This is a genomic window from Pseudomonas sp. CFBP 8772 (genome assembly GCF_014841665.1).
In the GTDB taxonomy this organism is placed as follows: domain Bacteria; phylum Pseudomonadota; class Gammaproteobacteria; order Pseudomonadales; family Pseudomonadaceae; genus Aquipseudomonas; species Aquipseudomonas graminis_B.
Genome location: NZ_JACYUI010000006.1, coordinates 169993 through 285335 on the forward strand (window position 1 = coordinate 169993; position 115343 = coordinate 285335).

A 115343-nucleotide genomic window follows, 5' to 3' on the forward strand; every position below is an offset into this window, starting at 1 on the left:
CAATCAGAAAAGACATGTTACCTAAACAGGTTACAGCTAATGGTTAAATTGATTCTAATGGCGATAGTGGCATCTGTGGTCGGAGCCGCGGCTTTCACTCAACATTTGAAGTTCAGCTATTCAGACTTCAAGGATTACTGCAGCGTACTGTTATCAATTTCGGGAATGGTATTCACAATCATGGGAATATGGATAGCATTTGTCTACCCTATTGCTATAAAGAGGCTACAGGATCCGGACAAAATAAAAATCGCTGATTTCACAGCGACAATGCAAGATACCAGAAGGCTCGAGAGCATCGTAGGGAGCGTCATGGAATCAGGATCAGTGGCGCTATGCATCACACTTATATATCTGTGCAAGCTGCTAGCTAGCGCAATTCCTGCCTACATTGAATATCGGGAAATAGCCAGAGCCGCTGGTTTAGGAATGGTGATCTTTCTTACATTGGTGCAATGCTCTGCCATATTCAGCGTAATTCACGCGAACTATTTGTTCATCGGTGACCTGCACACTCGACGAGAGGCGCAGGAAAAAAAGGCAGATATTCGCTAATGACAGCTTTATGCCAGCCTTCTGATTGAAAGCCACGTGGAATCGGCATATGACGGGGGTTCAAATCCCCCCGGCTCCACCAAACACGCAATACAAATCAAGCACTTAGCGTTTATCGCAAGTGCTTTTTTTGTGCTTTTATGGCCGGTTTTGTCTGTAGAAGCCAAGCTTGACGACACCCTCAGCCCGGTAGGCTTCGCCTCATTTCATCGGGCTTCAGCCTGAGCAACAACGATCTCAAGGGGACGGTTGCCGAACTCACCATTCGTCAAGGGCGTGTAGTCGTTGGATCTGATGTTTGTACTCGCAAACAAGCTGATAGGTAGTGCTTGCTGTCCCGGTTATCAACGCACCGACGACTCGGCAATCCGCATTGACGTACTGCTCCCATGCCTCCTGCGCCTGCGGAAGCAGGGCCGGAACGCCTTTTGATAGCATTTCCTGCTCGGCGTCCTGCTGAGTAATGACAAGCTTCTCCTGGTACTTCTGTTTCACCGCGTCATTAGCCGCTTGCATCATTACAAGTGCGCACCGTTCGCTATCGTTTGTCGTTCGCGTATTCGGGTTGCTCAAACACCGCTTCCATTCTGCCTCCAGCTTCGCCGCGAATTGGTCCACCGCCCTAGCCAGCTCTTCCTCTCGGCCGACATCGGCATGTGATACGCCGGTCGCAAGCAATCCCGCTATAACAAACACTGTGAACACACGTTTCATGTTTCTCATCCCTGAAGGTGATTAGTAAGCGCCGGCATGCTGCCGGAGATGCAGGCCGCGCACAATCCCTACCCTGCTGCCCCATTTCGAATGATTAATGGCAAGCATTAAGCCGAGCCCCGTCAACAGCAAGTACCTGACCTTTTCATCTCACGCTGCTCCGAAACAGTTCAGCTGCACAATCGGAGATGCTCCCCCATCCTGTCAGTCCTTTATTCCTTTTTTGCCATAAAAAAGCCCCGCTCGAATCAGCAGGGCTTTTGGGTTCAGCGCGAGTCGATCAGACCCCGCCCTTCCCCGGCAACAGCTCATCATTCCCACGCCTAGTGGTTGGCTCTTCAGTCACCGGATCGTTCTCGGTACGCGCGGGCCCAGTCGGGTCTACCTGCGGGTCGGAAACATCGGGCGATTCCTCATTGAACCCAAGATCCTTATCCGGATCCGTCTGCGCGCTGGTCCCTGTAAGCGAAGTGTCATTAGCCATGAATTCGATCTCCTCGTTTACGTGCGAGTTATCCGCACCATAACCATGAGAAGCCCACTAGCGCGCCAAGTGCCGCGGATTAGACGGGCGGTTTCGAAATCGCCTGCCCATCACACGGCTCACCAACTCGCACGAATGCCGACACTGCCGCTGACTCCCGCCAGTTCATTGCTGTCCAGCTGGGCGGCGTAGTCCACCGCGAAGTACACGCTTACTCCCTTCGCCACGCCAACGATCAAGCCAGCGCCAATGTCGGTGGATGAAGACCTGTGTTGGGTTTTGATCCGGTCGACGCCGTTGTAGGTCACGGTGTCCTTGCCATCCAGCACCTGCCAGACGTTCGCGCGCAGGTAGGGTTCGACGGGCAGATTGTCGATCAGGTAACGGCCCTTCAAGCGCGCGCCGACTCGACTCGTCCAGTAGTCCTGTGAATCAAACGAGACGTCGGAGATGCCGTCGTTCTGGCGGTCGAGGTCGATCCGTTGATGGATAACCTGCACTTGGGGTTCAACGACCCAGCGTTCGGAGACGGCCATCGGGTAGCCCGTTTCCAGAGACAGGCTGATGGCATGGCCGTCGGTGTCGAGCCTGATGCCTTGATCGGACCGACTGCTGCCGCCAAGACGTGTGCCCATGGCGACGGCTTCCAGGTACCAGCCGCCCGGGTCGACCAGGCTCCAATAGGCGCCGAAGTGATCGCCGTTGATTTTCATGCGGCCGGCTTTTGTGCCCTTGAAGCCTTCGGCGAATCCCTCGACGCTGCCTTGTAACCGGCTCTGGCCGACGAAGACGCCAGCGCGTTGCACCCGGCCGGAATCAGTCGGTGCGACATACAGGTCGTGGCCCACTTGGTAGCCCTTGGTCGACCCATCGAAATGCGGCGAGGCATCGCCGGCCCAGTCCCTGCGTATGTCGTTGCCATACAGTCGCGCCCATCCGCCGGGCGCACCGCTGAGCAGGTTCTGATCGCCCTGACGGTCATGAAAAGTGCCCAGCGCTTCACGCGCCATGATCTGCGCAGCCGGCACGAACACCGAATAGATCGGCACTTCCAGGCGATATAACGGAATGGGCTCGGCGCCGGGCGACGCCGTTGGCAATGGTGCAGTTAACGGGGCCGGGACTGGCGAGACAACGGCAGGCGCAACAGAGGGTGTAACCGGAGCAGCAGGCGGTGGGACGGGAGCAAGGGTCGGTGGCTCAACGGCCGGTTCGTCCGGATCGACAGGGACCGGAGGCACTGGCACTGGCTCGGGAACGGGAACGGGAACAGGTGTTGGCGTTGGTGTTGGTGTTGGTGTTGGTGTTGGTGTTGGTGTTGGCGTTGGCGTTGGTATAGGCGTCGGAATGACAGGCGACGGCGTGACGGGCTGGGGTGTCGGATCCACCACAGGCGGTGCGGTGGGCGGCGGTACGCTCAATGGGCTTCGGACCGCAGCCACCGAAGAGCGCAGGAACCAGCTGTTCTCGGTCCCGGCCGTCACGCCGCCCTTGAACAACTGATAGCGGTAGGCGCCGGCCACGACGCGGTTGCCGAGCACAAAGGCGTCGTTGGTGCTGGTCGCTCCATTGACGGCCTGCACCACTTCGATGCCGTTATCCTGTGTCAGTCCGCCCAGCCCGTTGAGGTTGCTGATGCCCAGCTGGGTGTTGCCGCTGATTGCACCTTGGGACACCACCAGTCGGTCACTGGCCGAGCGGTCGTCGCCTAGAACCGTCTGCAGCAGCAACCGGCCGTTGTTGCCCAGGTAGTTGCCGAACACGGTAAGTGTGTCGGCGGCCACGACGCTGTTGGCGGTCATGTCGACAGTCCCGGCGTTGTTCAACGAGGCGAGCTGCCCTGCGGCGTACGGGCGAATGGCGCCTTGGGTCACCTCCAACGTACTGGAGCTGTCGATGTTGAACGTGCCGGTGTTGCTCACGCTGTCGCCAAGAAAGAGGTCGGTGTCGAGCGTGAAACGCGACTGCCCGGTGAGATCAATCGCTTCCCACCCCAGGTAGCGCCCGGCCCCGGCGCTGAGGGTCTGGAAAAACGTCAGTTGGTCATTACCCAGTCCGCCGTCTAGCAAAGGGTTCGAAATCAGCGTGCTTTCATTGAGGTTGCTGATTGAAGCGCGGTCATTGCCGTCGCCCATCAGCACGGAGGACTGGATCACTCCGCCCCCGTTCCACGCGAACGTGTCGTCGCCGAAGCTGGCGCGGATTTCGCCGGATACCGTCCCGCCGCTCACGCTGATGCTGTCGTTGCCGCCACTGACGCTGATGTTGCCGCCAATGCTGCCGCCCGAAACGACAATAGTGTCGCGGCCGAAACCGGTGACGAGGTTGGCGATGATCCGGCCGCCCGACATGTCGAAGAGATTGTTGTCGAGCTTCATGTCGACGCGGCCAATGGTGCCGCCGCTGAGGGTCGCGACATCACCGTCTTCAAACGCCCCGACGATGGTCCCGCCGCTCATGGAGAACACGTCGCGGCTATCACCCTGCGCCAGTGACTGGAGGGTGCCGCCGCTCATGAAAAAGTTGTCGATACCGGGACCCTGCATGAGGCTGCCGGTGATGGTCCCGGCCTCCATCACCAACACGTTTGTGCCCGCGCCCTGGTTGATGGCGCCCTGCACCCGGCCGGAGCTCATGACAATCCGGTCGGCGCCGTTGCCAAACAGGATGTTGCCCGTCACCACGCCCGTGCCGCCAGCTGGAAACGTCAGCACGTTATCGCCGGCCAGATCGATCAGGCCCGGACTGGTGCTGCTGTCGCATACGTAGTTGTCATTTCCTGTCCCTGACACCAACGTGCAAGCCGCTTCGATCGGCGTGACTGGCAACAGCATTGATACACAAGACACACGGAGAAACTGGCGGAAAAATGCCCGATCGGGCTGTTTCATCACAACGTCCTGCGGAATGACCCGCGTGCTTACATCCCTATAAAGAGCGCACTCAAGCAAGTGCGTCCAATTGTCGCCCTGACAGTACAAGCGAAGGATACAAACCCCGACATGTCAAACGGCGCGAGCCTTATCCACAGGTGCGTTGCGGGAAAACGCCGCTTAGGCACACGCCTGAAGCCTTCGATCAGCACCGGCTTGTGACCCGGCGACCGCGCCCGGCCGCGGTTGTGACGACGATGACAACGGCGTAGAATCCGCAACATCTCGTCGCATCTCCCCATACTCATAATATTCAGCTGACCGCATGCACCGCCCAGGCACACGCCTCGAGCGGTCTTTCTGCTTGTCGGCGTTTTTACCGGGGAAACGGCAAACCGAATTCTTCAGGAGGGCATTCGTATTGATGAATACCACTAATGCACACACCGGAAGTTGGCTGAGCGTGATCGCGCTGGCCCTGGCAGCGTTCATCTTCAACACCACGGAATTCGTACCGGTGGGTTTGTTGAGCGCCATCGGTCATAGCTTCGACATGACCACCGCCCAAGTCGGTCTGATGCTGACGGTTTATGCGTGGATCGTGTCCCTCACGTCGCTGCCGATGATGCTGATGACCCGCAACATCGAGCGGCGCAAGTTGCTGTTGTTTGTGTTTCTGACGTTCATCGCCGCCCATGTGATGTCGAGCCTGTCATCGAGCTTCGGCATGCTGCTGGTCAGTCGCGTCGGTATCGCAGTGGCCCACGCCGTGTTCTGGTCGGTGACCGCATCGCTGGCGGTGCGAGTGGCACCGGAGGGCAAGCAGGTTCAAGCCCTCGGCCTGTTGGCAACCGGCACTGCGCTGGCGATGGTGCTCGGCATTCCGCTGGGGCGCGTGCTGGGCGAAGCGCTGGGCTGGCGCGCAACCTTCCTGGCGATTGCCATTGCCTCGGGCCTTACGGTGTTGGTGTTGATGAAGTCGCTGCCGCTGCTGCCGAGCCAGAATTCGGGCTCGTTGCGCAGCCTGCCGATGCTGTTCAAGCGCCCGGCGCTGATGTCGCTCTACCTGCTGACGGCGCTGGTGGTCACGGCGCAGTTCACGGCCTACAGCTACATCGAACCGTTCGCACAGATCGTGGCGAAGATGAATGGCGACATGACCACCGTTATCCTCTTGCTGTTCGGCGGCGCCGGGATCGTCGGGTCGGTGATCTTCAGCCGCTACAACGACCGTTACCCGCGCGGCCTGCTGATCACTGCGATCGGCGCCCTGGCGGCGTGTCTGATTCTGCTGCTGCCGCTGTCCGGCAACTCATCGTCGATGGGTACGCTGAGCGTGGTCTGGGGCATGGCGATCATGTGCTTTGGTCTGGTAATGCAGTCCAAGGTCCTGGCGATGGCGCCGGACGCCACGGACGTGGCCATGGCGCTGCATTCGGGCATCTACAACATCGGCATCGGCGGCGGCGCGCTGTTGGGCAGCGTGGTGATCAGCCAGCTCGGCGTGGCCAACATCGGCCTGGTAGGCGGGATGGTCGCGATCAGTGGTTTGTTGCTGGCGTGCCTGGCGACCCATCGCTATGGCGAAACGATTCGGGCATAAAGACAAAAAGCCGAACACAGTATGGAAGGCGAGAGCGACCGTGATGTCGCTCAAGCTTCCTCGCAAACAGTTGTGTATCCGCCAGACAGCCAGCGTCTGAAACGCCGTATTCGTGAGCGAGCTCACTCCCACATGAACTGCGCTCGCCGCGCCACGGCGAACGATCCATCATTCCCATCGATAACCAACATTCCCCCTAATGCCTTCCGCTCAAAACTGATGGGCGTACCATCGCCCTCACACCCAAACACGAACCGAGGGCAGGAAAAATGATCGTTCATCTCCTTACTTGCTTGACGCTCGCAGCGCTCACCAGCTACGTCGTCGCCCTCAAACTCTTCGATCTGGGATCGGTCTTGATGACCGCGGACGATGAGGACAGTCGTGTTGTGGCACCGGCCAACTAAGGCCAAGTAGCTGACACTTATCAGCACCTTTCACGCTTTCAACGTTCTGTTACATGCGGAGCAATCGACATGACCCGAGACGTCACGTTGCACGTTAATTTTCCAACATTTGGAAAGAACTATTACTCACAACATGTCATCGCCCGCAAGAACAGCCACGGTCTCGTTGAGGACAATCCTTCGGCGCCTTCATGATGCCCTCGGCGGAAAACCACTTCAGCAATGAGGTGGTGGGCTTCAACGCTTTTATCCTCTCTCTTGAAATGTGCTGATCGTGAAAAACCTCCTGCGTAGTTTTATCCCCCATTCGCTAAACACCCACCCTGCCGAATGGTCGCGTGCCGCCATCGGCGCGTGCCTGGGCATCTTCGTCAGCGCGGTGTTCTGCCGCGAGTTGTACGGCATCGACATCACGCTGCACCTGCTGGGGCCGGTGGGCGCCTCGGCGGTGCTGCTGTTCGCGGTGTCGACCGGCGCGCTCGCTCAACCGTGGGCGATCCTCGGCAGTTACCTGATCGCCGCGCTGGTGGCGCTGTTGTCCATCAGGCTGCTCGGCAACACCGTTAATGCCGCGAGCCTGGCGGTCTGCTCCTCCATCCTGCTCATGTGCGTGCTCCGCTGTTTGCACCCGCCCGCTGCTGCGGTCGCGATCTGCATCGTCACCTCGAAGAACGAGCTGTCGCCCATGGGCCTTCAAGTGCTTGGCCCGGTGATGCTCAACGCAGTGTGTCTGCTGGCTGGCGCGCTGATCTACAACAACCTGACCAGGGTGCGTTACCCCAAGGCGCAGGCCAGTGAGCTGCCGGCGCCTGAACAGGCGCCACTCAACAGCGACGGCTTCAACGCTGAAGATCTCGACAAGGCGCTAGAGGAAATGGGCGAGTTCGTCGATGTTTCTCGCGAGGACCTTGAGGAGATTCTGCACAAGACCGAAGCGCATGCGCTGCGACGCAACCGTTCCGATATCGACGCCGCCCGGATTCTCTCGCGCAGTACGCAAAGCCTCTCGCTGGATCATTCGATGGCTGACGCGGTGAAAATGCTCGCCAAAAATGACAGCAAATACCTGCCGGTGCTGGATGGTGACAAGAAGGTGGTGGGCATCATCACGCTGGTCAACTGATAGCCAGCGTCGGGCACCCACTGGCAGAAATCCGGAATCTGAGGTCTGATGCACAAGGCTCGTACCGATAACGAGCCACACCCCCAATTCTGCGGAAACCCACATGAAACACGCCCTGCTTGCCGGCTTGCTCCTGACTGCATGTGACCTGCCCTTCGCGGCAAATGCCAACGACGACAACAATCAGTGCCAGATGAACCTGAGCAAGGTTCGTGACGCGAAAGTCGCCAACCCCCATCTCAGCGATGCGGTCAAAAGCGATATCGACACGACCGTGCACCGCGCCGAAGCGGCCCTGGCGCGGCACAACGATGACGGTGGGCGTGAATGTGTGGCGCTGACGCAGCAAGCGCTGCAGAAGGCTCAGAGCAACTGAGCCACAGGGGCGCCAGACGGCTCACCCCTTTCAGCGCTGCAGCTATTTCAAGACCAGCATCCGATACACCCCCGCTTCGCTTTCAATCCCGTGGGTGTCGTGGGTGAAGCCGGGGAATGACCGATCGAAGCTTTCCAGCGCCCGAAGATAGGCCAGCAACGGCCCATCTGCAGGGCCCGCGTTTTCCCCGGGCATCAGCAGCGGGATGCCCGGCGGATAAGGCACGATGCCTGTCGCGGCAATTCGTCCGGCGGCCTCTTCCAGGGTGACCTGCTCTACCTCGTTTTTGACTAACTTCTCGTAAGCCTCCACCGGGCTGAATTCGGCCTTGGGCAACGTGCCGAACGCCTTCGACATGGCTGCTGTGGTCTTGGTCTCTTTCATCGCGGCGAAAATGTCTTCTGCCAGATCTTTCAAGCCCATGCCGGCATAGCGCTGCTGGTTCGCGGTCAGCAATTCGGGCAGGCAAAGCTCCAGTTCTAGGTTGGTGTCGTAGTCGCGCTTGAAGTCGAGCAACGCGTTGACCAGCGTGCCCCACTTGCCCTTGGTGATCCCGATGGAGAACAGGAAAAGGATGGTGAAGTCGGTGGTCTTCTCAACGATGATGCCTTGGTGCCCCAGGTAGGCACTGAGCAAGCAGGCCGGAATGCCGAAGTCCAGCAGGTTGCCGTCGTCACCCATCCCCGGGCTGAGGATGGACACCTTGATCGGGTCCAGCATGCAGTAGCCGTCTTCGATGTCGCCGAAGCCGTGCCACACCTCGTTGGGGTGCAAGACCCAGCAGTTCGGGTCAGTCTTGAGCCGCACTGGATCGACTTCGTGAAACGCAATCGCCGTGGCCCCGACCTGCACAGTAGGCGGCTGCCAGCAAGAGAAGAACCAGTCGTCCTGGCTCAGCATGTCGGTCTGCATGCGCGAAATGACCTGACGGAACGCCACCGCTTCTTCGATGGATTCGTTGGTCAGAATTTGCCCACTAGGCGCCTCCATCATCGCCGAGCTGACGTCACAGGACGCCATGATCGCGTAATTGGGCGAGGTCGACGCGTGCATCATGTAGGACTCGTTGAACCGCCCGTGGGGAATCGGGTTGCGGCCGTTACGGACATGAATCATCGAGGCCTGGGACAGCGCCGCGAGCAGCTTGTGAGTCGACTGCGTGGCGAACACGGTGGGTTTGGACGGATCGTGATCATCCGGGCTGCCGTGCATGGCAAAGCGGTCCTTGTACAGCGGATTGAACCTGGCATAGCCGTACCAGGCTTCGTCGAAATGGAGCCGGTCAACGCTCTGCCCCAGCAGCTCTTCGACGCGGGTGACGTTGTAGGTCAGGCCGTCGTAGGTGGAGTTGGTGACGATGGCATGCACCGGCGTCGGGTCGATGTGGCTTTTGACCAGCGGGTTGCTGGCGATGGCGGCTTTGACGCTCTTGGCGCTCAAGGTCTGCGGCAGGATCGGGCCGATGATGCCGAAGCGGTTGCGCGTGGGCACCAGGTAGGTGGGGATGGCGCCGGACAGCGTCATCGCGTGTTCGGCGGACTTATGACAGTTGCGGTCGCACAGGGCGATCTGGTCACGAGTGACGCTGGCCATCAGGATCACCCGGTTGGACATCGACGAACCATTGGTCACGTAGTACGTGCGATGGGCGCCAAACACCTTCGCCGCATAGCGCTCGCCCTGGCCGATCGGGCCGCTGTGATCGAGCAACGAGCCGAGTTCGCCGACGGAAATCGACAGGTCGGAGCGCAGGAGGTTCTCGCCAAAAAACTCGTAGAAGGCTCGGCCTGCCGTGCTTTTCAGAAAGGCCGTACCGCCGGCGTGGCCCGGGGTGTGCCAGGAGTATTCGTAGCTGCGGGCAAACTTCAGCAGCGCACCGAACATCGGTGGCAACACCGCCTGACGGTAGCGTTCGATGGCCGCCATGATGCGTCCGCTGAGAAAGCGGCTGGTGTCCTCCGGCAGCCAGATGAAGTCATCGGCGTGCTGCATGACGATCAACGGCACACTCGATGCCGTGCTGCGATCGCTGATCAGAAACACCGGCACCCGCGTGTTGCGCTCACGCAGCGTGGTGAGCAGATCGATGCATTGCTTGTGGTCGTCGCTGCTGTCCATTTCCCAACTGAGCAACACACACTGGATCGCCGGATCGGTGCTGAGTATCGACTTCGCGTCGCTGAGGCTTTCGGAGGTCAGCACGCTGATGGCGCGGTCTTCCACATCGCTGATCAGCTGGATCAGGGCCCGGCCGAACACGCTGCGTTTGTCGGGCTGGCTGCTGACCAGCAGCGCCAGCATGCCGAGCAGGTGTCTGTTGTCGCTCATGGTCGAGTCTCCAGGGTGGCCAGGTTCAGGTTGTTGACGGGGATCGGCTCGCCGACGATGTGCTGCGCGGAAACGGTCTGGGTCGGCACGCTGTTGTTCAGCGCTTCAAGCTTGATCAGGCGCGTGTTGACGAAGCCGAACAGGGTGTAACCGACGATGGTCGCCACACCGCCAAGCATCAACGCCTCGGCGCCGGAGCTGTACAGCGCCAGATAGCTGTACGCGGTGGCGATCCCGGCGACGATGTTGGTGATGAGGGCTTTTTGCGGCGGCACGTTGGAGACCTTTTGCAGGGTCATCAGCGTGGCCATCGACAGGATGTACGGCACCAGATTGGTGACCACCGCAAGATTGACCAGCGTGTCGAACTGTTTGGCCAGGTCAGGGCTGATGGTCAGCAGCGCCAGGGCGGTCTGGATCGCCAGCAGGATCAGCATGCTGATGATGGGCACCCCGTGCTTGTTGGCTTTGGCGAAGATCGGCAGAAAGTAACCGGTGTCTGCGGAGCTTTTGAACACCTGCGCCACCGTGAACTGCCAGCCCAACAGCGAGCCGACGCAGGCGAGGACCATGAGCCCCATGATGATGTCGCCGATCATGGGGTTGAACATCTTGGCGAACACCAGCCCGAACGGCGCCGTTGAGGAAACCAGTGCCGCGTTGTCGACGATGCCGGCAATGACGTTGGTGGAGACGATGTAAATCACTGCTGCGCCGAGTGTCCCGCCGAGCACTGCGATGGGCACATTCTTTTCGGGGTTCTCCACCGCATCGCCGTTGGCGCACGCCGACTCCAGGCCGAGAAAAGCCCACAGGGTAATCGCTACCGAAGCGCCCGCTGCCTGGTACCAGGTTTTGTCGTGGGGATTCCATCCGGCCGAATACGTGCTGCTGTCGAACCAGAACCAGCCGATCGTCGAAACCAGCACCACGGGAGCAATAACGCCCCATACGGTCACCGCGCCAATCTTGCCGGTAATACGTGCGCCGCCGAAGTTGGCGAACGTGGTGATCCATAACAGCGCGATGGTGGCCAGGCCGACTTGAAGCGAACCCAACTTGATATCGAACAGCATCTGTATATATCCAACTGCGGTGATACTGATGGCCACGTTGGCAATCAACAACGACAAACCGTAGGTGTAGTTGGTGATGTAGTTGCCTGATTTGCCGAAGGTGTATTCCGCGTATCCACCCATGCCGCCGGTCTTGCGACTGAGCATGCCGCACCGCGCAAAAGCGTAGGCCAAAGCCAGCGAACCGGTGGCCGTAATCAGCCAGGACAGGATGGAAATGCCGCCCACCTCGGCGAGTTTGGTGGGCAATAGCACAATGCCGGACCCGAGCATGTTGACCGCAGTCAACATCGTGAGCTGACCGACGCTCATTTTCTTAGCGACTGACATTCCGTTGCCCTGTTTGCAAAAGGTGAGAGGATTTAGCTATAGCAAAGGATTCTTGTTAATCAAGAAAACAGCGTTTTGTTAATCAAGAACCGGCCAGCCGCTAGTTGCTGGCGACAAGCCATCTTTACTTGGACTAATTATGTTGTTTGAAGGGTGAATAACGTTAAGAAGAACTGTCAGTTCAGAGGGATGGCGGCGTCTTGCCGAAGGCAAAAGAGGATAGCGTCAAGGACCGGAGGGGTATTGATCTATATCAATCAGTGGTTAGGTAGCGAAGCGGCAACGCTGGTCAATTCGGACAGGTTTTTTTGGACCAAGCGAAGCGAGGGCTGAACAGGTGGGAGCCGGCTTGCCGGCTCCCAACGTTTCAAACGAATAACGTGATCAGCGCAAACCCGACGTACCAGACGATGGCCGAGCGGATGAGCAGTTCCCACAGCACGTCGAGGCTGTTGACGCCCTCGACGCCCACCACGGGCGCAGGAACCTCGCCAGCAACGCAGCCGACTTTGCTGATCAGGCGTGAGGCGCTGATGTTCCAGTTGAGCAGTTCGCTGAGCATCACGCGGCTGACCGCGACGAAGTTGCCCACCAATGCGAAGCTGGCCGACAGCAAGCGCACAGGCACCCAGTCAAAGGCATGCCTTGCCTGTGTCGCACGCTCGACCAGCGCCGGGGTTTTGCCGTGTTCCGAGGCCAGCGCCAGCAAGCGGTAGGCCAACGCCGCAACCGGGCCGAGCACGAAATACCAGAAAATCACCGCGAAAAAGCCCTGATAAATCTGCCACAGCAAATATGTCTGAGCGCCGCCCAGTAGCTGTTCTTCATTCTCGGCCCGGACCCCCAGGTCGCGTTCGGCAACCAGCACCGCCGCTTCCTGATCGCCTCGACGGCAGGCATCTCGAAACGAGCCGAGCGCGGCTTTGACGTCGCCACGGCCGAGGCTGTAAATCAGCACCAGCAAGTGGATCGGCAGCGCGAGCCAGCCGTAGGCCACCGAGCCGACAATCACCAATGCCAGGGCAAGGACCACCAAAGGCAGCACAACCGTCACCATCAAAATCCACAACGGTCGCTTGGCTGAGCGTGGGTTGGATTCCAGCCGGCTCAATTGATTGAGCCATGGCCCGTCGCGCTGAATGCGCTGGCGCAGGGCCGAAAACTTCTCGATCCAGACCGCCAGCAGCAAAACCAGAAAACTCATTAGCTGCTCCTCACTTCAAACGTCCAGGGCGGCACGAAACCGCTCCCAGTCAAAACACGGACCCGGATCGGTCTTGCGCCCCGGCGCAATGTCGCTGTGACCGCATATGCGTTGCCCCGTGATCGCTGGCCACGCCGCCTGCAACTGGCGGGTCAACTCGATCAGCGCCTCATACTGCGCGCCGGTGAAAGGTTGATCATCCGTGCCTTCAAGCTCGATGCCAACGGAAAAGTCATTGCACGTCTCGCGACCGTCGAAGATCGAGACACCTGCGTGCCAGGCACGGTCGAGGCACGACACGAATTGAGTGATCGCTCCATCGCGCTCAATCAGGAAATGCGCAGACACCCGCAGTTCGGCGATGCCTTCAAAGTAAGGGTGTTCTGTGACGTCCAGCCGATTCTGAAAAAACGCCTGGACCTTGCCGGTCTTGAACTGCGCGGGCGGCAGGCTGATGTTGTGAATCACCAGCAACGAAATTTCGTTATCAGGCCGGGCATTGAAATTGGGTGAAGGGCAATGCTGCGCGCCGTGGCACCAGCCGGTGGCAGGGTCCAGATGCATGGGAAATCCTTAGGGCGTGAAACAACAGCGCGCAGTATGCCCGCGACGGGAAAGGATGTGGATGGCGAATCGACCCTGAGGTTGCGCGCATTCGCAGCAAGAAGTCGTAGGATCGATCTGCGCCCTAGCCCTTCAGCTTGCGTAAATTGCCCAGTACCGACTCAAGGGCGCGGTCGAACAGCAGGGCGTCGTCGAGGACACGAATAGCGCCGCGACGAAATTCCACCGCCAGGCCCATGCGGGTTTTCTCAAGCACCTTCATACCCGTGCGATTGACGAACACATAGCGCCCACTCGGATCAACAATGGCGGCCAGCTTGCAGCGCAGCTTATGGGATTCGTCTTCCTGGATCTCGACCCAACTGCCCAGGCGAAGCTTTTCGACTTGCATCAAACCTTCGTCGTCGGCAGGCAACTGCATCGATGGCTCGGTCTGAATCTGCTCGCCCGGCCCAACGAGAACGATCTCTTCGACCACGGCCATCATCGTCGGCCCATGATCAGACGCGACCTGGTCGCCAACGGTGGTCGTGCCAGGTGCTTTCGTCACGTGGCTGAACGCCTGGACGTGAAGCGCTTCGAGCTGACTGAAGAATTCGCTGGTGGCAAACGGGTCGAAGGCGGCACTGCTCAAGCCATCGCGCAGGGACTTGAGTAACCCAGGCACCAGCTCGAGCAAACGCTGTCGCGCTTCCGGCTCGTCATGGGACTCAACGCTCCAGATCAGATCGTCCATCGCCTGAAGGCCTGACGTCCATTCAACTGACTGATCGCCGTGTTTGAGGCACGTGAGCAACAGCACCTTGCTCCACGCCTCCTGCAACAGGCGAACAACGACCTGCGGCAGGGTCTTGCCGAGCAGGCGATCGTTCAGCGCCTGCTGCACCCGCTGACGGGCCAACTCTGCCAGTGCACGGCCTTGTTCGGCGTCACGGGTGCGTTGCTCAAGCAACTCACTGCGACGACGCTCGTCGCCGGTAAAGGCCAGAAAATCCACCAGCAGCTCAGTGAAGATTGCCGGGTCATCGACGAAATCGTGGAGCAGGCGCTGGACGATTTGATCGATGCGGGCATAAAGCGAGTCACGCTGGGTGTCGTCGCGACCACCCCAACCGAGCGCCGCAGAGGCGATTTCATTCAGCAGCCGGCGCGCCGGGTGACTGCCACGGCTGAAGAAACTCTTGTCGATCACCGCGACTTTGAGCATCGGAATTTGCAAGCGGCCGATCAACGCCCGCAGCGAACTGGGCAGGTTGCGGTCGTCGAGAATGAATTCAAACAACATCGAGATGAGGTTGATGACGTCCTCATCCATCGTACCCACAACGCGAAACTTGCCGCTTCTCGCGCTGACCCGACTGATCAACTGCTCAAGCTGGGCGCGCAGGTCGAAGTCGTCGCTCTCCTCGGCTTTCGGTACGTACTGCTGCAAGTGGGACAGCAGACGCAGCAAGTCCTGACTGGAAATCGGACGCGCATCGGTCACCGACTCGGGGCGCGGCGTCAGGTGGCCACGCACATGCACCAGCAACTCCTGCAACGCGGAAAACACGTCCTGCACGCTTTTATCGAGACTTTCGGTCGCCTGGAGAATAGCGGCGTTGTCGGCACGCAAGGCTTCACTCGAAGGCGGCACGCTGGCGATACGATCAGTGGAGCGACGGGACGGCAACGCCTTCAGTTCCGGCAATACACCTGCGGAAATTAGCAACTGGTTGGCTTCCTCATAGAGCTGATCGGCGTTGCTCAAGGCGTACTTCTCGAACAACTTGAGAATGATCAGCTTCACCTTGATTTCAACGCCAAGACTGCGCCCGGCCTGCAGGAAATAGTCGCACAGCAGCGTCGGTCCCAACGGATTGGTCTCGTCGGTCAACGGCTGAGGGATAAGAACATTCAAACGCGTGGTCAGTTGACCGAGGGCGATACCGTCGCGACTCATGACCTTGACCACCATGGCGTCAACCGCAACGGTGCGTTCGAGATCATCGTTATGGACCAAGGCTAACTTGTCGTAGGAAACGGGCTCGGGCATCGGGGGCTCGGCCACTTCGTACTGACCCAAGCGCAGGAATGCTTCAAAGAATTTGTCGAGGAAGTTGCGCTCGATGCTTTTGCGCTTCAAACGCAAGTCGCGCATGGCCTCGAAGAAGATGTTCTGCTCAGCGTTGTTGTGAGCACGGTCGGCCATTTCGAAAAGCGTGTCGTCAGCGTTATCGAACAACGTCTGCAGGCTCTCCTTCAACTGCTGCGCGGCTCGGTCACGAACCTGAAGCAAAACGACGGGCAGCCGAGCGACAGGCGAGGATCCCGGATGATCCGCACCTGCCTTCAAGGGCACCACTTTGTTTCCGTCGTTCTGCATCAAGGACTCCTTCACACCGTCGACACAACTGCTTTAACAACAGCTACACCCCGCAGCGAATGAAGACTTGACTCCATTCAAACGGATCTCAACATTTTATCCCTGGGGATGTTGCAGGCTAACGTCAACGCTATGACGTCAAATACAAGGCGAAAGTATCAGGTAAATCCGGGCCGCTCGCCAGCGGACGCTTCGCCTTGATTGGAATAATAGGAGGCGGCGAAGGGACGTGCGCAGCGATAGACCCTCAAAATCACAATCTGTCGCATAAGCGAGGAAAAAACCGACAAAGTGCAGGTTATGCACCCGACTGGACACGTCGCCTACATAGGTTGGTACACGCGCCTACCATATACTCGGCGCACTTAGTTCGTGGAGCCTGATATGCCAAACCTACGTCTTGACGCCCTCACTGCCGAAATTGAAGCCAACGTGCGCCGTGCGTTGGTGGAGGATGTGGGCAGTGGTGACATCACCGCGCAGCTGATTCCGGCAGAGCGCCTGGCCAAGGCCACTGTAATCTCCCGCGACGCAGCGGTGATCGCCGGCACAGCGTGGGTCGATGCTGTTTTCCGTCAGCTTGACCCGCGCGTCGCGGTGCATTGGCAGGTCGTTGACGGCGATCGCGTGCAGCCCAATCAGGCGCTGTTCCACTTGGAAGGCCCCGCCCGTTCGCTGCTGACGGGCGAACGCAGCGCACTCAATTTTCTGCAGCTGCTGTCAGGCGTCGCCACCCGCGCGCAGCACTACGCGGACATGGTCGCCGACACTCAGGTCAAACTGCTCGACACCCGCAAAACCCTCCCCGGCCTGAGAATGGCGCAGAAGTACGCCGTCACCTGCGGCGGTTGCCATAACCATCGGATCGGCTTGTTCGACGCTTTTCTGATCAAGGAAAACCACATCGCTGCCTGTGGCGGGATTGCGGAAGCCGTCACCGCCGCGCACAAAATCGCGCCGGGCAAGCCGGTGGAAATCGAAGTGGAAAGCCTCGACGAACTCAAGCAAGCCCTCGACGGCGGCGCCGACATCATCATGCTTGATGAACTGAGCCTGGATGACATGCGCGAAGCCGTGCGCCTCACTGCCGGACGCGCCAAGCTTGAGGCTAGCGGCGGTGTGACCGATGCGACTTTGCGCACCATTGCTGAAACTGGTGTTGATTACATTTCTATTGGGACGCTGACTAAGGATGTGAAGGCGGTGGATTTGTCGATGCGTTTGAGCCTCTGAATCCGTCCCGACGTATTAAAGGTTGAACTGCGCTGGCCGGTCGGGCTCTGCTTGTTATTACCTTCATAGGGAGAACGGGCATGAATTGTTATCTGTGCGGGATCGAGGCTGAGCAGCGTGAGTCGGCGCAGGGTGGCAAGGTTGTTATCTGCCGCGACTGCGGGGGGTACGTGATCTCTGACGTCGTGCTCCGGCAGCTGGCGTCGAAGCCGCTCAATTTTTCCAAAATGCGCGAAGACCTGCACCACCAGCGGCAGAGCAATGCTACCTCCATGGCGCAGATCAACAGCGACACGGCGGTTTGGGCTTGAGGGTTTGGTTCGAGATGAATGAGGAGATGACGATGGCTGACGAGAAGAAACCTGACGAAAAAGAACAACCTCAGAAGGACGTTCCGGCTCATGCGACTGAGGAAGAGAAGGAGCGGTTGAAGGATTTTAATAAAGACGGGATTCCGCCGGGGATTTGTTGATTGGCGGGACGATGCGGGTGTTGGATACGAATAAGCCCGGTGCTTAAGACCGGGTTGTTCCGTCGTTTAATCAAGCCGAGCATCTCAACACAGGCCAGTACCGTCTCGAATGGAGTTTCACCCACTGCTAGATCGCACTTCACTGTCACGAGGCCAATTCAGACAACCAGATTGGTTGCAAACTCGAATCAGTTACCCCAATCCTGGGAATTAACTATTCGGTTTGCTGACTTGTAATGGAGCGGCACTTCCCCGCCAATAGCGCGACATAGGGCTCACAGTGATATCTGTGAGACTGCCATGTGATTTCGTACACTGAGATGCACGCTCACTTTCCTACGAGGGCTTGGGACTGGGTGCGGTCACATGACTGGCAATGGTGAGGATCATAAGCTAGGATTCTCCCCCCAACAGTCAAGAGCAGGAAGCTAATATGTCATTCGACGCATTCATGCAGGTAAACGGTGTTGAAGGAGAGTCGCTTGATGCTGATCACAAGGGTTGGGTCGAGCTACTCTCGTATCACTACGATGCTATCCAGTCAATCAGTCAGTCTGCCAGCTCAAATGGCGGCGCATCCGCAGGAGGCGTCAGCTTAGGAGACTTCCGCGTTACCAAATACATTGACCGGGCCACACCCAAACTATTCGAACTGTGTTGCAGAGGGTCGCACATCGAACATGTGACTATTCGCATACACCGGGCGGGTGCTGAAAAATTCAAGTACCTAGACATTGTTTTAGAAGAAGTATTGATCTCTACCGTAAGTGGTCAAGGCGCCGAATTTGCGGGCCTGCCTGTAGAAGCCATAACTCTAAATTACGGACGTATCAAATTCGAATATACACAGCAACGACGGGTTGATGGAGCAAGTGCGGGCATCGTATCCGGTGGCTGGGACCGGACAGCGAATAAACCCTTCGCATAAACATATAGGTGATAGCCGCTGAGAAAATCGGCGCAAAGGTCCGCCAGTGGCGCTGGCGGACCTACACATTACCAGAAGGCTATGACTGTTAAAGCAAGCAATGCTGTTGTCAGCGCCGCTTCCAGCCTAGAGCATCTAGAAACTATAATTAACTGCACTCCTATTACCAGCGCCAGAATCACGCCCCGAAAAACTAAACGATTGCTAGCATCATCTTCCACCAAGACGCCTGCGGGGCTTTGCGCAGGGTCTAGCGAATCCATCCAGTCATACTTGGACCCATGAAATAATGCGTACATGAACAAGAGAACGAAAAAGAGGACATACAAAATCACGCGCAATACATTTCTATTTTTACTCATAATATTCACATCATAAGCTGGCTAAAACGAAGCCAGTTTTTTACGATAAAGTCTCCGTATCTAGTATTTTCTTTTATTTTATCTAGCGACAAGGCCATCCCCCTATTGTAGCGAGCACCAATCACTCTGACCTCATCTAATCCAATGGAAGTAAAACCATCGTGATCGGCAAGCATTCGCAGATGCTTGGCAGCCAAGTCAATGTTATATACATCGCGCTCAAGACAGTAAGACAAACTCCGTAACTGGCTTACATCCATCTGCTCTGGATCTAAGCCTATTGTCAAAGCGGCGGTTTTAAGTTGAATACTTACCCATCCAAAGCTAGTTTTTGACGGCGGATTCGTAATCACAGTTGAAAAATTACCAATGTGATCGAACGCACGCACCTCAAAAGCCACTCTATCAATAAAGTTGGGATCACCACCGGTTTCAATCCAGCAAACCCCAGCTACAAGCTCGATGGGAAGTGCGTATTTAAGCGCAGCCGCTTTGAGGATTAGCTTGTTGTGGACTACCCAGGCATCTTTGAACCGCTGTATATAGGCCCGACCGCCACCTAAAGGCTCTGGAAAAACCTTCCACATCAAGACATCAAGAAGCCCCCATGTCGGGCTGCTATTGGACCCTGTATCGCAAAACTCATCCATCTGGCTCGTCCTTGATTCAGCTAACAGGGCGCACTATACACCGGTTACGCCTCAGTTGTTTACGTTGATCTACGGTGGGATACGTCCATATGAATCTGTATGCGATTCACTCTCTCTGTCCCACCCCATTCAAGGTCGGGACGTGGTCCACCCTTCGCACACAGCTTAGGAGCACTTCACCAACTGGGAATAACTAGTTGAACAACGTGCGGCGCAGCCGACAGCAAAGAGCAGTGCAAAGGCAGATCTCTGTTAAGAGAGTTGCAAGGGCCGCGCCAGCAACGCCTATCACCGGAATCAAGGCGAAGTTCAGGGCGACGTTTACAGTGACCGCAGCGATTAAGCTTTTTGCAAACCATCGTTCCTGCTGCGTAGCGATGGCATGCTGTTCCATCACGTAGTTCGGAAGCGCAAAAATCAGGCCGGTGAACAGAAGGCGAATTATGGTGTGTGCCCCATCTGCGTAAGCGCTCCCAAACAAGATCCCAACCACCCAGGGGCCAAGTACCCACCCGCCCAACGCCAGAAGCAAACCGATGAACGCCGCACCGACAACCGAATTGCGGCTGAATCGGCTTCCATCGTCGCCATCTACCGCTAGTATTCTCATCCTCCGAAACAGCATCAAAGCCACCGGCGTAGCTAGCGCCATAAGGCCGTCTTGAATCCTCGTCGCTACCGCATATTGACCAATAGCAGGCACTTCTCCCAACAGGTGTCGAAGAATGACGATGTCGATGTGGTGATAGAGAGTGGAAGCGAGGCCGACCGCGAAGAAACTGACCGAACTGCGATAGGCCCAAGCCGGCACCTTCCACTCAATTCGGCGGAACGCTGGGAAGTGCTTGAAGTGACACGCGAGTGTAAAGCCGAGGCCAAGCCCCCAAGCGAGAAAAATCGACACCGGAGCAGCGCCAGCGATGAGCACAGACCCAAGTACAAACAAGGCACTGACAGTCCTGCCATAAAAAAGGAATTGAGCATCTCGCTGAAAATTTCCTGCCCCTTTAAACCAGGAGGACTGCCATTGAGTGAGAGTGACCATGGCGAAGCAGAAGATGCCGGCCATGAGAGCAGGCCCGTCTACCCAGAGGTGGAATGCGCCAGCCAGCAACATGAAAACTGAAGTTGTTACCAGCAGGTGCATCAGCGCAGTACTTGGCAGTTCTGAATAGCGTGTGCTTAGAGCCGCGGATGGAGACGCACGCTCCCGCATCAGAAGCACGTTAAACCCTGCGTCCTGCATCAGTACAAGAACAGTCACCAGCACATAGATGTAGGTGTAATGCCCAAACGAGCTTGACCCCATACTGCGCGCGAACAGGACCGAAAGGCCCAATGAGACTGCAGCGGAGTAAGCCGTCACGCCCCACTGCATTGCCAGCGGCGCAACCTGCTTGATGAATGCTGCTCTCGGCGCTAGCGCCATTACAAAAACACCTTTTGGCAGGAACTGTGTTGCTGGCGAGTCGGGTAGATGGGAGCAGTGGAGGTATTTGATGGAGATAACACAGACCGACCTTCTTTATAACTGCGGAGGAAGGTCGTGAGACCGTAGTGATGCTCGGGTTGACGATTATGCTCTTTGAGCTTTGAGCTTTGAGCTTTGAGCTTTGGGCTTCTGTGTGACTGGTGATGAAAAATGGTGCCGAAAATAGGAATCGAATCTACGACCTTCGCGTTACGAGTGCGCTGCTCTACCGACTGAGCTATTTCGGCGTTGCTAATGGTGAGAAATTAGCAGCATTTGTTTGCTCCAACAAGCGGCCACCAGGCTGCCCAATGACTCCTTGCATCCAGAATCGCGGCTGGAATCGCCCCCCATGTTCCTGGATGTAAACCTGCTCCCGCTGATCAAGATTTGGGGCATCACGAAAGACTATATAGCCCAGATATACGACGGCCAATGTCAATATTGCAACCCATCCTTTTTGCGCAATTGGCCGTACCGCTGGGGGCTCAGTCGAAAAATCATGGATACCAATCAGCCAGCCCACGACAATGGCGAGCCACAACTGAGAGTAGGGCATTACGATAACTCCATCCACCATTGACTGGGTCAACGCGCCAATCAAACTCGCGAATAGACAGACCCGCAATAAGTCCACAGGCTCAGTTGACCGGTGATTCGCGCGAATCAAACGGAACGTAGCCCATAATCCTTTAGAGACGAGCCACATTACCAAAAGTGTAGAAGGGATTCCCCATTCGCAGGCCCACTGCAAGATAGCTTGATGGGGGTGTGCTGCTACGGGATTGGGGATATCGGCAAAGTGCATAGGGCCGAACCCTAGCAGTGGCCGCTCCTTAATCATTTCCCACGCTTGGTGCCAAATCACGTCACGTGCAGAGAGTGACGTGCTGAGCCTGTCGCCTGCAAAATTAAAGACTTTCAAGCCTAGATAATCGGGCAGGACGCGGAAAAGAAGCCAGAATGAGGTCAGGCCAATAAGCGCGGCCAAACCCTGCCAGCCAGCCCAACGCCGTCCCTGACCGCTGCTAAACGCCATTAAACAAGTAGCCCCTATCATCCCTAGCCATGTACCTCGAGTGCCACTACAAATCGCAATCATCCACCAGCAGCACACCAACGCAAATATACAAATCTTAAAGGATCGAGTCTGTGTTCGACAGAGCAAAGGGAGGGCCAAGAGGGGCAGAGTGAATGTTTGGAATTGCCCGTAAAAGCGAATATTTGAAAAACCTTCCATGAGAAGGTCGGTATCAAGCATATGCGCATTACTCACGAACGCTGAAGCCCCCGCTCCCAAAAATTGGGCAGTTTTGACCACACATAAAAAAATTACTGCTCGAATAAAAAAAAAGTCTAACCTACTGCTACCACATTGCCTTGCATGCCCGATACAAAGAGAAATATGGAAACAAGCAAGTAAAAGAGCCAGTTCACCAAAAGCCCACATTGGCTGACGAGATGAAAGGCTCGATACAAATCCCAATGCAAGAATTAAAAGCTTCACCCTTCTGACACCCCGATCCCAAAACCACAAGCCTCGACATGAACAAAAATCGAACAGCTTCGGAGCAGCGAGTACTAGACACAAAAAAACTTGAGCGAGACGCTGCATGTCGTGCCCATAAAAAGGCGAAAAAGTAATCGGAACGACCACTAATACGGCCACGAAAGGCAGGACTAAGCGTTGTAAATATCCAATCACTAACGACCTCTTTGTGAATTTCTGCAGCTCACAAAATCAAAAAAGGCGCGTTACGCGCCTTTTCTGAACTTAAGCTTACGACCCTGTGCAAGCACTACCAGGATTGGCAGTTGCAGGGCTAACCGTACAAGTCCAAGTTACATTACCGCCAGTGACTGCAGCGTTAGCAACACTTGGGACCAAGGTGACGCTAACGGTAGGGCTTGTGCGGCTCGCAGTCAGTGTCCCGCTGCCGGTGCAATTTGCAATGGTACCGGTTGGCGCAGCGGTGCAAAGCGCTGTGCCGGTCAGCCCTTGGCTCCAGTTTTCCGCAACAGCCACCTTCGCGGAATCAAGGCTGGCGAGCAACGAGCTCGCCTGTGCGCGAAGCGTGTAGTTCTGATATGCGGGGATTGCTACCGCAGCCAAGATCCCAATAATCGCTACTACGATCATCAACTCAATGAGGGTGAAGCCTTTTTGTGATTGCATAACGTACATCTCCGATCGTCAATTTGGTGTCGCGTCCAAAGGAAGTCACGCACATGCCGTGCCAACTTGCCTCTATAACGTCAAGAAGCCAATCCCTTACATAGGACCTGAAAGAGCCGCCACCCATCAGCACAAAGTGACAAAAATGGTCATAGGCCCGTCGCGCATTTGGCAGTCAAGCCCGACTACGATATAAACCACTGATTGTTTGTGTGTGGTGGTGTTGATGACTGATGTCGTGCTTACCGGTTTGGCTAAACAGCTTGTCATTGCTGAGCTCCTAGATGAAAAGTCTGCGCAGCAGGCGTGCTTGCAGGCGCGTCAAAACAAAGTATCGCTGGTGAGCTATCTGGTGCAGAGCAAACTGGTCAAGAGTCTGACGCTTGCTGAGGTGGCGTCCGATCAGTTCGGGATCCCTTTCATGGATCTCACTAACCTTGAGAGAGAGGGTCAGCCCAAAGGGCTCGTCAGCGAGAAGCTCGTTCGCCAGCATTGCGCTCTGCCCTTGTGGCGTCGCGGCAACAAGCTATTTGTTGGTATTTCCGATCCGACAAATCATCAGGCCATAACCGATATTCAGTTCAGTACTGGCTTGACAACGGAAGCGATCCTCGTAGAGGACGACAAGCTCACCGTCGCGATTGAGAAGTTTTTTGACAGCCACTCGGGTATGGGGGATTTAGCTGACGTAGATCTTGGTCTCGAAATTGAATCGGTTGATGAGAGCAAAGAATCGTCCATCGCAGGCCAGGATGCAGACGACGCGCCAGTCGTACGCTTTGTCAATAAGATGCTCATGGACGCAATCCGACTAGGTTCATCGGATTTGCACTTCGAGCCTTATGAGAAAGTTTTTAGAGTGCGGTTACGCACGGACGGAATTCTTCATGAAGTAGCCAAGCCGCCTACCCACCTAGCCGGGCGTATAGCGGCGCGCTTAAAAGTCATGGCAAGTCTCGATATCTCAGAGCGCCGCAGGCCTCAAGACGGTCGAATCAAGCTACGCATCTCGAAAAACCGCGCCATCGACTTTCGGGTCAACACGCTTCCTACACTGTGGGGAGAGAAGATCGTAATGCGGATTCTCGACCCCACGAGTGCCCAAATGGGCATTGATGCTTTAGGGTATGAGCCTGAACAGAAGGCCCTTTATCTTGAGGCCTTAAGCAAGCCGCAGGGAATGATTCTGGTCACGGGCCCTACAGGCTCCGGGAAAACAGTCTCCCTCTACACGGGTTTAAATATCCTCAATACCGTTGATATCAATATTTCCACAGCAGAGGACCCGGTGGAGATAAACCTCGAAGGCATCAACCAGGTCAACGTTAACCCTCGACACGGGATGGATTTTTCCCAAGCACTCCGCGCGTTTCTACGACAGGATCCCGACGTGATTATGGTCGGTGAAATCCGAGACCTCGAAACAGCCGAAATTGCTATCAAGGCGTCACAAACAGGCCACATGGTGCTATCGACCTTGCATACCAACAGCGCCGCCGAAACACTTACTCGTCTACACCACATGGGCGTCGCAGCCTTCAACATCGCAACTGCAATAAACCTCATTATTGCCCAGCGCCTAGCTCGGAAGCTTTGTACAAACTGCAAGAAAGAAGTGGACATCCCACGCGAGACTTTGATTGCAGAAGGTTTCCCCGAGTCGCAAATCGGCTCATTCAAGCTTTACTCTCCTGTGGGCTGCGAACACTGTAATGCTGGCTACAAAGGTCGGGTTGGCATTTACGAGGTAGTGAAAAGTACTCCTGCCCTGGAGCGCATCATTATGGGAGAAGGTAACTCCATCGCGATTTCCGAACAGATGCGCAAGGACGGATTCAATGACTTGCGCACGTCTGGCCTCATAAAGGCCATGCAAGGCGTGACCAGCCTTGAGGAAATCAACCGGGTGACCAAGGATTAAGCATGGCAACCAAAGTAGTAAAAGTCAGCGTTTACACTTGGGAAGGTATTGATAAAAAAGGCACCAAGCAGAAGGGTGAAATCAACGGGCATAACCCCGCTTTGGTAAAAGCTCAACTGCGCAAGCAGGGCATCAATCCTACTAAAGTCAGAAAAAAAGCGGTATCCATCTTCGGCGCGGGGAAAAAAATCAAACCCTTGCATATCGCATTTTTCAGTCGCCAGATGGCAACCATGATGAAAGCAGGTGTGCCATTGCTCCAGTCGTTCGACATCATCAGCGAGGGTGCCGATAACCCTAATATGCGTAAGCTAGTGGATGACATCAAGCAAGAAGTCGCCGCAGGTCACAGCTTCGCAGCGGCGTTAAGACAAAAACCCGAATACTTCGATGATCTGTTCTGCAATTTGGTTGATGCAGGCGAACAGGCAGGCGCTCTTGAGGCGCTTCTTGACCGCGTAGCCACCTACAAAGAGAAAACGGAACACTTAAAGGCTAAGATTAAGAAAGCCATGACTTATCCGATTGCGGTAGTCATCGTGGCACTCATTGTTAGTGCAATTCTATTGATCAAAGTGGTTCCACAATTTCAATCCGTCTTTGCAGGATTCGGCGCAAAACTCCCCGCATTTACGTTGATGGTGATCGGCCTTTCCGAGGCGCTGCAAAGCTATTGGTACATGTTCATTATCGGCCTTGTCGCAGTGGTGCTGGCGTTCAAAAACGCTCACAAAAAGTCGGAAAAATTTAGAAATTGGATCGACAGATTGCTGCTGAAAATCCCAATCATCGGCCCACTTCTTTACAAATCCGCTGTGGCTCGGTACGCCCGCACACTTTCCACCACATTTGCCGCCGGTGTTCCATTGGTTGAGGCGTTAGACTCCGTGGCAGGTGCGACCGGCAACGTCGTCTTCCGAAACGCCGTCAACAAAGTCAAACAAGACGTCTCTACCGGCATGCAGCTCAACTTCTCCATGCGCAGCACCGGCGTCTTCCCCATGCTAGCAGTCCAAATGACCGCCATCGGTGAGGAATCCGGCGCTCTGGACTCGATGCTCGATAAGGTCGCGACCTACTACGAGGATGAGGTCGACAACATGGTCGACAGCCTGACCAGCCTGATGGAGCCCATGATCATGGCCTTCCTCGGCGTCATTGTCGGCGGGCTCGTCATCGCGATGTATCTCCCCATCTTCCAGCTCGGAAACGTCGTCTAACCATGCCCCTACTCGACCTCCTGGCCAGCTCCCCGCTGGCCTTTGTTTTATGCGCACTCATCTTGGGCCTGCTAGTCGGCAGTTTCCTGAATGTCGTTGTCTACCGATTACCGCTAATGATGATCCGCGACTGGAAAGCCCAGTCCCGGGAAATGCTCGACCTCCCCGCCGAGCCCCCAACAGAAACCTTCAACCTCATCCTCCCTCAGTCCCGCTGCCCGCACTGTTCTCACAAAATCCGCGCCTGGGAGAACATTCCGGTCGTGAGCTATCTGTTCCTCGGCGGCAAGTGTTCCCAGTGCAAAGCCCCGATCAGCAAGCGCTACCCGCTGGTTGAATTAGCGTGCGGCCTACTCTCGGCCTTCATCGCCTGGCATTTCGGTTTCGGCTGGCAGGCAGCGGCGATGCTGGTGCTGACGTGGGGGTTGTTGTCGATGAGCCTGATCGACGCCGACCACCAGCTTCTGCCGGACGCAATCGTGCTGCCACTGTTGTGGCTGGGCCTGATCGTCAACGCCTTCGGCCTATTCACGTCGCTGACCGATGCGCTGTGGGGCGCGGTCGCGGGGTATCTGGTGTTGTGGTGTGTGTTCTGGCTGTTCAAGTTGATCACCGGCAAGGAAGGCATGGGCTACGGCGATTTCAAGTTGCTGGCGATGCTCGGCGCGTGGGGCGGGTGGCAGATTCTGCCGCTGACGATTCTGCTGTCGTCGATTGTCGGTGCGGTGTTGGGCCTGATTCTGCTGCGCTTGCGCAATGTCGAAACCAGCACGCCGATCCCCTTCGGTCCTTATCTGGCGCTCGCAGGGTGGATCGCTTTGCTCTGGGGTGATCAAATAACGACTTCGTATCTGCAGATCGCCGGTTTCAGATGACTTCTCCTGCGTCAAAACCCTGGATTCTGGGCCTCACCGGTGGCATCGGCAGCGGCAAGAGTGCGGCGGCTCAGTGCTTCGTGGATCTGGGCGTGCACTTGGTGGACGCCGATCACGCTGCACGCTGGGTCGTCGAACCCGGGCGCCCTGCCCTGGCGCGGATTGCCGAGCACTTCGGCCCAAGCGTGTTGCAGGCCGATGGCACGCTGAATCGCTCGGCGTTGCGCGAGCTGATTTTCAAGGACCCGCAACAGCGTGTCTGGCTCGAAAGCCTGCTGCATCCGCTGATCCGCGAGGAAATCCGTCAATATCTGGCGCGCGCTGAATCGGCTTACGCGATTCTAGTGTCGCCGTTGTTGCTGGAGACTTCTCAGCACCAGATGGTTCAGCGGGTGTTGGTCATTGATGTGCCGGAATCGGTGCAGATCGAGCGCACGGTGTTGCGCGACAAGACCAACGAAGAACAGGTCCGGGCGATCCTCAAGGCGCAGGCCAGTCGCGAGGAGCGCTTGAGCCGGGCCGATGATGTGATCGTCAATGACCGTGTCCCGGCCTGGCTGAAAAGCGAGGTCGAGCGCCTGCATCACTTTTATTTAACTTTGCGTGGAGGCCAATGATGAGCCAACCAATGACCGTCGATTGCCCAACCTGCGGAGCGCCCGTGGAATGGACGCCGGAAAGTAAATTTCGGCCGTTCTGTTCGGACCGGTGCAAGCTGATCGACCTGGGCGCCTGGGCGTCGGAAGAACATGCGATTCCGGTGGCGCCGGATGCTGAAGACGAGCTGTTTTCGGGTGACTTCGACCCTCGTCAGCATTGATCAAACTTGGCAGCCACACAGAACGGACAACGCCAGTGCTGCCATATCTCCCAAGAGCTGAGAGCATCCCGTCAACAAAAGCGAGCGGCGAGCGGGGTGACGTTTTGTGCGAGCGTGCCTGCTCGCGAAGAGGCCGGCACATCCGCTGGATATCCAGCAGTTCCAATGCCGTCTTCGTGAGCAAGCACACTCCCACAATGGGCTAGCGGCAATTTCTTGAGCCGATAAGCACCGCCCCGCCCAACTTTATCTCCGCTCCAGTATTTCTTATCCCCTCAGCAGCGTTAAGCTTGGCGCCATGGATGACTCTGATTATCTGCGTCTTTTGACGAGCCAGGCCGAGCAAGCCAATGCGTTCCTGTCCAATGCGCGCAAGTGGGAGCGCGAACGTTGGGTGTGCGAGCGGTTGCTGCAGGGCCTGAATATTCCCCATCGTACTGACGACTTCCTGCCTGCCGGGCAAGAGCCGCCGGACGTACTGTTTCGCGACGCGTGTTTTGAAGTGTTCTTTGTTCTGGATGAAGGCCGTCGGCTCAACGATGAGTGGCGTGAAGAACTGCAACGTCGACGCAGCGCGTTTTCCCTCAGCCAACTGGTGCGGCGCGAAGCCAAACCCAAGCGCATTCCCGCTGCCGAGCTGCTCCGGCGCCTGGCACCCACGCTGCGCAAAAAGGCCCACAACTACAAAGAGCGTGGGCTGGATGTGGGGGAGCTGGACATCATTGCCTTCGCCAGCCTCAAGCGCGAGGTGCTCGACTTGAACAGCCACTTTCCGCCGCCCACCGAGTATTTGCGTCAGGGCTGGCGGTCACTCTCGCTGGTCGGGCCGACCTTCGCCCGGGTATTGTTCGCCCATCCGGATGCCCCGGATTTCCTGCGGACCAATCTGGGCCGCAGCGTGGTGTTTGATGTAGGAATCAGTTTATGAGCCCGTTGCAGGAATTGATCGCCGATGTACCCCAGCGCGGGCGTGTGCGCTGGATTGGCGTGCGCCCGGAATCCCGGGGCGAGATGGTTGAGCTGGACGCCGTGGAAGCCCGTCGCGAAGCAGGCCTGACGGGCGATCATGCCCGCCCCGGCCCGCGCAACGCTCGACAGGTGACGCTGATCCAGTGGGAGCACTTTGCAGTGGTCAGTTCGCTGATGGGGCGGGCCGAGGACAATCCGGTGTTGCCCCAGGATTTGCGACGCAACATCGTGATCAGCGGCATCAACCTGTTCAGCCTGAAGAACCGACGTTTCCGCATCGGCCAGGCGATCTTCGAAACCACCGGCTGGTGCCAGCCCTGCGCGCGCCTTGAGCAACGCCTCGGCCACGGCATCTTTCAGGCCGTTCGCGGGCATGGCGGAATCACCGCGCGGGTGATACAAAGCGGCATCGTGCGTCTGGACGACGCGTTGTGTATCGAGCCGATCGAACCGAGCGTCCATGACTTTAACGCAGCCAACAGCGCCGCCTCCTGATCCGGGTCAATGTTGATAAAGCGCCTCAAATGATCAGCGGCCTGAAACCTGCCGACCCAGCGCGTGTCGAAGCGTACATTCGAGCCCCCACCCCAAGTCGAGCGCTGGCCTTTTTGGCTTCGGCTGCTCCTTGTGGTGGTGCTCGGACCGGGCCCGTTGACCCGTTTGCCGAGCGATCTGACGCTATGAGCTGCCTTGCGCTCGCGCGGATTTCGCTGACACAGAATTCCTTAAGCCTTATGAGATACCCCCATGACCCATCGTATTGTGATTGTCGGCGGAGGCGCTGGCGGTCTGGAACTGGCTACCCGTCTGGGTAAAACCCTCGGCAAGAAAGGCAAGGCCAGCGTCACGCTGGTGGACGCCAATCTGACCCACATCTGGAAACCGCTGCTGCACGAAGTGGCCGCCGGTTCGCTCAACTCTTATGAGGACGAACTGAACTACGTGGCGCAAGCCAAGTGGAACCATTTTCAGTTTCAGATGGGCCGCATGACCGGGCTGGACCGCGAGAACAAGCAGATCCACCTGGCCGAGACCCTCGACGAAAACGGCAATGCGCTGGTCCCGGCGCGCAGCCTGGATTACGACTCGCTGGTCATTTCCGTGGGCAGCACGACCAATGATTTCGGCACCAAAGGCGCGGCTGAGCACTGCCTTTTCCTCGACACGCGCAAGCAGGCCGAGCGCTTCCATCAGCAATTGCTGAATCGCTATTTGCAGGCCCACGCCAGCCAGAACGATGCGGCCGAAGAAATCAACGTCGCCATCGTCGGTGCCGGCGCGACCGGTGTCGAGCTGGCCGCAGAGCTGCACAACGCTGCGCATGAACTGGCGGCCTACGGGCTCGGCCAGATCAAGCCGGAAAACCTGCGCATCACCGTGATCGAGGCCGGGCCGCGCGTCCTCCCCGCACTGCCGGAGCGTATTGGCGGCCCGGTACACAAGACGCTGGAGAAACTCGGCGTGACGGTGCTGACCAACTCGGCGGTCAGCGAGGTGACGGCTGACAGCCTGGTGACTGCGACCGGTCAGGTGATTCCTGCAACGCTGAAGGTCTGGGCGGCGGGCATCCGCGCTCCGGCGTTTCTGGAGGGCATCGCCGGTCTTGAGACCAACCGCATCAATCAGCTGCAGGTGCGTCCGACGCTACAGACCACCCGCGACGACAGTATCTTCGCCTTCGGCGACTGCGCGGCCTGCCCGCAAAAAGGCACCGACCGCAATGTCCCGCCCCGTGCGCAAGCGGCGCATCAACAAGCGTCGTTGCTGGTGAAATCGCTGAAGCTGCGCATCGAGGGCGGCACGCTGCCCGAGTATCGCTATCAGGACTACGGCTCGCTGATCTCGCTGTCGAAGTTCTCGGCAGTCGGTAATCTGATGGGGAATCTGACCGGCAGTGTCATGCTCGAAGGCTGGCTGGCGCGGATGTTCTACGTTTCGCTGTACCGCATGCACCAGATGGCACTCTACGGCATGTTCCGCACGTTGATGCTCATGCTGGGCAGCCGAATCGGCCGCGGCACCGAACCACGCATGAAGCTGCACTAAGGCTCAGCCCTGCAGGTCCGCCGCGCCAGTGCGGCGGGCCTCACTCCTCGACATTCTGCACAACCTACCCCGCAACTCGTCTGCCACGAGCGCACGCCTGCGCTAAGGCATCACCTGCCCTTTGCCCAGATGTTTGGCCTTGTACATCCAGCGGTCGGCTTCGCGCATGAGTTCGTCAGGGGCCTTGCCCGAGCCGGGTTCGTACATAGAAAAGCCGATGCTGGCGTTGCAGCGAATGACATCGCCTTTGATTGTAAAGGGCTGTGCAATCGCGACGAGGAGTTTCTGAGCCACTTCGCGGGCCTCCTCCACACCCGGCGTGATGCCTTCCAGGATCACGATGAATTCATCACCGGCCAGCCGCACCAGGCTGTCAGTCCTGCGAATGCAGCTCTGCAAACGTGTGGAAACAGCGCGCAGCAGATCATCGCCGGCATCGTGCCCGTAACTGTCGTTGATGACTTTGAACCCATCCAGATCGATGAACATCAACGCCAGCTGCAACCTGGAGCGGTCGGCACGGGCCTGAGCGATCGGCAACAGCGAGTCCAGCGCGCGGCGATTGTGCAGGCCAGTCAGGGCGTCATGTCGGGCTTCCTGCTCAAGCTCTTTGCGCGCTTGAATGTTCTGAATGATGGAGATGAAATATTCCAGCTCTCCGGCTTCGGACAGCTTCTTCGTGACGCTCAGATTGACCCAGACCGCGCTGCCGTTTTTGCGCAGGTAGCGCTTCTCCATCTGGTAGCTGTTGATTTGGCCGACACTCAACTGATGCAGCATCTCAAGATCACTGTCCAGATCGTCGTGGTGAGTGATGTCCTGAAACGTCAGGTGCTGGAGCTCATCGGGTGCGTAGCCAAGGACGTCGCACAGCGCGGCGTTGACGCTGATCCAGCCACCGTCCGGCGCGACCAGCGCAATGCCCACCGAGGCCAGCTCGAACATCGAGCGATAGCCTGCCTCGCTGGCCTGAAACATAGCTTCGGAGCGGTTCTTCTGAATCCGCGTCAGCATCAGGTTTTCCCGCAGCTGCATTTCACGGCTGACGATCTCGGCCAGGTCGTGGAGGATGGACAGCTCGTCTGGGGTAAGGATTCTGGGCCGTGCGTCAATGGCGCAAAGCGTGCCCACAGCGAAGCCCTGGCTGGTGCGTATGGGTACGCCGGCATAAAAGCGGACATGGGGATCGCCGGTGACCAGTTGGCTGTTGCAGAACCGCGCGTCCTCGATGGCATCGGGCACCACAAGCTCGGTGGCCTCAAGGATGGCGTGCGCACAGAAAGCGAGCTCCCGCGGCAACTCGACCGCCTCAAGCCCCACTCGGGACTTGAACCACTGGCGGTCCTGATCCACCAGCGATATCAGGGCAATCGGCACATTCAGCACTTGCGCCACCAGACGAGTGATCCGGTCCAGCGCGACCTCGGGTGGGGTGTCGAGTACTTCGAGAAGATGCAGCGCTTCAAGTCGCTGTTGCTCGAATGAAGGAGTTGGCGACTTCATAACACGGCCGATCCTGAAAAGACTGCCTGAAGTCTATACCCGGCCTCATAAATCCGCACCGGAGCGACGTGTAAATAACTGACCTGGCCGTGGCAATTGATCACGCTATCAAAGAAGAAAATTCTGTCACGCCTTGTCATAAAAACGTGCTGTTTGCTGTGATCCCATCAACGCATCTCACCCCGATGTCGCTCGATTACAGGAAGTCATCCATGTCGCAGCTCTCCCGACTGATGCTGGCCGCAGGCCTTGGCATCGCGCTCAATCTATCCATGGCCGCCACGGCAGGCGCAGCGTCCGAGGTCACCGGCGCCGGCTCCACGTTCATTTACCCGGTGCTGTACAAGTGGGCGACTGACTACAACCAGAAGACCCAGATCAAGGTTAACTACCAATACATAGGCTCTGGCGCAGGGATTGCGTTGATCAAGGAAGGCGCCGTGGATTTCGGTGCGACCGACCGGCCGATGAGCTCGGCAGACCTGCAATCTTTCGGGCTGCAGCAGTTTCCCTCTGTGATCGGCGGCATCGTACCGGTCATCAACATCGCTTCGATAAAACCCGGCACCCTGAAATTCACAGGCCCAGTGCTGGCCGACATCTACCTGGGGAAGATCAGCAAATGGAATGACCCGGCCCTCGCCGCCCTGAACCCGGGCGTGAAACTGCCTGACGCGAAAATCAGCGTCGTGTACCGTTCGGATGATTCCGGCACCACGTTTAACTGGGTCAGCTATCTGGCGAAGGTCAGCCCGCAATGGAAGAGTCAGCTCGGGGCAGGCGCATCGGTGCACTGGCCGGTGGGCATGGGCAGCAAGGGCAGCGAGGGCGTGGCGACGTACGTGAAACAGGTGCCGAACTCGATCGGCTACGTCGAGTACGCCTACGTCAAACAGCAGAAGTTGAATTATGGGCTGCTGCAGAACGCTGCCGGCACGTTCGTGACGCCGAGCACCGAAAGCTTTCAGGCGGCAGCCGCGACGGCAGACTGGAAAAACGCGAAGGATTTTGACCTGTCGATGCTCGACGCGCCTGGGGAAAACGCTTACCCGATCACCGCCGCGACGTTCATCGTGATGTACAGGCAACCCAAGGACGCTGATCGTCAGAAGACCGTCCAGGATTTCTTTCGCTGGACGCTGGAGAGCGGGCAGGAACACGCACGCTCGCTGGACTTCGCGCCGATCCCGGATGACCTGAAGAATCAGATCGAGGCGTACTGGGCTAATCCGCCCAAGGCTCAGTGAAAGCCAGAAACGAAAAAAGCGTCCCGAGGGACGCTTTTTTGTAGCTTCAGCGCTAGTGGCGTTGAAGCGGTATTTTCTGCCCGGATACTGCTTAGGCGAAAATGGTCGGGGTAAGGGGATTCGAACTCCTGACATCCTGCTCCCAAAGCAGGCGCGCTACCGGACTGCGCTATACCCCGGTGAAACATGAAAACACCCTAAGGCGTTTCCAGAGCGGGTGACGCGAATGGCGTCACTCCCTAAGATCCAACCCGATGAAGCCAGGTCAAAAATGGTGGGTCGTGTGGGATTCGAACCTACGACCAATTGGTTAAAAGCCAACTGCTCTACCAACTGAGCTAACGACCCAAATAATGGTCGGGGTAAGGGGATTCGAACTCCTGACATCCTGCTCCCAAAGCAGGCGCGCTACCGGACTGCGCTATACCCCGACGGTACTACCTCTTGAAATTGGCTCCGTGACCAGGACTCGAACCTGGGACCCAATGATTAACAGTCATTTGCTCTACCGACTGAGCTATCACGGAACGATCTTTTCAAATCTATCAATTTCAGATGCAGCGTTTGACGCGCTTCAACACAACAAATTCAGTAATTTCGCACCAAACGAATCTGGCGTTTACCTCACTGAACCTACCGCATTTTCAGCCTCTTCGACCTGTCTGCATCGCTGCGTTCACGTCTCTGAGGCGCGCTATTCTACATTTCCAGAAACACCTGTCAACCCTCTAAATTGCTTTCAAGACAATGATTTGCGAATTTTTTGCGGATCGCCCTCAACCTCGCGAAAATCTTGCGCTCGGCGAATAAATCACCCCGCATAAAAAAGGGCCCCCATCAGGAGAGCCCGTTGCGTTTCTATATAGAAGTGCGGATCAGCCGAAGACGATCTCGTCGTCCTGCACCGTGCCTCTGATGCTGGTGCCAGGCATGAAGCCACCCGACAGAATCAACTGAGCCAGCGGGTTTTCGATCCAGCGCTGGATGGCCCGCTTGAGCGGCCGCGCGCCATACACAGGGTCGTAGCCGACAGCGATCAGCTTGTCCATCGCCTCGCTGGACAGCTCCAGCCCCAGATCGCGCTCCGCCAGACGCTTGCGCAGGCGGCCGAGTTGGATCTCGGTGATGCCTGCGATCTGATCGCGGGCCAGCGGTTCGAAGATCACCACTTCATCGACCCGATTGATGAACTCCGGACGGAAGTGCGTGGTGAGCGCATCCATGACCGCCGCGCGCTGCCCTTCCCGATCGCCCACCAGCTCCTGGATGCGAGCCGAGCCGAGGTTGGAGGTCATGACGATCACGGTATTACGGAAATCCACCGTACGCCCGTGACTGTCTGTCAGACGCCCGTCTTCGAGCACTTGCAGCAGGACGTTGAAGACGTCCGGGTGCGCTTTCTCGACTTCGTCCAGCAGGATGACCGAGTAAGGCTTGCGGCGTACCGCTTCGGTCAGATAACCGCCCTCTTCGTACCCGACATAGCCAGGTGGCGCGCCGATCAGACGAGCCACGGAATGTTTCTCCATGAACTCGGACATGTCGATGCGCACCATGGCCTCTTCGGTGTCGAACAGGAACTCCGCCAGCGCCTTGCACAGCTCGGTCTTACCCACACCGGTTGGGCCGAGGAACATAAACGAGCCGCTCGGACGATTCGGGTCCGACAACCCGGCACGCGACCGGCGCACCGCGTTGGCCACCGCGACGACCGCTTCGTTCTGGCCGATCACTCGCTGGTGCAGCAGCTCTTCCATCTTCAGCAGCTTGTCACGCTCGCCTTCGAGCATCTTCGAAACCGGAATGCCGGTCCACTTGGACACGACTTCGGCAATCTCTTCCTCGGTCACCTTGCTGCGCAGCAACTGGTTTTCCGGTTTGCCATGCTGATCGACCATCTGCAGGCTGCGTTCCAGATCGGGAATTACGCCGTATTGCAATTCGGCCATGCGGTTGAGGTCGCCCTTACGCCGCGCCGCTTCCAGTTCCTGGCGGGACTGCTCGATCTTCTGCTGGATCTGTGCAGAACCGGTCACTTCCGCTTTTTCGGAGGTCCAGATTTCTTCGAGGTCGGCGTATTCCCGCTCAAGGCGCTGAATCTCTTCCTGGAGTTTTTCCAGGCGCTTGATCGCGGCCTCGTCGTCTTCCTTCTTCAGCGCCTGCGCTTCCACCTTCAGCTGGATCAGGCGACGTTCAAGACGGTCGAGCACTTCCGGCTTGGAGTCGATCTCCATGCGGATGCGGCTGGCGGCTTCGTCGATCAGGTCGATGGCTTTGTCCGGCAGTTGCCGGTCGGTGATGTAGCGGTGGCTGAGCTTGGCGGCCGCAATGATTGCGCCGTCAGTGATCGCCACCTTGTGGTGAACCTCATAGCGCTCTTTCAGGCCGCGCAGAATGGCGATGGTGTCTTCTTCGCTCGGCTCATCCACCAGCACTTTCTGGAAGCGACGCTCGAGGGCAGCGTCCTTCTCTATGTATTGGCGGTACTCGTTGAGCGTCGTGGCGCCCACGCAATGCAACTCACCCCGGGCCAGCGCCGGCTTGAGCATGTTGCCGGCATCCATCGAGCCTTCGGCCTTGCCGGCACCGACCATGGTGTGCAGCTCGTCAATGAACAGGATGATCTGCCCTTCCTGCTTCGACAGTTCGTTGAGCAGGCCTTTCAGGCGCTCTTCGAATTCGCCACGGAACTTGGCACCCGCGATCAGTGCGCCCATGTCCAGCGACAGCAGACGCTTGCCTCGCAGTCCGTCCGGCACTTCGCCGTTGATGATGCGCTGGGCAAGGCCTTCGGCGATGGCGGTTTTACCCACGCCAGGCTCACCGATCAGCACAGGGTTGTTCTTGGTCCGACGCTGCAGCACCTGGATAGTCCGACGGATCTCGTCGTCGCGGCCAATCACCGGGTCGAGCTTGCCTTCCTCGGCGCGCTTGGTCAGGTCGACGGTGTACTTGTCCAGCGCCTGACGGGATTCCTCGGCGTTCGGGTCGTTGACGGCATCGCCGCCCCGCAGGTTGCTAATGGCGTTTTCCAGTGCTTTCTTGCTGACGCCCTGGCCGAGCAGCAGCTTGCCGAGTTTGCTGTTCTCGTCCATCGCGGCGAGCAACACCAGCTCGCTGGAGATGAACTGATCGCCCTTCTGCTGAGCCAGGCGATCGGCCTGGTTCAACAGGCGCGCCAGGTCCTGCGACATGTTCACGTCGCCAGTCGGGTTCTGGATCTTCGGCAGTTGGTCGAGCTCTTTGGTCAGCGCGGTGCGCAGGCTGTTGATATCGAAGCCCACTTGCAGCAGCAAAGGCTTGATCGAACCGCCCTGCTGCTCAAGCAGCGCCTGCATCAGGTGCGCGGGTTCGATAGCCGGATGGTCCAGGCCCACCGCCAGTGATTGAGAATCTGAGAGAGCGAGTTGTAATTTGCTGGTTAAACGGTCAATACGCATTCTTCACCTTCCTATATGGGCAGGCCGGAGCAATGAACACACCTAATAAAGAAAACCTGCCAGATGGTTCTTTAGATGAGGTCGATTAGGCAGGATTCAAGCGCGCACTGGTTGACATGGGTCAACATTAGCTTGAAGGAGAGGATTCGGAAGGAATGAGTGGAGCGGCGGAGGCTACCGGGCTTCGACCCAGACAAGCGAAGCGAAGCGTCCAGTGCGTGCGCCACGGCGATAAGAGAAGAAGCGCTCATCGTTATAGGTCGAAAAACCGCCGCCGTAGACCGCTGTGACACCGTGGGCAGCGAGACGCAGACGCGCCAACTGATAGATGTCAGCCATGAATTTGCCGGCGTTGGCGCCCGGCACGAACGCATCGGCCGTCTCGGGGTGCGTGGCTATAAAGGCTTCACGCACTTCGGAACCGACTTCAAATGCCTGCGGCCCGATGGCAGGGCCAAGCCAGACGAGGATGTCGGATGACGCATCGGCAAAACTGTCCACAGTCGCCTCAAGCACACCTGCCGCCAGACCGCGCCAACCTGCATGGGCAGCGGCGACCTGAGTACCGGCTTTGTTGCAGAACAGCGCCGGCAGGCAATCAGCCGTCATGATGGTGCAGGCAACGCCCGGGGTTCGGCTCCAGCTGGCATCAGCCTGAAGTACATCTGCCGGTGCAGCCTCGACGACGTCAATACCGTGAACCTGCTTCAGCCATGCAGGCTGAACGTGCAGGCGTGTGGTCAGCGCCGAACGGTTGTGTGTAACGGCTGCCAGATCGTCATCAACGTGATCGCCGAGATTGAAGCTGTCGAACGGCGCCACACTGACACCGCCCGAACGCGTCGTGACGCACGCTTTGACACCCGCCGGCGCAGGCCAGTCGGGAATCAGCCAGTCCGTCACGCGCTCAGTCATCCGATGAACGCTTCGCGGTCTTGCTTGAGCAGGGTCAGCAGCCAGACAAAGTCGTCCGGCAGCGGCGATTCCCAGCTCATGCGCTTACCGGTCGTCGGATGATCCAGTTCAAGGAAACGCGCATGCAGCGCCTGACGCGGGAAGTGTTTCAGCGATTCGACCATGGTGACACTGGCTGCAGGCGGAATACGGAAACGACCGCCGTAGGCAGGATCGCCGACCAGCGGGAAGTTGATGTGGGCCATGTGTACGCGGATCTGGTGGGTGCGCCCGGTTTCCAGCTTCACCCGCACGTGGGTGTGCGAACGGAAACGCTCCAGAACCCGGTAGTGGCTGACCGCAGGCTTGCCGCCTTCCATGACCGCCATGCGCTGACGCTGCTGGCCATGACGACCGATGGGTGCGTTGATCTTGCCACCCGAGGTCACCACGCCGATGACGATGCACTCATAGATGCGGCTGACGCTGCGATTCTGCAGCTGGGTGACCAGTTGCGTCTGCGCCTGGATGGTCTTGGCGACCACCATCAGACCGGTGGTGTCCTTGTCCAGGCGGTGCACGATGCCGGCACGCGGGACATTGATGATGTCCGGCACGTGATGCAGCAAGGCGTTGAGCAGGGTGCCGTCGGCATGACCTGCTGCCGGATGCACCACCAGACCGGACGGCTTGTTGATCACCAGGATCTGGTCGTCTTCGTAGACGATATCGAGCTCGATGTCCTGCGCGATCCACTCGCCCTGGGCTTCCTGCTCGGCTTTGAGGAGCAGAACGGCGCCGCCATGCACGATGTCACGCGGGCGCAAAGCGCCGCCATCCACAGTCAGGCGGCCGTCTTTGATCCAGGCGGAAAGGCGCGAGCGCGAGTGCTCTGCGAATAGTTGGGCGGCGACTTGGTCGAGGCGTTGACCGCCCAATTCGGACGGCACCTCTGCGCGGAGTTCTATGATCTCAGACATGCTCAAACTAGGAGGTGGCACTGGCCTTTGGTTTCGGCTGTGCGCTTGTGGTTAAATACGGCGTCTTTTGTCCCGGGGGTTCCACGGGGCGCCCATCATAACAGGACGGTCCTGCGCAAGACAGCAGGCCGTTATAGGGACGCAAGCCGCCATGCAAGTGAAACACCTGCTGCTGATAGCCATCCTCGGACTTACTGTTGCCTGTTCTTCGAAGAAAGAAGTCATCGACGAAAACCTCAGTGAAGTCGAGCTGTACCAGCAGGCGCAGGCCGATCTGGACAACAACAGCTATAACAGCGCCACCGAGAAGCTCAAGGCGCTGGAGTCGCGTTATCCGTTCGGTCGCTATGCTGACCAGGCGCAACTCGAGCTGATCTACGCCAACTACAAGAATGGCGAGCCCGAGGCTGCCAAGTCGGCGGCCGAGCGTTTCATTCGTCTGCACCCGCAACACCCGAACGTCGACTACGCCTATTACCTCAAGGGCCTGACCTCGTTCGACCAGGACGTCGGCATCATTGCCCGCTTCCTGCCGCTGGATCAGACCAAGCGTGACCCGGGCGCTGCTCGCGATTCGTACAACGAGTTCGCCCAGCTGACCAGCCGCTACCCGAACAGCCGCTACGCCCCTGACGCCAAGCAGCGCATGATTTACCTGCGCAACCTGCTGGCGGCCTACGAGATTCACGTTGCCGACTACTACCTGACCCGTCAGGCTTACGTCGCAGCGGCCAACCGCGGTCGTTACGTTGTCGAAAACTTCCAGGAAACCCCATCGGTCGGTGACGGCCTGGCGGTCATGGTCGAGGCTTATCAGCGTCTGCACCTGGACGACCTGGCTGAAACCAGCCTGGAAGTCCTGAAAACCAACTATCCGGATCACCCGCAGCTGGTAGATGGCAAGTTCGAAGCGCGCACGGCAGAAGCCGACAACCGCTCCTGGCTGTCCAAGGCGACCCTGGGTCTGATTGAAAGCCGTCCGCCGCTGCCGCCAGGACAAACCCGCGCCAATCAGGACGTGATCAAGCAGTATCAGGACGCCAAGGAAGCCATCCCTGCCGAACTGTTGCCTGAGAACCAGTCGGCTGACGAAGAGAAGAAAAACGATGACGACGACGGCACGCCGAAAAGCCGCTCGATCTTCAGCTACATGACCTTTGGCCTGTTCGACTGATTCAGTCCCTGCAAAACGTCAGCTAAAAGAGGCCCTTCGGGGCCTTTTTTCATGCCCGACCATTTTCCGACAGCATCCGGCGATGGAGATGACTGTGCGCCCGACATCCGCTTGGCTACACTGCGCGCTCTTCACTTCATAAGCTGACAGACATGATTCGCTTGATTATGTGGCTCGCCCTGATTGTGGCGGTCGTCTGGTTTTTCAAACGCCTGGTCAAAGGGCCTGCCCCACGCCCGAAGCCCGCAACGCCGGAACTCGACGCAGCGCCCATGGTGCGTTGCGCGCAATGTGGCGTGCATGTCCCTCGCGATCGCGCGCTGAGCCAGAACCAGCAATGGTATTGCACCGAAGCGCACCGTTTGCAGGGCCCCGCTGCACGTGACCGCTGACAGCCTGTCGCTGGCGACGCCTCAGGCCCAACGCATCCTGCGGCTGTATCACCTCTATCGTCTGAGCATCGGCGTGCTGCTGGTGCTGCTGATCTCCAGCAGCCTGGATGCCGAACTGCTGGAGCTGGCCGACATCGAGCTGTTCCGCATCGGCTGTTGGCTGTATCTGGTCTTCAACATCCTTGTCGTGGTGCTGCTCGAACGCCCGAGCCGCCAGGGGCAACTGTTCTCCCTCGCCATGGCCGACACGCTGATGCTGGCGGCGCTGTTCTACGCCGGGGGCGGTGCACCGAGCGGCATTGGCAACCTGATTATCGCCTCGGTGGCAATCAGCAATGTGCTCCTGCGCAAGCGAACCGGCCTGCTGATTGCCGCGCTGTCAGCCATCGGCATCATCTATCTGACCTTCTACATCAGCTATCACAAGCCTTCAGCGGCCAATCATTTCGTGCAGGCCGGCTCGCTGGGTGCCCTGTGCTTTGCGGCGGCCCTGCTGGTCCAGGCCCTGTCACGCCGCTTGCAGCTCAGTGAAGACATCGCCGAACGTCGCGCCGCTGACGTCGACAACCTTGAAGAACTCAACGCGCTGATCCTGCAGCGCATGCGCACCGGCATTCTGGTGCTCGACGAGGACCACAAAGTACTGCTCGCCAACCAGAGCGCGCTGAATTTACTGGGCCACGAGCGCTTGCTGGGCGAAATCGTCGACGCCTATTCGCCGCAACTGGTCGAGCGCCTGGGTCAATGGATGACCAACCCGTCGATGGCCCCGCGCAGCATCACCACTTCGGCCATTGGTCCGGTGCTGCGTCCGGGTTTCATCCCACTGGCACGCGGCAGTCATCGCCACACGTTGGTATTTCTCGATGACCTGTCGCAGATTTCCCAACAGGCCCAGCAGCTCAAACTGGCCGCGCTGGGCAGACTGACCGCCGGTATTGCCCACGAGATCCGCAACCCGCTGGGCGCCATCAGTCATGCCGCGCAACTGCTGCTGGAATCGGAGGAACTGACCGCGCCGGACCGGCGTCTCAATCAGATCATTCACGATCAATCGCGGCGGATGAATCTGGTGATCGAGAACGTTCTGCAGCTGTCTCGTCGACGTCAGACCGAACCCCAGCTGCTCGATCTCAAGCAATGGCTGGAGGCGTTCGTCGTTAACCTTCGGGATGAGCTGACGGCGGGTCAAAGCGTGCATATGGACATCGGCGCAGGCGTGCTCAGTACGCAGATGGACGCCGAACAATTGCAGCAGGTGATGAGCAATCTGGTGCAAAACGGTTTGCGCTACAGCGGCCAGCTCCACGAACACGCGCAAGTTTGGCTAAGGTTGTTTCAAGCCCCGTACAGCGAACTGCCGACGCTGGACGTCCTCGACGACGGACCGGGTGTTGCCGAAGAGCATCTGGCGAAAATCTTCGAACCCTTCTTCACCACCGAAAGCAAAGGAACCGGCCTGGGCCTGTATCTCTCGCGCGAGTTGTGCGAAAGCAATCAGGCGAGCCTCAATTACATTCCACGGGAAGGTGGCGGAAGCTGCATGCGAATGACCTTCGCCCATCCGTTCAAGCTGAGCTGAACATGAGCCAACGGCAAAAGATCCTGATCGTCGACGATGAGCCGGACATTCGCGAGCTGCTGGAAATCACGCTCGGTCGGATGAAACTGGACACCCGCAGTGCGCGCAACGTCAAGGAAGCGCAAGAGTGGCTGGCCCGCGAGCCGTTCGACCTGTGCCTGACCGACATGCGCTTGCCCGATGGCAACGGCCTGGAGTTGGTGCAACACATTCAGAAACGCCACAACCAGGTACCGGTGGCGATGATCACCGCCCATGGCAGCCTCGACACGGCGATCCATGCACTGAAAGCCGGCGCGTTCGATTTCCTGACCAAGCCGGTCGACCTGACACGCTTGCGTGAGTTGGTGTCCAGCGCCCTGCGCCTGCGCACCGCGCCTGCCGAAGAAAACCGCATTGACCATCGCCTGCTGGGCAGCTCCCCGCCGATGCAGGCGCTGCGCAAGCAGATCGCCAAACTGGCGCGCAGCCAGGCGCCGATCTACATCAGCGGCGAATCGGGCAGCGGCAAAGAACTGGTCGCCCGGCTTATTCATGAGCAAGGCCCGCGCGCCGAGCAGCCGTTTGTGCCGGTCAATTGTGGCGCGATCCCTTCAGAGCTGATGGAAAGCGAATTTTTCGGACATCGCAAAGGCAGCTTCACCGGCGCCCACGAAGACAAGCCCGGGCTGTTTCAGGTCGCCCACGGCGGCACCCTGTTTCTCGATGAAGTGGCTGATCTGCCGCTGGCGATGCAGGTGAAACTGCTCCGCGCGATCCAGGAAAAGTCCGTTCGCGCCATCGGCGGTCAGCAGGAGCAAGTGGTGGATGTTCGCGTGCTGTGCGCGACCCACAAGGACCTTAATCAGGAAGTGGCTGCCGGGCGTTTCCGGCAGGATTTGTATTACCGACTGAACGTCATCGAGCTGCGCGTGCCGCCGTTGCGCGAACGTCGCGAAGACATCGAAGAGATCGCCAACAGCGTACTGCGCCGCCTGACCGAGTCCGCCGGTGAGCCAGCGACCGTCCTACCGCCCCATGCGCTGGCGGCCCTCAAGGGCTATCGCTTCCCCGGCAACGTGCGCGAGCTGGAAAACATGCTTGAGCGGGCATACACGCTGTGCGAAGACGATCAGATCGACACCGCGGACCTGCGCCTGGCCGAGCCATCACGCCCCGCCGAGGAGAACGGCCCGAGCCTGGCCAACATTGATAACCTGGAAGACTACCTGGAAAGCATCGAGCGCAAACTGATCCTGCAGGCGCTGGAGGAAACCCGCTGGAATCGCACGGCGGCAGCGCAGCGTTTGAATTTGACGTTCAGGTCGATGCGTTATCGGTTGAAGAAGTTGGGATTGGAGTGATGGATTACGCCGCGCTGGACAGGTCCCAAAAAGGGACCTATCGTTCCCTTTTTGGGACTTATCTAGACAGATCCCTATGAACATCGGCGACGCGCTCTTCACCACGACTCAGCAACGAGTGCTGGGCCTGCTCTTCGGCAATCCGGAGCGGAGCTTCTATACCAACGAAATCAGTCGCTGGGTCCAGGTCGGCAAAGGCAGCACAACTCGTGAGCTGGAGAAATTGCACTCAGCAGGTTTGCTGACCGCAACCCGGCAGGGCAACCAAATCCATTATCAGGCGAATCCTGAAAGTCCGGTGTACCCCGAACTGACTGGCCTTGTGCGCAAAACATTCGGCATCGCCGATCACCTTCGAGTGGAGTTGCTGCCTTTCGCAGACCAGATTCAGCGAGCGTTTATCTACGGCTCGGTTGCGAAAGGGACCGCCAACACATCCAGCGACCTAGATCTGATGCTGATCGGTGAAGGCGTCAGCTACAGCGAAGTGATGGAGCGTATGATCCCGCTCGAAGAGATGCTGGGCAGGCCCATCAACCCAACGCTCTACACGCCGTCAGACTGGAAAGCGAAGCTCGCCACCGGCAACAGCTTCGTGACCCGCGTGGCAGAGCAGGAAAAGATCGACATCATCGGAAGCGATTAGGGAGAACCCACGGAATGGGCAACGAGCTTCGGCGAACTTGGTACGTACCGGCGGATTGAAAGCCGAGCCTGCTAACAAGAACGAATATCGGACTGGTCCGCTCGGCCCTTGATAGGCTGTTGGACGCTCATAATTCCGCTCTTTCATACGCCAGCCGTTTTGATCTGGCCTATAACGCTGCACACGCAATGGCGCTGTCGGCACTGCGCCTGAAAGGATACCGGTCGGACCGCCGCTATCTTGTGTTTCAGTGCCTTCCACATACGCTGAATCTGGATAAAGTGCGGGTACGGCTCTTTGCGCTTTGCCACGAGCGCAGAAACCTCGCTGAGTACGAAGGCTACATGGATATCGATGACGCGTTGCTCGCGGAGCTACTCACGAGTACCGAAGCACTTCGAGGGCTACTGGCGTCGGAGATGGCCGCTCATGGTTTCAGTCTCCCCTCTGGCGCATAAGGCGCTTCATCAATAATCGGCACTTCCCCGACCAGCAAATCCGTCAGCAACTGACACGACGCCGGCGCCAGCACAAGGCCATTGCGGTAGTGCCCGCAGTTCAGCCACAGGCCTTGATGATTTGGCACCGGCCCGATGAATGGAATGCCGTCAGGCGACCCCGGTCGCAACCCCGCCCAGTGCCCGACCACGTGCGCATCCGCCAGCGCGGGGATCAATTCGATCGCCGAAGCTTTCAAGCTTTCCAGAGCATTTTCAGTGGGGGTCTTATCAAAGCCTTCGTGTTCGAGCGTACTACCGATGAGAATATGCCCGTCACGCCGGGGGATGGCATAACGGCCCTTGGCGAGGATCATGCTCGGCAGAAAGTCGGCGGCGCATTTGTAGAGAATCATCTGCCCTTTGACCGGCTCAACGGGCAGCGCCAGCCCCAACTTGCCGAGCAGAACACCGCTCCATGCACCGGCGGCCAGCACCACGCTGTCGCCGAGCACATCGCCCCCGTCCGTCGTGACACCCAGGACGCGATCACCTTCGCGCACAAAGTCGATGACCTGGCAGTGCTCGCGAATGACCACATTGGGCAACGCCAATAACGCAGCCTTCAGTGACTTGACCAGACGCGGGTTGCGGACGTTGGCGACATCGGCCATGTAGACCGCTCGCGAATAGCCGCCGCCCATGACCGGCACGGCGTCGTAGACCGCAGAAATATCCACCGACGTCAGCGGACGATTCACACGCGCTGCCCATTCGAGCGCCTCTGCTTCGTCGTCGAGATCCAGCCAGTAAAGGCCGGTCTTGTGCACTTGCGGATCTATGCCGGTCAGTGCCAGCAAGCGCTCGGCGAGCTGTGGATAAAAATCCTGCGACCAGTGCGAGAGTGCCGTTACGGCGGGGCTGTAGCGCCATGGGTAGAGCGGAGACACAATGCCGCCGCCGGCCCATGAGGATTCCTGGCCGACTTCCGATCGGTCGATCAGCGTTACGCTTCGGACTTTGGAGGCGAGGTTGAAGGCGGTCAGAAGGCCGATGACGCCGCCGCCGATGATGACTATGTCTTGATTTAGCACAACGGCCACGGCCTGTTCATCTGCATGGATTCAACGGCCCCAACAGTCTTTGTTCGACAGGCCGGTGGAGTTGGTGCGCGCGCCGGTATTGGTGATCTGGAAGGTGCCGCACTTGTCGCCGTTCATCATGGAGTTGGCTATGGGTGTAGCCGTCAAGGTGAAGGTCGCATCGGCGGGCACCACTGCAACGGTGTACCAAGCATTCGAGACCGTCACCGTCGCGTCTTTATAGCTACCGGTCTTGGTGAAGTAACGCTCCAATACCTGGCTCTGCTCCATCAAAATCCCAGCAATCTCGGTACGGTGAGTGCGCCTCACATATTCCGTATAACTGGGGTAGGCGATCGCCGCGAGAATACCCACAATCGCCACCACGATCATCAGTTCTATGAGGGTGAATCCTTTCGATTTACTGCCCATCATTTTTTCTTTCCTCATCTGATCTGTCGCCACATGATGCGTCGGTTTGACACCCCGCCCAAATCAGTGATGGTTTGAGGGGTACCTAAACCGCCCAAAGGAATCGCTTGATTGCCGTTCTCTTTATCAAGCGTAACGGCTGCGTTAGGCACGCCACCGCTTATCAGGATACCGCTTGAATTAGCGTCAGCACTGTTGACCTGCCCATCACCGTTTGTATCCAGAACCGGATAGCTAAGCATCCGCCCGCTTAACGCATCAAGTTCAACGTATCTACCCGATCCAGAGCTTGAACATGGATCACCTGTGTCGACGATAGCCGTGGTAAATCGAACCCGGCCGAACGCGAGTGTCGCCGGATAGATAACACGCTCCCCCGTCGCGACGGTGTTATAAATCAACGGAAGGTAGAAGCCTTTCTTGGCTGCATAATTCACATCATTTTGGGTAGTGGTAAAAAACTGCCCAGAAGCTCCGCTTGAGACCCCATTTATAGCCTGCGCTACAAGGTCGCTTTCGCGATAGTTGGCACTCGTCCCGTCATTGTCCCAGACCGCATAAAACGCTTGAGTCGCGGTCGTGGTCTTGTCCGCGGTTTCGAGCAATTTGCCCGTGCCAAAATAAACCATCTTGCCGCCGTTCGGATTATTTCCCACGACCGGCTGAGCAGTGATCGGCTGATTCGCCCCTCCTGAGGCAGTGAACAGTGGACTTCCACCCAGCCCTACTTTCCAGGTGGATGCGGTTTGCCCCGTGAAGTCAAACTTCCACATCTGACCCTTCAAATCACCGCCATAAGCGTACTGAACAACACTCTGTGCATTGACGCGTAACTTGACTGAGGACAATCCATTGTTGCCTGAGTTATCGACGGCGATCTCTCTTATCAGAGCCCCATTGCTGACATCAACGACAAAGAGTGACGCCACGCCATTGGTGCTGCCATAGCCATTAGAGATGAATGCTGCCCATCGGCCGTCTGGCAGTTGAGCCACCTCCGGTTTGGCATACGCGTAACCCATGTTGGCAAAACCTGTGCTAACGCTGCTGATGTCCCAAAGCGCTTTAACCGTATTAGAAGCACCGGCATTAAACAGCTGCAGCGCATAAAATCCCTTGCCACCGGAGCCCGTCCCCCCGATGGCTAGAGTTTTCCAGGACGAAGCAAACTGGACATCTACGACGGAAATTTGCCCATCCACCAAAAATTTGTGAGATACGCCGTTGATGTAGTTAGGGTCAGCGACGTAATGCAGGTTCGCGAGAACGGTGGATGGCATGTACCCATAAAGCCTGTTACCCGTGGACGGGTCGATCACGTTGACCAACCCATCATTGGCGTTGACTACGAGGGAGGGATTCATTGAGTTTGATTTGATATCCAAATACGTGGAATAGCTATTATCAGAGGCAGGGTCCGACGCTGGGTTGTCCGTAGGTGAGGCGTACGTCAAGGGCGAGTTGATCACATCACCGAGCAACACCGTACGCGTTTTCAATCCTGTCTTGTTCGTCCCTTTACTCCATTGCACTAAATCCAGCCCAGAAATCCCAAGCGGCAGATTGGCGTTGAGCACGGTCTGTTGGGGCAATGAAAAGCTTGGAAAGGACAACGGAATAACGGCATTGGTCAGGGAGTTCCAGGACTCGTAAGTAGCAGTAATGCCCGGAACAATTTGTTTGTCGGTGGACCAGATAGGCGATGCGGTGTTTACGCTTCCATCAGCCAAAATTGCCGAAGCCTTGATTGTGCCCCGCCAGTCAGTCGGATCGTATTGCGTCTGGAAATAAACCGATGAGCTCGACAGTGTGGATGAATTCGACGCTACACCTCCCCCGGTTCCTGCGCGGGAGGTGATGTCGTTCAGAGCCGCGGATAACGCAGCATTGAGACCCGCGCTGTCCGTCGCCTGGTAATAAGTACCCTTACCGTAAGTGGCCGCGTCCGAGAGCATTACATTGGCTGCTGTAAATCCTACTGTGTAGGTGAACATGTTCTGTTTGGTGAAATCTGCAGCGTCCCAGCTCTTGCCGGCGGCATCGGTTCCGCTCGCTCTCATATCGATGTCGTAGGCGAATTTCGCGATATCGTCCAGATAAAGGGTGTCACCCTCCCCATCGCCATTGAGGTTATCACCGTCGTTGTTCTTGCCGTCCCAGTTGGGCAAGCTTGCACCGCCCAGCGGATCATTCGTGGGGAAGGTTCGATCGTAGGTCGGCAGACCGTCGGTAATCACGACGCCATAGTTTCGCTGACAACGGTACTGAATCGGGCTGGTGTAGGTCGAAGGCGTCGTATTGTAATAGGGCGTCATTCCGCGAAAGTAGCGGGTCACTTCGTAATACGTTTCAGCCAGTGGCGTGTTGGCGATTGCCGCAAGGCCGTTGATGGACGAGATCAGCGAGTTGTAGTTGGCATTGGCTTGCGCGGTAGTTGTAGCGGTCGTCTGGGACAGATCGCTGATCGCCCTTGCGATGTTGCCGCCAGGCCCGGCGTTTCCGCTCGTAGGGGGATTGAAGGTGGCCAGGCCAATTCGCAGATTTCGATTGCTGGCCACCAGCGCGGCAGACACCGTGCGCGCGACACTGATTCTGTAATCGTCGGGAATCGAATCATCCGTGTAGTCTTTTTTGGACAACGACGTGGCGTAAAGCAAGTAGCTGATGTAAGCAGTGGTGTACCGGGTATTCCCGTTGCCCACCGGGTCGGGGAGTTTGAGACAGACGCGGGTGCGTGTGGTGAACTTGTAGAAACCGTCATACCCATTATCGCAGCCGCCGGCACGCAGGTTTCCCACAAAAAAGTTGGTGTCCGTCATATCCATTGCAGTGACATTACTGCAGTTGAAATCCGAATTGCAGCTGTAAACTTGAACCGGATCCGCGTTGGGATCGAACCCCGAGGCCCAGATGATACTGTTCATACTCCCGGAGTCATCCACCAGCAGCATGACGTTCGGCGTCACCGACCCTACGGTCAACAAAGGGGAGTCAGAGGGTACGAAAGCAGCGAATGCGGTGGCCGAGCCATAAAGGCCAAGCAGTGCGCCCATCATCAGCTTGCACAGATAAAGCCTTGCCCTGCGGCACCACTCAACGTTTGGCATAAATACTTTCCACTACAGTTCGTGAGTTACCAGAGATGCCAACGCCTGTGATGCGATAAAGCGTCCACGACTTACTTTCATCCCACCCCACAGAATTGATGTTAACCGGGTCCTTGGTTGTGGCGATTTTCTGGACAGCCCACAAACCTCCCGTCATGCCTGTCGTCGCGAACCAGGTCACTCCCGAGGTACTGTTGGCACCCGGTCCCGTTACGCTTGTAGCTTCCGGAGGTGGAGCACATTTTATGCATGTCGCCAGCTTGTAATTACTGGCCTGAACTGCAGACTCCCCCATACGCGCAGCCGCCTCCGCAATCTGAAAGGACTCGTTGCGGAACTTGACGCTGCCGGACATCTTTTCCTGAAGCGTAGCGTTCTGCATTGATGAAATCCCGATCAACGTCAGCAGCAACAGAAACACCAGACTGACGATAAGCGCCATTCCGCGCTCGCGGGCCCGGGTACGTTGTACACCTCTGTGTCTGGTTACATTCAAGATGGCAACACCTAGTAGAGACGGTTGCGTAAAGCGGTCATAACGCTGAACTTCTGGTTTTTAACTCGACCTGTTGCGTCCTGCAGTTCCAGGGTCAGCCTGACGCTACGCACCGTAGCCATGCTGGCGGGCGTCGCGGTGTACGCTGTAACCGTTGTGTCCGACGCCGTATTGGCAGTACCAAACATCACCGAGAAGTCATTCACGTTATTGACGATGACAGCCCCCCCAAGAAGTAACTGCTTATTCGCAAACTGGTAGACGAGTTGGCGTATTGGAAATGCTAATTCGGTGGCGGCAGGGATGGCCGTTCCGGTCCGAGCGGTCGCTCCTGACTTGCAATCGGAGACAACGGTCCAGGTCGGAACACCGCCATTATTTCCCACGTCGGCTGTTACCAGCGTCAATTTCGACGTTGCGTTATCCCACCGGACCGGCGTCATTTGCGCAGCGGCGAAGTCACTGTTGGCGCTTGAGTCTTTGACCGTCGCCAGACAGCCAAACATCCCGACCATGCGTATTTCCTGCGCCATCTTGGTGAGGATGAATCGTGCATCTTCTTGCATGACCGCCGAGGCGTTCTGTGACAGATAAGTGTTCTTGGCTGAAATGAAAATCTGAATAACGCCCGCCACTATGAGCAGGCCCAGTAACAGCGAGATCATGATCTCGATCAGGCCGAAGCCTCTGGCGCGGTGCTTCATTGCGTCACCTTCGCGTCTATCGCCACACGACTTGTAACTTTGAAGGTCTGCAAGGCAGTTGCCGTGTTGGTGGCCCGGGCATCACTCCAGATCACAGTAATGGTGACCAACCGCTTATTTGCCGAATCCACCGCAATCGTCCCATCGCCGGTAACGGGGTCGAGCACTTGAATATTGTTCTTGAAATCGTAAAGGTCCTGCGTGCGCGGCGTATTCAAATCGCCGGCAGCAGGCGCTGCTGCCAGAGCAGCCAGCCTATAGTCAGCATCAGGATTGGCACGTATGCGATCCATCATGTCGTACGCAATAAAGCTGGCCTGGCTGCTGAGCCTTGAACTGTCGGTGTATTTCAGCGCATTCAACTGGAGCGCTGCCGCACCCAACAGCCCAATGGCTAGAACAAGCAGGGCAACCAGCACCTCAATCAGCGTCGTGCCCTGTTGCCTGGCATCAATTCTGGCGTTCATCAGCAACCGCCCAACACGATACGGCCGCTCAGGCATATGTTGATCACGCGGGTGATGGTGCCGCGTGTGTAGGTGATGCTTACGGCAGCAGCCGCCGTCGGCACCGGTGCGGCCAACCCCCCCAGGTTGTTGAAGTCGATCGCAGTAGGATTTCCGCTCACTGCAAGCACTGATGCAGAGTCCATCGCTGGCAAAACTCGCAGAATGGGAATCGGCGCCGTTGCCGCAGGATCAATGGCACTCAGCTGAGTATTCCAGGCAGCACCCGCCACCGATGGCGTTACACGGATGACAGTGCCGCTGTTTATAGCCTGTTGGCGGGCGTAATTAAGGAAACGCTGAAAGTCGCTTACTTCCGTGTCGGCCTTGGTGTTCTGAATAGCAGAGGTGAAACTTGGAATGGCGATCGCGGCGAGGATGCCGACCAACGTGATGGTCACCAGCAACTCGACCAGCGTAAAACCCCGACACCGTTTGGGCATTTAATCTCTCCTTAATGGAGAAACTATATAGCAACCGGTTGTTTCAATATTTGCCGGGGGGATGTGTGGCTGTTTTCGGCGGACGAACGCCCTGACGCGCGGCGCCGTAGCCGATCCAGGTCATTTCAGCGCCCCCAACACCCCGCCACACTGGCAGCCCCCGACATCCCGAGATTGTCGCGCTTGCCAGTGTTTTCCAGCACAAAATTCCCACACGCATCGCCCGCCATCATTCCTCCGCCAACCGGCGAAGCGGTCAGCGTGAACGTCCGCTCCTTGCGCTCAGCCCCTATCCGATAAAACGCATTCCCCAACGACACCTCATGACTAAACGCCGGAGGCCCGCTGACGTCCGAGTACTGCCCTGCCCGTGAATGAAACCGCTCAAGCTTCTGCGCCTCTTCAACCAGCACCCCGGCGATCTCCGAGCGGCGGGTTTTCCGGGTGTATTCGCTGTATTGCGGATACGCGACGGCGGCGAGAATCGCGACGATGGCGATGGCAATCAGCAGCTCGATCAGGGTGAAACCCGCGGATGGTCTGTTCATTGCCGCTGCCGCCACATCACGCGACGCTCCTCGGTGTGAATGCTTTCGATCACGGTGCGTGAGTCGCCCTCAATGCCGATGGCCGTCACGCGGTACAGGATCCGAAACTGACCGTCTCCGCCACCGGGCGGCTGATCGGTTTGGCCGACATGCTGAATGCCGTAAAAACCACCGCGCGTCGCGACCCAATCCACACCCGACGCCCCGCCCGTTCCGCTTTTGGAAAGTGTCAGCGCTTCAGGCGGAGGCAAACATCTCGCTGGCGACGAACAGGCCAGCAGTGAAAACCCGGATGACAGGATGTTTGATTCAGCAATGCGCAGCGCTGTCTCGGCGGACTGAAACGACGCATCACGCCGCTTGAGCGTGCCCGCCACTTTTTCCTGGAGGGTGGCGTTCTGCATCGACGATGTCGCCAAGAGGGTCAGCAACAGCAGGAACACCAGGCTGACGATCAACACCGCGCCACGTTGTGGATTCATATTCATGTGATCACCCCAGCCGGTTACGGAGGGCGGCAACGACCTCGATGGTCTGTTCCTGCGCCCGATCTGCGGGGTCGAACAATGTCAGGGTCAGCCGTACACTGCGGATCAACGAGGGTTCGGCGGTGGCCGCGTACCGCGCAACGGAGCGGTCATTGATCGAACCGGCAACGCCGAACAGCACGCTGAACGCGCGCACGTTGCTGACCAGGGGCTGGCCATTCAGCGACAGCTCATTGCGGGCCTTGTTGAAGCGATACACCTGCTTGTGAATGGGCATCGCGGTCTCATGTCCGGCGAGCCGGGGCGCCCGGCCGTTGGAGTACGCGGTGGCGGATGACACGCAGTCGGTGTGTATGACCCAGGTCGACCAGCCTCCACCCTCCCCGGTTCCGGCGGTGGCGAGGCTCAGTGTCTGCGAGCTGGCGTCCCAGTGGATCGGCGCTTCAAACGCTTTGGAAAAGCCATTGCCGACGCTGGCGTCGTCGACTTTCCCCAAACAGCCGAACATGCCCACTAGCCGCACTTCCTGGACCATTTTGCTGAGCACGAATCGCGCGTCTTCCTGCAGGCTGGCGGACGATGTCTGACTGGCATAGCTGCTCTTTGAGCTGATGAATATCTGCGCCAAGGCCAGCGACATCACCAATCCCAACACCAGCGCCAGCATAACTTCGACGAGGCCAAAGCCTTTCTCCAAAGGCCTCATGGTCGTGCGCCCCGCTCGGCAGATACATCTGCGGTCAACGTCAGCGTCTGCTTCTGTGCGGCCTCTTGGCTGGCGCGGGAATCGTCCCACTTCAATGTGACGGTCACGCTCGATCCCGCCACCGCAATGGATGCCTCGGCATCGTCACCGACCGCGCGTTTCAACTGCGTCGCGAAGTCGTACAGGTCTTGCTGGCGTGGAACGGCGACACTGCCGGACGATGGCGCCTGACTCAGCGAAGCCAGCGCATAACTGGTGCCCGGATTGGCGCGGATTCGCTCAAGAAGATCATGGGCGATGAAACTGACGTGCATGCTGCGCATCGAGCTGTCGGTATACTTCAGCGCGTTGAGCTGCAGCATCGCCACACCCAATATGCCAACGCTGAAGATCAGCAGCGCAACCAGCACTTCGATCAATGTCATCCCTGATTGCATCGCCTTTCCTGCCATCGCCCACCTCTGCCGTCCGCTGTGCAGGCACCAGTGAAGTCGATGCGCAGCGGTTTGCCCGAAGGATGTGTAACGGCGGCTTGCAGACATACCGGCTGACAATCGAACCGGTTGTCAGCGCAACGGAGCAGGTGTTTGCTTGAGCGCCGAACTCAACGGAAGACGCTCGTGAAACAGCAAGGATTGACGCTGATTGAACTGCTGGCAGGGTTGGTGATTGTGGGTATCGTCGCGACGCTCGCTATCCCCGCCTTCGGCCAGTTGATCGACTCACAACGACGTCAGGACACGGCTCAGCAACTGGCCAGCGGGCTGCGAATGGCTCGCACAGAGGCGATTCTGCGCAGTCAGCCGGTGGTGATACAGGCCCTTGAAAAGGACTGGAGCCGAGGCTGGAACGTGTTCGTCGACAGCAACCGCAACCAGCTCAGAGACGAGGGGGAGCTGTCGCTGGCCGAGTTCGCCAGCCACCGTAACGTCAGGGTGGTGGGCAACAGCAAAGTGGCCGTGCGCATTGGTTTCGATAATACGGGGCGGCTGCTGAACAACGCCAACGGGACACTGGCGGTGTGCCTCAGAGACACACCTGCCAGCCACTACCAGTTGGTGATTGCGGTGACCGGCAGGGTCACGCTGCGATCCGAGGGATTCAGCAGCGAGCCCTGCGCATGATGCGGTTACGGAATGACCGGATTACAGCAGCGACTTGACGCGCAATTCCTTGGGCATCGAGAAGGTGATGTTTTCCTCGCGCCCGGCCAGCTCGTCTTCGCCGGTCGCGCCCCAGGCGTGCAGCTGCTGGATCACGCCACGCACCAGCACCTCGGGCGCCGAAGCACCGGCGGTAATGCCGATGCGGCCCACGCCGTCGAACCAGCTGCGCTGCATGTCTTCGGCACCATCGATCAGATAGGCAGGGGTCGACATGCGTTCAGCCAGTTCACGAAGGCGATTGGAGTTGGAGCTGTTCGGGCTGCCCACCACCAGCACCACGTCGCACTCGTCAGCCAGGACCTTGACCGCATCCTGACGGTTTTGCGTGGCGTAACAGATGTCGTCCTTGCGCGGGCCACCAATGGCCGGGAATCGTGTGCGCAGGGCGTCGATGACCCGGCTGGTGTCGTCCATCGACAGCGTCGTCTGGGTCACGAAGGCAAGGTTCTCAGGATTGCTCACCTGCAGGTTGGCGACGTCTGCTTCGTCTTCGACCAGATAAATCGCGCCGCCATTGCTGGCGTCGTACTGCCCCATCGTCCCCTCGACCTCAGGGTGGCCGGCGTGACCGATGAGGATGCACTCGCGGCCGTCGCGGCTGTAGCGCGCGACCTCGATATGCACTTTGGTCACCAGCGGACAGGTGGCGTCGAACACCTTAAGGCCGCGCCCTGCCGCCTCGGTGCGCACCGCCTGCGACACGCCGTGGGCGCTGAAGATCACGATGACGTCATCCGGCACCTGCTCGAGCTCTTCGACGAAGATCGCGCCACGGCTGCGCAGGTCTTCGACGACGAATTTGTTATGAACCACTTCATGGCGCACGTAGATCGGCGGGCCAAACACTTCCAGCGCGCGATTGACGATTTCGATCGCACGGTCCACCCCGGCGCAGAAGCCACGTGGGTTGGCGAGTTTGATTTGCATGATGTGCCTCGTGTCTACGCGCAATGAAACATATAAACGAAAAGGCCCCGACCAGTGCCGGGGCCAGGCGCTCTGGCGATGCTCAGAGTGCCTTCACCTCGAAAATTTCCACTTCGAAGGTCAACGTCTTGCCCGCCAGCGGATGGTTGAAATCGACGGTGACCTGATCATCGTCCATCGATTTCACCACGCCCGGCAGCTCGGTGTTCGCCGCATCGTTGAAGATCACCAGCAGCCCTTCCGACAGCTCCATATTCTGGAACTGCGAACGGGGCATGACCTGCAGATTTTGCGGGTTAGGCTGACCGAAAGCGTTTTCCGGCGGCACTTGAAGCGTGCGTTTATCACCGGCTTTGAAGCCAAAGATCAGCGCCTCAAAGCCCGGAAGCAGGCTGCCATCGCCGACCTTGAAGGTCGCCGGCGCCTTGTCGAACGTGCTGTCGACGGTGTCGCCGTTTTCCAGGTGCAGCGCGAAATGCAGGGTGACTTCCGTGTTCTGACCGATGCGTGTTTCCTGAGTAGCCTGTTCGGTCATCAACTGATCAGTCATTGACGGTCTCTCCGGTTTTCTTGCTCTTGAACATGTCCAGAGCCAGCATGATCGCGCCAACGGTAATGGCGCTGTCCGCAACATTGAAGGCCGGGAAGCCGTGTTCTTTCCAATGCACGAATATGAAGTCTATGACATGGCCGATGAAGATTCGGTCATACAGATTGCCGAGCGCCCCGCCCAATATCAGGGCAAGGGCAATCGCCAGCCAGGTTTCTTCGCGCCCGAGCCGCTTGAGCCAGACCACCAGCACCCCACTCACCACGACCGCGATCAGCGCAAACAACCAGCGCTGCCAGCCGGAACTGTCGGCCAGGAAGCTGAAAGCAGCCCCGGTGTTGTAGGCCAGCATCCAGCTGAAGTAGTCAGGAAGGATGACGATCTGCTCGTACAACTCCAGGCGGTTTTCGAAGTAGAACTTGCTGGCCTGGTCAATGACCACCACCAGCACGCTCAACCACAACCAACCCAGTCGGCCCATACGGCCAGCCGATGCATTAGGCATAGTGACGAGCCTCGCCTGCGCCGCTGATGTTGTCGACGCAACGACCGCAGATTTCCGGATGCTCCGGATTGACCCCGACGTCCTCGCGGTGATGCCAGCAGCGCGCGCACTTGGCGTGGCCGGATTTGACGACCTTGAGTTTCAAACCAGCCACTTCGGTGACCACCGCATCGGCAGGCGCGCTGACGAAAGGCGCGACGCTGGCCGTTGAGGTGATCAGCACAAAGCGCAACTCATTGCTCAGCTTGGACAGATCCGCCACCAGCGCGTCTTCGGCGTACAGCGTGACTTCGGCTTGCAAGTTGCCGCCAATGGCTTTGGCCGCGCGCAGGTTTTCCATTTCCTTGTTGACCGCCACCTTCACCGCCATGATCCGCTCCCAGTAGGCGCGATCAAGCTCGAAGCCTTTAGGCAGTTCGCTCAGCTCGGTATACCAGGTGTTGAGCATGACCGACTCGTTACGCTCGCCCGGCAAGTACTGCCACAGCTCATCGGCGGTAAACGCCAGGATCGGTGCGATCCAGCGAACCAGCGCTTCGGAGATGTGGAACAGCGCAGTCTGGCAAGAGCGGCGCGCCGTGCTGTTGGCACCGGTGGTGTACTGGCGATCCTTGATGATGTCCAGATAGAAGCCACCCAATTCCTGAACGCAGAAGTTGTGCACCTTCGAGTAGACGTTCCAGAAACGGTACTCGCCGTAATGCTCTTCCAGCTCACGTTGCAGCAGCAGCGCACGATCCACCGCCCAGCGGTCCAGCGCCAGCATCTGTTCGGCTGGCAGCAAGTCGGTGGACGGGTTGAAGCCGGTCAGGTTCGAGAGCAGGAAACGTGCGGTGTTGCGGATACGACGGTACGCATCGGCGCTGCGCTGCAGAATGGTGTTGGAAACGGCCATTTCGCCGGAGTAATCGGTCGCCGAAACCCACAGGCGCATGATGTCCGCGCCCAGTGTGTCGTTGACGGTCTGCGGCGCAATGACGTTGCCCAGCGACTTGGACATCTTGCGGCCGTTCTCGTCCACGGTGAAACCGTGGGTGAGCAATTCACGGTACGGCGCGTGATTATCGATGGCGCAACCGGTCAGCAGCGACGAGTGGAACCAGCCGCGGTGCTGGTCCGAGCCTTCGAGGTAAAGGTCGGCGCGTGGACCGCTTTCGTGGCCCATCGGGTGGGAGCCGCGAAGGACGTGCCAGTGCGTGGTGCCGGAATCGAACCAGACGTCCAGAGTGTCGGAGATCTTGTCGTAGTGCGGCGCTTCGTCACCCAGCAGCTCGGCAGCGTCCATCTTGAACCAGGCTTCGATGCCTTCCTGCTCGACACGCTGAGCGACTTCTTCCATCAGCTCAACGGTACGCGGGTGCAGCTCGCCGCTTTCCTTGTTCAGGAAAAACGGGATCGGCACGCCCCAGTTGCGCTGACGGGAGATGCACCAGTCAGGACGGTTGGCGATCATCGAGTGCAGGCGCGCCTGCCCCCATGCCGGGACGAATTTGGTTTCTTCGATAGCCTTCACGGCGCGGTTGCGCAGGGTGTCACCCGACGTCGGCTGCTTGTCCATGCCGACGAACCACTGCGCGGTGGCGCGGTAGATCAGCGGCGTCTTGTGGCGCCAGCAGTGCATGTAGCTGTGGGTGATGGTTTCGGTGTGCAGCAACGCGCCGACTTCGGTCAGCTTGTCGATGATTGGCTGGTTGGCCTTGAAGATGAACTGGCCACCGAAGAACTCCAGCGACGGGCTGTAAACACCGTTGCTCTGCACCGGACTGATGATGTCGTCGTTGGTCAGGCCGTAGCTTTTGCAGATCACGAAGTCGTCGACGCCATAGGCCGGCGAGCAGTGTACAACACCGGTGCCCGCGCCCAGCTCGACATAGTCGGCCAGATAGATGGGCGAAAGACGATCGTAGAACGGATGACGGAAATTGATCAGCTCGAGCGCCGAACCTTCGGCCGTCGCCAGCACCGAACCTTCAAGGTTCCATCGCTTCAGGCAGGACTCAACCAGCTCTTCAGCCAGCACCAGCAGGCGCTCGCCGGTATCGACCAGTGCGTAGGTGAATTCCGGGTGAACGTTGAGCGCCTGGTTTGCCGGGATGGTCCACGGGGTGGTGGTCCAGATCACGATGGCAGCAGGTTTGCCCAGACTTGGCAGACCGAAGGCGGCAGCCAGCTTGTCGGCATCGGCCACCGGGAAGGCGACGTCGATGGTGGACGATTTCTTGTCCTGATATTCAACTTCCGCTTCAGCCAATGCAGAGCCGCAATCGAAACACCAGTTGACCGGCTTCAGGCCCTTGAAGACAAAGCCGTTCTTGACCATCTCAGCCAACGCGCGGATTTCACCGGCTTCGTTGGCGAAGTCCATGGTGCGGTACGGGTTGTCCCAGTCGCCCAGCACACCCAGACGGATGAACTCGGCTTTCTGCCCTTCGATCTGCTCGGCCGCGTAGGCACGGCACAGTTCCCGGGTCTTGTCCGCAGGCAGATTCTTGCCGTGGGTGACTTCGACCTTGTGCTCGATCGGCAGACCGTGGCAATCCCAGCCCGGGACATAAGGCGCGTCGAAGCCGGAAAGGGTCTTCGAGCGAACGATCATGTCCTTGAGAATCTTGTTGACCGCATGACCGATGTGGATATTGCCGTTGGCGTACGGAGGCCCGTCGTGCAGCACGAACTTGGGCCGATCCTTGCCAATTTCGCGCAGCTTCTGGTACAGGCCAATGCTGTCCCAGCGCTGCAGAGTTTGCGGCTCGCGCTGGGGCAGGCCGGCCTTCATCGGGAAGGCGGTGTCCGGAAGATTAAGCGTGGCTTTGTAGTCGGTCATTTCAGGCTCTAAAGTTTAGCGGTTGGTCGTGCCAGTGGGCACGAGCGGCAGCGACATCCGCATCGATCGCCGTCTTGAGCGCCTCAAGGGAGGCAAAGCGCTGCTCATCACGCAGCTTGTGGTGGAATACCACCGTCAAACGCCGGCCATAGATATCGCCGGTAAAATCCAGAAGATGAATCTCCAGATGGGGACGTCCATCGCCCGCCACGCTGGGACGCACGCCAATGTTGGCGACGCCCGGCCATACCTTGCCATCGATCTGCGCGCTGACCAGGTAGACACCGGTCAATGGCACGCGACGACGTTTGAGTTGCACGTTGGCCGTGGGCGTACCCAACTGACGCGCCAGTTTCTGTCCATGCAGTACGCGGCCAGAGATTTCGAACGGGCGGCCCAGTAAATGCTGGGCCAGGGTGAAGTCTGCGGCGGCAAGCGCCGTGCGCACCTTGGTGCTGCTCACACGGACGCCATCGATTTCGACGGTCTGCGCCGCTTCGACGGTGAAGCCCTTTTCGGCGCCGACTTTTTGCAGGAAATCGAAATCGCCCACTCGGTCACAGCCAAAACGGAAGTCGTCACCCACCTCCAGGTGTTTCACACCCAGGCCATCGATCAGCACGGTGTCGACAAACTCGGATGCACTGAGCTTGCTGAAGCGCTGATTGAAGGCCAGACACAACACCAGATCAACGCCCTCGCCAGCCAGCAGATCGAGCTTGTCGCGCAGCCGGGCCAGACGGGCCGGCGCAGTGTCGGGAGCGAAGAACTCACGCGGTTGCGGTTCGAAAATCACTACACAGCTGGGCAGGCCCAGCTCGACGGCGCGTTCACGCAGTCTCGCCAGGATAGCCTGATGACCACGGTGTACACCGTCGAAATTGCCAATAGTGGCGACGCAGCCCCGGTGCTGCGGGCGCAGATTGTGAAGGCCTCGAACCAGCTGCATAACGCGCTTCTTGCTCATAAAGTGGCCGATTATAACCACACACCGCCGTCAACGACAGGCGACACATCCGGGCAAACCACAACAATCGACGTTAACCGGCAGAAAACGACGACTGATCCTACAGGATCGCCTTGCGAGCGAAATGCCTGACCCGGAAACCCAGCAACAGCAAAGTGCCGAAATACGTCACGACACCTGCCAGTACCAGCGCGCCGAGGCGCAGGAATCGCTGCAGCATCTCGCCGTCTGACCAAGCGGGCATCACATGCATCAGGCCCAGCAGCACGGCGGACATCGCCACCACCGCGATAATCAGCTTGCCCAGGAACATCGGCCAACCCGGCTGCGGCTGAAACAGGTCCTGCTTGCGCAACTGCCAGAACAGCAGCGACGCATTGAGGCAAGCCCCGACACTGATCGCGAGCGCTAAACCGGCGTGTGCCAGATGGATGACATAGACGAAAAGCACATTGAACACCTGAGTCACTATGAGGGTGAAGATCGCGATTTTCACCGGCGTGCGGATATTTTGTTGAGCATAAAAGCCCGGCGCGAGCACCTTGATCACGATGATGCCCAGCAGCCCCACCGAGTACGCGACCAGCGCCCGCTGGGTCATCGCGGCATCTTCGCCGTCGAACTTGCCGTACTGGAATAGCGAAACTGTTAGCGGCTCGGCAAGCAGCCCGAGCGCCAGGGTGCACGGCAGCACCAACAGGAAACACAAGCGCAGGCCCCAGTCGAGAATCCGCGAATATTCATGGCGATCCCGGCTGGCGTAGGTTTTCGAGAGAATCGGCAGCAGAATCGTCCCCAACGCCACGCCGAGCACCCCGGAAGGCAGTTCCATCAGGCGGTCGGCGTAATACATCCAAGACACGGAACCTGCGACAAGAAACGAGGCGAATATGGTGTTGATGATCAGCGAAATCTGACTGACGGACACCCCAAGCATGGCCGGCAGCATCTGCTTCATCACCCGCCAGACACCGGTGTCGCGCAGGTTGAGTCGCGGCAGCACCAGCATGCCGATCTTTTTCAGATGCGGCAGCTGATAAAGAAGCTGCAGCAAACCGCCCGCCAGCACAGCCCAGCCCAGCGCCATCACGGGCGGGTGGAAATAGGGCGTCAGGAACAGGGCGAAGAAGATCATCGCCAGATTGAGCAGCGTCGGCACGAACGCCGGTACGGAGAAGCGATTCCACGTGTTGAGGATCGCGCCGGCCAGTGATGACAGAGAAATGAGCAATATATAAGGAAAGGTCACCCGCAGCAGGTCCGAGGTCAGCTGGAACTTCTCCGGCGTATCGGCAAAACCCGGCGCGGTGGCCCAGATGACCCACGGGGCAAATACGACGCCCAGCACCGTGACGATCGCCAGGGCCAAGGTCAGCAGGCCGGTGACATACGCGACAAATGTGCGGGTTGCCTCTTCGCCCTGTTGGCTCTTGTATTCCGCCAGGATGGGAACGAAGGCCTGGGAAAAAGCGCCCTCGGCAAAGATCCGGCGCAGCAGATTGGGCAGCTTGAAGGCGATAAAGAAGGCGTCAGTGGCCATGCCGGCACCGAAAGCGCGCGCGATGATGGTGTCGCGGACAAAGCCCAGCACCCGCGAAAGCATCGTAATAGAGCTCACGGCGGCAAGCGATTTGAGTAGATTCATCGAAAGGTTATACGCCTGACCAAAGGAAGCGCCAAAGCGCGTTCCATATATGCGATACTCCGCGCCGCAAAACAGCTCAGAGCCAAAGCCCGCGAGTTTACAGGTCGCACGCCGGAAAGAAATCACCTCGGCACCACACTGCGACCACTCAGCGGAAAGCATCAACTGCCCTTGACAAGTGTCAAACTCATCGGCATGATTCGCGGCCTATTTTGTTAGCTATTTCCCAAGTCTTTCGAGGAGCTCGACGGTGGCCAACACACCTTCCGCCAAAAAACGTGCAAAACAGGCTGAGAAGCGTCGCAGCCACAACGCCAGCATGCGTTCCATGGTTCGTACCTACATCAAGAATGTAGTTAAAGCCATCGACGCTAAAGACGCTGAAAAAGCGCAAGCTGCTTATGTTCTGGCTGTGCCAGTTATCGACCGTATGGCCGATAAAGGCATCATCCACAAGAACAAAGCTGCTCGCCATAAAGGTCGCCTGAATGGCCACATCAAGGCTCTGAACCTTGCTGCTGCAGCCTAAGCGATTCGCTTGTTAAAAAACCGACCCCAGGGTCGGTTTTTTATTGCCTTCGATTTGCCTCTGCAGCTTCAAGGTGCCGGCGCAGGTGCCCATGGCAGGATCGGGATCGCGGTCACGGCATTCTGCGGACTGCCCTCGATCACCTTGTCGCTGTAAACGAGGTACACCAGCGTATTGCGCTTCTTGTCGAGGAATCGCACGACCTGCATCGTCTTGAACACCAGCGAAGTTCGCTCCTTGAACACTTCGTCGCCATCCTTCAATTGCTCCTTGAAGTGAATGGGACCGACCTGCCGGCACGCGATGGACGCTTCGGCACGATCTTCAGCCAGGCCCAGACCACCCTTCACCCCACCGGTTTTCGCGCGAGACAGATAGCACGTCACACCGTCGACCTTGGGGTCGTCGAATGCTTCGACCACAATCCGATCGTTAGGACCGACCATCTTGAACACAGTTGATACCTGGCCGATCTCTTCAGCCGATGCCAGCAACGGCAACATCAGCAACGCGCCTACCAGCCCTTTCATGACTCGCATGTATGCTTCCTTCTTTTGATGATGCACTTCAGACCAGAATCAGGTTGTCACGGTGCACGAGTTCAGGCTCGGCCATGTAACCCAGCTCCTTGACGATGGCGTCAGAGGGCAGACCGATGATCTTCTGCGCTTCGAGCGCGCTGTAATTGGTCAGCCCGCGGGCGATCTCGCGACCGTCAGCCGCCACGCAGACCACCATTTCGCCGCGACGAAAGCTGCCCTGCACCAGCTTGACGCCGACCGGCAGCAAACTCTTATGGCTTTGGGTCAGCGCTTTTACCGCACCCTCGTCCAGCACCAGCGTGCCACGGGTTTGCAGATGCCCGGCCAGCCATTGCTTGCGAGCCGCGAGCATTTCGCGCTCCGGGGACAGCAACGTGCCCAATCGCTCACCCGCCTTCAGCCGCGCCAGGACGCGCTCTATGCGGCCACCCACAATCACGGTGTGCGCACCGGAACGGGCGGCGAGTCGCGCCGCACGCAACTTGGTCTGCATGCCGCCACGACCCAGCGCACCGCCGGTGCCGCCAGCCACCGCATCAAGGGCGGGGTCATCGGCGCGCGCTTCATAAATGAGCTGCGCCTCGGGATTATTGCGAGGATCGGCGTCGAACATGCCGTCACGGTCGGTCAGGATGACCAACAGATCAGCTTCAACCAGGTTGGCCACCAGAGCCGCCAACGTGTCGTTGTCGCCGAAACGGATCTCGTCGGTGACGACGGTGTCGTTTTCGTTAATGACAGGGATGACTCCCAGCTCAACCAAAGTACGCAACGTGCTTCGGGCGTTCAGGTAGCGCTTGCGATCGGACAGATCGTCGTGAGTGAGCAGAATCTGCGCAGTATGCCGTTGATGCTCGGCGAAGCTGGATTCCCACGCCTGCACAAGACCCATCTGACCGATTGCTGCAGCGGCCTGAAGCTCATGCATGGCGCTCGGTCGCGCAGTCCAGCCCAGACGGCTCATACCGGCCGCTACTGCGCCGGATGAAACCAGGACCAGCTCGACACCCGCCTCATGCAGGGCCACCATCTGCTCGACCCAAACACCCATCGCGTTGCGATCCAGACCCTTGCCGTCCGCCGTCAGCAGCGCACTTCCGATCTTCACCACCCAACGCTGGGCACCTGTCACCTTGCTCCGCATGATCTTTCAACCTTAAGCCAGAGAGTCCGAATTCTAGATACTAAAACGCCGCTTCAAGAGCGGCGTCGTAGTTTACTTCAGTCGATCAGTCGCGGACGTAAATGATTTCCGGACCATCTTCGTCTTCCACGTCTTCCTCATCCCAATCGTCATCGCCGATGTCATGTACGCTCTTCACGCCGCTACGGCGCAAGGCACGCTGATCATCCAGCGCCTGCAACTGGGCGCGAGCTTCGTCTTCGATGCGTTGATCCAGCTCAGCCAGCTCGGCAGCGTAGGCCGGGTCATTGGCCAGACGATCAGCACGGTCTTCGAGATAGCGCATGATGTCGTGGGTCAGGCGATCGGTGCCTTCTTTGGCGATGGCCGAGATCACGTAGACAGGGCCGGTCCACTCCAGACGATCAATGATCTCCTGCTTGCGGGCCTCATGCTCTTCTTCGAGGATCTGGTCGCACTTGTTCAGGACCAGCCAGCGATCGCGGTCGGCCAGCGCAGGACTGAACTTGACCAGCTCGTTGACGATGACTTCAGCGGCATCCGGCGCACTGCTTTCATCCAGCGGCGCCATGTCGACGAGGTGCAGAAGCAGACGTGTCCGGGCCAGGTGTTTGAGGAAGCGAATCCCCAGGCCTGCACCATGGGAAGCACCTTCGATCAGGCCGGGAATATCGGCGACGACAAAGCTCTTCCAGCGATCGACGCTGACGACACCCAGGTTCGGGACGAGCGTGGTGAACGGGTAATCAGCGACCTTTGGCTTGGCAGCCGATACCGAGCGAATGAACGTGCTCTTGCCGGCATTCGGCAAACCGAGCAGACCGACGTCAGCCAGCACTTTCAGCTCAAGCTTGAGGTCACGCTGCTCACCCGGCTTGCCGGGCGTGGTCTGACGCGGCGCGCGGTTGGTACTGGATTTGAAACGCGTGTTGCCCAGACCGTGCCAGCCGCCATGGGCCACCAGCAGACGCTGGCCGGCCTTGGTCAGGTCGCCGATGACTTCCTGGGTGCCGGCGTCGATCACGGTCGTGCCGACCGGCACACGCAACACCAGCTCTTCACCCTTGCGACCGGTGCAGTCGGTGCTGCCGCCGTTCGAACCGCGCTCGGCGTCGAAGTGACGGGTGTAGCGGTAGTCGACCAGGGTGTTGAGGTTTTCGTCGGCGATCATGTAGATCGAGCCGCCGTCACCGCCATCACCACCGTTAGGACCACCGTTCTCGATGAATTTCTCGCGACGGAAGCTCATGCAACCGTTACCGCCATCACCGGCCTTTACTCGAATGGATACTTCATCAACAAATTTCATAGCGCACGCCTCCCGTCACAAAGACGAGCAAACAACATAAATTCATAAGGCTCTTGCAAAGATGAGCGTTGCGATACCGATCAAAAACCAGCGACTTCACACCACAACGGCCCACACAAACAGCTTTGCAAGAGACTCACCAGAAACAGACCCTTCTACAAACGAAAAAGCCCTGTCATCGACAGGGCTTTTCAGCTCAGGAGGCATGAAGGTCAGGCCCTCATACCCCCTGAACGCAAGATTATGCCGCGACTTCAGTCTTTGGCACGATGCTTACATAGCGACGACCGAAGGCGCCTTTAACCTGGAACTTGATCACGCCTTCGACTTTAGCGAACAGGGTGTGATCTTTGCCCATACCAACGCCGTAGCCAGCGTGGAATTGGGTGCCGCGCTGACGCACGATGATGTTGCCCGGAACGATAACCTGGCCGCCATACATCTTCACGCCAAGGCGTTTGGCTTCTGAGTCGCGACCGTTACGGGTACTACCACCAGCTTTTTTGTGTGCCATGAGTCAATTCTCCTAGTGAGGATTAGGCTGAAATTAAGCCTGAATACCGGTGATTTTGATCTCGGTGTACCACTGGCGGTGGCCCATACGCTTCATGTGGTGCTTACGACGACGGAACTTGATGATGCGGACTTTATCGTGACGACCTTGGGAGATCACTTCAGCCACAACGGTAGCGCCTGCAACAACTGGAGCGCCGATGTTCACGTCGTCGCCATTGGCAACCAACAGAACGCGATCAAAAGTAACGGATTCGCCGGTAGCGATTTCCAGTTTTTCAATCTTCAGGTATTCACCTGGGGCGACCTTGTATTGCTTGCCGCCAGTAACGATTACTGCATAAGACATGGTGTATCTCCGATAATCCTGCTCACCCAGCTCTTTATAGGAAGAGGTATTGGCTGGCATGGCTGCACAAGGCTGGAAGGCCGACATGCAATTGCGTAAGGCAGGTGCTGCCCAGGAAGTTAGGGTGCGCGATTGTACGCAAGCGATCAACGCCTTGCAAGCTGCGTTATGTCACGCCTTGACAGGGTGGGGCCTGCAACCTAGCATGCCGCGCAACCCTTCTGGAGCACGTCTCGCTGATGCAACCCCAAGCCTTCTACACCGCTGTGGCGGACGACTTTACAGCCGTCGACCACATTATCAAGAAGCAGCTGACATCGCGCGTGCCGCTGGTCTCCAAAATCGGCGACTACATCACTTCCGCTGGCGGTAAACGCCTGCGTCCGTTGCTCGTTCTGTTGTGCGGCAAAGCGCTGGGCTCTGGCGGTGATGACCTGCGCCTTTTGGCGGCGACCATCGAATTCCTGCACACCGCCACCCTGCTCCACGACGACGTGGTAGACATGTCCGGCATGCGTCGCGGCCGCTCGACAGCCAACGCCATGTGGGGGAACGCACCCAGCGTGCTGGTGGGGGATTTCCTGTATTCGCGCTCGTTCGAGATGATGGTTGAACTGGGCTCGATGCAGGTGATGCAGATCCTCTCGAAGGCCACGCGGGTCATCGCGGAAGGCGAAGTGCTGCAGCTGTCCAAAGTACGCGACGCCAGCACCACCGAAGAAACCTACATGGAAGTCATCCGCGGCAAAACCGCAATGCTCTTCGAAGCGTCGACCCACAGCGCCGCAGCCCTGGCCAACGCCGGCCCGGAGCAAAGCGAAGCGCTGCGTACCTTCGGCGATCATCTGGGTGTCGCTTTCCAACTCGTCGACGACCTGCTGGACTATCGCGGCGATGCGGAAACCCTCGGCAAGAACGTCGGTGATGACCTCGCCGAAGGCAAGCCCACCCTGCCGCTGATCTACACCATGCGCGAAGGCACCGCTGAACAGGCTGCGCTGGTTCGTCAGGCCATTCAGAAGGGCGGCCTGGAAGATCTCGAAAGCATCCGCGACGCCGTGGAAACTTCAGGCGCCCTCGAGTACACCGCCCAGCTGGCACGCGACTACATCGCTCGCGCCATTGCCTGTCTGGATGTGCTGCCGCCGAGCGTCTATCGCGACGCACTCGTCGAGCTGAGTGAATTTGCGGTCGCTCGCACACACTGACCGCTGCCCCGCTCCACTCCGCTGAAAGCCCGTCCATGTGACGGGCTTTTTGTTGTGCGGGATTCAGGCCCGCCCTCAAGGCATGCCCCGTCAGCAATGCGAATTAATCTCAAATAGATCCTTGCTATTCCTCAGATAAGAATTATTCTCATTGAAACACTCAAGGAGAATCACATGACGTATCTGATTGATGCCTGGCTTGACCGGCCACAACCCTACCTGCGCATCCTCGATCGCGAGACGGGTCAAGTGTGTGCGGTGCTGGAAGAAGAGGCGCTGGACGAATTGCGCGATCAGGGGGATCTGGATGTCAGCAGCCTGAGTTCAAGCGAACCCGGCGTTCAGAAGGAGATGGTGCGGAGCCTGTTTCTGTTCTGCTATGCGCGGGCATTGCGTCCGACCAGTGAACTGCATTGATGGCGACACCTAAAATGACAATGCCGAGCCAGCGCGGGGCTGACTCGGCATCCGTCGAGCGTGAAGCGGTCGCTACAGAGGCTTACAGAACGTCGAGCAGTTCAACGTCGAAGACCAGAACGCTGTGCGGCGGAATGCTGCCAACGCCTTGAGCGCCGTAGGCCAGTTCGCTAGGAACATACAGACGCCATTTGCTGCCGGCCTTCATCAGTTGCAGGGCTTCGGTCCAGCCTGGGATCACGCCGCCAACCGGGAATTCAGCCGGCTCGCCACGATCGTAGGAGCTGTCAAACACAGTGCCGTCGATCAGCATCCCGTGGTAGTGAGTGCGCACGTTGCTTTCGCGGGTCGGCTGAGCGCCTTCGCCCGCAGTGATCACTTCATATTGCAGACCGGAGGCCAGAGTGGTAACGCCATCACGCTTGGCGTTCTCGGTCAGGTATTCCTTGCCGGCGCCAGCTGCTGCTTCAGCTTTGGCCGCTGCTTCGGCTTGCATGATTTCGCGGATGACTTTGAAGCTCGCACCCATTTCTTCCTGGCCAACGCGGCTCGGTTTGCCGGCAAAGGCGTCGGTCAGACCGGCCAGAATGGCGTCGAGGTCGACGCCCGGCGGCGGGTTGTCACGCAGTTGGTCGCCCAGCTGACGACCAATACCGTAGCTGACGCGGGTTTCGTCGGTGGACAGATTGACTTCGGACATGAGACTGCTCCGCTGAAGAGCGCCCTCGGGCGCCCGTATTTAAAGGCCGGGCAGCCTAGCACAAAGCGTAATACCCGTAACCACTACCAGGCGGATCGAAAAGCCAAGGGGATTTTGACGTCCTGATTCAAATCGTCGCTCACGCGGCACATCTCGTCGTGAACCACGGCGTGGACCAGATTGAACGGCATCGGCGCAACCGGCTGCAGCAGTTCGCGCGCGTGCTCGACTGAGCGCAGGTGCAGTGCCTTGTTCTGCGTGTCGACCAAACGATGCGCGACGCCCTGCATCCTCGCTTCCAGCAAGTAAATGCCGCCTTCGATGGAGATCAGATTGAGCTCGTCAACCGCACCGGTGCTAGCGTGGGAAATGAGTTCCTGAAGGTTCATGGCAAATCCTCGCGGGTCGCAGGAAGTCGATCAGTGCTTGGTGACTTTGTCCAGAAAGCCCATGGCGCAGGCCGATACAACAAAGGTCATGTGGATGATCACGTACCACATCAGGTATTGAGGCTCGATGTTCTTGGCGTCCATGAACACCCGCAACAGGTGAATGGACGAAATCGCGACGATGGACGCGGCGACTTTCATCTTCAGCGACGAAGAATCCATCTTGCCCAGCCAGTTGAGCTTTTCCTTGCCTTCGTCGATATCGAGTTGAGACACGAAGTTTTCGTAGCCGGAGATCATCACCATGACCAGCAGACCACCGACCAGCGCCATGTCGATCAACGACAGCAGCACCAGAATCAGGTCCGATTCGGCCAGCGCGAACACGTTAGGGATGATGTGAAAGATTTCCTGGAAAAACTTCAGCGCCAGCGCCAGAAGCCCCAGAGACAAACCGAAGTAGATCGGCGCCAGCAACCAGCGCGATGCGTACATGGCATTTTCGATAAAACGTTCCATTGAAGCTCACAGATCATTGAAAAGCTCGCGAGTATAGGGCGAAGGCCAATTAGCACAACCCACCGCGAAAAGAGTTGAAACAATAACGCCCGATCGGGCGCCGGAGGAGATCGACGAATCCGCATTTTGGAGACCGAAGAAAGCACATGCGGACGCGTCGAGAGGCTGGGATCAGTTGACCGGAGACGTCCGCTGAGCCTGAGCAGCGTCGCTGTTGATTCTTCGCAGCTCCCCTTGAAGGTGAAGGCTCCAGATCGGGATCTCCTCCGCCGTTTCATAGCCATGCAACACAAGGCTTTCAGCAATGGCATCAAGCACCGATTCGGCAGCAATCGGTCCATGAAAAGGCCCCTGAGCCTTGAGTGCCGAGGGCTGTTCGCCAGACATTCCGGCAGCGAACAACAAGGTCCACATTCCTGTATCGCCTGACAACGGGCGAACGACACATTCGATTCGGGTCACCAGACCCAGGCATTGGCGAGTAAGACAGAGGCTGCGCGGCATGGCGAGCTCCTCATTGATTGCAGTATTCATCTCCTTCGCGTAACGAGAGAAATGCGTCAGTCCCTTTGACAACTGCTGCGACCCGACAATATCGAACAAATACCCCGTTGGAAAAGCGCGAAAACGAAAAGGGCGCCGAATGGTCATTCTGCCATCAAGCGCCCCGTTTCATTGACGTCAAAGGCCTAGCTTTTCAGCTCGGGCTGTAATTGTGGCGCCTCCTTTTCGAGCTCTTTGAGGTCGTCGTCGCTGAGCATTTCAGCGATGTCGCGCAGGCGGTCCACTACCCTGCCGTTGACCGAATCATCGGGGAACTGACCGTCTTCGTCCGCTTCTCCGACCGGCATGCCCACCAACAGGCTCAGCGCTTCATCCACCTGACGCACGGCGTACACGTGGAACTGGCCGGCGCGAACCGCTTGCAGCACGCGCTCGTCGAGCATCAGCGTGGCAACGTTGGCATGGGGAATGATGGCGCCTTGATCGCCCGTAAGACCTCGGGCTTCGCAGAGTCGGAAGAAGCCCTCGATCTTCTCGTTGACGCCGCCGACCGCCTGGACCTCACCGAACTGGTTGATCGAGCCGGTGATGGCGAAGCACTGCTTGAGCGGGGTTTTCGACAGTGCGGAAATCAGCGTGCAGACCTCGCCGAGGGACGCGCTGTCGCCATCGACGTAGCCGTATGACTGCTCCAGCGCGATGCTCGCAGAAATGGCCAGCGGGAATTCCTGGGCATAACGGCTGCCCAGATAACCGGTCAAGATCATTACGCCCTTGGAGTGAATCGGCTGACCCAGGTTGACCTCACGCTCGATGTCGACGATGCCGCTGCCGCCCGGGTAGACCGTCGCTGAAATGCGCGCCGGCACACCGAACGCGGAATCCCCCACTTCCAGCACCGTCAGGCCGTTGCATTTGCCGACCGCCGCGCCATGGGTGTCGATCAGGATGATGCCCGCCAGCATGTCGTCAAGAATGCGTGCGGACACACGACCGGTGCGTGTGGCCTTGGCCTTCAACGCCCGCTCGATGTGTCCGGCGTCGGTGCGCTCGTCACCGGCCACGCTGCGGATGAAGTCCGCCTCGCTGACCAGTTGAAACAGATCGCCGATGCGCGCCGACAAGCGCCCCTGATGCTCGGCGAGACGCGCACTGTACGTGGCAAGGCGCGCGACCGCGTCCGCCGTCAGTGGCGCCATGCCCTCCTCCGAGGTCCGGGTTTTGAGCAACTGGGCGAATTGCTCCAGGCTCTCGTCGACCATCGGGATGTCTTCGTCGAAATCCACCAGCACCCGGAACATCTCCTGGAAGTCCGGATCGAGGTCCTGCAGCGTGTAATAGAGCGATCGTGCGCCAATGATGATGACTTTGACCTGCAGTGGAATGGTCTGCGGGGTCAGGGTCACGGTAGCCAGACGACCCAGTTCACCCAACGGTGCTTCCATCTTCAGCTTGCGCGATTGCAGGGAGCGCTTGAGGGCGTCCCACACAAATGGCTCGCTGAGCATTTTCTCGGCTTCGAGCACCAGAAAGCCGCCGTTGGCCCGGTGAAACGCTCCGGGCCGTAGCTGACGATAGGTGGTGTAAAGCGCGCCCTGATCGGTGCTGTATTCGATACGGCCGAAGAGGTTGTCGTAAGTCGGGTGTGGTTCGAACACCACCGGCGCACCACCGCTGGCGGCATGGCCGACCATCAGGCTTGGACAGTATTGCTCTTCGAGCAGCTTGCGTGCCTGGGCATCGGTTTTGCTGTCGTCGACCAGTTGCTCGACCACGGTTTTCAGCAGGTTGACCTGCACCGCCTGGAGGTAGGCGCACACAGCGGCGTTTTCGGCGTACTGCTCGGATAACGGTGCCAGCAGGGGCTGAAGCGCGAGGATGATGGTCTCTTCATTGAGCTCACGCATCTGGTTGTTGGACTCGCGCTTCCACTGCGGCAGGCTGGCGAGCTCTTCATTCAAGCGCTCCTCCAGCGCCGAAATATCGGTGTGAAAACGCTCGCGCTCGACTTCCGGCAATTGCGAAAACTCGGCCTCGTCCAGCGCCTTGCCTTCGAGCATCGGGGTGAAGGCGATATTGGTGTTGTCGCGGTACAGCGCGATGTCCTTTTCCAGCGCAAGACGCTCGATGACGTCGAGTGCACGGTCATAGCGCTGGTTGAAGGCGCGGTCGATCGAGCTCTTCTTTTGCTGGTAGGACGGATGCTCGAACACCGCAGGAAACGTCGACAGCAGGTTGTCGATCAGTCCATTGATGTCAGCAATGAACGCGCTGGCGCTGCCAGGCGGCAATTCCAGTGCGCGCGGCTCGCGGGCGTCGTCAAAATTGTTGACGTACACCCAGTCCGACGGCGTCTGCATGCGCTTGGCTTCGGCCTTGAGGTAGCGTTTGACGAAGGAAAAGCGCCCGGTGCCAGGCTCGCCCATGACGAACACGTTGTAGCCGGGGCGCGGCATGGCGACGCCAAATTGCAGGGCTTCGACCGCTCGTTCCTGGCCGAGCACGCCGCGAAAGGGTTCCAGATCGTTGGTTGTCGTGAAGCTGAACTGTTCAGCGGAAAAGGGACGGGTCAGCGCTTCGGGCGCAAGTCGCAAGCTGGCAGCAACAGAATCGGGCATCGGACATCCTTACATCAGGCGGGGCAGATGGGCGCATTCTGGCGCTCGCCGCACCGCACTGGCAAGGCATGAACCACCTGATCGCTTTTCCGTATGAGGAACCTGCCTACACACCCGGCGGAGGTGGATTACACGCAACAATCTGCAATTGCTGACGGAACGTTCATATCGTGCCTAAACTCCAACTTGCGCGACCGGTAACAATTTAAATAACCGGTTCGCCCTGGCGCCCTTACGGCCAGGAATCCGACCCTTGGTTGAAACAACAGAGACTAAAGCTATGAAACGGATTCTTCTTGGTACTCTCTTCGCCGCTGTGTCCATCAACGCCATGGCTCAAGCGCCTGGCGGTCCGGACTGCGGTTGGGGCAACATGCTGTTTGAAGGTCAACGCGGTACTCCCGCTCACTTCCTCGCTTCCACCACCAACGGTACTTCGGGCAACGCCACCTTCGGCATGACCTCGGGCACCAACGGTTGCTCCACCAACAGCGCGCTGACTTACGGCGGCAAATCCTGGATTGCCATGAACGGCATGATGGATGAGCTTTCCAAGGACATGGCCATGGGCCAAGGCGAAGCACTGACCACGTACGCGGTCGTGTTGGGCGTTGCACCGGAAGACCGTGCGCATTTCGCCGCAGTCACCCACGAGCACTATCAGCAGATCTTCACCAAGGCCGACGCCACTGCTGAAGACGTTCACACCAACACCATCGACATCCTGAAGAACGATCCGACTCTGGCTAAATACGCGACCCAAGCTTAAAGTCGTGCCGCCTGCCTTCCTCCCCGGAAGGCAGGTTCTCTGCCCTGCCCACTTCTGACTAGTTGCCAATCTATGCTCAAACGCCTTGCCTGGCTGATGCTCTGTGTCTGCGCCCCGCTGTACGCCGCGCCTCACGTCGACAATGATCGTTTGCAGCAACTGGCCAATTCCAGATTCTGGATATCCATCGGCCACTATGAAGCCGGCAAGCTGGGTGGCTGGCGCAGCTATGTCGACGACCCGAAATTCTTCCTCGCCCAGAACGGCGCCCATGACCCCAAAGCCGAGCTGGCCGCGACGCTTGAGGCGATCTACCGTCCTGTCACCCAAGGCCAGGAAAACGCCCATCCGCAATGCGTTTACCCCTCCCGCACGCGCTTTCTGCGCGACGAATTGAAGCTGACCGATTTGCCCGCGGTTGACTGCAAAGAATTCAACAAATGGTTTTCCGATGTGGCCCCGGACAGCACCGTGCTGATCTTCCCGGCGGCCTACCTCAACAGCCCGTCGTCCATGTTCGGCCACACGCTGCTGCGCATCGATCAGGCGGACGTGCAGGCCAACAAGACCGCTTTGCTCAGCTACGCGATTAATTTCGGCGCTTACATCGAGGGTTCCGACAACAGCATTCTGTATGCGTGGAAAGGCTTGGCAGGAGGCTACCCGGGGCTGTTCGCGCTGGTGCCGTACCAGGAAAAACTCTCCGAGTACCGTAGCCTGGAGAACCGCGATCTGTGGGAATACCGCCTCAACCTGACGCCCGAAGAAACCCGGCGCATGGTCGAGCACGTGTGGGAACTCAAACAGATTCGCTTCGGGTATTTCTTTTTTGACGAGAACTGCTCCTACCGCTTGCTAGAGCTGCTTCAGGTGGCTCGCCCTAGTCTGGACCTGACGCCGCAGTTTCGTCTGACCGCCATTCCCACGGACACCGTGCGCGCGGTCAAGGAAGCGGGTCTGGTCGAGAAGATCGAGTATCGCCCTTCCAGGGAACGGGAGCTGCTGAGCCGCGCCGAGCCGCTGAATCACGATGAGCAGCAGTGGGTCCTGAAAGTCAGTGCGGACCAGAGGCAGATGCAGAGCGCCGATTACCTCGCGTTGCCGAAGGAACGTCGCGCATTGATTCAGGACGCGGCCTACAGGCTGGAGCGGTATCGCGCCAACGGCCAGGAACGTGATCCGACGAGCGCGCAACGCAGCTATGACCTGCTGCGTGCGATCAGCACCAATCCGCCGCCGCCGTTGGAGATTGAACGCCCGGGTCTGCCGGAAGACGGTCATGAGTCGCGTACCTGGCAACTGGGTGCGGGCACCCGGGATGACAAAGCATTCGCCGAATACGGCCTGCGGATGGCGTATCACGATTTGAATGACAACGCGTATGGCTTTCCGCTCGGCGCGCAGATCGAAATCCTGCAGCTCAAGCTGCGCCAATACGAAGACAGTCATTGGCAGGTCCAGCGGCTCGATCTGGCGACCATCCGTTCGCTGACACCGCGCAACGAGCTATTGCAGCCCTGGTCGTGGCAAGTGGCGGGTGGCCTTGAGCGGGTGCTGGGCAAGCACGGCGACGAGAATCTGGTAAGTCACGTCAACGGCGGCGCGGGCGGCACATGGAAATTGGGGGATGACGTGCTGGGCTTCGCACTGGGCACCGTGCGGGTTGAACACAACAACGATTTCTCGGCGCTTATTTCGCCGGCGGCGGGTTTCAATACCGGCGTGCTGTGGCGTAACCCGCTGGGGAATTTCAGCCTGGAAACCAAGGGCGATTACTTCACCAACGGCGAAGTGCGGCGCAACATCAGCCTCAATCAACAATGGGAACTGTCGCGCAATCTCGGCCTGCGGCTCAGCGCCCAGCGGGATTTCAGCCAGCTGACCTCGCCGGTGAATGAAGTGATGCTTGAGCTGAAGTGGTATCACTATTGAGTGATGCGCTCCTGGTTTTTCAGTGTGATGCCCGACGTCTTCCCGGCTGAAGCCGGTCCTACAATGCGCGCGACGGTTGTGTAGGACTGGCTTTAGCCGGGAAGAGCCCAGCACTGCTATGTGCGCGTCGTGGTGTAACCTTCTTCTTCGATCAATCTCACAATCTGCTCAGCCTCAAGCTGACTCTGGACTTTCACCTCGCCTGTGGCGAGATCAACCTGCACCTGCGCCGTGGGGTCTTGCCCCTGAATGGCGCCAGTGACGGCTCGCACGCAATGTGCGCAGGTCATGCCTTGAACCTTGAATACCTGCATTTGCTGACTCCTCTTCCCATCGAAAACGTGTGATGACGCCATCTAAGACCTTTCCGTCGGGGCAAGGTCAAGTTTCCGGTGAATCGGCCGGGCTGGCATTCATCCGCACTCTGCGCCAGAGTGCGCCTACAACCGTCATATCAGGAGAATCAGACATGCGCTGGTCAGCCTTTCGTATTGCAGGTTTCGCCGGACTGTTGGCTTGCGCATCCTGGGCTCATGCCGATCAGGACTATGGCGTGCTGATCATTTCCCGCGAGCGCCTGGAGATCTCCACGTCCTGCGAAATCGGGATCTTCATGCAGGACCAACTCGTCGGGCGCCTGTACCAGGAAGAGTCTCGCTCCTTCAACCTGCCCGCGGGCGACCTGTCTGTGCGCTTGCGTGTACTGCCAGGCCAGACGCCGGGCTGCTCGCCGGGCATTGAGGCGCAGAACAACACACGCCTGCACATCAATGCAGGTGACGTTCTGAAATACCGCATCGCGTCCGGGCCCAACGGGATGTATCTGAAAAAAGCGGATTTGAATTACTGATAACGGCTCAGAACGACCTTGCCGCCCTGGCAAGGATGAGCTGAAAGTAATCAACTTCAGCTAGCGATGCCTGCGCGATGCGCACCCTCCCCTGATTCCCTTTCACAACGGCCAACAGGCAACTCGGTATTGCCGACGCCCGCAGGTTATTCGCTATATGCCTGACAGGACACTATCGCGAATCAATATTTGAAGAACATGGCATACCGCGCTCTCTCCATCTATACATTGAAGTCAAGACAAGGAGTCACGCAACCCCTACTTAAAAGGAGTTTACAAAATGGCGCGTCTTCCGCCTACAGCAGGATCAGTACAAGTTCTCGACAATGGAGTTCCTCTTGGCACCGCCACACTCCAGGCCGATGGCACATGGAACTTACCCGCTGCGGGGCTCGCACAAGGCACACATACCTTTACTGCTCGCGTTGATGGCGTTATCTCCAATCCATGGACCGTCAACATCCAACAGAATAATGAGATGAACCTTGTCGAACCCCATTTCAAAAATGCGACAAGTGCAGGGAACGGCAGAGAGCAGATCAATTATTACGCCTACGAAGGCGATGGTTACGTGGAGATTCCTGCCTATGGTGCCCTGAATGGAGATACGGTGCGTGTGTCTTGGGTGGGCAGGAGCGTCACGATAGACTCCGAGATCCAAACGGTGACCAATCCTGCGATTCCGCTGGTCTTCAAGATTTCCATGTACGAGGTCATCGACTGCATCGGGGTCAACGCAACCATCAAATACACCGTGGTACGGCCGCCCAGCAACGAAGTGCATAGGTCTCTGGCCTTGTCCTTGACGGTCATGGGCCATTCCGGTGCCATTGCCGCGCCCACCATCAATAGCCCGGACAACAACAACCTGCGCGTTCAGTTTGCGACTGATTACTACTCGGCGCAGGCGCGGTTCATCGGGCTGACCACCGTTGAAAGTCCTATAAAACAGTTTAACGGCAACTATATAAACTTCACTATTGATCAAACCTGGCTGAACGCAAACAGGGGTAGGCCCGTACTGTTTAACTGGAGCTTGAAACGCTTCGGCAATAGTCAAATCTTTTACTCGCAAATACTGCGGGTCAACGACTTGAAGTACAAGGAAGTCGATCCTGGAACGATCGAGCAATTCGATCCGGCTACGCGCGATGCTATTCAACGCTTCATAGCGAGCGCCTATGTGCTCATCAAGCTGCTGTTCAAACGTTAGTTGGCGAGGAACGCCCCATGAAAACAAGGATGCTTTTAATCGCCGCGTTATTGGCCGGCGCTGCCGCCACACAGCTCTCAGCTGCAGAGGTGGCCATGAAACAGCCCCTTAAACCTTCTGTTGCCCAGAACTGCAGTGAGTACATTCAGAGCGGAAAATGGGTGTATCGCTTCAGCAGCGATTATCAATTCAACGAATGGATGCTGTCACTGACACCCAGTGCATGCGGCCGCTACATCGACGCAACTGAAACGGCGTACATGTTTTATGAAGTCGTCAAGAAGTTCGGACAGAGCGAACATTGGTCGAATAACCGGGGCATGATCAATCAGTTGACCTGTCACCTCTACATCGCGCGGGAAAAACCTGAGTGGAATCTGGAGCCGTGGAGGCCATACGTGGGGTATACCAAAACGGTAGCAGCCGGATGCAACCCTCTCGAACCCGATCCGGACCCTGTCTACCACTGAATCCCTGCCAGACCTGGCGGTGGCTGAGCATCGTTAGATGAAGCGCTGGACACTGATCCAGCGCTTCATTGGCGGGTTGCTACTGCATCCAAGGCGGAGGCGGTTCTTCTGACTTGTTCGGCGGCGCATCGTCCGCCGTTCGCGCGGCCTGGCGCCTTGCGTCATCCAGTCGCGCCGCTTCGATCTCGCGCAAGACACTGCCGACGTCGGCAATATCATCCGGATCTGCAAATTCCCCGGTCAGCACGGTCGCAGGGGACAACGTGCCGGCTTCGAAGTGGGACCACATCTCCCGTGCGTAGCGCGTTTCTTTCAGCTCGGGCGCAAACCGGCCGAAGTAGGACGCCATGTTGCCGACGTCGCGCTCCAGCATGGTGAATGCATGATTGTTGCCCGCAGCATCTACCGCTTGCGGCAAGTCAATAATGACCGGCCCGGTAGGCGTGAGCAGCACATTGAACTCGGACAGGTCACCGTGCACCAGGCCGGTACACAGCATTAGCACGATTTGCTGAATCAGGAACGCGTGATACTCGCGCGCCTGATCGGGCTCAAGCGTCACATCATTCAAACGCGGCGCGGCATCACCGTACTCATCGGCAATAAGCTCCATGAGCAGCACGCCCTCGAGAAAGTCGTACGGCTTGGGCACTCGCACCCCGGCCCCTGCCAGACGGAACAGCGCCGCGACTTCAGCGTTCTGCCACGCGTCTTCGGTTTCCTTGCGGCCGAACTTCGAACCCTTGGCCATGGCGCGGGCCTGGCGGCTGTTGCGGACCTTGCGGCCCTCCTGGTATTCCGCCGCCTGACGGAAACTACGTTTATTGGCCTCCTTGTAAACCTTGGCACACCGCAGCTCTTTGCCACAGCGCACCACATAAACAGCTGCCTCTTTGCCGCTCATGAGCGGGCGCAGCACCTCGTCGACCAGACCGTCTTCGATCAGGGGTTCAATGCGTTTAGGAGTCTTCATCAGCTTTTATTGGGGGTCCTTCGTTGCCAAACACGCGATTGTTGCTCGTTATACGGCAATCCTCTGTCGGCGAGTAGGGGCTTATGCGACTCGACCATGGATTCAATACCTGCCTCTACGGCGCTTACACCTGCAAAGCAGATTTCATGCCGGGCGCAGCGATACCCTGTCGATCAGCCATAAAGCCCTCTGCCAATGGGTCATATCAAAGGAAGGCCCCCCTAACGTCACGGATGCCAAGCGAACACTCAGAAATAAGGGGCCTTTGAAGACCCCTTCCATGACAGCAAATGGTTGCGTCTTCGTTACCAGCTATAGCGAACGCCTACGCTTACGCCCCAAGGTTGTTCGATGTTGCGGCCCTTCATAAAGTCGACATCCGCATGTAACTGCAGCACGTCGGTCATTTGCGCGGCAACGCCGGCCCCCAACTCGACGCGAGAGCCAGAGAGGTCGTTTGTGAAGCGGTTTTCGTTGATGCTCACGCGATTGCGCGACACAAACTCGTGAGCAGCGGCCACCTTCATATAGGGCTGAACAAATGCCCCATCGTCCAGCGTGAATGTGCGGCCCACTTGCGTACCGGCTTTGCCCAGCAACGAATCGGCCCGGTTGCTGCTGGCGCGCATGCCGTTGTCGAGATCGTAACTTTCTCCACCGACCAACAGTCCGGAAACTTGAGCGAACGGCTCGACGAACCAGTCATCTGCGAGCTTGATGTGCTTGCCGACCTCTACCGAGGCACCGACGCCTGCAGTGTTGTAATTACCCTTTGCTTTCTCGCCATCGCTCATGCGCACTTCGGAATGGTTTTGGAAACGGTTGGCCTTGATAAGCGCATCGACATAGAACCCATCATCGGCAAGCCAGGTGCTATAGGCGCCGAGGTAATAGCTGTCAACCGTACCGGATGTGCCTTGCTGAAGGTCCAGGTCGGACTTGCTGTAACCGCCCATCAGGCCCACAAGCCATTGGCCCTCGTTGCTTGGTAAAGGCGCGTCAGCACCGAACGCTACCCCCTGCTGGACTTGCTTATAGGCCACGCCGCCACCCGCAGACATGTTGAATTTATTGCCGTAGCTGCGAATCCAGCCGCCGCCCTGATCGGTACCGTTGCGCAATTCTCCCATGCGAGTGCGCAGCGTCGCTGATTCGCCATACCAAATGGTTGGCGCGGCGCTGAACAGGCCGATCACGGCTTGTGAAGACTCGGAGAGCTCGTCGGTCTTCACCAGCGACCAGTCCGTGCCGCCTTCGGCCACGTTCTGCTCAAGCTGATAGGCGTAGGTGCCAAAGTCGACCTTGCCGCCGAGCAGAGAAAACTGTGCATCGCCTTCTGCCACATGCACGAGGGTCTGGGTATCATTGGCCTGAACCGGATCGACACCGGTGTTTTGTACCAAAAGCTGGTAACTACCGACGGCAGTTCCTGTCACCTCCAGGAAATCACTCTCGCCAGCCGCCAGATCGGTGCCCATGGCAAATGTGCCATTGCCTTCCAGTTGGCCCAGTGTCAAGCGGCTGAATTCGGGTGTCGTCCCTCGCAGATCAACGGTCCCACCGTTCAGCAAGAGCGAGTTGACTGAGGAGTGGCCCTGCATGATCCACGCAGAAGAGTGATCGATAGCGAGGCTCGTAGCGTTAGTCACCTTGCCTGTGAGACTGGCATTGCTATCCAGCGACAGCTTGGCGGTAGACCCCTCTTGCACCAGAACATCACCTTCCAGTTGACTGGCGCTGACGTTGAATGTGGCGATAGCAGCGTTTTCTACCTCGAGGATCACCCCGTTGCCACCTTTGAGGGTGGAGCCGTTGGCGACATCGATCCTGGTTTCGACAGCCGGAGCGTTGCCGGCACTGACCAGGATGGCGCTGCCATTCTCACCCACGACCGCAGAACCATCGGCCACAACCAGGCTTGCGGCAGAAGACTGAGCCCCTGTTCGACCTGATACAATGACCACGCCGTTGTTTTCCCCTACGACGGTGCTGCCCGACATCGTGGCGCGACTGCCGCCCAGCACCATACCGACACCACCGGAAATAGGCCCCACTGTGTCGACGCCGGCATTGCCTTTGACGGTTGTGTTCACCAGTGAAACTTCAGCGCCGTCGAATGCGTTAATCCCGCGACCGGCACCGGAAATGATGCTGTTAGTGACAACCGCGCTTGAGCCGCCCGTGTCCGTGTCATAGCGATACAGATGCAGCCCGAAGCTGGCTTCCGACGTTGAGGACGTGATGTTCTGCGCGGTAATGGTTGCGTTGTTGATGACGGCACGGCTTGTCTCGAGTAACACGCCGGCGCTGCCCCGGCTTGTCGCTGTGCCACCGTCGATATCAACGGTGGAATTCCAGCGGGCATCAATGTTTGCTGTTTCACCTCCCGGGGTGACGACGAGTCGCGCATTATTCAGCCGCCAGTCTTCCGGTGTATCGGCGTAACTGACTGTGGCCTCACTGCCTGGGCGAAGATAGCTGGCCCATCCCCCTTCGCACGTGAGCGCAGTCCCCAGGAAAACGGCGATGGGCCAGGGTGCAGCTCGCATGAATACTCTTTCGGATTTCATTAAACAGTTCCTCTCCCTCATGCACAACGATGTGCGGCTTTAAAGAGAGGCCATTTGATAGGAGAACTTCTTAAATTACGGCAAGAAAGGTCCTACGGTGATGTAGGACATTTCCTAAACAAACTTATCTTGGTACACAAATTGTGGAAGAATCGAGAAGTTTCCTGCGCCGGAGACGCAACCACGCGAAAAGGCGCATTACCAGGAATAGCGCAACCCGACATTCATACCCCAGGGTTGCTCGATGTTTTCGCCACTGCTGTAGTCCACATCGGCATGGAGCTGCAACACATTATTGAGTTGAAGCGCCACGCCCGCGCCTAACTCACCGCGGCTGCCGGACAGATCATCGCTAAACGTCGTCCGATTGACTTTGACTTCGTTGTTGCGCGCAAACTCATGGGCCGCGGCGACTTTCAAATAAGGCTGAACGAATCCTCCCCCGGTCAACGGAATATTTTTGCCCAAGTGGGTGCCCGCTTTGGCAACTAAGGAATCGGCCTTGTTGCTGCGGGCCTCCAATCCGTTATCAAGTGCGTAATCCTCTCCCTGTACCCACAGAGCCGAGACCTGTGCGAAGGGTTCGACAAACCAGTCTTCGGCAAACTTGATGTGTTTACCCACTTCGACAGAACCGCCGATGCCGTAGTTTTGATAATTACCCCTCGATTTTTCACCGTCACTCATGCGCACATCCGCCTTGTTCTGGAAGCGGTTGGCCTTGATCAGCGCGTCAACGTAGTAACCACTTGTCGACAGCCAGGTGCTGTACAAACCCAGATAATAACTCTGGACCCGACCATCGCTGCCTCGCTGCAAGTCGAGAGCGGATTCGCTGTAACCGCCCATTACACCCACCAGCCACTGCCCGTCTACTTCAGAGACCGGGGTGTCTACGCCGAATGAAATGCCAGACTGGGTCTGTGTGTAATTGACCTGGTCCGTTGCCGAGACCCTATATCGGTTTCCATAGGTTCGCGCCCAGACGCCGCCCTGATCGCGCCCGTTGCGCAGTTCCCCCATGCGGCTGCGCAACGTAGCGGTCTCGCCGTACCAGACAGTAGGGGCGGCACTGAACACTCCGATGACCGCGCGCGCCGACGGCGAGATGATCGGCTCGCCAGGACCGACTGGCGGTACACCTCCGTCCCCTTCGCCTGGGCCCACCGGCGGTTCACCTCCGTCGCCTTCGCCTGGACCCACCGGCGGTTCACCTCCGTCGCCTTCGCCTGGACCCACCGGCGGTTCACCTCCGCCCCCTTCGCCTGGGCCCACCGGCGGTTCACCTCCGTCCCCTTCGCCTGGGCCCACCGGCGGTTCACCTCCGTCCCCTTCGCCTGGGCCCACCGGCGGTTCGCCTCCACCGGTGGTTGCCTGGGCAAGAAACCACTCGTTGCCTCTTTTTTCGAGCCGGTACACGAATGTCCCCACGTCCACTTGGCCGCCCAGGACAGAAAAGGCCGCGCTACCGCCTCCCGAGTGCACAACCTTCTGCGCGAAATCCTCCTGGATGGGCTCGACGCCCGTATTCTGCACACGCAGCACAAACGCCCCATCGGCATTCCCCACCACGTTGACCAGGTCACTGAGATGTCCGGCCAGATCCGTGCCCATCGTAAACGCGCCATTCCCCGCGAGGCTGCTGGCGTTGAGTGTGCGGAAACCCTGACCGCCCGCTCGCATGTTTACCGTCCCGCCAGCCATTGTCAGTTCGCCCACTGAGGAGTCACTGACCATGTTGAACGTGGAGGCCCCGTCGACGGCCATCCGTTGCCCCTGAACCACTGTCCCGGTCAGTTGTGAACCGTTATTGAGCGCGATGGAAACCGGGGTGACAGCGTCCTGCACCACGTCGCCGGTCATAGTGCTCCCATCGAGACTCAGGCTGCCCAGGTTGCTCACTGTGCCGACAAGGTTTGCACCATTGGTCATGGACACCCTCGCAACTGATCCACTGCTCTCGGTTACGTTACCGGTCACGGTGCTCGCACTCAGATCAAGACTTGCAATGTCGGACATGGATCCTGTGAATGTCGAGTTGTTTGCCATGACGACCGCAGTCGGCGAACCGGGCAAGGCAATGACGTTGCCGGTCATGGTGGCGGCATTTATGTTCAGACTGTTGATATGGGTCATGTCGCCGGTGAAAGCAGCGTTGTTACGTAATGTGACGTCGGCGAGCGAGCCCTGGATGACATTGACATCACCGACGAGTCGGCTGTCATCGGCCACAAAGTTCACGTTCGATGCCCGGGAAGCCGTAGCCGCCTGCCCAACCTCGAGAATCACGCCATTGCCGCTATTGAGCGTGGAACCGTTCTGCACGGTGACCGTGGCGTTGGTCACCGTGCCGACGACTGTCCCGATCAGAATTGCGCTGCCGGAGGTGCCTGTGAGAGTGGCGCCATCCAGGCTGAGCGACGGGGTGATTCGGCCGCCGTTGTCGGCCGTCAGAACCGCGCCCCGGTTACTGCCGGTAGCCGCCCCCCCTTGCAGGGATAACGATCCGCCAATAACCGTCAGCCCCACTCCATCGGCGATGACGCCCCCGGGCCCGCTGCCGCTGCTCGTCACTTGGGTATTGATCAGCGTTGCCGTGCTGTCGCCCACGACATTGACGCCTCGTCCAATGCCGCTGATCGAGCTGTTAGTGACACTGGCAGTCGACCCGCCTCCTGCACCGGAAATCTGACGGTTGACAGACAGGCCAACAGCATTGACCGATGAAATGGTTGAATCGTTGATCAGGCCGTTGCTGACGATCAGGCTGACGCCGGAAGAGTTAGGTTGGGTGGCAGGATCAATAGCCGAAACCGAGCCACCGTCGAGATTCACTGTTGATCCTGCCTGAGCGCTGATCCCCTGAGTTGCCCCACCCGGATTGACGAGCAGAGTCGCGTTATCAAGTCGCCAGAATGTCACAGGCGACCCGGCATTGACGATACCCGTTGTGCCCGGAGCTAAAATTGCCGCGCCTGCGCAATGACTGACGGCCATTCCAAACACCATGAGAACGGGAAATTCCCAACCTTCAGCTCCGAATCCTTTACGACGTGTCATAACTAACCTCCCTGTTTCCTTGAGTCGCCCCTGATTGATTAGCGATTGCCGAGCGTGCTCATGGCGCTTATCAAAGGGTAAACCAAGTGTATGCAGCACTCATTATTTAGCACGCGTATTAACGCCCGTTTTAATAACCATTCGAAATAATGGTTATTTCAGTTCGCTCTAACCGCCCAACGGCGCCGACAACACATTGATATGCCAAGTACTTTCGTTGACATTTATTTATCGCCCGCCCACGGCACTGTCATTTATGACAGCAGACAGACTCTTGAAAACCCACCATCTTGTTATCGGCATTTACGCCATATCTTCACAGGGAGTTGGACATGGGAAACAATATCTTTCCGTCATCAACAAGAGCTCGAGCAGGACGCGCGCTTTTGCAACTGACTGTTTTTAATAGAGACCCGGTTACTCATACGATTCCGCTTGAGTTTCTGGACGCAGACCTTGAGGTGGGAATTCCCGACAGCGACGACATCTTCGTCGGCGATTTTCTGGAACTCTATGTGAGAGGCACCCCGCTCGGAACACGCCGTACCGTCACCGCTGCCGACAAGCAAGCCGCCCAGGGCAACCCCGCTTTCTACTACTCAATGACTATTGATAAGGCTTCTTTTCCGTCCGAGGGTGAAAGTGTAACGTTCAACGTGGATTACTACGTAGGCTCTGGCAGCGTAAAGGACTTATCCAATTTGCCTGTGGAGGTGATTCTGGATCGAGAACCTCCAGGTGGAACGCCGCTTCCCTACTTGAGCTTCACACCTGAGCAACTCGACGGCATCGCACAGAGCGACTTGACGGACGACTACCTCGAAGTCCGGGCGCCACTCTGGTATGGCAAGCGTATCGGGGATGTTCTTACGCCATGGCTGGGCACTTCTGAAACGGAAGGAGTGCTGGTCACCGAGAGTGCGGTGGAAGTCACAAGTATCAGCGAAACTACCTTTGCGCGCTTCCCCAAGTCTCTACTGCTCATCAACGGTGATATTCCTCAATATTTCGCGTATCAACTGCGGGACGGGTTGGGGAACCAGTCCGAGGTGGCACGCAGCCGCGAAATTCCTGTGTCATTGACACGCTGGCGTTACAAATCAAAAAAACGTTTTGAGAAAAGCGGTCGCGCATCGGTCGATAACGGCGTGGGCAAGCTTGTTGCCACCCTACTCCCCCCACTCCAAGTGCCAGACACGGTCTTTCCGGACGGCACTCTTCCTCTTGCGATACTGGGTGCGGATCTTCCAGTTCGCATCCCGAACAAAGTTCCCGAGTTTCCGGCGGGCGCCGTCATTCAGTTGTATCGGGTGGCCGAAGACGGAACAGCGACGGAACTAGGACCTCAACGCCCTATTACCCAGCCCGAGTCAGATGATGGCAGCTTCGTGTTCGATTTGGCGATTCCTAAAGCGGATTTTCCTGCAACGGGCACCACGCCATGGGCACTCGATTACAGCGTTTTTGACCCGCTTTCCAGCGGACAAGCTCTGTCAGGAAATCTTGTAACAGTAATCTTCGATCGCGAAGCCCCGGGCGGAGCTTCCCCCCTCGATATGCCTTTGCTGGAATTCACCCAGGAGCAACTGTCAGGCATTACCCTGGCGGATGTCGTCGGTGATGGCATTCCCGCCACCCTGCCCGCCTGGTATCTGAGCGCCGGCCTGGATGTTGCGCAACTGTGGCTAAGCGATACCGCAGCAGAGGACGACGCTAAATATCTTCCCGGCACTTTTACGCTGACCGATACAAGCGCAGGCAAAGCCTTGGATGTCGAGTTTTTGGTCACAGACATCGAGCCGCTGGGCAACAAGGTCCTATACTTTGCTTATCGACTCACGGACAAGGCCGGCAATATCAGTCCACGTGCAAACCCCGTCCCTATTGAAGTACTCCTGACCGAAGCGCCAACTGATCTTGAGCCTCCGGTGGTTCCGGACTACGTCGCTCACGGCGTCGTGACTCAGCAAGACGCGGCTGAACTGGTGGAAGTCGAAATACCGAATTATACGAACGCTGCGGAAGGCGACAGGATCTACGTCGTATGGGGCAATACGAAAATGCCGCCCGTGACGTTGGTGGCGGCCGACTTAAACCCTGCCCCAACCGTACCTTTGAAAGTGATCAAGTTGCCTTATGCGGATGTTCTAGCCGAAGGCAGCGGCAACGGCAAAGTAGTTACATACGAAATATGGCGCGGGAGCGTGCTTGCAAACACTTCTCCCCCAACTTCCGTTAACGTAAATCTCGACAGCCCAGGCCCAGGCCCCGATCCAGACCCGGAAACGCCTTGGCATGAAAACCTCGTGCCGCTGGTCGTCGTCGGTGACAGCGGCGCTGGCGGTGATAACGTGATTCCGCCTGGCGACTTCAACAAGGATGCTGTAGCCACTGTTCCCCATATCGGCAAAGACGGGATGGTTATCTGGAAACCCGGGGATCGGGTGCAAGTCAGTTGGAACGGCATACTCATTGGAACGCCATTTCCCATTACCCAGGCAAATGAAAAACAAGATGCGGAAATCACTATACCCGCAACGACAGTGGGAGCCTCGACCGGACTGAAAGATGTGTTCTACATCGTAAGCCGTGATTTGCCCCCCAGTAGTCAGGTAGCGACTGCAGTATCCGAACCGACACCGGTCGATGTGCAATCGCCAGGCTTACTGCCAGGGGACGGTTCGTTAGCCAAGGCGGTATTCCCCGAAGAGGATACCGCTCAGAATGTGATCAACACGAAGAACGGGCTGGACGGAACGCCCATCCAGATTATGCTGAAGGATGTGAGCAACATTGCCAAGGATGACCTCATCAACTTGAGGTTCGTGGGTCGGAAAGGTCTATTTGACCCCACGGCTGAGGAAATCTCCGGGACCGAACTTGTTGTCATCGACCACAGGATCACCGACCAGGAAATACTACTGGGTCATTACGAACTTGCTGTTCCTTATAATCCCTATCTGCAAAAAATCTGCCGTGCTGGCTGCACGGTGAATTACTCCATTACCAATAAAGTTGGCACACCTGTTGAGGCGGATCAGAAGTATATCCGGATCGCACTGGGTCCAGTAGGAAACCTTTTTGTTTGTCCGATCAACCCTACAATACCGGCAGATTCGCGTTCGGGAACCGTAGTTATTCCTCGCGCGTAGTCACCCTTCTACAACAGGGCGCAGTAGGGCCCTGTTGTAGAGGTCTGGCTTCTAACACCGTTCGCTCTGAAAGGAATTACCTTATGGCAGTTTTACCAGACGGCACTGTCTCAACCCGCTCAAGTGGAACGTTAGCGCTCAATCCATTGATCATCCCCGTCATGGATTACGGGTCGGCGAGGCCTGGCCTAGGCTGGGATGACTTGAACGACCCCAGTAAGCCCGTGTTCTTGCAGGCTCGGTTAAATATCCAGGCTTACCAACCGGGAGACTTCGTCACGCTCTATTGGAACGACGAAACTGTACAGACCTTCTCCTTGGAGGAATCGCACTTTCAGAACAGCTTCATGGCGTTCAACCTCTATCCGGTCTCCATTGTCGAGCCCAGTGGTGAAGTTTATTACACCATTTTTGACCAACTCAGCGACTCAACTGCACAGTCAGACAAACGAACGGTGCGCGTAAAGTTGTCAGTGCCCGGCGGACCTGATACCGACGCTTCAACACCCTACCTCAATGACCGACTGACCGTGGCGAGTATTACACCTGCAGGCGACATAACTGACGAGAATATCCCCGTCAGTGTCACTGTTGCGCCATGGCTGTACATGGCCGAAGGCGACGAACTCACGGTCATCTGGAACGGCGTTCGGCTTACACAGGCTCCATTGGTCGGCGCGCAGGTAGATCAGCCTCAGACCGTTGTTATCCCCAGAGAAACGCTCATTGGTGCGGGCGACGGCAGCCCCGTGACGGTGAGTTATGAGATCAGGGACATCGTCAACAATTACTCGCTCGTGTCCAGGCCAGCTTTTACCAACGTCATCGTTGATCCCAACGCTCCTCCAGCACCGGCCGTCAAGGTAGCCGGGACGCGGGTGAGCATCATCGATCTCGATCAGTTGGGCAGCGGCAATGTCCAGGTCGAAATCCCCCATGACAACGGAATTCCCGCTGCCGGGGACTCGGTAACGCTGAACTGGAAGGGCAGAGCTGCAGACGGTATGCCATTCGAAAAGGTCCTTGGGCCAGCAACATACCCCGGAGGCGGACTCAATCTGGAGTTCACCGTGGCCAACGCTGATGTTGTGGCCATTGCCGGTGGCGGGGCTGTTGTCAGCTATCTGGTACAAGGCAAAGGTTCGAAACGTACCACCATCACTGTGGTCGGTGTGCCCGCGCAACTGACAGCACCACTGATCCCTGGCGTTGTCGGTGACATAGACATTGGCGTGATCTCGGATCCGGTACTGGTTCGGATACCTGCCTATGCCGGTAAAGCAGAGAATGACGTGATTTTTCTCTCCTGGGAGGGGCTGACGGAGGCCGGTAACGCGCTGGTGTTCTCGGACACCTATACCGTAGGGAATGGGGAAGCCTCGATTGGGAAAGACATGGAGGTTAACAAAAACCTACTCACGCCCCTGGCCAGTGGCTCGTTGAGCATAAGCTATCGCGTTAACAAACCGGGTGGGGCAACGTTGAAGTCAGAGGTCACGGCTTACACCGTCAGCGGAAGCATATTGCTTACCATCCCGACGGTGCTGAACGCCCCTGGCGACATTTTCGATCCGGCGGCCAATCCCAATGGCACTTCGGTACATGTGGATGGCGTCGCTGCTGCCCTCAAGCGCCTGGACGAAGTGACGATTTACTGGACCGGCCCCGTTCAGGAGGGCAGTGCGTCGCAGACGTTTACGATCGCCAGCGATAATCAGTCCCTCGATTGGCCGGTGTTGGCAGCGCAGATTGATCCAAGCCGCGGCAGCACCGTTAATGTGTTTTATGAAGTAAAGCGAACGGCTGGGGGCAGCGGCAAATCAGTCACCCGAACGCTTGCGATCCTTGATCCGCTCCCGAACGAGATCACGGATGATTTCACGTCACGCACGGGCGCGATGATCCGGGCCGGAGGAACGCTCAGCACCGATTACATCACACTGTTTTTTGAGTCGGGCAACGGCCAGGCAGGATTCCCGATACGCGATGACGTACCCCCCGACGGGGCGGCGGCGTTGCAACTGCCTGTACTTCACATTTGCTATCAACATCCGGCCAACCAACCAGGAACCCAAGTCGTCCTGATGGATTTGCGACGCGACTGCTCGAAAATTGAATTCGACATTTATGGCTGCAACGGCAAAACCCGTATCGACTTGCTGGATGCCAGTAAAAATATCGTCGAGACTAAAACCCTGCCAGCAACGACAAATCATCACTTCATTTCCACCACCGCCCTGCCCATTCACTTCATCCGCGTTACCGGAGAGACCGACTGGACGCTGTGGGACAACATCAAGATGACAACGCGCAATCTTGCAAGGAGCAAAAGAAAATGAAGACCACTTCCCTCACCACCGACCAAAAAGACAAATTGACGGCGGCAATCAAACAGGCGCTTGACGGCAATTTATCCATTAACGCAGCACTCTACCCTCGTCCTAAAGTCGAGCCTGCAGACGCATTCAACGTGCTTGATCCCAACAAGAACAACGCTGTCGATAACACCTATATTGTCATTGATAATATTCCCGCCACCTATCTGGTCAGTTTTTACTGGAACGATGATTACTCGATCGAACCGGTCGCTTCCGTGGGAACGCAAATCAGGGTCAAGGTCCCCTCTGCCCTTGTCATTGCAGCGGGTGAAACCCTCCCTCAACCCATCCTCGTCATTTACTCGGTGCTCAATCCAAATGAGCCAGACGGCGTCGCGTCTGAGCCCCTTCAACTCACCGTGCGCAAGTACGTGCGTCCGGCCTATCCAAAGCCGGTCATTACCGAGGCGCAGGGGACTGAGCTTGATGTGACGGCGTTGACGGCTAACGCCCACATGACACTCGCGGCCTGGACTGGTCAGGCAGTGGGGCAAAAACTCTGGCTGAGCGTGGTCTCGACGCCGCAGATCACGCTGCAGAACTGGAATCCGCTGAACGTCACGACGTTGGGCGCCCAGAGCAGGGGCATCTCCAAGGACCTCCTCAAAACGCTGAACGACGGCTCGACCTTTACGCTGAAGCTGGAGGCGTCTTTTGATGGCGGTGCAACGCGTTTTCCGTTTTCGGAACAGGCGTACACCATTAGAAGCGTCCCGGTTGTTCATACGATTGAAATCACCAAGGTGACGGACTCAAAAGGGCTGGAAATTGTTGACGGAGGAACTACGCAAGACACCACCGTACTCCTGACAGGCACAGTTTCTTGAGAGTTCCAGGCTGAAAAACCCTACGACTGGTTTAAGTAACGATCATTAGATACCGCCGGGTTTGAGTAACAAGTACGTCAATACCCGGCTGTCTGGCTCACAGCCTATTCACACATCGACTCCGTGAACCAGATTAGCAAGGAGCAAAAGAAAATGAAGACCACTTCCCTGACCGCCGAGCAAAAAGACAAATTGACGGCGGCAATCAAACAGGCGCTTGACGGCACTTTATCCATTAACGCAACACCCTACCCTCGTCCTAAAGTCGAGCCTGCAGACGCATTCAACGTGCTTGATCCCAACAAGAACAACGCCGTCGATAACACCTATATTGTCATTGATAATATTCCCGCCACTTATCTGGTCAGTTTTTACTGGAACGATGATTACTCGATCGAACCGGTCGCTTCCGAGGGAACGCAAATCAGGGTCAAGGTCCCCTCTGCCCTTGTCATTGCAGCGGGTGAAACCCTCCCTCAACCCATCCTCGTCATTTACTCGGTGCTCAATCCAAATGAGCCAGACGGCGTCGCGTCTGAGCCCCTTCAACTCACCGTGCGCAAGTACGTGCGTCCGGCCTATCCAAAGCCGGTCATTACCGAGGCGCAGGGGACCGAGCTTGATGTGACAGCGTTGACGGCCAACGCTCACATGACACTCGCGGCCTGGACTGGTCAGGCAGTGGGGCAAAAACTCTGGCTGAGCGTGGTCTCGACGCCGCAGATCACGCTGCAGAACTGGAATCCGCTGAACGTCACGACGTTGGGCGCCCAGAGCAGGGGCATCTCCAAGGACCTCCTCAAAACGCTGAACGACGGCTCGACCTTTACGCTGAAGCTGGAGGCGTCTTTTGATGGCGGTGCAACGCGTTTTCCGTTTTCGGAACAGGCGTACACCATTAGAAGCGCACCGGCGGTAATTCCGGCGCCGGTCATCGTGGAAGCGCTGGCAGGGACATTGAATCCGATCACCGTGGTGGGCGGCGCCACGTTTCGTGCGAGTTACCCTGGCATGCGAGCCACCGATACTATCGTGCCGGTCTGGAGCGATATCTCCGATACCATTCCGTCGAAGCCTGGTGAACCCGGTGGCTCTCCGCCGGAGACGGTTGAGTCCCCTGTTCCGGCTGTCCTGATTGGTAAAGCAATCGGTAAAACCATCGACGTCCGCTATCAGGTTCATCGTGGGGGGCAGGAGCATTGGTCGGATGTTTTGAAACTGACCATTGAGGCGATTCCGCCAACCTCACTGCCAACGCCCGTTATCAGCCAGGCGTCGGGTAGCTCACTGGATGTCGGGGCGCTGCAAGGCGATGCCGATCTCACGGTGAAGCCATGGCCGTTTATCGCGGTAGGGCAAAAAATGTCGATGCACCTTGAGGGGTCCAACAATCTGGATCTACCTGCCTGGCAAAAGTATGAAATTACCAGCACGGGAACTCAAAGCACCAAGATTCCCCTTAGCTATCTAGAAGGGTTAGCGGACGCCTCAACATTGAGGCTGGTGCTAAAAGTGTCTTTTGATGGAGGATCCATGCGCCAGGAGTTTCCGGTGCAGAGTTATACGGTGATTGCTAAACCTGTACCTGAACCTTTGACGATTGATCAAACGACGATGAGCCTTAATGGGTTATATGTAGCCGCCATCCGGGCATGGCCACTAACAGGGACGGATGCGATAGGTAATACAGAGGTGCGGAAGGCTACAGGAGGGACGCCGCCTTACAGCTACTCATCGAGCAACCCGCGTTTTGTTTCAGTTAATAATCAGGGTAAAGCCAAAGGTAGAGGCTGGGGAAGCAGTACGATAACAGTTACAGACGCCCAGAATAATAAGGCCTCATATACCGCGACCGCATCGAACATGTATGCACACATGGTAGCTTTTGACTACTTATTTACATATGCTGAGGCAGTTAAATATACCCAAGACAACAACTGCTTACCTATCAAACAGGTGCACGTGAACGTGCTTGCACGACTCTATGGAACTCCATTCCCGTCAGATGGATACGCATACGGTGACTGCTGGTGCAGCACCACCGAAGGGTGCGGTTCAAATGGTCTTATCTGGCAGTTTCCCTCAGCAAACTTTGCATGTCACGCCCCGAGTGAGAAACACTATTGGAGGGGGATCAAGAGATTGGAATCGCTCGACGACGCGTCCTGATATCTAAAAGCAAAAATGATGGGTAAATGGGTCTTGGATAAAGGGGTCTGGATAAAGGGGTCTGATTTATTTAAAACAAGGACCTGATTTATTTACGGTGAGGCGCTGCAAGTACTACCAGCCCCCTGCCCGCATCGCACTAATGATACCCACCTTGCAAGGAGCAAAAGAAAATGAAGAACGCCATCCTGACCGCCGAGCAAAAAGACAAATTGACAGCGGCAATTAAACAGGCGCTTGACGGCACTTTATCCATTAACGCAGCACTCTACCCTCGTCCTAAGGTCGAGCCTGCAGACGCATTCAACGTGCTTGATCCCAACAAGAACAACGCTGTCGATAACACCTATATTGTCATTGATAATATTCCCGCCACCTATCTGGTCAGTTTTTACTGGAACGATGATTACTCGATCGTNCTTGTCATTGCAGCGGGTGAAACCGTCCCTCAACCCATCATCGTCATTTACTCGGTGCTCAATCCAAATGAGCCGAACGGCGTCGCGTCCGAGCCCCTTCCACTCACCGTGCGCAAGTATGTGCGTCCGGCCTATCCAAAGCCGGTCATTACCGAGGCGCAGGGGACTGAGCTTGATGTGACGGCGTTGACCGCCAACGCCCACATGACACTCGCGGCCTGGCCTGGTCAGGCAGTGGGGCAAAAACTCTGGCTGAGCGTGGTCTCGACACCGCAGATCACGCTGCAGAACTGGAATCCGCTGAACGTCACGACGTTGGGCGCCCAGAGCAGGGGCATCTCCAAGGACCTCCTCAAAACGCTGACCGACGGCTCGACCTTTACGCTGAAGCTGGAGGCGTCTTTTGATGGCGGTGCAACACGATTTCCGTTTTCGGAACAGGCGTACACCATTAGGAGCGCACCGGCGGTAATTCCGGCGCCGGTCATCGTGGAAGCGCTGGCGGGGACATTGAATCCGATCACCGTCGTGGGCGGCGCCACGTTTCGTGCGAGTTACCCTGGCATGCGAGCCACCGATACTATCGTGCCGGTCTGGAACGATATCTCCGATACCATTCCGTCGAAGCCTGGTGAACCCGGTGGCTCTCCGCCGGAGACGGTTGAGTCCCCTGTTCCGGCTGTCCTGATTGGTAAAGCAATCGGTAAAACCATCGACGTCCGCTATCAGGTTCATCGTGGGGGGCAGGAGCATCGGTCGGATGTTTTGAAACTGACCATTGAGGCGATTCCGCCGACCTCACTGCCAACGCCCGTTATCAGCCAGGCGTCGGGTAGCTCACTGGATGTTGGGGCGCTGCAAGGCGATGCCGATCTCACGGTGCAGCCATGGCCGTTTATCGCGGTAGGGCAAAAAATGTCGATGCACCTTGAGGGGTCCAACAATCTGGATCTACCTGCCTGGCAAGAGTATGAAATTACCAGCACGGGAACTCAAAGCACCAAGGTTCCCCTTAGCTATCTAGAAGGGTTAGCGGACGCCTCAACATTGAGGCTGGTGCTCGAAGTGTCTCTTGATGGAGGGCCGACGCGACAAGTGTTTCCGGCAAGGAGTTACACGGTCACGGCCAAGCCCGCCGAAGTGCCCCCTGTTATCACTTCACTCACGGACGCAGCAGGCAGACACATCGCTAACGGCACCGAAACTAACTCAACGTATGGAAATCTTGGAGGGACGGGGTCGCCAGACACTCAAGTTCAGCTATTTTACAACGGAGCTTTCTATCAGGATATGGCAGTCGATGCAGGTGGGACATGGAGGGGGCGCTGGGAGCTATCCCAGAGCAGATCCTACACATTTGTTGCACGAAATTCGAATGGGTCACTGACATCGAATAGTTGGTCATTCACTATCATCGATCCATGGTCAGATCACAGAATTGACTTCTCTCAATCAGGCTCGCTTGGAGTATGGATACCCGGAGCTGCATATACACAATGCAGACTAGTTGCGGGACAAGGACTAAGAAATGATACAACTAGCGCATCCGGTCACGCTGGCGTGATCATCTATGCTAACTTTGAATTTAAACAAGGCAAAACGTACGAGTTCGGTTTCACCGCAAAAAACAATGACACTAGCACCTGGATACAGCCCGAGCTTTCGGTAAATATCGGCAACTTGGAGCTTAACCGTGAAAAGCTGCAAACTGCTAACTGGAAAACCATTAGCGCCACATTCACTGCGCAAAGCAGTCAACATCAACAGCTTTCCATCAAAAGTTGGTGGGATAAAGGAGGAGGAATCGGCAATACCCCTGAAGGCGGAAATGATTACACGATCCATGACATCTACGTAATCGAAATTTAGAGATAAAGGGGTCTGATTTATTTAAACCAGGGACAGATTAATTTACGGTGAAGCGTGTAAATAAATCAGTCCCCTTGCATCTCTAAATAAATCCGTCCCCTTGCCTCAAGTCAGCGCTTTTGGTTCACTTGCGCTACAAACGTTGCAATCAATTTGCCCCCTTTGACGCAGGTCGCCCTGAACCATCGCGGCTACGCTGATCCTTCCCAAGGACGGAGGATCAGTCATGCCCCGCATTACTCGTATCGTGTTGCCCGGTCACCCTCATCATATTGTTCAGCGCGGCCATAACCGGCAAACGGTGTTTGCCCATGAGGACGATTTCGCGCGTTATCTGGATGATCTTCAGGAACTCAAAGATGTGTTTGACGTGAAGGTGTTTGCGTTCTGCCTGATGACCAATCATGTGCACTTATTGCTAGCCCCGTCATGCACCGAAGGATTGGGGAAGTTGATGAAGGCGCTTGCTGCGCGCATGACGCGGTATCGCAATAAGCTGGAGGGGCGGTCTGGAACGCTATGGGAGAGTCGTTACAAGTCTAGCGTTGTGCAGTCCGATGGATATTTGCTGGCGTGCAGTCGGTATATCGAACTCAATCCTGTGCGGGCCGGAATGGTTGAGCGCGTGGAGGAGTATCGATGGTCAAGCTTTGGGTTGCGGTTCACCACGAATGTGCAGCACGACTGGCTGGATGTTCATTCCTGTTACGAGGCGTTGGGGCTGACACAGCTTGGTCGGCAACAGGCGTATCGGGCGTTTTTTGAGGCGCCAGCGGCTGACGGCGAGTTGAGACTGATTCGGAATGCACTGCAGAGGGGGCAATTGACCGGGGGACGGCAGTTTGCTGATGAGGTTGAACAGGTGTTGGGGCGACGGGTTGAATACCGGGGCCGGGGTCGGCCTCAGGGTGTATTGGGTACTTGATCAGGGATGGATCAGATCGGATTTGGCACGCGGGGACATGGCACGCGCGGCACTCGGGGACAGATTAATTTACGGTGAAACGTTGTAAATAAATCAGTCCCCTTTCCACAGTAAATAAATCAGTCCCCTTTCCAGTGAGTCCCCTTTCCACGCCCCACCTCTTTCCACGCACAAGTCCCCTTTCCACTCCTACCTACTGTTATTGGCTGCGGAAGAGCTCTCCGGGGGTAAGCCCGAACAGGCTTTTGAATGCGGCGATAAATGCGGATGTCGAGTCGTAACCCGAGGCCAGCGCTGCGCTGGTCACGCTTGTGCCATCCTCCAGCGCTTTAAGTGAGGACAGCAATCGGGCGCGTTGTCGCCAGCCTCGAAAGCTCAGGCCGGTCTCCCGCTGGAACAGGCGCATGAGGGTTTTCTCGGACATGCTCAGTCGCGCTGCCCACTCGGTCAGGGTGATGAGCTGCTCAGGTTGTTCGATGAGTTCATTGCACAGACCGAGCAGGCGCGCATGCCTTGGCAGCGGCAGGGAAAACCCCACTTCGGGCAGACTTGCCAACTGATCGATCAGCACCTGCACCAGGCGCATCTCGCGGCTGTCGACCTGTGGGTATTCCGCCGGCAGCTGGCAGAACGCTTTGATCAGCTCCCTGGCCAGCGGCGTGACTTCCAGCACGCGACAGCGGTCCGGCGCCCACTCGCAATCCTCCCTGCGCACATAAAGACTGCGCATCTCGGCGCGGGTTGACGTGACCACTTCATGGTCGAGACCAGCCGGAATCCAAACGCCCCACTGCGGCGGAGCAAAGAAGCTGCCATGGGGGGTGTGAACGCCAAGTACGCCACTGATGGCGTAGGAAAACTGCACCCAGTCGTGGCTGTGAGTGGGGGTCCATGAGCCTTGGCTCAAACTTTCGGCTCGGGCGTAGAGCGCGCGCGGTAGCGCCTTGATCGCCGGGATTTGACGCTGAGTATCGAGGCTGCGTGAGGAGTGTTCGTCAGTTGCCATCGCTGGAGCCTGTTTGGGGGATGACAGCTGATGCAGAATCGGGCTGCCGCACTGGACTAAAAGGGGTATTGACTAAAGGGATTTTGACTAAAGGGGTCTGATTTATTTGATTTTGGTTCCCTTCAAACGGGGACAGATTAATTTACGGTGAAGCGCTGTAAATAAATCAGTCCCCTTTAAAGCACTGTAAATAAATCAGTCCCCTTTAAAAAAGTCCCTTAAACACACTTTAAAAAATCAGCTCTCGATGATAGCCGTAACGCCCTGACCACCGGCCGCGCAGATGGAGATCAATCCACGCCCTCCTCCTTTCTTGCTCAGCAACTTCGCCAGATTGGCGACAATGCGCCCACCGGTCGCAGCGAACGGATGTCCCGCCGCCAGCGAGCTGCCTTTCACATTGAGCTTGCGGCGATCAATCGATCCCAACGGCGCATCCAGGCCCAAACGGGTTTTGCAGTATTCGGGGTCTTCCCAGGCCTTCAACGTACACAGCACCTGCGCTGCGAAGGCTTCGTGAATCTCGTAATAATCGAAGTCCTGCAGCGTCAACCCGTTGCGTGCCAGCAGACGAGGGACGGCGTAGACCGGGGCCATCAGCAGGCCTTCGTGACCGCGCACGAAATCCACGGCGGCGGCCTCGCCATCCTGCCAGTAGGCCAGAATCGGCAAGCCCCGCTCACGCGCCCACGCTTCGCTGGCAAGCAGCACCAAGGACGCGCCATCAGTCAGTGGCGTCGAGTTGCCCGCTGTCAGCGTGCCTTTGGCGCTGGGCTCATAAGCAGGCTTGAGCGAGGCGAGTTTTTCCAGGCTGGCGTCGGCTCGCAGGTTGTTGTCGCGGGTCAGGCCGAGAAACGGCGTGAGCAGGTCGTCCTGCCAGCCTTCCGCATACGCAGCGGCCATTTTCTGATGGCTCTCCAGCGTCAGTTGGTCCTGCGCCTCGCGGGGGATGCCCCAGGTCTGCGCCATCAGCTCGCAGTGCTGGCCCATCGACAAACCGGTGCGGGGTTCGCCATTGCGCGGCAGTTCCGGCTTGAGGTTATGCAGGCGCAATTGCGTCAGCGCCTTGAGTTTGTCGGCCGTCGTCTTGCTGCGATTGACCTGCAACAGAATCTGCCGCAGGTCCTCGTTGACGCCGATGGGCGCGTCGGACGTGGTGTCGACGCCGCCGGCAATGCCGCACTCAATCTGACCGAGGGCGATCTTGTTCGCCACCAGCAGCGCCGCTTCGAGCCCGGTGCCGCAGGCTTGTTGAATATCGTAAGCCGGCGTTTGTGGCGACAGCCGCGAACCGAGCACACATTCACGGGTGAGGTTGAAATCACGGGAGTGCTTGAGGACGGCGCCGGCGGCGACTTCGCCCATGCGCAGGCCATGCAGATTAAAACGCTCGATCAGACCCTCCAGCACGGCGGTCAGCATGTCCTGATTGCTGGCGGTGGCATACGCGCCGTTGGAGCGAGCGAACGGAATGCGATTACCGCCGACAATGGCCACGCGTCGTGTCTGAATCATCTAAATCTCCCTGCCCTGAATGCGTCTATGGTTTGAGAAGCGCTGCCTGACAGCGTAGGACCTATTACCCGACCACGCGGTCCACTGATTTGAACCCAGACTCAAGGAGAGTGTTCCATGGCATCCGATCGCTACATTGACTTCGTCAACTCCGACCTCGGCCGCAAGCTGGTCGGCGCCGTCGGTTTGCCTGCGCCCGCACGTCTGGAGCGCTGGCAGGCGGGTCGGTTGCGTCCGGTTGAGGGCGCGATGTTGCTGAGCACGGGGCCATTGGCCGAGCGGGTCAGCGCCTTTGCGCCACGCCTGACCGACGTGTTGTTCAGTGCTGGCGGTGCAGTGACTGGCGAAAATACCGGCGCCCAACCCTGGACCGCCGAGCAGAGCGAGAAGATCAAGGCTGTGGTCTTCGACGCCAGCACGCTACTGCACACCTTTCAGCTGAATCAGTTGCGCGAATTCTTTCAGCCGATCTTGCGTCATCTGGATAACAGCGCCCACGTCGTCATTCTCGCGCGCTCGCCCGATGCCCAAACCGATCCGCTGGCGGCCAGCACGCAGCAGGCCATCGAAGGTTTCAGCCGCTCTCTGGCCAAGGAAATGCGCAACGGCGGCACGGTTCAGCTGCTGCAAGTAGAGGACGGCGCCGAAGATCAACTGGAAGGCGCGCTGCGGTTTTTCCTGTCGCCGAAGAGCGCGTTCATCTCCGGTCAGGTCATTCGCCTGAGTGCCTGCCATCAGCAGGTTCAGGACTGGACCCGCCCACTGGCCGGACGTAAAGCGCTGGTAACCGGCGCAGCCCGAGGCATCGGCGCGGCCATCGCGGAAACCCTCGCCCGTGACGGGGCCGAAGTCGTGTTGCTGGATGTGCCCCAAGCCAAATCCGATCTCGATGCGTTGGCGGCGCGTCTTGGCGGGCAGGCGCTGGTGCTGGACATCTGCGCACCGGACGCTGCCGCTCAGTTGATTGAACACCTCCCCGGCGGCCTGGATATCGTCGTGCACAACGCCGGCATCACCCGGGACAAGACGCTGGCCAATATGCCCGCGGACTGCTGGGACTCGGTGCTCGACGTCAACCTCAATGCTCCCCAGGTGCTGACCCAGGCGCTGATCGACAGCGGCGCACTGCGCGACAACGGCAGTGTGATTCTGCTGGCGTCGATCAGCGGACTGGCAGGCAACCGCGGCCAGACCAACTACACCACCAGCAAGGCCGGCCTGATCGGCTACGCACGGGCAATGGCGCCGACGCTTAAAGCGCGGGGCATCAGCATCAACGCCGTGGCGCCGGGTTTTATCGAAACCAGCATGACGGCGCACATGCCTTTTGCCCTGCGAGAGGCCGGTCGACGCATGAGCTCTTTGGGTCAGGGCGGTCAGCCGCAAGACGTGGCGGAAGCAGTGGCCTGGCTGGGTCAGCCGGGCTCCGGCGCAATGAGCGGCCAGGTGCTGCGCGTGTGCGGCCAAAGCGTGCTTGGCGCCTGAGTGAGTACCGACACGATCACCGTTTGAGCTCGCCCCGTCTGTCCGAGGCGTGCCTGATCTGCAGCATCACCACAGGAGAAGCTCGATGAGTGCGCACTGGCGGTATCTGGACACGCCCCCGGCCTTGCCCGGTTTGTTCATGCAAGCGGCGCTGCGGCGCAAGGTCAGCGGCACCCAATTGCCGGATCAGGGCCTGCGGTGCTGGATGTCGGTGGACCCGGACAAGGTCAAGGCGTTTGCCCAGGTCTGCCGGTTCGTGCCCGGCAGCCTGTTGCCGCCCACTTACCCCCACGTGCTGGCCTTCCCGCTGCAGATGAAGCTGCTTACCGACAAAGACTTCCCCTTCCCGCTCCTCGGGCTGGTCCACTTGCATAACCGGATCAGCATTCGTCGCCCGCTCGGCAGCGTGATCAAGGTGCAGGTCAGCGTACGCGCCGGCCATCTCAAGCCCCACGCAAAAGGCGCGACGTTCAGTCTGATCACCCAGATCGAGGATGCGCTGGGCCTGCTGTGGGAGGAAGAGAGCACGATGCTGTGCCGAGGCGTTCACGTGGATGGAGAGATCGAAGGCGATGACGAGCCCGCGCCACTGCCGATGACGGAACTGGCGACGTGGTCGGCGCCGTCGGACATCGGTCGCCAATACGCGAAGGTCAGTGGTGATTACAACCCGATTCACCTGAGTGACAGCAGCGCCAAACTGTTCGGTTTTCCCAAGGCGATTGCCCATGGGCTGTGGATAAAAAGCCGCTCGTTGGCAGCCCTTGAAGATCACCTGCCGGCCTCGAATGTGGAGATATCGGTGGCATTTCAAAAACCAGTGCGGCTGCCCAGCGGAGTGACGCTGTCTGCCAGCGCGGCAGGGTCCCATGGGCAGTTCAAGGTTGAGGGGGCGGAAGGGATCGTGCATGTGCTGGGGAATTGGCAGCCGGCTTCGGAGTGATGGCTGCGCCTCAATGCACGCTTACTTCGCGGTGTGGCATCTCACGCCTTCCTGGCTGAAGCCGGTCCCACTAAGCACGCCGACGGTAGGACCGGCTTCAGCCGGGAATCGGCGCACCGCCGTAGCGGGTATTGAACCTGCGTCCCGGCGCATCTCACCCCCTTGCGTCAATCGCTTATCCCCCTGAAGCTACGCACCTTCAGGAGACGCCCATGAACCTCGACGAACTCACCGAACGCCTGCATCGCATCCGCGATAACAACGACTGGCGGCAATTTCACAGCCCGAAAAACCTGGCCATGGCCGCCAGCGTGGAAATGGCTGAACTGGTGGAAATCTTCCAGTGGAAAACCGAAGATCAGTCCCGCCAACTGCCGGCTGATGAACTGGCCCACGCCGGGCAGGAAGTCGGGGACATCGTGCTTTACCTGCTGTTGTTGTGCAGCGAGTTGGGCCTGGACATGGATGAAGTCGTGCGCGCGAAACTGGCGGACGGCGAACGGCGGTTCAGCCAATGAGCGACCGTCATTTCGATCAACTGGCGACGCGCTTCGCTGAAAAAATCTACGGCGGCGCCAAGGGCGCGATCCGTCTAGCGGTGCTGCAAGCTGACCTCACCGAGAGCCTGCCGGATCGTCCGTTGCGCGTGCTGGACATTGGCGCGGGGCTTGGCCACATGTCGTTGTGGCTCGCCGAACGCGGCCATGACGTCACTTTGGCTGAGCCCGCCGCCCCCATGCTGGAGGGCGCCCGTCAGCGCTTCGCCGATGCCGGTCAGCGCGCCACGTTCATTCAAGCACCTTGGCAAGCCCTGCCCGATATTCTGACTGAGCGTTACGACCTGGTGATCTGCCATGCAGTGCTGGAATGGCTGGACGAGCCGTTCACGATTCTGCCGGTGCTGCATCAGTTGACCGAGCCCGACGGCTGGCTGTCACTGGCTTTTTACAACCGCGACGCACTGATTTACCGCAACCTGCTCAAGGGCCACTTCCGCAAGATGCGCAGGAACACCCTGGCCGGTGAAAAACAGAGCCTGACGCCCCAGGAGCCTGTTGATCCCCGCGAACTGGCGGCGCAACTTGGCTCCCTGTGGCGAGTCGAAACCCAGAGTGGCGTTCGGGTTTTTCACGATTACATGCCGGTCGAGTTTCAGGCCAAAGCTGATCTCGCGGACCTCTTGGAAATGGAGCTCGCACACCGTCGCCACCCGGCCTTCGCCGGACTCGGACGCTATCTGCACTGGATGTGCCGGGCTGTCTGACCCACGCTGGTTGATACACGCTGCTTAACACTCGCTGCGGAGACCCTCATGAAACGCCGTCTCGCTTTGCTTTCCCTCTGCATGGGCCTCGCCGCCTGCCAGAGCCCCAACCCTTATCGCGCCGTGTCTGCGGCCATTCCACCGGCGCCGCCTCAGGCCGCCAATGCGATCGACATGAGCGCATACCCTGCGGCGCCGCGTGATTACGGGCGCTATCGCAACTGGGCCTGGCTCAACGGCCAGCTGCCACCGGGCACCCTCTGGGCTGACTCTGCTCAACTGGCCGAAGCCGTCAGCAACGGGCTGGATCAACGCGGTCTGCGGCCTTCGCAGAACCCGCAGGCGGCAGACCTGCGCGTGGCCGCCGATGCCCATGCAGAGACCCGGATTCGGCAGGTGCGTGACGACTATTACGATCCGTACTACGGCGGTTCAGGTGTGGGCTATTACGGTGGCAATGGGTACCGCAACGGTTACGGCGGTTATGCCAGCGTGCCGATCGTGCGCACCTATCAAGAGCAGGTAGTTGTGGTGCGCATCAGTCTGTTCGATGCCCGCAGCGGTCAGCCGGTCTGGAGCGCGAGCGCCGAAACCGCCAGCGGCGGCGATCAGTCGACGCGCGCCAAAGCCCTGCGCCAGGCCGTACAACAAGCCCTGACGGCCTACCCGCCGTCCTGATTTCGCGCCCCATGGCGTTTTGTTTACACGCTGGAGAAATCCTATGTACCGCCGCATTGCTGTCCTTTGTGTCGCCCTGCTGCTCGGCGCCTGCCAGACTGATCGGGTCAACCGCGATTTCGACGCCCAGCGCGATTTCGGCGCCTACCGGTCCTGGGCGTGGAAGGAGCCCGGTTTGCAATATCAGCCCGACGATCCGCGGATCAAAAGTGACCTCACCGAGCAGCGCATTCGCCAGGCAGTCGGCGAGCAGCTTGAGCAGCGCGGCCTGCGCATGGCGGCGCCCGGCGTGAAAGCGGACGTTCAATTGCAGACGTGGCTGATCGTTGAGAACCGTCAGCAGACGGTCACCACCAACTACGGCGGCGGTGGCGGGTATTGGGGTAATCCATGGGGCGGCTACTGGGGCGGCCCGATCGGCACCGAGACGCGCAACATCGATTACAAAGTCTCGACGCTGCAGATCGACATGCTCGACGGCAAGGACGGCAAGCTGGTGTGGCGTGGCAGCACCGAACAGATGGTCAGTGACGGCAACGCCAACCCTGCTGCGCGCGAGCAGGCTTTACGCCAGACGGTGCAGAAAATCCTGCAGCAATACCCGCCCCATTGAGGGTGGATCCCAGTTCTCAGCCGGTGAGGCATGGTCCATGTGGGAGTGAGCTTGCTCACGAAGACGGCATTGCAACCGCCGAAGATTCAGCGGTTGTAGCACCCATTCGCGAGCAAGGTGGACCGCCACCCCGCTCGCGCCCACAAGAGTGGGGCGAACTCCAGGCCTCAATCCACCACACTGAATTCCACTCTGGCAGTCTGTCCGCTTTCATCCAGCACGCTCAGTTGATATCGCCCCATGCGTGTGAAGGTGTGGGTGTAGCTGTCCTGACTGGCGGTGTCGCCCACCGGCGTGCCGTCGATGAACCACCAGCGCCGGCCACTTCCGCCCAGCGCCGACAGCTTGAGGCGCAATAGCTGCTGACTGCCGGCCGGCAAGCGCAACTGATCGCCCTCTCGCACCCCCACTACCGACAACGGCGGCGCCAGGCTCAACCCTTGGGGCGGGCATGACGGGTCGATGTCCGGCAAACGTGCCTCGCGCCGCTCGCTCTTGGGCAGCCAGGGTTCGAGCGGCGCCGGCCAGAGGGCAATCTCTTTGGCCTGAGCCTGTGGACAACTTGCCGCGACGCGCAAGCCCTTGTCGTTCAGCCAGACTTTCTCCGTGAGCCCCAACCCCAACGGCTGATCGGTCGCCTGCATGGTCGGCGGCGTCGTGCCGTCGAGGGTCCAGGCGAAACGCTGGCGACGGCAGTTCGGGTCGCTTTTGCTCATCGGCTGCCCCAGCGGCCAGCAGATCGCTGCGACACCGACGTTGAGCGGCACCGGCAACACGGGCGGCAGGATGTTGCGCTGGGCGTCGCGGTTCACCAGCAGGTCGTGAACCTGCAGCATCAGCGGCGCTGCCGACGCCAGCCCAAACTGCCCCGGCACCGGGGTTCCGTCCGGGCGGCCGATCCACACGCCGATCAGAAACCTCGGCCCTACGCCAATCGACCACGCATCTCGAAAGCCGTAACTGGTGCCGGTTTTCCAGGCCAGTTGCGGGCGCTGCACAAGCTCGGCGTGGGGATCGAGGTCAGGCCGGGATTGGCCGCTGAGAATCCGCCGAATGATCCACGCCGCGCCGGGCGACATCATCGGTCGGTCACGCAGACGGTCATCGGGCTGCAAACGAATGTCCGCACTGCGTCCGCCCCGCGCAAACGCGCTGTAGCCACCGACCAGATCTTCCAGCCGACTGCCTGCACCGCCAAGGATCAACGCCAGATTGGGTTCGGCCAGAGGCGGCAGAGTCAACGGCACGCCGCCATTGCGCAATTCCGCCGCAAAGCGCTTGGGGCCGTAGGCTTCCAGCAACTGCACCGCTGGCAGATTGAGCGACATCGACAGCGCCGAGCTTGCCGCCACCGCACCGTTGAAGCCCGACGAAAAATTGCCGGGACGATAGTCGCCATAGCGCCTTGGCACGTCCTGCAGCAATGACTCGGAATGGATCAGCCCGGCGTCGATGGCCTTGCCGTAGAGAAAGGGTTTCAGCGTTGACCCAGGTGAGCGCAGCGCGCTGACCATGTCCACATGACCAAAGCGTTTGGCATCACCGATGTCCACCGAGCCTACGTACGCGCGCACGGCCATGTTCTGCGCTTCTACGACCAGAATCGCGGCGGACGTGCGCTCGGGCAGACGCGCGCGCCAGCCCAGTAGCAGGTCTTCGAGACGTCGCTGCAGACCGGCGTCAAGGGTGGTGCGGATCAGCGGCGGGCTGTTCGGGCGGTTCAGGCGCCGGGCGAGCAAAGGCGCCAGGCTGGGTTCCTGACGAGGCGCGAGCAGCAGCGGTTCTTCCAGCGCTTCATCAACCGCACCCTGGGGCCAGGTGCCGAACTCGGCCAGACGCCGTAACACCTTGTCCCGCGCGGCCTGGGCGCGTTGCGCGTGGCGATCCGGACGCAAGCGACTCGGCGCCTGGGGCAAGACCGCCAGCAGCGCCGCGTCGGCACGGGTCAGCTGCTGCGGGGACTTGCCCAGGTACGCCCAACTGGCGGCGGCGACGCCCTGCAAGGTGCCGCCAAACGGAGCGCGGTTCAGGTACAGCACCAGAATGTCCTGTTTGGACAGGTGCCATTCCAGCTGCGCGGTCCGCCACAGTTGTCGGAGTTTTCCCGCCAGCGTGCGCGAATGCGGGTCGAGCAAACGGGCGACCTGCATCGACAGCGTGCTGCCACCGGACACCACGTGGCCGCCAGCGAGGTTCTGCCAAGCGGCGCGCGCCAGTGCCATGGGATTTACGCCAGGGTGCTGATAGAACCAGCGATCTTCGTAGGTCAGCAGCGCTTCGAGGTAATAGGGCGACACCTGATCGACCGTCACCGGATAGCGCCAGACGCCATTGGCATCGGCGAACCGCCACAACGGCGTGCCGTCTTCGGCGAGCACCACGCGCGCCAGATCGTCCTTGGGCAAGGGCAGCGGCCAGATCCGATCGGCCAGCCAGAGCAGCAGGCACACCATGAGCAGGCTGCCGATGAGCCAGGCGAAAGCGCGGGCAAAGCGTCGCCCCATTCGCGAGCACGCTCGCTCGCACGATCCCGAGCGAGTCTGTCGTAGCAATAATCGGGTGATCTTCACAGAAAGCCTTTACCCGACAGGGAACTCGCCCGGACAATCGACGGCCAAAGCGAGCAATGCCGTTTTTGGTCCACGCCCCTCATCAGGAAGCAGATATGCAGGTAGAAAGCGTTTTCGAATGGCTCGGCCAAGTGATTGGCGCCGTGATCCGCTTCGTCGTCGACGGCTTAAGCTGGTTGTTCAACATGTTCACTCACGCGGGCGGCAATTTCGTTGACGGCCTGTCGCGCACGCTGGGCATGGACACTTCAATCGTCAGCATCGTCGCCCTGGTCATCGGGTTGATGCTGCTGTATTCAGCGATCCGCGCTTTCATGCGCGCCTCGATCATCATGGGGATCATCTGGCTGTTTCTAGGGTTGTGGCTGTTGAGCTGGATTATTCATTGATACGTCAGGAACCGGGGACAGATTAATTTACGGTGGAGCGTTGTAAATAAATCAGTCCCCTAGCGTCACCTGACGCAAAGCGTCAGTTAAGGCTGCTACCACGCAGCGCGTGGGAGCAATGACCGTCCTTCTACTTCTTGCCCTTCACCACCAACTGCGCCGGCGCTTCGCCCAGTGCCTGCCAGTTCGGCCGATACATCGACTCCACTTGCGGCGGCGGCACGCGGTACACGCCCGGCGTCACAGCCCGCGCCAGATACAGCAGGTGCACCGTGTTGAATTCCTTCAGATCCACCGCAGCCACATAACGATCGCCACGGAATTCCTGATGCTTCACGCCAGCGTTTTCCATCGATTTGCGCCACTGCTTCACAGACTCGCTGGCGTCTTCAAGACTGGCCGAACTCTGCGCCAGATTCTGGTTTTCGATCTCAAGACCGGCCGGCACTAAATCCACCACCAACGCATCCGGCACGCGCTCCCTGGCCTTGATCTCCAGATGCACCAAGACCAGTTCGCCGCTCTTCAAGCCATTGAGGTTCAGCGCCGCGCCGTCCATGCCCAGATAGTCACGGCTGATCGACAGGATCTCGCCACCGGCCGCAGGCGGCTGAGACGGATACCCGGAGAGGGTCATTTGCTGATACAGCGTGTCGCCACCGGTGTTCTGCACCGTCAACGGCGCGGCCAGCACTGAACTGTCGAGTTTGACGCCCGGCTGATCATTGCTCAGCGCGCGATTGTTGCTGCCGCTGGTCAAGGTCGCAGCCCATTTGCCTTCGGGCTTATCAAGGATCGCGCGACCGGCCAGGAACAGCGAATTGCGCTCCTGGGTCGACAGATAGCGGTTCGCCGCGACCTGATCGGACAGCGCAAACAGCCGTTCCTCGACCTTGTCTGTCGCCAGTTTGTTCTCCTCCAGCAGTGACAGAATCAATGCCTGATCACGCAACGGGCTGCCGTAATCGGCGAGCCAGTCGTTGGCCTTGCGACCGGCCGCCAGTCCTGCAAGCAAGGCCTGATCGGCACGGGGTTTGTCGCCCATTTTCTCCAGCGCGATGGACAACTGCACCAGCGGCAGGCCCGATCGCGCGTCGCTGCGGCGATCGAACAGACTGCGCAGCGCACCCAGCGGGGCCTGCTGACTGCGCGACAGCACCAGACCGGCGTAGGCCTGCACGGCGAAGCGGGTGTGTTCGGCGTCCTCGCTGTAATTCACCTCGATCTGATTGCGCTCCTGCAAGTAACGCAGCAGCCGCTCGTTGGCTTTCTTCAATGCATCCGGTGGCACGGCAAAGCCTTGGTCGCGAGCACGCAGCAGGAAGTCAGTGACGTACGCGGTCAGCCAGTATTCCTCCTCACCGTCCGCGGCCCACAGGCCGAAGCTGCCGTTGTAGCGCTGCATGCCGATCAGTCGCTCGATGCCCAGCTCGATCTTGGCCTTGCGCTTGGCATCGGGTTCGCCTTGCAGGCCCAGACGCTTGAGCGTCGCGGCGTCGGCGTAGAGCGACGGGTACAAACCGCTGGTGGTCTGCTCCAGGCAACCGTAGGGATAAGCTTTGAGCGCGCGAATCTGCTCACCGAGGTTCAGCGGCGGACGGCTCGACACCGACAGCAACGCCTCACGACCAGCGGGCTCGAACGCCTCAAGGGCGCCGTCTGGCAGGCTCCATGCTTGATCCTTTAGCACCGCGCGGTATTGCTTGAGCATCGCCGGGTACGCAGGCCGCACGCCGATGGTCCATTCGCGGCTGAACGCCGGCAGGCTCTCGCCCGGCAGGTCCAGGCCATTGACCGTGACCCGAATCACGCCCTGACCGAAGCCGCCCAACGCCTTGACCGGAATCTGCACCGTGGTGCGTTGCCCCTGATCCAGGCTGACGGCTTTCGCGCCGTCGCCGTCTGCAAGGCTCAACTGCCCTTCAGCAACCACTTGCACATTGAGCTTCTGCGCTTTGCCGGACAGGTTCGACAGGTCCAGCGCCACCTTGGTCTGGTCGCCACCCGCCAAGAATCGGGGTGCCGACAGCTCGGCAATCAGCGGCGCCGCTACCACGGTTTTGGCCTCGGCCATGCCGTAGCGCTCATCGGTCCAGGCCTGGGCCATGATCCGCAGCTCACCGTTGAAATCCGGGATGTCGACGCTGATTTCCGCGTCGCCCTGCTCGTTCAGGGTCACCGGCGCGCTTTGCAGGGCGACGATGGTGACACTGGTTTCCGGCCGCTTGCCGCCTTTGGCCAGCGCCGCGTCGCCGCCGAAGGCCAGGCTGGCGAGACGATTACGCCCGGCCTCGATCAGCTGCCCATAGATGTCCAGCTGATCGGCGCCGTACTCCTTGCGCCCGAACATCGCCGCGAACGGATCCGGCGTAGCGTATTCGGTGATATTCAGGATGCCCACGTCCACGGCCGCGATCAGCACATGCACGCTCTTCGGGATCGTCCCGTCGGCGTTCTTGGCGTTGACCTTCAGTTTGAGCGGCTGCTTGGGCCGCATTTTTTCGGGTGCGGTGACGGTCAGCGCCAGCTTGCGCTGCGAGCGATCCAGCGGCAGGTGCAGAACGCCCACGGCGCGTTTCGGCGTGACGTTGGCTTTGCGCTCACCCGGACGAATCACCAGCGCGCTGACGTAGAGGTCATGTCGCGCCCACTTCTTGTCCATCGGGATGTCGTAGGTTTTGCCCTCGGCGGGAACATCGATCTCTTGCCACCACAGCGGCCCTTCGCTCGATTCCACCAACAGATAACCCTTGCCCGCAGACGGCGGCGTGACAGTCACTTTCGCAGTGTCGCCGTCGGCGTAGGCCGGTTTGTCCAGCGCCAGCTTGACCTGATCGGGACGCACGGCGCCGCCTTCGGCGTTGTCCTGCCAGCGGTAACCGGCCCAGAAACGCACGCTGCTGATCAGGCCGGTGGACGGATCCTCGACTTCGACGCGGTACGGGCCCCACTCGACCGGGAAGCTGATTTTCGCCGTCGAATCCTTCTTCACGCTGAGGGTTTCTTCGGACAGGTTGAGAAACTTCTCGTTGAAGTGATAGCTCCAGCCATCGCTCTCGGAGTAATTCCAGTAGTAATCGCGGCGCTCGCGGACCAGCCGCACCTTGAGGTTGTCGGCGGCCAGTTTGTGGCCCTGGGCGTCGGCCATCAGCACTTCGAACTCGACCGGGCCGTCGCCATCAGTGGCTTCGCCGTCGAACAAACCGCGCAGCCCCGGCATTACCTCGGCGGGCCAGACCGGCTGGGTCAGTCGCCGCGTGATCGGGCGCCCACCCGACTCCTGCAAACTGGCCTGAAGCACCAGCTCCAGCGGTGAACGGGCCTTGGCCCACTGACTGTCGATACTCAGGTCGAGCTTGCCGTTGGCATCCAGTGTGCTGTCTTCGATTTCAAGGTCCTGCTTGAGATCCTCCTCGGTCACCGAGCCAAACTGATAACCCGGCAGACCGGGCACGGCTTCCCGCAGAGGACGCACATAGAGCTGGCCGTTCAGGCGATTGCCCGACGCTGGCGCGCCGTACAGGTATCGACCGGTGATGGCTACGTCGAACGGCGCATCGGGCGCCAGCGGGGTGTCGCTGCCCTTGAGTTCCAGCGCCATGCGCTCTGGCAGGAAATCTTCGACCTGGAATTCATACAGCTGCGGCTTGCCGTCACCCAGATCAAACACCAGTTGCCAGCGACCTGTGGGTGCTTCGTCCGACAGCTGCAATTGATATTGATAGAGCCCGGTGGCGTCAGCGTCCCACACGAACTTGCGACTGACCTGCTCATCCGGACGGCGCACTTCCACGGTGATCGGCTGCGGTTTCACACTCTTGCCGTCGCTGTCACGCAGCAAGCCATTGAGTAGCACCACTTCTCCCGGACGATAGAGGTCGCGCGGGCCGAAGATAAAGAATTGCAGCGGGTGGGCCTTGGGGCCGGTGATGTCGAATTCCGCCAGATCCAGCGCGGCGCTGTTCAGGCGCAGCATGCTGGTCTGCTCGCCCTGATGGGCCAGCAGCACTTGGGCTTTGGCCGGCAAAGGCAGTTCCGCGTGGCCAGCGTTGTCGGTTTTGCGCTGGCCGATCACACGGCCCTTCTCGTCATACAGCTCGACGTCAACGCCGCTCAGGGCTTTGCCGCCTTCCAGCGCCTGGGTGAACACGTCCAGGCGGTTGGCGTAACGGTGCGCCGACAGACCAATGTCGCTGAGGGTGAACAGCGTGGCTGGCTGCGTGTAGTTGTAGGTCCCGGAGGCACGCATCACGGCAAGATAAACGCCCGGCTGTTGCAGCGGTTTGAGGCCCGAGATCGGCAGCAGCACGGTCTCGCGGGTGTTGCGCGCAGGGTTCAGGTCGAAACGGCCGCTGTAGACCAGATCGGCCAGGGGCAGCAGTTCTTTGGATTGATAACTCCGAAGACTGGACGAGCCTTCCCACGAGCCAAGAAACGCAGGCAGCGACTCAGGCTTGATGCGGAAGAATTCGACGTCAACTTTATCGACGTTGAGGGCAATGACCGGCAGCCCCTCAGCGAGCCGGGTGGGCAGCAGACTACCGCGACTGGCGAAGCCCACGGTCGCTTGCAGATCAGCCGTTTCCAAGCGCGCGGAATACTCGGCCGCCAGGGTGTTGTTGTTCACCGCCACCAGGCCCGGATCGATGGTCAGCACCAGTTTGCGCTGGGGCTCGAGGTGACGAAGGCGCAGCTCCATGAGGTTGTCCGACAGCTCCCAGGCGCCATCGACCTTGCCGTCCTTGCTGTCGACCAGGTGCACTTTTTCAGCGAATTTCTGATCGGGGTTCAAGGGCACCGAGAAGCTCAACGACAGCGTGCTGGCGCCATCAAGCTGAACTTCGGAGACGTCCACCACCGTCAACTCGCGCCCTGCGTAACGCTTGCTCAGCGCGGGAATGTCCACCGCAGGCTTGGGCTTGGCATCGGTGGGGCCGGGTTGCGCAGCTGCTGCAGCCGGCGAAGCGGGGACAGGGGCGGGTTTGTCGGATGAAGAGGAATCGCAGGCACTGAGCAGTACCAGCGCGCAGGCCAGGAACAATCCTTTGTTTAGCATGAGGCACTCATTTGGACGGCAGCGATGAGGAAGCAGAAGTTATAGCACCGCTTTGGCAATCGTAAAGCGCGGCGCGCAGATAGACCGTGGGTTTGTGCTTTTGTTCTCGCTACACTCGCGCGCTTGCCCGGGAGCCTTCATGTCTAACTTCTTCAACGACTGGCGTCAGCGCGCCACGCATCAGCAGGTGTGGGCGCTGGCGGCGCCGATGATTCTGTCAAATATCTCCGTGCCGCTGGTTTCGCTGGTGGACAGCACGGTCATCGGCCATCTGCCCCACGCCCACCAGCTCGGCGCGGTGGCGGTCGGCGGCACGCTGTACAGCTTTCTCGCCTGGGCCATGGGGTTTCTGCGCATGGGCACGACCGGCTTCGCCGCCCAGGCCGCCGGGCGCAACGACGGCGCGGCGCTGCGCCAGGTGCTGTTGCAGGGTTTGCTGCTGGCGATGGGATTTTCTGTGCTACTGGGGCTGATCGGCCTGCCCTTCCAGCACCTGGCGCTGGAAATGATGCAGCCCTCCAATGATCTCAACGAGCTGACCCGCGACTTCTTCCATACCCGCTTGTTCGGCTTACCGGCCGCGCTGGCCAGTTACGCACTGGTGGGCTGGTTCCTCGGGCTGCAAAACGCCCGGGCGCCGCTGGCGATTCTGCTGACCACCAACCTGGTCAATATCGCGCTGAATCTGTGGTTCGTCATGGGCCTGGACTGGGGCGTGGTCGGCAGCGCACGTGCGTCGGTTATCGCCGAATGGACTGGCGCCCTCCTCGGTCTCGCCCTCACCCACAGAGGTCTGCGCGCGTATCCCGGACAGCTGGCGGTGTCCGCGCTCAAGCGCTGGCAGAGCTGGCGACCGCTGCTCACGGTCAATCGCGATATCTTCATTCGCAGCCTGATCCTGCAATCGGTGTTCTTCCTGATCACCGTGCAAGGCGCTCGACTGGGCGACGCCACCGTGGCAGCCAACGCGCTGCTGCTCAATGGGCTGTTGCTGATGGCCCACGCGCTGGACGGACTGGCCCACGCCGTTGAAGCCCTCTGCGGACACGCCATCGGCGCGCGGGATCGCGAGGCGCTGCGGCGCTCGTTGAACGTCTCCGGGGGTTGGTCGCTGATCTGCAGCGTCGCTTTTGTGGGGCTGTTTCTGCTGGGCGGGCACCTGTTCGTCGAGATGCAGACCGACATCACCGCAGTGCGTGACATCGCGTTCGTTTATCTGCCCTATCTCGCCGTGCTGCCCTTTGTCGCGGTCTGGAGCTATTTGCTCGACGGCCTGTTCATCGGCGCCACCCGTGCTCGCGAGATGCGCAACGCGATGATCGTCACTGCCTTGATCACCGCACCGTTCGCCTGGCTGGCAAGCGGGTTCGGCAACCACGGGCTGTGGCTGGTGTTCTTGCTGTTCATGGCATTGAGGGCGATGACGCTGGGGTATCTGGCGTTGAAGCTCAACCGCAGCGGCGCCTGGTTCAACGGCTGACCGAGACGCTGGAGACCTGCGCCTGATCCTGGGCGTGGATAAACGCTGCAACCTCCTCCAGCACCGGCGCCAGGCTGCGTAACGGGCGGGCAAGTGCACCCACCAGCGTGCGATGACTGGTGCGAGAGAAATACACCTCGCGCACTGACACGCCCTGAGCGCGCAACCGACTGGCCATGCCCCCCGTGTTGCGTTGCGGGTTTACTTCCGTGTCGTCCACGGAAGCGATCAGCAACGCCGGCGGTGACGCTGCGCTGACATGGTTGATCGGCTGGGAGTCCGGTGGCGAATTCGGGAAGTAAAAAACCGGCTTCACCTCCGCGTCTTCGATGGGCAGAAAATCATAGGGCCCGGCCAGACCGACCCAGCCCTTGATGATGGAAGGTGTGGTGCCCGCCGCCGCCAGCCATTGCGGATCCAGGGCCAGCATCGCCGCGTTGTAAGCCCCGGCACTGTGGCCCATCACATACAACTTCGCCGGATCCCCGCCGAACTGACGAATGTGATCGCGGGTCCAGACCACTGCCTGGGCGCTGTCCTGCAGCAGCTCCTGGTAATGCACTTGCGGGTACAACCGATAATCGGCAAGTACCGCAACGATGCCCCGGGACGCCAGCGCCTCACCGACGAAGGCGTAATCACCCCGCGATCCGCTGGTCCAGCTGCCGCCATAGAAGAACACGACGACCGGCGCGTCCGGCGCTGCATCTTTGGGCGTGTAGACGTCGAGTTTATTGCGCGGGTCCGGGCCGTACGCCAGATCGGACGTTCTGCTGAACGTGCTGCTCGGGGTAAACGCGTTGAGCACCTTCAACGGCGAGCAGGCCATCAGCAAGGTCATCAGCCAGGCGGCGAGCACTGCTTTGAGCGCCAGTTTGATCATCGTTCATGCTCCCGAAACAGTGAAGGACGCCTGACTGTGCAGACAACGAAAACGGGCCACAAGGGCCCGTTTTTGGGACTACCTACCTCATCACGACGACAGGTAGGACGACCGCGTCAGGCCCAGTCGCAAGGCATCCAGAAACTGAGTGCGCTCGCGCGGGGTGATCTTGGCGCTGGCCACTTTGTCCCGGTAATGGGTCATCAGTTCTTCCGGCGACAAGTGCACGTAACGCAGCATGTCTTCGATGGTGTCGTGGGTTTCGATCCCGGCTGAATAGGCACTGCCATCCTGGTTCTGATAGATGTTCACCGAATCGGTGTCACCGAACAGGTTGTGCATGTCGCCCAGAATTTCCTGATACGCACCGACCAGGAACACGCCCAGCAAGTAATCCTCACCCTCGTTCAACGAGTGAACCGGCAAGCTGGTCTCGATGCTCTGCTCGTCGACGTACTGATTGATCTTGCCGTCGGAGTCGCAGGTCAGGTCTTGCAGCACAGCGCGACGCAGCGGCTCCTCGTCCAGACGGTGCAGCGGAATGATCGGCAGCACCTGATCGATCGCCCAGGTATCCGGCAGGCTCTGGAACACCGAGAAGTTGCAGATGTACTTGTCGGCCAGCTTGTCGTTGAGTTCGTCGAGCACCTGACGATGGGAACGCTGACGGGCTTTCAGCGAGTTGTGCAAACGGCGGCACACTGCGAAATAGCACTGCTCGCCCAGAGCTTTCTGCGCCAGGGTGATCTTGCCGTCGGAGTACTGGGACGCGATGTCGCTCATGTAGTGCGTGGCGCGCCAGTAGGTCTCGGTGACCATTTCGATGTCGGTCGGGCCGAGCAAATCGATCAGCCACTGCAGGGTTTCCGGCAGGCTTTCCTTGTCGGTGATCTCCGGCACTTCGTCGTTGTGACGCTCGACGTCGGTCACCTGAATCACCAGCATGGCGTGGTGCGCAGTCAGCGAACGGCCGCTCTCCGAGAAGATGTGCGGATGCGGCAGGCCCTGCGCGTCGCAGAACTCCTTGAGCATCCCGACCACGACACCGGCGTAATCGTCCATGTCGTAGTTGATCGAACTGGCGTTGCGCGAATGCGTGCCGTCGTAGTCGACACCCAGACCGCCGCCCACGTCGATGTGATCGACCGGCAGGCCAAGGTTACGCAGCTCGCCGTAATAACGAATTGCTTCCTTGAAACCATGCTGGTAGTCGGCCAGGTTGGCGATCTGCGAGCCCATATGGAAGTGCAGCAAACGAATGCCCT

The 115343-nt window shown here is 58.5% G+C and carries 99 protein-coding genes, 5 tRNA genes and 1 pseudogene (2 of these 105 only partly in view); 46 read left to right on the plus strand and 59 right to left on the minus strand.

All coding sequences use genetic code 11. The features are described 5' to 3' along the window. Together IFT99_RS14450 and IFT99_RS14455 are read left to right on the plus strand one after the other, a co-directional pair. Positions 1-47: the final stretch of a hypothetical protein gene (locus tag IFT99_RS14450; protein ID WP_192133083.1), read on the plus strand. Its footprint begins 1018 nt before the window's first position; the window shows 47 of its 1065 coding nt (coding positions 1019-1065); its start codon lies beyond the left edge, outside the window; it ends in the stop codon at positions 45-47. Beyond that, positions 40-555 carry a hypothetical protein gene (locus IFT99_RS14455; RefSeq protein WP_192133085.1) on the plus strand — a complete coding sequence of 172 codons (516 nt, stop codon included), beginning with the start codon at positions 40-42 and terminating at the stop codon, positions 553-555. The genes IFT99_RS14450 and IFT99_RS14455 overlap by 8 nt, the downstream gene beginning before the upstream one ends. Positions 556-813: 258 nt before the next feature. Here the strand turns inward: IFT99_RS14455 and IFT99_RS14460 are convergent, their stop codons facing one another. From IFT99_RS14460 to IFT99_RS14465, 3 genes are all read right to left on the minus strand, one after another. Then, positions 814-1269 (minus strand): lysozyme inhibitor LprI family protein, encoded by a 456-nt coding sequence (locus tag IFT99_RS14460; protein ID WP_192133087.1) that lies wholly within the window; start codon positions 1267-1269, stop codon positions 814-816. 280 nt (positions 1270-1549) lie between these two features. Continuing rightward, a complete protein-coding gene (locus tag IFT99_RS26475) occupies positions 1550-1753 on the minus strand; it encodes a DUF6021 family protein (protein WP_274605128.1) in 204 nt (67 codons plus the stop codon). A 119-nt stretch (positions 1754-1872) separates the two neighbouring features. Beyond that, positions 1873-4587: an autotransporter family protein gene (locus IFT99_RS14465; protein ID WP_244656986.1), complete on the minus strand. Its 2715-nt coding sequence runs from the start codon at positions 4585-4587 to the stop codon at positions 1873-1875. A 463-nt stretch (positions 4588-5050) separates the two neighbouring features. Between IFT99_RS14465 and IFT99_RS14470 the strand changes: the two genes are divergently transcribed. The 3 genes from IFT99_RS14470 (at position 5051) to IFT99_RS14480 (ending at position 8135) form a co-directional block, all read left to right on the plus strand. Then, positions 5051-6229 carry a sugar transporter gene (locus IFT99_RS14470; protein ID WP_192133090.1) on the plus strand — a complete coding sequence of 393 codons (1179 nt, stop codon included), beginning with the start codon at positions 5051-5053 and terminating at the stop codon, positions 6227-6229. A 681-nt stretch (positions 6230-6910) separates the two neighbouring features. Next, positions 6911-7759: an HPP family protein gene (locus tag IFT99_RS14475; protein ID WP_192133092.1), complete on the plus strand. Its 849-nt coding sequence runs from the start codon at positions 6911-6913 to the stop codon at positions 7757-7759. A 103-nt stretch (positions 7760-7862) separates the two neighbouring features. Beyond that, positions 7863-8135, plus strand: a complete 273-nt coding sequence (locus tag IFT99_RS14480; RefSeq protein ID WP_192133094.1) for a hypothetical protein — start codon at positions 7863-7865, stop codon at positions 8133-8135. A gap of 42 nt (positions 8136-8177) precedes the next feature. Here the strand turns inward: IFT99_RS14480 and IFT99_RS14485 are convergent, their stop codons facing one another. From IFT99_RS14485 to IFT99_RS14505, 5 genes are all read right to left on the minus strand, one after another. Next, positions 8178-10463, minus strand: coding sequence for an Orn/Lys/Arg family decarboxylase (locus IFT99_RS14485; RefSeq protein WP_192133096.1), 2286 nt, complete (start codon positions 10461-10463; stop codon positions 8178-8180). Beyond that, positions 10460-11869 (minus strand): putrescine-ornithine antiporter, encoded by a 1410-nt coding sequence (potE, locus tag IFT99_RS14490; protein ID WP_192133098.1) that lies wholly within the window; start codon positions 11867-11869, stop codon positions 10460-10462. Before potE ends, IFT99_RS14485 begins: the two co-directional genes overlap by 4 nt. A 367-nt stretch (positions 11870-12236) precedes the next feature. Beyond that, positions 12237-13073 (minus strand): regulatory signaling modulator protein AmpE, encoded by an 837-nt coding sequence (ampE, locus tag IFT99_RS14495; protein WP_192133100.1) that lies wholly within the window; start codon positions 13071-13073, stop codon positions 12237-12239. 15 nt (positions 13074-13088) lie between these two features. Continuing rightward, on the minus strand, positions 13089-13637 hold the full coding sequence (gene ampD, locus IFT99_RS14500) for a 1,6-anhydro-N-acetylmuramyl-L-alanine amidase AmpD (protein WP_192133102.1): 549 nt from the start codon (positions 13635-13637) through the stop codon (positions 13089-13091). A 124-nt stretch (positions 13638-13761) separates the two neighbouring features. Further along, on the minus strand, positions 13762-16002 hold the full coding sequence (locus tag IFT99_RS14505; RefSeq protein WP_192133104.1) for a DUF1631 domain-containing protein: 2241 nt from the start codon (positions 16000-16002) through the stop codon (positions 13762-13764). 384 nt (positions 16003-16386) lie between these two features. On the opposite strand from IFT99_RS14505, the gene nadC reads away from it, so the two are divergent. From nadC to IFT99_RS14520, 4 genes are all read left to right on the plus strand, one after another. Then, positions 16387-17235 (plus strand): carboxylating nicotinate-nucleotide diphosphorylase, encoded by an 849-nt coding sequence (gene nadC, locus IFT99_RS14510; protein WP_192133105.1) that lies wholly within the window; start codon positions 16387-16389, stop codon positions 17233-17235. 80 nt (positions 17236-17315) lie between these two features. Further along, positions 17316-17546, plus strand: a complete 231-nt coding sequence (locus IFT99_RS14515) for a hypothetical protein (RefSeq protein ID WP_192133108.1) — start codon at positions 17316-17318, stop codon at positions 17544-17546. A 32-nt stretch (positions 17547-17578) separates the two neighbouring features. Beyond that, complete coding sequence (locus tag IFT99_RS26485) at positions 17579-17707, plus strand: hypothetical protein (protein WP_274605131.1); 129 nt, start codon at positions 17579-17581, stop codon at positions 17705-17707. A gap of 433 nt (positions 17708-18140) precedes the next feature. Next, a complete protein-coding gene (locus IFT99_RS14520) occupies positions 18141-18635 on the plus strand; it encodes an Hcp family type VI secretion system effector (RefSeq protein ID WP_192133110.1) in 495 nt (164 codons plus the stop codon). Positions 18636-18703: 68 nt separating this feature from the next. Here the strand turns inward: IFT99_RS14520 and IFT99_RS14525 are convergent, their stop codons facing one another. The 6 genes from IFT99_RS14525 to IFT99_RS14550 form a co-directional block, all read right to left on the minus strand. Beyond that, complete coding sequence (locus IFT99_RS14525) at positions 18704-18997, minus strand: hypothetical protein (RefSeq protein ID WP_192133112.1); 294 nt, start codon at positions 18995-18997, stop codon at positions 18704-18706. 5 nt (positions 18998-19002) lie between these two features. Then, positions 19003-19647, minus strand: a complete 645-nt coding sequence (locus IFT99_RS14530) for a hypothetical protein (protein ID WP_192133114.1) — start codon at positions 19645-19647, stop codon at positions 19003-19005. Between the two features lie 193 nt (positions 19648-19840). Next, a complete protein-coding gene (locus IFT99_RS14535; RefSeq protein ID WP_192133116.1) occupies positions 19841-21076 on the minus strand; it encodes an oligosaccharide flippase family protein in 1236 nt (411 codons plus the stop codon). A gap of 214 nt (positions 21077-21290) precedes the next feature. Further along, positions 21291-21366, minus strand: a tRNA-Thr gene (locus IFT99_RS14540). Continuing rightward, complete coding sequence (locus IFT99_RS14545; protein ID WP_192133279.1) at positions 21357-22733, minus strand: O-antigen ligase family protein; 1377 nt, start codon at positions 22731-22733, stop codon at positions 21357-21359. The genes IFT99_RS14540 and IFT99_RS14545 overlap by 10 nt, the downstream gene beginning before the upstream one ends. A 165-nt stretch (positions 22734-22898) precedes the next feature. Beyond that, positions 22899-23294, minus strand: coding sequence for a pilin (locus tag IFT99_RS14550; RefSeq protein ID WP_192133281.1), 396 nt, complete (start codon positions 23292-23294; stop codon positions 22899-22901). A 226-nt stretch (positions 23295-23520) separates the two neighbouring features. On the opposite strand from IFT99_RS14550, the gene pilB reads away from it, so the two are divergent. The 8 genes from pilB to IFT99_RS14590 all read left to right on the plus strand — a co-directional run bounded on the left by pilB (position 23521) and on the right by IFT99_RS14590 (position 31145). Then, a complete protein-coding gene (gene pilB, locus IFT99_RS14555; RefSeq protein ID WP_192133117.1) occupies positions 23521-25215 on the plus strand; it encodes a type IV-A pilus assembly ATPase PilB in 1695 nt (564 codons plus the stop codon). 2 nt (positions 25216-25217) lie between these two features. Continuing rightward, positions 25218-26435: a type II secretion system F family protein gene (locus IFT99_RS14560; protein ID WP_192133119.1), complete on the plus strand. Its 1218-nt coding sequence runs from the start codon at positions 25218-25220 to the stop codon at positions 26433-26435. Between the two features lie 2 nt (positions 26436-26437). After that, positions 26438-27310 carry a prepilin peptidase gene (locus IFT99_RS14565; protein WP_192133121.1) on the plus strand — a complete coding sequence of 291 codons (873 nt, stop codon included), beginning with the start codon at positions 26438-26440 and terminating at the stop codon, positions 27308-27310. Beyond that, positions 27307-27927: a dephospho-CoA kinase gene (gene coaE, locus IFT99_RS14570; protein WP_192133123.1), complete on the plus strand. Its 621-nt coding sequence runs from the start codon at positions 27307-27309 to the stop codon at positions 27925-27927. Before IFT99_RS14565 ends, coaE begins: the two co-directional genes overlap by 4 nt. Further along, entirely contained in the window at positions 27927-28130 is a 204-nt protein-coding gene (gene yacG / locus IFT99_RS14575) for a DNA gyrase inhibitor YacG (RefSeq protein WP_062378727.1), read from the plus strand. The genes coaE and yacG overlap by 1 nt, the downstream gene beginning before the upstream one ends. A gap of 298 nt (positions 28131-28428) precedes the next feature. Further along, the gene (locus tag IFT99_RS14580) at positions 28429-29058 is read left to right on the plus strand and encodes a DUF1780 domain-containing protein (protein ID WP_065987649.1); all 630 of its coding nucleotides are present in this window, start codon (positions 28429-28431) and stop codon (positions 29056-29058) included. Continuing rightward, positions 29055-29594 carry an MOSC domain-containing protein gene (locus IFT99_RS14585; RefSeq protein ID WP_192133125.1) on the plus strand — a complete coding sequence of 180 codons (540 nt, stop codon included), beginning with the start codon at positions 29055-29057 and terminating at the stop codon, positions 29592-29594. The genes IFT99_RS14580 and IFT99_RS14585 overlap by 4 nt, the downstream gene beginning before the upstream one ends. A gap of 252 nt (positions 29595-29846) precedes the next feature. Further along, positions 29847-31145 carry an NAD(P)/FAD-dependent oxidoreductase gene (locus IFT99_RS14590; protein WP_065987651.1) on the plus strand — a complete coding sequence of 433 codons (1299 nt, stop codon included), beginning with the start codon at positions 29847-29849 and terminating at the stop codon, positions 31143-31145. A 102-nt stretch (positions 31146-31247) separates the two neighbouring features. On the opposite strand, the gene IFT99_RS14595 is transcribed toward IFT99_RS14590, so the two are convergent. Beyond that, a complete protein-coding gene (locus tag IFT99_RS14595) occupies positions 31248-32648 on the minus strand; it encodes a sensor domain-containing diguanylate cyclase (protein WP_192133133.1) in 1401 nt (466 codons plus the stop codon). Between the two features lie 212 nt (positions 32649-32860). Here IFT99_RS14595 and pstS point away from each other — a divergent pair, with 212 nt between their 5' ends. Next, on the plus strand, positions 32861-33895 hold the full coding sequence (pstS, locus tag IFT99_RS14600; protein WP_065987653.1) for a phosphate ABC transporter substrate-binding protein PstS: 1035 nt from the start codon (positions 32861-32863) through the stop codon (positions 33893-33895). A 102-nt stretch (positions 33896-33997) separates the two neighbouring features. On the opposite strand, the gene IFT99_RS14605 is transcribed toward pstS, so the two are convergent. The 7 genes from IFT99_RS14605 to rluD form a co-directional block, all read right to left on the minus strand. Continuing rightward, positions 33998-34074 (minus strand) — tRNA-Pro (locus IFT99_RS14605). Positions 34075-34167: 93 nt separating this feature from the next. Further along, a tRNA-Lys gene (locus IFT99_RS14610) sits at positions 34168-34243 on the minus strand. A gap of 6 nt (positions 34244-34249) precedes the next feature. Continuing rightward, positions 34250-34326: transfer RNA gene (locus IFT99_RS14615), tRNA-Pro, on the minus strand. Between the two features lie 20 nt (positions 34327-34346). After that, positions 34347-34422: transfer RNA gene (locus IFT99_RS14620), tRNA-Asn, on the minus strand. A 348-nt stretch (positions 34423-34770) separates the two neighbouring features. Next, complete coding sequence (gene clpB, locus IFT99_RS14625; protein WP_065987654.1) at positions 34771-37335, minus strand: ATP-dependent chaperone ClpB; 2565 nt, start codon at positions 37333-37335, stop codon at positions 34771-34773. Positions 37336-37509: 174 nt separating this feature from the next. Then, positions 37510-38238, minus strand: coding sequence for a peptidoglycan editing factor PgeF (gene pgeF, locus IFT99_RS14630; RefSeq protein WP_192133283.1), 729 nt, complete (start codon positions 38236-38238; stop codon positions 37510-37512). Positions 38239-38246: 8 nt separating this feature from the next. After that, entirely contained in the window at positions 38247-39209 is a 963-nt protein-coding gene (gene rluD / locus IFT99_RS14635; protein ID WP_065987655.1) for a 23S rRNA pseudouridine(1911/1915/1917) synthase RluD, read from the minus strand. A 151-nt stretch (positions 39210-39360) separates the two neighbouring features. Between rluD and IFT99_RS14640 the strand changes: the two genes are divergently transcribed. From IFT99_RS14640 to IFT99_RS14665, 6 genes and pseudogenes are all read left to right on the plus strand, one after another. Continuing rightward, positions 39361-40383, plus strand: coding sequence for an outer membrane protein assembly factor BamD (locus IFT99_RS14640; protein WP_065987656.1), 1023 nt, complete (start codon positions 39361-39363; stop codon positions 40381-40383). A gap of 152 nt (positions 40384-40535) precedes the next feature. Then, on the plus strand, positions 40536-40775 hold the full coding sequence (locus tag IFT99_RS14645; protein ID WP_065987657.1) for a PP0621 family protein: 240 nt from the start codon (positions 40536-40538) through the stop codon (positions 40773-40775). Beyond that, positions 40765-42357 carry an ATP-binding protein gene (locus tag IFT99_RS14650; protein WP_192133135.1) on the plus strand — a complete coding sequence of 531 codons (1593 nt, stop codon included), beginning with the start codon at positions 40765-40767 and terminating at the stop codon, positions 42355-42357. Before IFT99_RS14645 ends, IFT99_RS14650 begins: the two co-directional genes overlap by 11 nt. A gap of 2 nt (positions 42358-42359) precedes the next feature. Then, the gene (locus IFT99_RS14655) at positions 42360-43700 is read left to right on the plus strand and encodes a sigma-54-dependent transcriptional regulator (protein WP_192133137.1); all 1341 of its coding nucleotides are present in this window, start codon (positions 42360-42362) and stop codon (positions 43698-43700) included. Positions 43701-43776: 76 nt separating this feature from the next. Further along, entirely contained in the window at positions 43777-44346 is a 570-nt protein-coding gene (locus IFT99_RS14660) for a nucleotidyltransferase domain-containing protein (protein WP_192133138.1), read from the plus strand. Next, positions 44342-44804: pseudogene (locus IFT99_RS14665) on the plus strand (hypothetical protein). Before IFT99_RS14660 ends, IFT99_RS14665 begins: the two are co-directional and overlap by 5 nt. Here IFT99_RS14665 and thiO read toward each other — a convergent pair. The 11 genes from thiO to pilV (IFT99_RS14720) form a co-directional block, all read right to left on the minus strand. Next, complete coding sequence (gene thiO, locus IFT99_RS14670) at positions 44774-45877, minus strand: glycine oxidase ThiO (RefSeq protein WP_192133284.1); 1104 nt, start codon at positions 45875-45877, stop codon at positions 44774-44776. The pseudogene IFT99_RS14665 and the gene thiO sit on opposite strands and share 31 nt — an antisense overlap. A 30-nt stretch (positions 45878-45907) precedes the next feature. Next, positions 45908-46297, minus strand: a complete 390-nt coding sequence (locus IFT99_RS14675; protein WP_192133286.1) for a type IV pilin protein — start codon at positions 46295-46297, stop codon at positions 45908-45910. Between the two features lie 14 nt (positions 46298-46311). Beyond that, on the minus strand, positions 46312-49404 hold the full coding sequence (locus IFT99_RS14680) for a pilus assembly protein (protein WP_192133140.1): 3093 nt from the start codon (positions 49402-49404) through the stop codon (positions 46312-46314). After that, the gene (locus IFT99_RS14685; RefSeq protein ID WP_192133142.1) at positions 49391-49846 is read right to left on the minus strand and encodes a pilus assembly PilX family protein; all 456 of its coding nucleotides are present in this window, start codon (positions 49844-49846) and stop codon (positions 49391-49393) included. The genes IFT99_RS14680 and IFT99_RS14685 overlap by 14 nt, the downstream gene beginning before the upstream one ends. 65 nt (positions 49847-49911) lie before the next feature. Further along, positions 49912-50604: a PilW family protein gene (locus IFT99_RS14690; protein WP_192133144.1), complete on the minus strand. Its 693-nt coding sequence runs from the start codon at positions 50602-50604 to the stop codon at positions 49912-49914. Further along, positions 50601-51071, minus strand: a complete 471-nt coding sequence (gene pilV, locus IFT99_RS14695) for a type IV pilus modification protein PilV (protein ID WP_192133147.1) — start codon at positions 51069-51071, stop codon at positions 50601-50603. The genes IFT99_RS14690 and pilV (IFT99_RS14695) overlap by 4 nt, the downstream gene beginning before the upstream one ends. After that, positions 51071-51553 (minus strand): GspH/FimT family pseudopilin, encoded by a 483-nt coding sequence (locus IFT99_RS14700; RefSeq protein WP_192133149.1) that lies wholly within the window; start codon positions 51551-51553, stop codon positions 51071-51073. The genes pilV (IFT99_RS14695) and IFT99_RS14700 overlap by 1 nt, the downstream gene beginning before the upstream one ends. A 125-nt stretch (positions 51554-51678) precedes the next feature. Next, positions 51679-52101: a type IV pilin protein gene (locus IFT99_RS14705; protein WP_192133151.1), complete on the minus strand. Its 423-nt coding sequence runs from the start codon at positions 52099-52101 to the stop codon at positions 51679-51681. Further along, positions 52098-52562: a pilus assembly PilX family protein gene (locus tag IFT99_RS14710; protein ID WP_342214622.1), complete on the minus strand. Its 465-nt coding sequence runs from the start codon at positions 52560-52562 to the stop codon at positions 52098-52100. The genes IFT99_RS14705 and IFT99_RS14710 overlap by 4 nt, the downstream gene beginning before the upstream one ends. A 31-nt stretch (positions 52563-52593) precedes the next feature. Beyond that, positions 52594-53295, minus strand: a complete 702-nt coding sequence (locus tag IFT99_RS14715) for a PilW family protein (protein WP_192133155.1) — start codon at positions 53293-53295, stop codon at positions 52594-52596. After that, positions 53292-53732: a type IV pilus modification protein PilV gene (pilV, locus tag IFT99_RS14720; RefSeq protein WP_244656981.1), complete on the minus strand. Its 441-nt coding sequence runs from the start codon at positions 53730-53732 to the stop codon at positions 53292-53294. Before pilV (IFT99_RS14720) ends, IFT99_RS14715 begins: the two co-directional genes overlap by 4 nt. Positions 53733-53915: 183 nt before the next feature. Between pilV (IFT99_RS14720) and IFT99_RS14725 the strand changes: the two genes are divergently transcribed. Beyond that, a complete protein-coding gene (locus tag IFT99_RS14725) occupies positions 53916-54419 on the plus strand; it encodes a GspH/FimT family pseudopilin (protein ID WP_192133158.1) in 504 nt (167 codons plus the stop codon). A 21-nt stretch (positions 54420-54440) separates the two neighbouring features. On the opposite strand, the gene ispH is transcribed toward IFT99_RS14725, so the two are convergent. The 6 genes from ispH to murJ form a co-directional block, all read right to left on the minus strand. Continuing rightward, complete coding sequence (ispH, locus tag IFT99_RS14730) at positions 54441-55388, minus strand: 4-hydroxy-3-methylbut-2-enyl diphosphate reductase (protein WP_122535361.1); 948 nt, start codon at positions 55386-55388, stop codon at positions 54441-54443. 82 nt (positions 55389-55470) lie between these two features. Further along, a complete protein-coding gene (fkpB, locus tag IFT99_RS14735) occupies positions 55471-55923 on the minus strand; it encodes an FKBP-type peptidyl-prolyl cis-trans isomerase (protein WP_065987706.1) in 453 nt (150 codons plus the stop codon). Between the two features lie 7 nt (positions 55924-55930). Beyond that, the gene (gene lspA / locus IFT99_RS14740; protein ID WP_192133160.1) at positions 55931-56443 is read right to left on the minus strand and encodes a signal peptidase II; all 513 of its coding nucleotides are present in this window, start codon (positions 56441-56443) and stop codon (positions 55931-55933) included. Next, entirely contained in the window at positions 56436-59267 is a 2832-nt protein-coding gene (gene ileS, locus IFT99_RS14745) for an isoleucine--tRNA ligase (RefSeq protein WP_192133162.1), read from the minus strand. The genes lspA and ileS overlap by 8 nt, the downstream gene beginning before the upstream one ends. A gap of 1 nt (position 59268) precedes the next feature. Beyond that, positions 59269-60216 (minus strand): bifunctional riboflavin kinase/FAD synthetase, encoded by a 948-nt coding sequence (gene ribF / locus IFT99_RS14750; RefSeq protein ID WP_192133164.1) that lies wholly within the window; start codon positions 60214-60216, stop codon positions 59269-59271. Between the two features lie 118 nt (positions 60217-60334). Next, positions 60335-61879, minus strand: coding sequence for a murein biosynthesis integral membrane protein MurJ (murJ, locus tag IFT99_RS14755; RefSeq protein WP_192133288.1), 1545 nt, complete (start codon positions 61877-61879; stop codon positions 60335-60337). Positions 61880-62129: 250 nt separating this feature from the next. Between murJ and rpsT the strand changes: the two genes are divergently transcribed. Then, positions 62130-62408, plus strand: coding sequence for a 30S ribosomal protein S20 (gene rpsT, locus IFT99_RS14760; RefSeq protein WP_037015424.1), 279 nt, complete (start codon positions 62130-62132; stop codon positions 62406-62408). A gap of 68 nt (positions 62409-62476) precedes the next feature. On the opposite strand, the gene IFT99_RS14765 is transcribed toward rpsT, so the two are convergent. From IFT99_RS14765 to rplU, 5 genes are all read right to left on the minus strand, one after another. Beyond that, entirely contained in the window at positions 62477-62947 is a 471-nt protein-coding gene (locus tag IFT99_RS14765; protein ID WP_192133166.1) for a CreA family protein, read from the minus strand. A gap of 28 nt (positions 62948-62975) precedes the next feature. Next, positions 62976-64094, minus strand: a complete 1119-nt coding sequence (gene proB / locus IFT99_RS14770) for a glutamate 5-kinase (protein ID WP_065987677.1) — start codon at positions 64092-64094, stop codon at positions 62976-62978. An 85-nt stretch (positions 64095-64179) separates the two neighbouring features. After that, on the minus strand, positions 64180-65403 hold the full coding sequence (gene cgtA / locus IFT99_RS14775) for an Obg family GTPase CgtA (RefSeq protein WP_192133168.1): 1224 nt from the start codon (positions 65401-65403) through the stop codon (positions 64180-64182). A 241-nt stretch (positions 65404-65644) separates the two neighbouring features. Next, positions 65645-65917, minus strand: coding sequence for a 50S ribosomal protein L27 (gene rpmA, locus IFT99_RS14780; RefSeq protein ID WP_037015434.1), 273 nt, complete (start codon positions 65915-65917; stop codon positions 65645-65647). Between the two features lie 33 nt (positions 65918-65950). Further along, complete coding sequence (gene rplU / locus IFT99_RS14785) at positions 65951-66265, minus strand: 50S ribosomal protein L21 (RefSeq protein ID WP_003176051.1); 315 nt, start codon at positions 66263-66265, stop codon at positions 65951-65953. A 239-nt stretch (positions 66266-66504) separates the two neighbouring features. Here rplU and IFT99_RS14790 point away from each other — a divergent pair, with 239 nt between their 5' ends. Both IFT99_RS14790 and IFT99_RS14795 read left to right on the plus strand, forming a co-directional pair. Next, a complete protein-coding gene (locus IFT99_RS14790) occupies positions 66505-67473 on the plus strand; it encodes a polyprenyl synthetase family protein (RefSeq protein WP_065987679.1) in 969 nt (322 codons plus the stop codon). Between the two features lie 174 nt (positions 67474-67647). Beyond that, positions 67648-67890, plus strand: a complete 243-nt coding sequence (locus IFT99_RS14795; protein ID WP_065987680.1) for a PA4570 family protein — start codon at positions 67648-67650, stop codon at positions 67888-67890. Positions 67891-67972: 82 nt separating this feature from the next. Here IFT99_RS14795 and IFT99_RS14800 read toward each other — a convergent pair whose 3' ends face one another. The 5 genes from IFT99_RS14800 to IFT99_RS14820 form a co-directional block, all read right to left on the minus strand. Further along, a complete protein-coding gene (locus tag IFT99_RS14800) occupies positions 67973-68590 on the minus strand; it encodes an FKBP-type peptidyl-prolyl cis-trans isomerase (protein WP_122535350.1) in 618 nt (205 codons plus the stop codon). 83 nt (positions 68591-68673) lie between these two features. Next, the gene (locus IFT99_RS14805) at positions 68674-68979 is read right to left on the minus strand and encodes a DUF6482 family protein (protein ID WP_192133170.1); all 306 of its coding nucleotides are present in this window, start codon (positions 68977-68979) and stop codon (positions 68674-68676) included. 30 nt (positions 68980-69009) lie between these two features. Then, positions 69010-69498, minus strand: a complete 489-nt coding sequence (locus tag IFT99_RS14810) for a TIGR00645 family protein (protein ID WP_122535348.1) — start codon at positions 69496-69498, stop codon at positions 69010-69012. A 171-nt stretch (positions 69499-69669) separates the two neighbouring features. Next, a complete protein-coding gene (locus IFT99_RS14815) occupies positions 69670-70002 on the minus strand; it encodes a PA4575 family protein (RefSeq protein ID WP_192133290.1) in 333 nt (110 codons plus the stop codon). 185 nt (positions 70003-70187) lie between these two features. Next, entirely contained in the window at positions 70188-72620 is a 2433-nt protein-coding gene (locus IFT99_RS14820) for a Lon protease family protein (RefSeq protein WP_192133172.1), read from the minus strand. Between the two features lie 280 nt (positions 72621-72900). On the opposite strand from IFT99_RS14820, the gene IFT99_RS14825 reads away from it, so the two are divergent. Together IFT99_RS14825 and IFT99_RS14830 are read left to right on the plus strand one after the other, a co-directional pair. Further along, entirely contained in the window at positions 72901-73389 is a 489-nt protein-coding gene (locus IFT99_RS14825) for a DUF3015 domain-containing protein (RefSeq protein ID WP_065987685.1), read from the plus strand. Positions 73390-73461: 72 nt separating this feature from the next. Next, positions 73462-75321, plus strand: a complete 1860-nt coding sequence (locus IFT99_RS14830; RefSeq protein WP_192133174.1) for an Lnb N-terminal periplasmic domain-containing protein — start codon at positions 73462-73464, stop codon at positions 75319-75321. Positions 75322-75437: 116 nt separating this feature from the next. Here the strand turns inward: IFT99_RS14830 and IFT99_RS14835 are convergent, their stop codons facing one another. After that, entirely contained in the window at positions 75438-75635 is a 198-nt protein-coding gene (locus IFT99_RS14835; protein ID WP_192133176.1) for a heavy-metal-associated domain-containing protein, read from the minus strand. A 155-nt stretch (positions 75636-75790) separates the two neighbouring features. On the opposite strand from IFT99_RS14835, the gene IFT99_RS14840 reads away from it, so the two are divergent. From IFT99_RS14840 to IFT99_RS14850, 3 genes are all read left to right on the plus strand, one after another. Then, positions 75791-76171 (plus strand): hypothetical protein, encoded by a 381-nt coding sequence (locus IFT99_RS14840; protein WP_065987688.1) that lies wholly within the window; start codon positions 75791-75793, stop codon positions 76169-76171. A 280-nt stretch (positions 76172-76451) separates the two neighbouring features. Beyond that, a complete protein-coding gene (locus IFT99_RS14845; RefSeq protein WP_192133178.1) occupies positions 76452-77384 on the plus strand; it encodes an Ig-like domain-containing protein in 933 nt (310 codons plus the stop codon). A 17-nt stretch (positions 77385-77401) separates the two neighbouring features. After that, entirely contained in the window at positions 77402-77854 is a 453-nt protein-coding gene (locus tag IFT99_RS14850) for a DUF2599 domain-containing protein (protein ID WP_065987690.1), read from the plus strand. Between the two features lie 79 nt (positions 77855-77933). Here the strand turns inward: IFT99_RS14850 and IFT99_RS14855 are convergent, their stop codons facing one another. From IFT99_RS14855 to IFT99_RS14865, 3 genes are all read right to left on the minus strand, one after another. Further along, positions 77934-78827 (minus strand): PA4780 family RIO1-like protein kinase, encoded by an 894-nt coding sequence (locus IFT99_RS14855; protein ID WP_192133180.1) that lies wholly within the window; start codon positions 78825-78827, stop codon positions 77934-77936. Between the two features lie 305 nt (positions 78828-79132). Then, a complete protein-coding gene (locus IFT99_RS14860) occupies positions 79133-81397 on the minus strand; it encodes an autotransporter outer membrane beta-barrel domain-containing protein (protein WP_192133182.1) in 2265 nt (754 codons plus the stop codon). A gap of 198 nt (positions 81398-81595) precedes the next feature. After that, the gene (locus IFT99_RS14865; protein ID WP_192133184.1) at positions 81596-84457 is read right to left on the minus strand and encodes an autotransporter outer membrane beta-barrel domain-containing protein; all 2862 of its coding nucleotides are present in this window, start codon (positions 84455-84457) and stop codon (positions 81596-81598) included. A 332-nt stretch (positions 84458-84789) separates the two neighbouring features. Between IFT99_RS14865 and IFT99_RS14870 the strand changes: the two genes are divergently transcribed. From IFT99_RS14870 to IFT99_RS14895, 5 genes are all read left to right on the plus strand, one after another. Beyond that, positions 84790-87609, plus strand: coding sequence for a hypothetical protein (locus IFT99_RS14870; protein WP_192133186.1), 2820 nt, complete (start codon positions 84790-84792; stop codon positions 87607-87609). An 83-nt stretch (positions 87610-87692) separates the two neighbouring features. Further along, positions 87693-89948, plus strand: a complete 2256-nt coding sequence (locus IFT99_RS14875) for a hypothetical protein (RefSeq protein WP_192133188.1) — start codon at positions 87693-87695, stop codon at positions 89946-89948. After that, on the plus strand, positions 89945-90814 hold the full coding sequence (locus IFT99_RS14880) for a hypothetical protein (protein WP_192133190.1): 870 nt from the start codon (positions 89945-89947) through the stop codon (positions 90812-90814). The genes IFT99_RS14875 and IFT99_RS14880 overlap by 4 nt, the downstream gene beginning before the upstream one ends. Before the next feature lie 153 nt (positions 90815-90967). Next, a complete protein-coding gene (locus IFT99_RS14885; RefSeq protein WP_192133192.1) occupies positions 90968-92983 on the plus strand; it encodes a hypothetical protein in 2016 nt (671 codons plus the stop codon). Between the two features lie 2514 nt (positions 92984-95497). Next, the gene (locus tag IFT99_RS14895; RefSeq protein ID WP_192133196.1) at positions 95498-96196 is read left to right on the plus strand and encodes a transposase; all 699 of its coding nucleotides are present in this window, start codon (positions 95498-95500) and stop codon (positions 96194-96196) included. Between the two features lie 199 nt (positions 96197-96395). Here IFT99_RS14895 and IFT99_RS14900 read toward each other — a convergent pair whose 3' ends face one another. Together IFT99_RS14900 and IFT99_RS14905 are read right to left on the minus strand one after the other, a co-directional pair. Further along, positions 96396-97202 carry an AraC family transcriptional regulator gene (locus IFT99_RS14900; RefSeq protein ID WP_192133198.1) on the minus strand — a complete coding sequence of 269 codons (807 nt, stop codon included), beginning with the start codon at positions 97200-97202 and terminating at the stop codon, positions 96396-96398. A 237-nt stretch (positions 97203-97439) separates the two neighbouring features. Continuing rightward, a complete protein-coding gene (locus IFT99_RS14905; RefSeq protein WP_192133199.1) occupies positions 97440-98717 on the minus strand; it encodes an acetyl-CoA C-acetyltransferase in 1278 nt (425 codons plus the stop codon). Positions 98718-98834: 117 nt separating this feature from the next. On the opposite strand from IFT99_RS14905, the gene IFT99_RS14910 reads away from it, so the two are divergent. The 6 genes from IFT99_RS14910 to IFT99_RS14935 all read left to right on the plus strand — a co-directional run bounded on the left by IFT99_RS14910 (position 98835) and on the right by IFT99_RS14935 (position 103700). Next, on the plus strand, positions 98835-100202 hold the full coding sequence (locus IFT99_RS14910; RefSeq protein WP_192133201.1) for a 3-oxoacyl-ACP reductase: 1368 nt from the start codon (positions 98835-98837) through the stop codon (positions 100200-100202). 85 nt (positions 100203-100287) lie between these two features. Then, entirely contained in the window at positions 100288-101145 is an 858-nt protein-coding gene (locus tag IFT99_RS14915; RefSeq protein WP_192133204.1) for a MaoC/PaaZ C-terminal domain-containing protein, read from the plus strand. Positions 101146-101357: 212 nt separating this feature from the next. Further along, positions 101358-101663, plus strand: a complete 306-nt coding sequence (locus IFT99_RS14920) for a MazG-like family protein (RefSeq protein WP_065987713.1) — start codon at positions 101358-101360, stop codon at positions 101661-101663. Beyond that, positions 101660-102409: a methyltransferase domain-containing protein gene (locus IFT99_RS14925; RefSeq protein ID WP_192133206.1), complete on the plus strand. Its 750-nt coding sequence runs from the start codon at positions 101660-101662 to the stop codon at positions 102407-102409. Before IFT99_RS14920 ends, IFT99_RS14925 begins: the two co-directional genes overlap by 4 nt. 48 nt (positions 102410-102457) lie before the next feature. Further along, positions 102458-103087, plus strand: coding sequence for a DUF4136 domain-containing protein (locus tag IFT99_RS14930; RefSeq protein WP_192133208.1), 630 nt, complete (start codon positions 102458-102460; stop codon positions 103085-103087). A gap of 43 nt (positions 103088-103130) precedes the next feature. Further along, a complete protein-coding gene (locus tag IFT99_RS14935) occupies positions 103131-103700 on the plus strand; it encodes a DUF4136 domain-containing protein (protein ID WP_065987716.1) in 570 nt (189 codons plus the stop codon). A 167-nt stretch (positions 103701-103867) separates the two neighbouring features. Here IFT99_RS14935 and pbpC read toward each other — a convergent pair whose 3' ends face one another. Beyond that, positions 103868-106204 carry a peptidoglycan glycosyltransferase PbpC gene (pbpC, locus tag IFT99_RS14940; RefSeq protein WP_192133210.1) on the minus strand — a complete coding sequence of 779 codons (2337 nt, stop codon included), beginning with the start codon at positions 106202-106204 and terminating at the stop codon, positions 103868-103870. Positions 106205-106365: 161 nt separating this feature from the next. On the opposite strand from pbpC, the gene IFT99_RS14945 reads away from it, so the two are divergent. Next, positions 106366-106659 carry a hypothetical protein gene (locus IFT99_RS14945; protein WP_065987718.1) on the plus strand — a complete coding sequence of 98 codons (294 nt, stop codon included), beginning with the start codon at positions 106366-106368 and terminating at the stop codon, positions 106657-106659. 130 nt (positions 106660-106789) lie between these two features. Here the strand turns inward: IFT99_RS14945 and IFT99_RS14950 are convergent, their stop codons facing one another. Continuing rightward, positions 106790-111715, minus strand: coding sequence for an alpha-2-macroglobulin family protein (locus tag IFT99_RS14950; RefSeq protein ID WP_192133212.1), 4926 nt, complete (start codon positions 111713-111715; stop codon positions 106790-106792). 139 nt (positions 111716-111854) lie between these two features. Here IFT99_RS14950 and IFT99_RS14955 point away from each other — a divergent pair, with 139 nt between their 5' ends. Further along, positions 111855-113195: an MATE family efflux transporter gene (locus IFT99_RS14955; RefSeq protein ID WP_192133214.1), complete on the plus strand. Its 1341-nt coding sequence runs from the start codon at positions 111855-111857 to the stop codon at positions 113193-113195. Here IFT99_RS14955 and IFT99_RS14960 read toward each other — a convergent pair. Both IFT99_RS14960 and speA read right to left on the minus strand, forming a co-directional pair. After that, positions 113185-114078, minus strand: coding sequence for an alpha/beta hydrolase (locus IFT99_RS14960; protein WP_192133216.1), 894 nt, complete (start codon positions 114076-114078; stop codon positions 113185-113187). The two genes, IFT99_RS14955 and IFT99_RS14960, sit on opposite strands and share 11 nt — an antisense overlap. 90 nt (positions 114079-114168) lie before the next feature. After that, positions 114169-115343: the 3' portion of an arginine decarboxylase gene (gene speA / locus IFT99_RS14965; RefSeq protein ID WP_065987722.1), read on the minus strand. 739 nt of this gene lie beyond the right edge of the window; 1175 of the gene's 1914 nt are visible here — the last part of the coding sequence; its start codon lies off the right edge, out of view — the gene reads right to left on this strand; the stop codon is at positions 114169-114171.

Bases quoted from the DNA above. Each gene is read 5' to 3' on its own strand.
- IFT99_RS14455 (WP_192133085.1), top strand. From the start codon at position 40: ATGGTTAAATTGATTCTAATGGCGATAGTGGCATCTGTGGTCGGAGCC.
- IFT99_RS14460 (WP_192133087.1), bottom strand. From the start codon at position 1,269: ATGAAACGTGTGTTCACAGTGTTTGTTATAGCGGGATTGCTTGCGACC.
- IFT99_RS26475 (WP_274605128.1), bottom strand. From the start codon at position 1,753: ATGGCTAATGACACTTCGCTTACAGGGACCAGCGCGCAGACGGATCCG.
- IFT99_RS14465 (WP_244656986.1), bottom strand. From the start codon at position 4,587: ATGCTGTTGCCAGTCACGCCGATCGAAGCGGCTTGCACGTTGGTGTCA.
- IFT99_RS14470 (WP_192133090.1), top strand. From the start codon at position 5,051: ATGAATACCACTAATGCACACACCGGAAGTTGGCTGAGCGTGATCGCG.
- IFT99_RS14480 (WP_192133094.1), top strand. From the start codon at position 7,863: ATGAAACACGCCCTGCTTGCCGGCTTGCTCCTGACTGCATGTGACCTG.
- IFT99_RS14485 (WP_192133096.1), bottom strand. From the start codon at position 10,463: ATGAGCGACAACAGACACCTGCTCGGCATGCTGGCGCTGCTGGTCAGC.
- potE (WP_192133098.1), bottom strand. From the start codon at position 11,869: ATGTCAGTCGCTAAGAAAATGAGCGTCGGTCAGCTCACGATGTTGACT.
- ampE (WP_192133100.1), bottom strand. From the start codon at position 13,073: ATGAGTTTTCTGGTTTTGCTGCTGGCGGTCTGGATCGAGAAGTTTTCG.
- ampD (WP_192133102.1), bottom strand. From the start codon at position 13,637: ATGCATCTGGACCCTGCCACCGGCTGGTGCCACGGCGCGCAGCATTGC.
- IFT99_RS14505 (WP_192133104.1), bottom strand. From the start codon at position 16,002: ATGCAGAACGACGGAAACAAAGTGGTGCCCTTGAAGGCAGGTGCGGAT.
- nadC (WP_192133105.1), top strand. From the start codon at position 16,387: ATGCCAAACCTACGTCTTGACGCCCTCACTGCCGAAATTGAAGCCAAC.
- IFT99_RS14515 (WP_192133108.1), top strand. From the start codon at position 17,316: ATGAATTGTTATCTGTGCGGGATCGAGGCTGAGCAGCGTGAGTCGGCG.
- IFT99_RS26485 (WP_274605131.1), top strand. From the start codon at position 17,579: ATGGCTGACGAGAAGAAACCTGACGAAAAAGAACAACCTCAGAAGGAC.
- IFT99_RS14520 (WP_192133110.1), top strand. From the start codon at position 18,141: ATGTCATTCGACGCATTCATGCAGGTAAACGGTGTTGAAGGAGAGTCG.
- IFT99_RS14525 (WP_192133112.1), bottom strand. From the start codon at position 18,997: ATGAGTAAAAATAGAAATGTATTGCGCGTGATTTTGTATGTCCTCTTT.
- IFT99_RS14530 (WP_192133114.1), bottom strand. From the start codon at position 19,647: ATGGATGAGTTTTGCGATACAGGGTCCAATAGCAGCCCGACATGGGGG.
- IFT99_RS14535 (WP_192133116.1), bottom strand. From the start codon at position 21,076: ATGGCGCTAGCGCCGAGAGCAGCATTCATCAAGCAGGTTGCGCCGCTG.
- IFT99_RS14545 (WP_192133279.1), bottom strand. From the start codon at position 22,733: ATGCAGCGTCTCGCTCAAGTTTTTTTGTGTCTAGTACTCGCTGCTCCG.
- IFT99_RS14550 (WP_192133281.1), bottom strand. From the start codon at position 23,294: ATGCAATCACAAAAAGGCTTCACCCTCATTGAGTTGATGATCGTAGTA.
- pilB (WP_192133117.1), top strand. From the start codon at position 23,521: ATGACTGATGTCGTGCTTACCGGTTTGGCTAAACAGCTTGTCATTGCT.
- IFT99_RS14560 (WP_192133119.1), top strand. From the start codon at position 25,218: ATGGCAACCAAAGTAGTAAAAGTCAGCGTTTACACTTGGGAAGGTATT.
- IFT99_RS14565 (WP_192133121.1), top strand. From the start codon at position 26,438: ATGCCCCTACTCGACCTCCTGGCCAGCTCCCCGCTGGCCTTTGTTTTA.
- coaE (WP_192133123.1), top strand. From the start codon at position 27,307: ATGACTTCTCCTGCGTCAAAACCCTGGATTCTGGGCCTCACCGGTGGC.
- yacG (WP_062378727.1), top strand. From the start codon at position 27,927: ATGAGCCAACCAATGACCGTCGATTGCCCAACCTGCGGAGCGCCCGTG.
- IFT99_RS14580 (WP_065987649.1), top strand. From the start codon at position 28,429: ATGGATGACTCTGATTATCTGCGTCTTTTGACGAGCCAGGCCGAGCAA.
- IFT99_RS14585 (WP_192133125.1), top strand. From the start codon at position 29,055: ATGAGCCCGTTGCAGGAATTGATCGCCGATGTACCCCAGCGCGGGCGT.
- IFT99_RS14590 (WP_065987651.1), top strand. From the start codon at position 29,847: ATGACCCATCGTATTGTGATTGTCGGCGGAGGCGCTGGCGGTCTGGAA.
- IFT99_RS14595 (WP_192133133.1), bottom strand. From the start codon at position 32,648: ATGAAGTCGCCAACTCCTTCATTCGAGCAACAGCGACTTGAAGCGCTG.
- pstS (WP_065987653.1), top strand. From the start codon at position 32,861: ATGTCGCAGCTCTCCCGACTGATGCTGGCCGCAGGCCTTGGCATCGCG.
- clpB (WP_065987654.1), bottom strand. From the start codon at position 37,335: ATGCGTATTGACCGTTTAACCAGCAAATTACAACTCGCTCTCTCAGAT.
- rluD (WP_065987655.1), bottom strand. From the start codon at position 39,209: ATGTCTGAGATCATAGAACTCCGCGCAGAGGTGCCGTCCGAATTGGGC.
- IFT99_RS14640 (WP_065987656.1), top strand. From the start codon at position 39,361: ATGCAAGTGAAACACCTGCTGCTGATAGCCATCCTCGGACTTACTGTT.
- IFT99_RS14645 (WP_065987657.1), top strand. From the start codon at position 40,536: ATGATTCGCTTGATTATGTGGCTCGCCCTGATTGTGGCGGTCGTCTGG.
- IFT99_RS14655 (WP_192133137.1), top strand. From the start codon at position 42,360: ATGAGCCAACGGCAAAAGATCCTGATCGTCGACGATGAGCCGGACATT.
- IFT99_RS14660 (WP_192133138.1), top strand. From the start codon at position 43,777: ATGAACATCGGCGACGCGCTCTTCACCACGACTCAGCAACGAGTGCTG.
- IFT99_RS14675 (WP_192133286.1), bottom strand. From the start codon at position 46,297: ATGGGCAGTAAATCGAAAGGATTCACCCTCATAGAACTGATGATCGTG.
- IFT99_RS14680 (WP_192133140.1), bottom strand. From the start codon at position 49,404: ATGCCAAACGTTGAGTGGTGCCGCAGGGCAAGGCTTTATCTGTGCAAG.
- IFT99_RS14685 (WP_192133142.1), bottom strand. From the start codon at position 49,846: ATGGCGCTTATCGTCAGTCTGGTGTTTCTGTTGCTGCTGACGTTGATC.
- IFT99_RS14690 (WP_192133144.1), bottom strand. From the start codon at position 50,604: ATGAAGCACCGCGCCAGAGGCTTCGGCCTGATCGAGATCATGATCTCG.
- pilV (WP_192133147.1), bottom strand. From the start codon at position 51,071: ATGAACGCCAGAATTGATGCCAGGCAACAGGGCACGACGCTGATTGAG.
- IFT99_RS14700 (WP_192133149.1), bottom strand. From the start codon at position 51,553: ATGCCCAAACGGTGTCGGGGTTTTACGCTGGTCGAGTTGCTGGTGACC.
- IFT99_RS14705 (WP_192133151.1), bottom strand. From the start codon at position 52,101: ATGAACAGACCATCCGCGGGTTTCACCCTGATCGAGCTGCTGATTGCC.
- IFT99_RS14715 (WP_192133155.1), bottom strand. From the start codon at position 53,295: ATGAGGCCTTTGGAGAAAGGCTTTGGCCTCGTCGAAGTTATGCTGGCG.
- pilV (WP_244656981.1), bottom strand. From the start codon at position 53,732: ATGCAATCAGGGATGACATTGATCGAAGTGCTGGTTGCGCTGCTGATC.
- ispH (WP_122535361.1), bottom strand. From the start codon at position 55,388: ATGCAAATCAAACTCGCCAACCCACGTGGCTTCTGCGCCGGGGTGGAC.
- fkpB (WP_065987706.1), bottom strand. From the start codon at position 55,923: ATGACCGAACAGGCTACTCAGGAAACACGCATCGGTCAGAACACGGAA.
- lspA (WP_192133160.1), bottom strand. From the start codon at position 56,443: ATGCCTAATGCATCGGCTGGCCGTATGGGCCGACTGGGTTGGTTGTGG.
- ileS (WP_192133162.1), bottom strand. From the start codon at position 59,267: ATGACCGACTACAAAGCCACGCTTAATCTTCCGGACACCGCCTTCCCG.
- ribF (WP_192133164.1), bottom strand. From the start codon at position 60,216: ATGCAGCTGGTTCGAGGCCTTCACAATCTGCGCCCGCAGCACCGGGGC.
- murJ (WP_192133288.1), bottom strand. From the start codon at position 61,879: ATGAATCTACTCAAATCGCTTGCCGCCGTGAGCTCTATTACGATGCTT.
- IFT99_RS14765 (WP_192133166.1), bottom strand. From the start codon at position 62,947: ATGCGAGTCATGAAAGGGCTGGTAGGCGCGTTGCTGATGTTGCCGTTG.
- proB (WP_065987677.1), bottom strand. From the start codon at position 64,094: ATGCGGAGCAAGGTGACAGGTGCCCAGCGTTGGGTGGTGAAGATCGGA.
- cgtA (WP_192133168.1), bottom strand. From the start codon at position 65,403: ATGAAATTTGTTGATGAAGTATCCATTCGAGTAAAGGCCGGTGATGGC.
- rpmA (WP_037015434.1), bottom strand. From the start codon at position 65,917: ATGGCACACAAAAAAGCTGGTGGTAGTACCCGTAACGGTCGCGACTCA.
- rplU (WP_003176051.1), bottom strand. From the start codon at position 66,265: ATGTCTTATGCAGTAATCGTTACTGGCGGCAAGCAATACAAGGTCGCC.
- IFT99_RS14790 (WP_065987679.1), top strand. From the start codon at position 66,505: ATGCAACCCCAAGCCTTCTACACCGCTGTGGCGGACGACTTTACAGCC.
- IFT99_RS14795 (WP_065987680.1), top strand. From the start codon at position 67,648: ATGACGTATCTGATTGATGCCTGGCTTGACCGGCCACAACCCTACCTG.
- IFT99_RS14800 (WP_122535350.1), bottom strand. From the start codon at position 68,590: ATGTCCGAAGTCAATCTGTCCACCGACGAAACCCGCGTCAGCTACGGT.
- IFT99_RS14805 (WP_192133170.1), bottom strand. From the start codon at position 68,979: ATGAACCTTCAGGAACTCATTTCCCACGCTAGCACCGGTGCGGTTGAC.
- IFT99_RS14810 (WP_122535348.1), bottom strand. From the start codon at position 69,498: ATGGAACGTTTTATCGAAAATGCCATGTACGCATCGCGCTGGTTGCTG.
- IFT99_RS14815 (WP_192133290.1), bottom strand. From the start codon at position 70,002: ATGCCGCGCAGCCTCTGTCTTACTCGCCAATGCCTGGGTCTGGTGACC.
- IFT99_RS14820 (WP_192133172.1), bottom strand. From the start codon at position 72,620: ATGCCCGATTCTGTTGCTGCCAGCTTGCGACTTGCGCCCGAAGCGCTG.
- IFT99_RS14825 (WP_065987685.1), top strand. From the start codon at position 72,901: ATGAAACGGATTCTTCTTGGTACTCTCTTCGCCGCTGTGTCCATCAAC.
- IFT99_RS14830 (WP_192133174.1), top strand. From the start codon at position 73,462: ATGCTCAAACGCCTTGCCTGGCTGATGCTCTGTGTCTGCGCCCCGCTG.
- IFT99_RS14835 (WP_192133176.1), bottom strand. From the start codon at position 75,635: ATGCAGGTATTCAAGGTTCAAGGCATGACCTGCGCACATTGCGTGCGA.
- IFT99_RS14840 (WP_065987688.1), top strand. From the start codon at position 75,791: ATGCGCTGGTCAGCCTTTCGTATTGCAGGTTTCGCCGGACTGTTGGCT.
- IFT99_RS14845 (WP_192133178.1), top strand. From the start codon at position 76,452: ATGGCGCGTCTTCCGCCTACAGCAGGATCAGTACAAGTTCTCGACAAT.
- IFT99_RS14850 (WP_065987690.1), top strand. From the start codon at position 77,402: ATGAAAACAAGGATGCTTTTAATCGCCGCGTTATTGGCCGGCGCTGCC.
- IFT99_RS14855 (WP_192133180.1), bottom strand. From the start codon at position 78,827: ATGAAGACTCCTAAACGCATTGAACCCCTGATCGAAGACGGTCTGGTC.
- IFT99_RS14860 (WP_192133182.1), bottom strand. From the start codon at position 81,397: ATGAAATCCGAAAGAGTATTCATGCGAGCTGCACCCTGGCCCATCGCC.
- IFT99_RS14865 (WP_192133184.1), bottom strand. From the start codon at position 84,457: ATGACACGTCGTAAAGGATTCGGAGCTGAAGGTTGGGAATTTCCCGTT.
- IFT99_RS14870 (WP_192133186.1), top strand. From the start codon at position 84,790: ATGGGAAACAATATCTTTCCGTCATCAACAAGAGCTCGAGCAGGACGC.
- IFT99_RS14875 (WP_192133188.1), top strand. From the start codon at position 87,693: ATGGCAGTTTTACCAGACGGCACTGTCTCAACCCGCTCAAGTGGAACG.
- IFT99_RS14880 (WP_192133190.1), top strand. From the start codon at position 89,945: ATGAAGACCACTTCCCTCACCACCGACCAAAAAGACAAATTGACGGCG.
- IFT99_RS14885 (WP_192133192.1), top strand. From the start codon at position 90,968: ATGAAGACCACTTCCCTGACCGCCGAGCAAAAAGACAAATTGACGGCG.
- IFT99_RS14895 (WP_192133196.1), top strand. From the start codon at position 95,498: ATGCCCCGCATTACTCGTATCGTGTTGCCCGGTCACCCTCATCATATT.
- IFT99_RS14900 (WP_192133198.1), bottom strand. From the start codon at position 97,202: ATGGCAACTGACGAACACTCCTCACGCAGCCTCGATACTCAGCGTCAA.
- IFT99_RS14905 (WP_192133199.1), bottom strand. From the start codon at position 98,717: ATGATTCAGACACGACGCGTGGCCATTGTCGGCGGTAATCGCATTCCG.
- IFT99_RS14910 (WP_192133201.1), top strand. From the start codon at position 98,835: ATGGCATCCGATCGCTACATTGACTTCGTCAACTCCGACCTCGGCCGC.
- IFT99_RS14915 (WP_192133204.1), top strand. From the start codon at position 100,288: ATGAGTGCGCACTGGCGGTATCTGGACACGCCCCCGGCCTTGCCCGGT.
- IFT99_RS14920 (WP_065987713.1), top strand. From the start codon at position 101,358: ATGAACCTCGACGAACTCACCGAACGCCTGCATCGCATCCGCGATAAC.
- IFT99_RS14925 (WP_192133206.1), top strand. From the start codon at position 101,660: ATGAGCGACCGTCATTTCGATCAACTGGCGACGCGCTTCGCTGAAAAA.
- IFT99_RS14930 (WP_192133208.1), top strand. From the start codon at position 102,458: ATGAAACGCCGTCTCGCTTTGCTTTCCCTCTGCATGGGCCTCGCCGCC.
- IFT99_RS14935 (WP_065987716.1), top strand. From the start codon at position 103,131: ATGTACCGCCGCATTGCTGTCCTTTGTGTCGCCCTGCTGCTCGGCGCC.
- pbpC (WP_192133210.1), bottom strand. From the start codon at position 106,204: ATGGGGCGACGCTTTGCCCGCGCTTTCGCCTGGCTCATCGGCAGCCTG.
- IFT99_RS14945 (WP_065987718.1), top strand. From the start codon at position 106,366: ATGCAGGTAGAAAGCGTTTTCGAATGGCTCGGCCAAGTGATTGGCGCC.
- IFT99_RS14950 (WP_192133212.1), bottom strand. From the start codon at position 111,715: ATGCTAAACAAAGGATTGTTCCTGGCCTGCGCGCTGGTACTGCTCAGT.
- IFT99_RS14955 (WP_192133214.1), top strand. From the start codon at position 111,855: ATGTCTAACTTCTTCAACGACTGGCGTCAGCGCGCCACGCATCAGCAG.
- IFT99_RS14960 (WP_192133216.1), bottom strand. From the start codon at position 114,078: ATGATCAAACTGGCGCTCAAAGCAGTGCTCGCCGCCTGGCTGATGACC.